Below are 113,525 nucleotides of genomic sequence, written 5' to 3'. Positions count from 1 at the left end.
TTATCAAGTGTCGTTATCAAGGATTTTGCGCGGTCTATTGTGTCTTGTGATGTACTAATGCCAGCTATCTTGTCTTTTTCCCATTCATTAGCTGACAAGACAGAGACTATTTCACGCACTAGGTTAGATTTTTCTACGGATAGATTTTCAAGAGTAATGGGGTCGTTGGCATTTTTCATCTCCAGATAGGCGATTACATCCAGTTCATCTTTTAGAGATTTTAGAACGACTGAGGGAATATCTTTTTCACTCTTGCGACTTTTACTTAGGTTTAAAGGCTAAACCTGAGAGCTAAACTTGGGTTGTTGTAGCGTAATTTTTTAAAAGATTCGCTAAAACCGCAATTTATCGTTAAAAAACCCTGTTTGATACCAAGTTAAGCAGTCTAAGTTTATACAAGCGAATTGGAAGCTCTTCTGTTTTTTATCATCCTTTTTTTAGCTTAAGTTTTGCATTGTTTTTTTGGGTCACAACGAGGCTTTTGAGGTAGGATTTTGGGGCTGAATTACACGCATGCACATGTACACGCATATGTTAGTCCAACCCTTTGGTGGGGCTATCCAGATTGCGCGTAAAACTCCGTTCTTTAAGACGGGAATGTAAGCGCACGCTAAGAAAAGAAAGACTACCCTTGCAATAGATAAGCGAGATTAGTGGGTTAGGAGCTAGTCTTGCGGACTATAAATAGCAAAGCCTTTGTCAGCCCGGGAACGCTGGTTTGGAGTTAGTTAGGAAGCTCCTCCCTTTAGAGAGAGCGGTTCACATCAAGAAAAGGAAGGTATATTTGGAATGCTTCGTCAATTATTTAAAGGGATAAAGAGACAGGTTGAACAGATGTTAATTAGGTATTTGGATAGATACCTGAAGCCAAGACTTAAACTTGTAGAGTTAGAATTGGCTACTCTAATCAAGGATGAGTTCTCAAAAACAAGAGTGGAACAAATAAGGCAATCCAAAGACAAGATTTTTACATTCAATGTGCCTCTCATACATGCTTTTCATCAAAAATATCCAAATGTTGGACAAATTACCATGTATCTGCCCAATGTTTCAGTTGATCACATTCAGACATGTATAGTGGTAGACAATGATTTTTATGACACTCATGTCATGCAACAAGCAGATAAATATTTCAAAGATGAGGCTAACATTTTGGATCTGGGTTCTAATATTGGTAGTAACGCTCTTTATTATGCCCTTGTGCGCAAAGCAAAAAAAGTCTACGCTTTTGAACCACTAAAAAAAGCTTATGAAATTTTATGTAAAAACATTAAGCTTAATTCCCTGCAAGATGTGATCGTTCCACATAACATGGCATTGGGAGAGAAAATAGGTAAGGCTAGTATAAAGTATTCTCCTACCTTTTCCATGGGTGGGACTGCCCTGAAAAATGATGAAAATGGGAATTTAGTTGTTAAAAGTTTGGATGAATTGCAAAAAGAGGGTTGCTTTGTAAATAAAATTGATTTTTTAAAAATTGATGTAGAAGGTTTTGAAAGCCATGTGTTGCGGGGGGGGGGGGGGGGTATTCTTAGAATATCATAACCCTGTTATACAAATAGAAATTTGGAGCAACAAATATAGTGAAGTAAGTGATATTTTGCATTCTTATGGTTATAAAATGGTGGAAAAAATAGGCCATGCGGATTATGTGTTTTTAAGGAATTAAGTATTTAAAATAGTTTCTAAATTAGTCTTTGAGCTCTACAGCGGATCGTGTATTAAAATCTCAGGATGGCGCAAAGATGGGTATGTCTATGCATTTCTTTAGCCCACATACTTTCTTTACTCGAGGGGCTAATTTTTCTAGTGATTATCCCCTGTCCTAATTGTGTACCAAAGCTTTGGTATTGTTGCGTAATTTTTCTAGAGGGACACTCTTAGGACTGATGGTGATCATCATTAAACGCATATCCTCTAGCGTAACTACACCACTGAGCAAACACTTGGTCGAGGTGTTCTCTAATATGATGGTGCGTTGTTTGACTTTGAGACTGCCACAAGTTTGGCATTCATGACACAAGCATAGGGGGTTTCCTTGTTTCCATGCCATGTCGTTGCAGATACCGTAACTAAATACCTGCAGAAATGCTTCGCTTCTATATCCACAAAAATAACCTTTGCGCAATGATTCAAGAAAACCTCAATGTGCTCGTGACGCCCTGTGGCACGGGTTAAAACACACTTTCCACATAATTGGAGTGATTTAACCAAAATTTGGTATGCACCTACAACCAACACTAAAACTTAAAGATTTTTGGTTAGCGCGATGGCCATGCTGTTATGTGCATTGAGAATTAAAGTGGTGTCGTTACAATTGCAGGTAAGAGTGCTGGTTACAAAGAGCAAAGTGAAGAAATTGTTAGGCGAGCACAAATCTATGGGACGATCCTCAAAAAGAGCATCCCATCGCTTTGGGTGATCTAAAATTTGATAAACTCAAAGAGCAGTGCTACCAAAAGGGCGATTGTGTGGATTGAAGTGTTTAATAAGGAGAGTCGTAATGAAAAGGTTTTTGGTCCTCGTGCTTTTGGGTTTAGGAGTGTTGCAGGCTGTAGATGACAAGAGTGCGTTGCAAGAAGTGTCGCAATGGACTAAGGACTTTATTTTGCAATACAAAGAAAAACCCCCCAAATACGCCAAGATTCAAGAGGTTAAGACCTATTCCCCCAAAGATATCCAAGGAGTGGTGCGCACCGCCAAGATCAAGGGCACGCTTTATTCCTTTGTCTTTGCAGGGGCTAGGGCTATTGCTCAAAACCATACCCCAAGCCAATACACTGATTATGGCTTTTGTGTGGGGATTTTGGCTCATAACAAGCTCAGTAAGGGCTTTTGTTTAAAAGGTGAGGGTGTGGCGCAATTTGAGCTAGAGCAAAATCAAGCCACAGAGATCACGCTTAAATTCCCCCATTTTTTCATCAACACGCCCGATTTAGAGGGCACTTTGTTAAAACCCTATGAGTTTTGCAACTATGTTGAAAACCAGCCGGGCGAGACCTTCAAGGTCCTTTTAGAACCAAGTGCCCCCCAAAGCACACAACCCCCCGGCACAGCCTTTAGACTAGCATGGATCAAGGGCACGTTTTATCTCATTAAGGCAAGCTACCATTTAAAACAGCCCGATGCCCCTAAGATCACCCATCTGTTTGTAGATTATGACGCGCGCGCCTTCAAACAACCCCTTAACACCTATCCCCTCCAAGCCATCAACACCGCGCTTTTTACCCATAAACTCCAAACTATTGGGAACGATTTTTCTACCTACACCATCTTCATCAACGCTAAGTACCACAAGACTTCCACAAAAAATGTCCCCGTGGAGGCAGGGGATCACCATTACAATTTAGAATTAGTGGCATTTTCTACAGGGCTAGATCAACTCATTTCCCCCAAACATTGCTTTGATGTCCAAGAAAACAAGCAGAGTTTGAATCGCGCTTGCTTTTGCGCCGTAGATGAGATGTTTGCCACAAAAAAAGGAGAGTTTCTCACCATTAGCGCGCTAGGCAAGGCAGCCAATATGATTGGCATGTCTGTTGGCAGACCCAATTACGAGCGCTTAAGCCATGTCATCATAGATTTTGACACAACCTTGCAAGTTAAAAAAACAGGGCTATATGTCCATCAACTCAGCAAGCAATTTTTTGACCACTACCCCCCCTCACAACCCCACCCTCCTTTGGATAAAAACGCCAAGATCTGTTACCGCGCCGATCCTAAGCAAGAAAAACGCTTGCAGGATTTTAAATTTGACTACTCATTCACGCAGGCTTATCAACCATGCAGGTAAAATACAGGATAGAGTTCTTGGTTTTGTTGGTGGGGATGCTTGGGTATTTGCATGCCATAGAGATTCTAGATGCCATGCAAGAAGTCAAGGGATGTGTGCAAGATTTTAAAAGAGAAAAAAGTGATGGGTTGCCCCTCTCTACAGAAAAACCATTGTGGCTTTATTTAGACTTAGACTTTATGGGTGAGCAATCTTACAAGAGTGGGATTTTTTATTTTTCATAGCCAATCAGATACGCCAAAAACCTAACAAATTTTATGGCGCTCATTGCGTGCAAGTTCTCTAAGTTTGTGGGGTCTTTAGTCCCGCTATCAAGGGGTTAAGGATGTAATACTTAAGCTCCTCTTTATTTTTATCCCCTAAAATAATGCCTTTCATTTCTACAAAAGGATTGCTATGCTTAGTTTTGTGCGCCCTGGCGGGGGGGGGGGGGGTAACTCTCTCTAATTCTCTTGCTTTTTTAGCCCTCATTCTTGGGGGACTCTTATGAAAATCTTTAAATCATGTTCTGTTGTGCTGGGTGGGTGTTTATTGACCCCTATGCTAAGTGGGTGTTTGGGGGGGTTGTTGGGGAGTTCACAACCCCAAGAAACGCCCAATCAAATTTTGCAAAAAAAACGCCAAGAGTGGCAGCAGGCTAGGGGGGCTGAGGGGGCTAAACAACGACAGACAGGGCAGTCTTTACAAGCACAATGGCAGTCTATACAAACGCAATTAGCCTACAAACGCGCCACATCATACCTAGCAAATCCAAACCAAGTAGGCTATGAAGACTATAGCTATGACAAAGCCCTAACAGACTTGCAAGAAGCCATCAAGGGGGGTAATGCTGATGCGCTGGTAGCACTAGGAGATATGTACTTTAATGCTCAGGGCGTGGCACAAGATGATGCCAAAGCCTTTGACTACTACACCCAAGCCGCTAGCAAAAAAGTTGTTAGCGCATACGCTAGATTAGCCCATATGTATGTCTTTGGTGCAGGCACAAAGCAAGACACTAAAAAAGCCTTAGAATACGCTAACTTAGCCATTCAAGGGCAAAATATGCCCGCCCATTTGACTTTAGCGATCATGTATATCAATGGGATCGGTGTGCCCGAAAATGGCGACAAAGCCCGGGAACATTTAAACATTGCATGCAAAGGCAATGTCAAACAGGCTTGCCAAATTTTGGATGAAATAGGTCAATAAAAGGAGAATTGATGAAAACAAAAATGAAAGTGGCAGTGTGTGCGTTGGCGTTGGGGGCGGATGTTTTGGGAGCAAGAAATTCTTTTGATGATCCCAAACAATGCGGTGTTGAGGTGCCCGATGTGGGTTATGTGGCTTACGAGATGATGGTCAGTGCTGTACGCAATGCTGAGTCTGCAAGGTTGGAACAATTAGGGTTTCGCAAGGAAGACGCCATCGCGTGTTTTAAAGTGGCTGCACAGGCAGGAGTTCCCACAGCCTACGCCAACTTAGGAAAATTGTACGAAAAAGCCAAACAATACAAAAAAGCCCTAGAGGCCTACCAAAAAGGCGTAGATAAGGGTGATGATGATGCGATGATTCAATTGGGGGTTCTGTATATGAATGGAGAGGGGGTTGCCAAAGACTACCACAAGGCATTTAAATACTTTGAAAAAGCTTCGCTAAAGGGAAATGTTACAGGACTTGTTGAATTAGGATTGATGTATGAAAATGGGTGGGGGGTGAAACAAGACTATGCTAAAGCGATGGAATATTATCAAAAAGGCAAAAAAGGCAAAGATGGAGGCGCTGTAGTGGGGGCATACTGGAGCATAGGGCGTTTGTATTTTAATGGCTTGGGGGTTGAAAAGGACTATGCTAAAGCTGTAGAATATTTGGATGTAGCCGCGACAGGAGGTTTTGCTGAAGAAACAAACCGCATATTGGGCTCTATTTACGAAAATGGGGGCTATGGGGTTGATCAAAATATTAGCCAAGCCCAATTCTATTACAAAGAGGGGGCTAAAGCTGGGGATAAAGAAGCCCAAAAAGACCTCATTAGACTCTTAAACGCCGAGGCTAAGAAATACCAAGATGGGCAAGATTATGACAACGCCCTTAAGCTTTACCAAGAGGTTGCTAATGCAGGCGATCCGGATGGTTATGTCCATATCGGGTTGTTGTATATAGGGGTGCAGGGGGAAAAAGGTGCCCAACAAGCCCTAGAATATTTTCAAAAGGCTACAGATAAGGGCAGTTCTTGGGGTTATGTGGAGCTTGGCAACATGTATAAAGATGGCAAGGGGGTAGCCCAAGACTACCAAGAGGCGATCAACTACTATAAAAAAGGCATGCAAACGGGCAATGCTTTGGGCTACTATAGCATGGCCTCCTTATACCTTGAGGGCAAAGGCGTGCCTAAAAGCCCAACAAAAGCGATCGAGTATTACCAAAAAGCGGCCTCTTTGGGGAAGGGTGATGGTTGGTTTTATATCGGACAAATGTATGAGATGGGGCATGGGGTCAAACAAGATGATGCTAAAGCCATTCAATACTACCAAAAAGCTATCCGAAAGGGGAGCGCCTTGGCTTATGAGCGTCTAGCTAACTTCTATCAAAATGGGCGGGGGGTCAAACAAGACTATGCAAAGGCTATGGAGTTTTACCACCAAGCTGTCAAGTTAGGAGACATTGCAGGTTATGCGGGCATGGGGCAGTTATACAAAAATGGCTACGGGGTGAAACAAGATTATAGCAAAGCCATCAAGTATTACAAAAAGGCTGGAGAGGCGGGGTATTATTTTTTGGCTCTTGCCTCTCAGCAAGGTTTAGGGATGGTGCGCGACTACTTGGGTGCGATTACATACTACAGGCGTGCCATCAACGCGGGCGATACAAGAGGCTACGCTGGTTTGGGCGCACTCTATGAGGGTGGGCACGCTTTCCGCCAAAACTTCGCCAAAGCCTTAGAACTTTATAAAAAAGCGGGGGATGCCGGTTATGGTGGACTAGGTTCGCTCTATGAACATGGCCACGGAGTTAAGCAGGATTATGCTAAAGCCCTAGAATACTACAAAAAGGGCACGAAACAGGGCGATGCGCTTGCTTACGCCGGTTTGGGCTCTCTGTATGAAAATGGCTTAGGCGTGGGTAAAGACACACAAAAAGCCCAAACATACTACAAAAAAGCCTGTGATAAGGGCTTTAAACAAGCTTGCACAGCCAAATAATAGGGAAAGAAAATAAAAGCAGAATGCCTAGAAGTTGTCATGGAAGTGCTCAAAGAGACTAAAACTCCTGTGTCTATCTATGACATTTACAGCAGGGCGCGCGCACTCAACAAGGTGCAAGTGCTAGATGCCATGTTTAAAGATGTGCCAAAACAAACTTATATCCCCGTGTGGCAGATAGGTGGAGGGTAAGCCTATTAGCATTACGCTTAGAGAATATGCAGACAAAATATAAAAGAACGCGTAGCAATTAGCCAAAGCTCTAGTCAAGAAGAACCCCATGAACGCACTTTGCACTCCTGCATAAGCGACACACACACTAAAACTATGTTTCACAAAAAGACTCTAAAAAGCAAACATGGCAAAAACTCTTGGCTCTATCCTGATATGGTGGGCGCAAGTTTTGCCTATAAGAATTTTGACCCGCAATCTCTCTTTGAAGAACTTAAATGCAACCTATTATCTTAGATGTCTACAACACGCGCGAGGGAGCTTATCGGTGTAAAAAGCTTTAGGGCACATTGGAGGGCGTGCCTAGTATCAATGAGTGGGCTAATCATTTCATCCCCTTTGCAGAAAAAGAAGTCCAACCAAAGGGGCGTTATACCCACCACACCCTCCTAGACTTTTTAGCTGGCAAATTAGAGCCAGAAACAAGCGCGCTTTTTGCCTCTACTCAATCGCTCTTGCCCACCTTTGGCGCGGTAGCTAAAGAGGTTTTAAATAAGGGGCGTGAACTCTATGCCTACTACCACACCTTTCAAAACTCCAACCCCAATGCAAGCCTGTATGATATCAAGGAGTTTTTTAGTGGGAGGGATGCTAAGGGCAAGCTCAACCCCCCAAGTAAAGCCACAGATGAGCGCTATAAAGACTTATACGCTAGCCTGCAAGAGAGTTTAGAGTCTTTGCGCGCGCTAATCACCCCCAAAGTTTGGCAATACGGGTTTTTGAGAGAGTGAAAAGCCTCGCTCAAAATACGCGTAGCCATTACTAGGACCAATCCTAAGAACTTTTCATCATAGCCAGCAACGCGTCTTTGCTAAAGTTAGGGGTATTGAGGGTAGGAGTTTTTTGGAACACCTGCTTAGTAGCGACACTCTCTTGAATGGAGGTTAAAGCCCCTTTAATGCTGCTCAAACCCTGCTCTAAACTGGCGCGCATGGCATCAAAGCCCTGCGATTCAAGCACTTCTAAGGGGTTGGGCACTTGCACGCACAAGGGCTCTTGAGAATCTAGCACAATATCCAAGCGCACGCCAAAGAGCCCTTTTTCTTTAAAACGCGCCTTATTGATCGCTTCTTGCATGCTGGTTCGATCTTTAGATTCTAATTTAAGAAGCTTTTGACAAGCGATCTGTAAGATTTGCAATGCTCCGATGCTCTCATTGATGCTTTTGATCTCATGGTTGAATCTCTCGATCTTGTGCGCCTTGCCTTGTGTGTCTAACATTTCTAAAGATTGGGTGTCAATGTCCCCTAAATGTTTTTGAAAAGCTTGCAACATTGTTTGCGTTGACATTTTTAATCCTTTGCTAAAAGATATAATTTACAAGCATTTTTTATTCCTTAAAAGGTCGGGGTTTTTGGATATAATGGCGGGCTAAATCACCAAGAAAGAACCTTATGAAAGCTGTTTTTCTATGTCTGTCGTTGTTATTGCCCTGTTTGGCTCAAGTGGATCAAGCCGTGCATGTGGTGCACAAGGATGGAGAAAAAAAGGGGCCCACTTTACTTTTGATGGGAGGTATTCAAGGCGATGAACCCGGAGGTTTTAACACCACCAATATTTTTTTAACCCATTATAAAGTTTTATCCGGTTCTGTGTGGGTCGTGCCCGTGCTCAATCGCTACTCAATGTTGCGCAATCATCGCGGGGTTTATGGGGACTTGAATCGCAAATTTGCTCACTTGAGCCCTAAAGACCCCGAATACCCTCTCATTCAGTCTATCAAAGCGGCCATCACAGCCCCTCAAGTGAGCGCGATCTTACACCTGCATGATGGGAGTGGATTTTACCGCCCCACTTATGAGGGCCCCCTACTTAACCCGAGGCGTTGGGGCAATTCTTTTATTATTGATCAAAGTGAATTGCCTGATGTCCCCTTTGGGCATTTGAAAAATATTTCAGAAAAGACCACCGCATACACCAACTCCTTTTTATTAAAACCCCTGCACCGCTACCATATCCACAACACCCACACCGCACGGGGCGACAAAGAGATGGAAAAAGCCCTCACCTACTTTGCCATCAAGCACCAAAAACCCGCCTTCGCCAATGAGGCCAGCAAAGAGCTTTCTCTAGCCCAACGCGTTTACTACCACCTCTTGAATGTGGAAGGGTTGTTGCAACAGCTAGGAATTGCCTATTCTAAAGACTTCACCCTAACCCCACTGGCCATCTACCGCCTGATTAACGACTCCAAACTCACCCTAACCCTCAATCACAACACGATTCTACCCCTCTATGGTCTGCGCCCCTATCTTAATTACTTCCCTTTCCCTAAAAACACTCCCCTAGACGACATTCCCATAGAATCTAAGAGCTATATTTTAGGTCTACTGCCTCAAAAAGGGCAAGTTTGGCTCAAATATGGCAATAAATTGATGACACGCTTTGTGCCCGAATACATGGACTTTGATTCCAGTTTAGACTCTTTGAACCTAGAAATCGATGGGCAGGTGCAAAAGGTAGCTTTGGGGAGTGTTGTCAGTATCGAACACGCCTTTGAAGTCCACCCTTTGGAGGGCTACCGCGTGAATGTGATTGGCTTTTCTCTCAAAAACGCGCCCAAGAAATCCGATGAAGCCGGTTATAAAATCGCCTATAAAGACCTCATCCGTCGTTTCTCCATAGACACAAAGGGTAAGATATATCGCGTGGAAGTGTATAGGGGCAATGCCTTTTGTGGCATGGTATTGGTGCGCTTCTTGTGAATTGGCCCTTTTGCCTGCTCAAAACCCTTAAGAGTTTAAACCTACTCCAAAGTTCCCCACCTCTGTGGTGGCCCAATGCGGGGAGTTTTGAGGTGGTGGTAGGGGCGATCTTAACCCAGCGCGCGCGTTGGGAGAGAGTGTGTTTGAGTTTAGAAAATCTGCAAAAATCCCAACTTCTAAACTTAGAGAAATTAGCCCAGTGCAGGCCCCAAGATTTAATCCCTCTCATTGCCCCCAGTGGGTTTTACCAACAAAAAGCGCGCTATTTGATCGCTTTGAGCCAACACATCCTAGAGGATTTTAAGGATTTTAAGACTTTCCAAGCAGAAGTGAGTCGAGATTGGCTCTTGGGCCAAAAGGGGATCGGTTTTGAGAGTGCAGATAGTATTTTAAACTACGCCTGTTTGCGCCCCGTGTTAGTGGTGGATGCTTATACCTATAAATTGCTCGCCTCTTTGGGTATAGAACTAGAGGACTACCACGCCCTGCAAGAGTTTTTTACCCACGCTCTGCAAGAAAATTTAGAAGCCACCCTAGCCCTCTACAACTACCAACTGCCTTTGGCTAGCATTTACGCGCGCTTGCATGGCAAAATTGTAGAGTGCATGCGCGCTAAAATCGACCTTAAACCCCATTTAAAGGATTGTGATGATCTTTATTGACGCGTGTTTTAGAAAAGCTACCCCCTACACCCCCATTTGGATGATGCGCCAAGCGGGGCGTTATCTGCGCGAATACCAAGAAGTGCGCCAACAAGCTAAAAACTTCTTAGATTTGTGCGCCAATGTCAAGCTGGCCACAGAGGTAACTTTGCAACCCATTGAAATCTTAGATGTGGATGCGGCCATTCTTTTTAGTGATATTTTACTCTTACCCCACGCGATGGGTTTGCCCTTAGAGTTTCTCCCAGGCGTTGGGCCTAAATTCACCCGCACCATCACTAACTTAGAGGACATCCACGCTCTGCACACAGGAGCGCACCAACAACTAAACTATGTTTATGAAATCATCTCTAGCGTGCGCGCACAATTAGATAAGTCTAAGGCCTTGATCGGCTTTAGCGGCGCGCCATGGACTTTGGCCACCTATATGATCGAAGGGCAGGGGAGCAAAACCTACCGCCATTGTAAAAAACTTCTCTATAGCCAACCTGAGATTCTACACGCCCTGCTAGAAAAGCTAAGTTCTGAGCTCATCGCCTATTTGAGCGCGCAGGTGGAGGCGGGCGCGGATGCGCTGATGATCTTTGATTCTTGGGCGGGCGCGTTGGAGTTAGAGGCTTATTTAACATTTGGCTGGAACTATATTCAAAAGATCACCCGCGCACTCAAAGCCAAGTATCCTAAAATCCCCCTAATTATTTTCCCTAAGGGTGTGGGGGCGTATTTGGCGCATTTGAGCGGAGATTTTGAGGTTTTGGGCTGTGATTGGGGCACGCCTTTAAAAATGGCACAAGAGATTTTAGGGGATCGCTATGTCTTGCAAGGGAATTTAGAACCCGCACGCCTGTATAGCCCAGAGGCGATGGCTGAGGGTGTGGATCGCATTTTAGAAGTGATGGGCAAAGCCCCGGGCTTTATTTTCAATCTAGGGCATGGCATGATTGAAGATCTGCCCCGCGCCCAAGCGATCGAATTAGTGCGCTTGGTGCGTCAAAAAAGTCGGTGTTAATACAATTCCTAAAACAAAGTTTTGCCATGCAACAGCTGTATCTCAAGGTAGCGCAAGGGTTTAAGACAATTCCTTTGCAAAGTGATATTACCTATTTGCGCCAAAGATTCCCCAAAATAGACAATGTCTTAAAACTTTATGATGGCGTGCAAGAGAAAGAGGGGGCAATGCTACGCGCCTTGTTTGAAATCTGTTTTCAGGCAAAGGGCGCACCAGAGGTTTTTATTGCATTAATGCCACAAAGGGCACGCAAGAGAGGGCATTTATTTATGGAGATCCCAAGCACTCCAGTGCTTTTTTGCCCCACAAGAACCTAGCTTTTGGGGGTTCTATTGAGGGGGGTGTGTTGGTGTTAGATCGGGTGGTGCTTGTGCCTTCTCATTTAGGGACGCGTTTTGAGGGGGTAAAGATTGTGCTTGGTGCAGACGCACAAGGGCAAGATTTAACCCATGCCCTAAAAAACCTAGAAAGCCCACAAGAGTTTTTAACACAACTACAAACACACTTTTACTTTAAGGAATGGAGGGCGTATTTAGACACTTGCATGCCTAGCAAAAGAATATCCGCCTTACAAAACGCCAAAAATTTGCCCGGCTTGCTTGGTGCGCGTCCTTATCCCCTATGGCTTTTAAACCCGGCTAAGGCGCAAGAGTTAAGCCCCGATCACATCTGCCAAAGCATTTCGCAAAATATGGCAAAAACCCTCATCAGGCGTTTTGCACCACCCCTGCGCGCCGCCCTTGTGAAGATGATCGCCACGCCGCAAGTCTGCTTGATCCAAGTGGAGGGCAGGTTAACGCACAGCTTAGAGCTAGTCGCCACAGCGATCAAATACCATGTTAACCAGCAAGATAAAATTTTATTAGCTAGCCCCATAGCCTTTAAAGAAGCCTTAGAAAACAAGTCAATAAGCCCGCACGCGCCCTTAAGCTTTTGTGATTTAAGCACTCAAAAGCTAGAGGCAAGGTACCAAGACTTAGAAACTCTGCAATGCCAAATCAACCACGAGCCTGCGCCCCCAAACAATTTAGAAAATTTTTTACGCTTTTTAGACACACAAATGGGCGATTTTGTGCTACCCGATGCGCTTTTAGAGCCTATTTACCATACCCTAAAAGAAGACTTAAACGCCCTAACCCCCCTTAAGTTTCGCTCCCTCTCTTTAGATATGCCTGCACCAGACTTTTCAAGCGCGCTCAAAGCGATTTACAAAAACATTTTGGACTTTGAGGCATGCGATCAAGAAGTGGCAAAGATTGATTTTAATGCCTTGCAAGAGGAGCACGCCAAACTTACCCAAGAAATCCAAGAACTTGAGAACCAAAAGGGCAGAATCACCGATATAGAAAGCTTAGAAGCACTTAAAGACCAAATCCGCCACAAAAAGCAAGAGCAAAAGAGCGCATTCACCTTAGGCAAGTATGCTAAACTCTTTGGCACGAGCAAGTTAGAGTTGATCAAAGATTTGTTAGACACCAATAAAACAAGAGTGGCGCGGTTAAAGGCGCATTTTAACACCACTCTACGCGCTCAAGCGCAGAATTTTAGACCAGAACCAATAGAAACACAGCCCACAGAATGCCAAATTTTAGAAACAAAAATCCAAGACTTGCAAACCAGAATCGCCCACATAGAATCCCAAAAAGCGCAGATACAAGAAAGCCTAGCGCAAATACAAGCCAAATACAACCTTGAAAGCCTAGAGCAAATCCCTAGCTTTTTAACTGCGCGCTTAAATGATTGCAACCAAAACCTATTCACAGAGAGCACTCCCCTAGACACGCGCCTATGTTTTATCCCCTTTGGGAGTGATCCGTGTGTTTTAGAAATGGCAAGCCCCTTTGATGTGGTAGTAATTTTAGATGAGGGCGGGTTAAATCTCGATCTCTTGCTCCTGATTTTAAACGCCCAAAAGGTCATTTGGCTTAAAAGCACACATGCGCCTAATTTGATAGATTTGCCAAAAATGCCTAGCCCAGAGTTACAAGAGTCTTTATTTACAACTTGTTTTGCCAACGCCCCAAGTGAGATCAAGGCACAAATCCATTTAAAAGGGAGCAAATCCAAGATGATTTGGTGCTAGAGTTTGCCAAAGAGGACTTGCAAAAGCTAGAGGTCCAAGTGAAAGCCTTTGATGGACGGGATTTAAAGGGCTTTTACCCGCAATTACAAACCCAAATGGGCGCGCTTTTGCAAGAAGCACAAGACAAAGCTTTAAGGCACTGCCAAGAGCTCGCCCGCCAAGAGATCAAAAAAGAGAACGCGGCCAAAAATGCGCAACAAAATTGCAGGGATTTACAAGCCAATTTACAAAAAATGCAAGCACAAGGACTAGATACCTTTGTGTCTTTGCAATCTCTTAAGCAAGAGCTAAAAAGCTTGCAAACCCTCATCCAAACAGACCCCCTAAAAGCCCAGCAACAAAGCCTAGAAGCGCTCTATAATTTAAAAAAATTACAGAGGCAGGCTTTGGGCTTGCAAAGGGCACAAGCAGGAGCAAACCAAGAAAAAGCCCAACAAGATTTTTATGCCCATTTGCAAGAGATCAAGGACCCGGCAATCATCGCCTACGCCAAAGAGGATTTAGTGCTCTTACAAGAGCGTCTAGCCGCTTTTGATGGGCTCAATGCAGGCACGGCGCGCCAAATCCAAGCGGATTTAGAGCAAGTGTTGCAAAAAGCACAAAAACAAGCGCAAGCCAGTAACACCCAACAAGAGAGCCAAAGGCATCTGTGGGCACAAGAATTAGAGTACCTTAAAAACGAGGTGGCACAAATTGCAACTAGCCCCGAGCAAGGGGCACTATTGGCACAAATGGCAAAAACGACAGAGAGTTTAGCCAGCCAAGATTTTAACACCTTAGAGAGCCAAATAGCCCAAATCAACGCCCAGGCCGATTTACTCATTGTGGAGGAAAATGCCCGTAAAGAAGTGGTGATCTCCATTGTCAAAACCCTAAGAGGGCATGATTTTAAAGTGGAAATTCCTGTTTTAAAAGAGGGTGCGGTGATCATCAAGGCAGACCGCCCTTCGGGTAAAAGGGTGCAATGTCGCATTGAGCGCGGTGGAGAGCATATTTTGTATAAATTCGACCAATATGAGGGGCTCACCTGCAAAGAGGACATTGCCAAATTTAAAAAAGAATTGGAGGATGTCTATGGCTTTAAGATTGAGGATATCAAGACTCTTTGGGAGAATCCCGATCGCATTTCTAAGGGGGCGATTGATTTGAACAACCCCCATAAAAAATCAACTTAAGGAGGTTTTGTATGGAAAAAGAAAGTGAATGGTTGCAACAATTCATCTCCGATGCCAAGCTTAAAGGCGCGATGATTTTAAGCGGGAATGTGGGCGATCTGTTTCAAAGCAAGTTTGACATGCAATATAAAAATTTAGATCGCTTTTTGATCGAGTTGTTGCACAAAAAATTGGGCTTTTCAAATGTGTGGCTGTGGGATTGTGTGGGAGGTGTGGATTATGATCTATCCATCTTGCCCGAGAGCAAAGCCACCCCCCAATCCCAGCCTAAAGATGCCTATGATATTGGTGATGCCAACATCCCCAAAGATCTCCCCAAGCACGAAAAAGTGGAGGATTTTTTCTCTATCATTATGAATAATCTTAGCACAAAGTCGGGGCAGTGTTTTATCTTGGATTATACGGATTATATTTTTGGCGTGCAAGCTAGCCTTAGCGAAGCAGAACGCCATTGGATTATTCGGCTCAAAAAAGCCATCCAACGCAACGCCCATTACACCTTGGGCGATGCCCAAGCCATGCAATCTAAAAATTTAGTGATCTTTTTGGCCCGCAAACGCACCGCTCTGCCCTCTTCGCTTTACATCAATGATTGCCATATCAGCAGCCTAGAAATCCCTTTGCCCAGCCGCCCTGAGCGTAAAAGCTTTATTGAGAGCTTTGGCAAACTCCCCTTTGACCCACCCATCACCCAAGACCCCAGCAAATTAGCCGACTTTATCGACATGCTAGAGGGTTTTATGCTCAAAGAAATTGCCCAAATTTTACAACTCGCCCACAACAATGAGCATTTAAGCCCTGAAAAAAGCGTGAAATTCTACCGCTACAAACAGAGCCGTAGCCCGTGGGAGGATTTGGACAAGCATAAACTAGATGGCATTTGCCAAGCCCTAGAAAAGCGAGTCAAAGGGCAACACCATGCCATCAGAAAGGTAGAAAAGGTCATTATCCGTGCTTTTACGGGGTTTTCAGGGGCAGCACACTCGGCCAAGAGCCAAAAGCCCAAGTGGGTTTTATTTTTTGTAGGCCCTACAGGGGTGGGCAAGACCGAGCTTGCCAAGTCTTTAGCTGAGTTTTTATTTGGCGATGAGAGCGCGTTTTTACGCTTTGATATGAGCGAATTTAACCATGAGCAGAGCGATCAACGCCTTGTGGGCGCGCCCCCGGGCTATGTAGGGCATGAAGAGGGCGGGCAGCTCACAAACGCCATCCGCGCTAAACCCTTTAGCGTGATTTTATTTGATGAGATCGAAAAGGCGCATGAACGCATTTTAGATAAATTCTTACAAATCTTAGAGGATGGGCGGCTCACCGATGGGCGGGGTGAAACCGCTTCTTTTGGCGAGTCGGTGATCATTTTCACCTCCAACATTGGGGCGAGTGAAATTAAAAGCGATGGCGAGCCCAAAGAGGTGGCGCAACAATTCGTGCAAGCTGTGCGGGATTATTGCAAGAATAAATTGGAGCGACCTGAATTGTTAAACCGCATAGGCGATAACATTGTCCCCTTTAATTTCATCAAAAATGAGGACTTTTTGATTGCCATTATTCAAAGTAAATTTGAGCAAATCGCCCAACAAGTCGCCGAAAAATACAAGATTAGCCTAGAGTTTAAGGCTCCGGAAAGCGCACAGCAAGGCTTTAGAGCATTGGCAAGGCATGTCAAGAAAGAGCATGGCGGGCGGGGGGTGGTCAATCGCCTAGAGACTCAAATTGAAAACCATTTGAGCATTTTTATTTTCGATCATTGGGAAGAGATGGAGGGCTGTCAAAAAATCTACATCAAACAGACTAGGCCTGAATTTGACAGCTTTGAATTTGAATTAGGGCCATGTTGAATATCGCCAGCGTGCGGCTATGCACACAAGCAGAGGGACCCGGAAAGCGCATGACTATTTGGCTACAAGGCTGTTTAAAGCGTTGCTTTAATTGCTGTAACCCACACATGCAACCCCTTGTTAAAAAAGAACTCATGCAAGAGGGGGCATTGATAGAGCAAATTTATTTAGCCTCTGAGAAATATCAAATTTGTGGGATCACGCTTTTGGGCGGGGAGCCCCTTTTGCAGGCTAAGGGTTTATTGCCGGTGGTGCGTTGGTGCAAGCAAAACAACCTATCGGTTTTACTCTTTAGTGGCTACACTTTGGCACAAATACAAAAACTACCCCTTGAGGGGGCACAAGAATTATTGGACTTTGTGGATGTGCTGGTGGATGGGGAGTATGTGGACTCTTTGTATGATGAGAGTCGGGGGATTGTGGGATCAAGCAACCAAGAAATCCACTTTTTTACGGACACTTATAGCCTCAAAGATTTTAAAAGCCAAGTGCAAGTTGAGGTGTTGGTGGATGAGCAGGGAGTGAAATTTAATGGCTGGGCACTCAGCCCTAAAGACTTAGGCGCATTTAAAGCTTAGAGGATTGTATGCAAGAACAAGAAATTTTAGCGTTGTTAGAGGCAATTGCACAAGGCAAAATGCGGGGTAAATACCCCGAGCCAAACCCCACGCAAGAGGGCAAAGAGGGCATAGTCGCGCATGCCAAGCGCATGCTCGCCAAAGAGCGCAAAAAACGCTAACCCTATAATTCTACTTTTTGGATTAGGTTTAGGTAGCTCTCACTTGTTAGCCCTTCATCAGTAGCCACCACAAACTCAAAGGCACTCGGGCTCACCAAACGGATAAAAATAAAAGCATGGGGGTTACTCACGCCCGTTTCTAGGGATTTTTTCTTAATGGCCGGGTCGCTTAAGTGGCAATTATAGGGGTTGGTTTGCAAAGTGTAGTAAAGCTCAAATCGGCTTTCACTTGCATCTAAGAATTTGACCCATTCTTGGTAGGCCTGATCTCTTTCTAGCACGATTTCAAATTTTTGTTTGCGCCCCCGCCCTAAGATATATTTAGAATGTGCTCCGCCTTGCGTGTAATTGTTGATCACTTGGATTTGTCCGCCCTTACGGGTGCGTATCAACCCAAAAGCGACCCCTGTTTTGCCATTGGGCTTGGCTAAATCACGGCTTTCTAGGGGCGGATAGACTTGGTAGCGGGCTTGGGTGTCTTGGGTGATTTGATTAATCTTTGCCTCAAAGAGTTCTTGCACAAGGCGCGATTTGCTTGCATTGCCTGCCAAGAAAATATGGAAAGTGTCAATGTCCCTTGCCTCTTGTATGCGCTCAAAATGCGCATCCGTGGCGCGCCAAAGCTCGCTAAAGAATAAATCCACCCCCCTTTTATGCGTTCTTTAAAGAGATTTTGCACTTCTTGGGTGCTAAAATCCAAATCCACGCCGGCGATGTTTTGCCCACTGCTATCAAAGAGGTTTAAAAACAACACCCCCTCATCTTCAAATTCTCTACCCTCCCAAAGGGGGCGGAGTTTCTCCATGAGGGTTTTAGTGTTGGTGTGGGCTTCTTGGGAGTCATTGAGCAAGGTTTCAATGCCCAAAGTGCCTTGCCCCTCGGCGGGTTTTTTAAAGGGGATTTGTCTAGACAACAATAAAACTTGGTTGCGCTTAAAAATTGCAAAGCTGGCTAATTCTAATAAATGTTCCCCGCCTAAAAAGCGATCCCCCGCCCCGCCAAAATGTTCTAAGACATAATCATAACGGCTCGATTCGGGCGTGCCCTCCAAGAGCCCAAAATCAAAATCTGTTGTCCCGCCCCCAAAGTCAAAGACCCCATAATACACCCGCTCGTTTTCGCTCGGATCAAAATTATAATTTTCTAAAGCGATGATCGCATAAGCCGCCGGCTCGCTTGCCCCCTCTTCAACTTTAAGTTGTTCTACCACCTTTTGAGAATGCAAAGTATTGGGCAAGGATTTAGCCAAGCCTCTTTTAAAACTCTCTAAGATCATGTGGCGCACCGCTGAATCGTAGGTTACCGGGAAAGATAAGAGATAATGTAAAAACACCCCGTGGTGTTGGTTGTTGATGTATAAACCCAGATAGTAGGCATAAAGCTCGATGGGGTTTAAATCCCCCTCTTTGATCGCTAGACTCTCCTTGATCTCAAAATGCGCCCCTTGTTTGTCTAAAATTTGTAATTTTCCCTGCTTATCCCCCGCCCATTGCTTTAACCCGCTCAAATAGGCATTATAATCGCTTGAGGGGCTACCTAAAAAAGCACTATAAGCGGCATGGGAGACTTGCACTTGATCCCATTTTGTGGGGGGTCTGCCTTTTTGGGATTTATAGGCTTGCAAAAACCCTTTTAAATCGTTGAAGGCGATGATAGTGGGGTTTTCATATTGGTTTTTTTTCAATCTCTTGGGTTAAATCCCCTAGCCCTACACGCATGGGCACGCTTTGGTTTTCCTCTTGGCACACCACAACACTGCTTGTGGTTCCAAAATCAATCCCCACTAACCCCTCTTTGATGTCCGCTTTGGGGTTTCTAGCAATTAGGGGCTTTTCAAAACGCACAAAAGTTGCCCTAGACACGCTCAAACTCTCGGCTAAGTCCCACAGCTCCCAAGAGCCCCGATTAGCATCGCTTAAGATTTTAGGATCATAGGGGCTAATATCGGCACGCACTCTGTCAGCTTGGAGTAGGGCATTGGTGTAATCTTGCGCCCACTTTTGGGGCATAGTCAAACCCTGCACGCTTTTAATGGTCTTTTTAGAGTCAAGGCGTATCTTGATAAATAAATACACCAACCACACCACAGACACAAATAAAATAATTTGCAAGGTAAAGAGGATTAAAGACCCAAAAATCGCCCAAAGCACGCCCAAGACCATGATGCCTGCTAAAGTGCTTGTCAAGAGCAAGGATAAATGCGACAAGTAGCGGGGGGCTTGGGTGTTTTTGTCCAAAATATCTTGCAAGGCATTTTTATACACCGCTATCACTTTATCTCTAGGGGAGGCGGTGTTGTTATTTGCCCCCAAAAAAGCAAAAATAGAATAGCCCATCCACAAAAAAGCGCAATAAGAGAGAAAATATAGCCTCTCACTTGTGGCTGATACAGCAATGGCAAACACCAAAACCCCCACAACCCACGCGATCAAGCGATTCTTAAGCCAAAAAAAGCGTTCCTCTTTAAAAACCCTTGTGAAAAATGGACTGCCCCACCTTTGAATTAGCCGATACCAAAGCACCCCCTCAGCCCAGCACAAGCCAAAGACAATCCCAAAGCACACCAAACCCAAACAAAAATCCCACACTAACCCCAAGAAAGATTTCAGCATGCCCGGGGCAATTTTCTCTATAACCCACAGCACAACCCCCAACACAGCGAGCAACACTATAGACCCCGCATTTTTGCAATCCATGCCATCATTCTAGCCCCCTTTATCTGTTTATTTTCATAACTCCACTTTTTGCACGTTACTTAGATAATTCTCGTCTGCTAGCCCTTCATCAGTAGCCACCACAAACTCAAAGGCACTGGGGGAGACTAGGCGGATAAAAATAAAGGCATGGGGGTTATTCACCCCCGTTTCTAAGGATTTTTTCTTAATGGCGTGATCGGTGAGACTTAAATGATTATTAGCCGCACTGGCTTGCGTGGTGTAATACACCTCAAATTGGCTCTCGCTGGCATCTAAGAATTTTTTCCATTTATTGTAGGGGTGATCGCGATCGATGAGTGTATAAAACTTGCGCTTTTTAGATCGCCCTAAATAGTATTTAAAGCGGATATTCTCCTCTACATTGGAGTCGATAACTAGAATGGACCCACCCTTGCGGGCTTGCACCAAGCCAAAGGCGACCCCGGTTTTACCATTGGGTTTAGCAAAATCCGCACTCTCTAAAGGGGCGTAGAGTTTGTAGCTAATGGGGGTTTGGGCTTGGTTGGCATCTTGCTCGCTGATTTGGGCGATCTTTGCCTCAAAGAGTTCTTTGACTAGGGGCGATTTACTCGAATTGCCCGCTAAAAAAATATGGAAAGTGTGGATGCTGCGCCCCTCCTCTAACATGCCTTTCTTTTCAAAAAAGCGCGCGGTCGCCCTAAAAAACTCGCTGAAAAAATTATCCACCCCCCTTTTAATGCGTTCTTTAAAAAGTTCAAATATTTGTTGAGAATCATAATCTAGGTGTATCGTATTTGGTTCACCATCGTGTCCCCAACAAGAAAAGGAAAATCGATCATCACCTTTGCCTTCAAAATCTCTACCCTCCCATAGCGGTCTTAATAGTTCTGCTAGTATTTGAGTGTTACAGCGTGCCTCTTGGGATTCATTGAGCAAAGTTTCACTCCCTGCAAAGGGCATGCCCTCTGCGGGTTTTTTAAAAGGGATGTGTTGTTGGAGTAACACATCTCTATTATATTTGACAACCTCAAAGCTGGCTAGCTCTAATAAATTTTCGCCCCCCAAATAGCGATCCCCGCCCGCGCCAAAATGCTCTAAGACATAATCATAACGGCTATGCTCGGGTGCCTCCATGAATAGTCCAAAATCAAAATCTGTCGTCCCGCCCCCAAAGTCAAAGACCCCATAATACACCTGCTCCTCATCGCTAGGTTCAAAGCCATAGCCCTCTAAAGCGCTGATCGCATAGGCGGCTGGCTCGCTCGCCCCCTTTTCAACCTTTAAGCGATCTAACACCCCTTGAGCATGCAAGGCATTAGGCAAGGATTTAGCAATGCCCTTTTTAAAGCTCTCTAAGATCATTTCACGCACCTCTAGCTCGTAGGTTACGGGGAAGGACAAGAGGTAATTTAAAAAAATCCCATTGTATTGGTTGTTGATGTAAAGCCCTAGATAGTAGGCATAAAGTTCAATGGGGTTTAAATCCCCCTCGCGCAAATCCAAGCTCCCCTTGAGCTCAAAATGCGCCCCCTGTCTGTCTAAGATTTGCATCTTTCTAGACTTGTCCCCCGCCCATGCCTTGAGCGCGCTGAAAAACGAATTGTAATGGTTAGAGGGGCTGTTGTGCATGTCGTTCTTGGCTTCGTGGGCGATTTTCACACTCTCCCATTTGGTCTTGGGGCGTCCTTTTTGGGCGTTGTAGGCTTGTAAAAAGGTGCTCAAATCGTTAAAGGCAATGATGGTAGGGTTTTCATATTGGATTTTTTCGATCTCTTGGGTTAAATCCCTAGCCCGATACGCAAGGGATAAATGTGCGCGCTCTCCTCTTGGCACACCACAACGCTGCTTGTGGTCCCAAAGTCAATCCCCACAATCCCCTCTTTAATGTCGGCTTTGGGGTTGCGCGCCATAACCGGGCTTTTAAAGGGGACTAGCTCGCCCTCCCCTGTGCCTTGATCCTCCCAAAGCTCCCATAGCCCGCGGTTGGCATCGCTTAAGATTTTAGAGTCATAGGGCTTGAGATTGGCACGGATTGTATCGGCTTGCAAAAGTTCTTCAAAACCATCCCCCCTAACGCTTAAGGCTTTGGGGTCTTTGAGGGTGTATTTTTGTGCTTGGGAGTCGTAGCTAAAGGCTTGCAACACGGCGTAATCGGGGCTTTCTACAATGGCTTTGAGGCGGTTGATTTTGATTGTAGACAAGGCTTCTTTGTAGGCTTGCTCTATGGCTTTTTCAAGGGGTAACCCTGCGTTGCAGACCTCTAAGATTTTTGCTAAAAAATCTTTTTGTTCTTGGGTGGCAAGCTGGCTAAAAGTGTAACGCTGTAGATAATCTTGTGCGTTTGATGTGTAGTTATTGCGCATATCGTTTCTCAATATATTTAACCAATTTTGCCCCTCTAAACATTTAATGCCAATTTGGGTTTTTGGGGTGCGATAAAAGCGTTTAAATATTTTTTGTAAGGCTTTGGGGGCGGGGACAAGGTCTAAAAACCATCGGGTGTAGTTTGGGTTGTAATCTTGGTTCAACACATTATCGTCTCTAAGGTAGTAGTAGCGATTGGTATCTCTCACATAAGAATTACAAGAACTATCTAAGATGTCTAGGTTGTTACGCCAAATGCGGATACCATTTGTAATTTTTTGTTGTTGTTGGTCTCTTAAGACGGGCAATTTAGGATAGAGACTTTCAAAGACATTTTCCACTTGCTCTTGGCTAAATTTAGTGTCATGGTAGGCATCGCCGGCTAAATGGGCGCATAGAACATGTAGAGGGCTTGGGATATAGCCATAATAGCCATTATGGTTATTCAAATACACAAACCCAAAAAGCTTTTGTTGGGGCAGGTAAAAGCTTGTTTCATTGAGTGTAATCACCTCTGTTTTTGTGGCGTATTCTTTAAAAAGTTCAAAGCATGCCACAATGTGCTTGGTGAAAGGCTGTTTAGGATTTTCTAGGGCTTCATTTTTGATAAACTCTTGCCAGCTTGCGCCCATTTGTGCCTCTAGGGCTTCTTCAGAAAGGTAAGTTCCTTTGATCGCTTTGGTGTGTTCCATGTCTGCTCCTTAAAGTTTGATTATAGATTGTCGTTTAACTTCGCCATTCCTAGCGTGTAGATAGCCGCGCAACAACACTTGGGTAATGTTTCCGCTGGCATTCAAGCTAGAGTGGTGGCGTTGGTGCTTGGTGGGGTTGTAGGGCTGCCCCACTTCTAGGGGGTCTAGCTTATAGGGGGTGGCTTTTGCGTAGTAACCAAAGAGGCTATAAAAGATTTCTACCAGAATTTGCGCCCCCTCTTTGTTTTCCTTCAGGGCGTTATTGGTGTAATCCCACAGCATTTCGATATTCTTGCCCTGCGTGCCGATGGCTAAAAAGGCAAGTGGGTCGTTTTCGCTAAAAAGATTGCTCAAACCCTGCTTGAGATTAGGGGGCAGAGTCAAAAACAATTCATAAGCTTGCACTTTATGCCTTTTTAAGTCTGCTTGGGTGTTTTCTAGCTCTTTTTGTGTGCTCTCTAGTGCGCTTTGGCTTTGGCTTAATTCTGTTTGTGTGCTCTCTAGTGCGCTTTGGCTAGCTCCGCTTGGTTTTCTCTCTCTGTTTTTTGCAAGGCTAGTAAATCTCTCTCTAGCCGTGCTAGGGTAGTTTGTTGCTCTTGGATTTGTGCTTGTGCCTGCTCATATTGCCGCCTTGCCTCTTGCTCAGCTTTCTCAACTTGGGTTAAAAGTGTGGTGTCTCTGCTCTTAAAAAGATTTAATAACCATTGAAACATCGCCTCTTGCACCTCGCTATCTTGGAATAATTCTAAAACTTGGGATTTTAAAGAGTTTTGCGCCTCTAACGCTTGCCCTTGCCCCCCTTGCGTGCTTGTTAAACTACTTAGATCGCCCTCTTGAGGGTCTCTTTGTATCTGTGTTAAATCGTCATTTTTGCTCATATTTACCTTTCTTATTGATACCCCACAACCCGAATCCCCCCGATGTTTTTAAGCACCTTTTTTAGGGCTATTTTTTTGGGTTTAGCCTTTAAAATATTTGTCCCTATGATACCTAAAAATTCCATCGCGTAAAACTTGTGCCTCTTTTAAAGAGGTGCCTATGATTGCCAAAATGTCCTCTATTTTTTAAGTTCTGTATACGGCGTGTGATCGCACCTCTTTAGTTTGAATCTTTGAGACTTTAGCCATTTTCAAAAACGCTCAACTCCCTTATCCCAAAAAGCTAAAAAAGGGGTCTTTTTCCCCATAAACAAAATGCAACCCCACTCTCTATCTCCTCAAACAAAGACCCTTTATTTTCAAAAGCCTTTTGTAAATTCTCTTGGGCGATACGCGCATAATCTGCGGACTTTTCTACACCGATAAAATCTAAGCCCATTTGTGCACACGCCACTCCCGTGCTCCCACCGCCTGCAAAATAATCTAACACCACTGCGCCCTTAGGCACAATCTCTGAACAATGGGTTAAAATTTCTAAGGGCTTTTGAGTAGCGTGTTGTTTGCTATTATAGTGATAGCGCGCCTGCGTCTTACGCTCATAGGCGGGTAATTCCCCCTTAGTGCCTCAGAGAATAAACTCGCATTGTTGTTTAAACCCGCCCTTAAAGGGTCTAGCAGAACGCCCCTTATCCCATACCATTACACCTCGCCAAGCTAAATCTGCTAATTGCACGGCATCAGAGAGTGCGGGCAACATGCGCCAGTCAATGAAGCTAAAGAAATACCCGCTGGATTTAAGCGCGCGCTCTATTTGGGCAAAGATAAAGCCAATCCAGCTTATCCATATTCTTTGGTCCATACCATCGCCTACAAATTCGTAGTATTTGGAATTATCATTAACATACTTCTTGTTGTGCACGCATTCAAAGACTTCACCCCGCCGCTACAATAAGGCGGGTCTATCAAAACGCAATCGATAGAGTTTTCAGGCAAACTCTGCATAAACTCCAACGCATCGGCGTTAAAAACTTGGTTGAGATATTGCGTTAAGATGGTTGCTCCTTTGGGTTAATATTTAGGGTGAATTGTGGTAGAATAATTGCAGAGCTTTTTAGCCCTACTCTAAAGGTTTTATTTCCTATTCTGCATACCATGCCCATTCTTCCCCCTTCTTGTTTCACTACCTCTCCCTTCTGCACTATCTCACAACTCCATTGCCTAACTTCTCAAGCGCATCATTTCCCTCAAAGTCTTTAAAGTCGTCTAAATGCTTTTCTACCCTGCGACTTGCCCGCGTTTCTCTTTTAAAAGCTTTGCGACCGCTTCTTTTCCCTTACCGGCAAACTCTGCAAAATTCTCCCCAAAAGCGGGGTTGGGCTCTATTTGGGGGTTTTAAGTGGCAGCTTGTTAGACTCCTTAGGACTTGCTCCGCTACTCAACGCTGTAGCGTCATGTGACCTAGCAATTATTGGAAGTCCAGGCAAGTCGCTTATTAAAACTTCTCCACCCTCGCTAATTTTATTTTTTAGATTATTGGGTGTTTTAGGCGCATTGCTGGTGATGACCCACTCGCCACTATCTCCCCGCGCGACACTGGCAAAAAACTTAGTTCCTCCAAAGTCTTTAACAAAAATTAAAGCCCCATCTACCTGTCTGAGCACCACATTAGGCTCTTCTAATGCCGGTCTAATCAAAGGTAAAAACTCTTTTCTTTGCCTTTTTGCCAATTTAACCAAACTCCCGCGTGTTAATTGGATTTGCTCCCCTTTGAGCACGGGCTCTAAGGCTTGTTGCACTGCAGGGCTAAATTGAGGGATAAAAGGCTCATCTAGGCTTTTAAGATGGAATGCCCCTAACCATGCACGCTTGCTCTCTTTAAGCACGGATGTAGTAGAGTTGGGGTTAGGGCTGGTTGCGTCTAAGGGCGTGCTTGGGCTTGCCTCAAGGGTATTCCCGTTATCTTTGGATAGTCGTATGCCTGCCCCGCTAAAATCGCGGTTCTTTTCCAAAAGCCCATTTTCTTTATATAAAGTTTTGAGATTTAGGGCATTGTTTTTCTTACTGACAATTCTATCCTCGATAGTTACTGCGGGTTGTTTGCTGATTTCTACTAAGTTTGACCCCTTGCCATGCATTTTCTCAATGTGTTTTAACGCATCTCCATCAAAGAGCATTTTAATAGGCTTGCTGGCATCTAACCCCAAATGCTCCAAGATTTGCGCATTGGTTAAATCCCCCACCCATATCTTAGTGTTACGCTTTTTGACCTCCTCTAAGAGCTTTGGGGTTATTTCTTCTGGATTAGCTTTTCTTAGAGGTCTTTTAGGGTCTAATAAATCCTCGCTAGCTTCATGAGGAGGCTTACCCCCTCCTTCAGGTGGGGGTGTCTCTAGGGTACACATCAAAGACTTTAATGTCTTGTTTATTTTGGGTGGTGTGCACACTGGCATGGGGGGCCTGATAAACATAAGAGGCTACACCCTCCTCCAGTTGCAAACTCTTAGGGTGGATGCTTCCCTTAGCTAAGACTTCTTTAACTTGCTCAATCTCTTCTTTTGTGGGGTTTTGCTTGAACGTGCCCTTGATTTTAATCTGTGTGTTTTGCGCATTAAAGTTCTCCAAACGCTTTAAATTTCTAGCTTGAATCGCTTCCAACTCTGCGCGCTTAAAAGAGTGGATTAAATCCTAATTGCGAAGGGCTATATTTACCCCCTTCTAGGCCCTTCTCAAACACCACGCCGATGTCTCTTAACAGTTTGCGAATCGTGCCATCATATCAATGGTGTGTGCGCGCATTAGAGACTTGTTTGATGTGATAACGCAGAGGTTGTGGAGGCTTGATGAGCTTTTGGCTAAAGCACAAAGATTAATATAGTAAATGTATTTATTTAAAATAATAGATTTTTATGATTTTAGAGATACGCATAGTAACATTTTAAGTCTATTTTTGAGAAAAGGTCTTGATAATTCCACTTTTTATCCATAAAAATAGACTATCATACTTGGTTATCAAAATTTCAAGGTGGGATACAATGGTCAAATGGAATAAAGCGGATATGATGTGGAGCTTAAGTCTTTATGGCACAGCCATTGGTGCGGGTGTATTGTTTCTGCCTATCAATGCGGGAATGGGGGGGTTAATCCCCTTGATTGCCATGCTCCTACTTGCATTCCCTTTAACTTTTTTAACACACCGCGCATTGTGCCGTTTTGTGCTGGGGGGATCGGATAAGAGTGATGATATTACAGTGGTAGGAGAAAATTATTTTGGTAAATTTGGGGGAGTTGTGCTGACAATTCTTTATTTCTTTGCCATTTTTCCTATTTTGCTTGTATATAGCGTAGGGATCACCAATAATATTAGTAGTTTTTTTGTGCATCAATTAGGATTGGCCGAACCCAACCGCTTGTTGCTTTCTTTTTTGGTCGTGGGTGTTTTAATGCTCGTGGTGAGTTTTGGCGAGGAGGTTGTGATTAAAACAATGTCTGCAATTGTATTCCCCTTTATCGCAGTGCTTATTTTTAGCGCATTGTGGCTCATCCCCAAATGGAATAACGCGCTTTTTGAACACATTAGTTTTAGTGGCGTGGGTGGAGAAAGCTTATGGATTGTGATGCTGTTAATTTTGCCTACTATGGTGTTTGCCTTTAACCATTCCCCTATTATCTCTTCGCTCGCTGTGCATTGTAAGCAAGCTTACGGGGAAGATGCGGACAAAAAGGCTTCCAGTATCATTGCACGAAGCAATATTTTGATGATTATTACCGTGATGTTTTTTGTCTTTTCTTGTGCGATGTGTTTGAGTCCTATGGAGTTTAAAGAGGCCAAAGAACAAAATCTTCCTATTCTTTCTTATCTTGCCAACCATTTTGAAGATATGAAAACTTTTGCCATTGTGGCTCCAATCATCGCATTTGTTGCGATGGGGAAATCCTTTTTTGGGCACTATTTAGGCGCGCGCGAGGGATTGAATAGAATCTTATTCTATGCGACCCATCAAAAAATCTCTCTGTCTAACGCGAATAAAATTACGGCATTGATCACCTTTCTTGTGGCTTGGTTTGTTGCCTATAAAAATCCCAGTGTTTTAGAGATCATTGAGAGCATCGGAGGCCCAATTCTAGCTATTATTCTTTATTTGATGCCACTCTATGCTATCTATAAATTTCCACAATTGCATAAATATAAAAATTTATGGCAAAACCTATTGATTTTGTTATTTGGCTTGATTACAATTTCAACCGCAATTTATAAGTTATTTTAAAAATCTTTGTGTTTGCCCTTTTAAAGGGCAGGGAATGCTATTAAAAATGCTAAAATACCCTCTTTGGAGTTTCCCATGTTTTATTTCCACAACACCCTTTTCACCCCCTACACCTTAGAACAAGAGTTGCCTAAACTTTATCACTTTGAGCAGAGCAAAGAGCAAGCTCGGTACGCTTTAGAGCAAATAAATGCGCTCAATCTGCACACTTTTAAAGAGAGCAATGAACACCAGTTTGAAGATGATTTCATTGCCAAAGTTTTAGAGATTTTGGGCTGGGAATACCTGCGCCAAGAAGAAAAGATTCTTCAGGGCAAATTAGAAAAACCTGATTTTTTGCTCTTCGCTAGTCCAGAGTTAAAACAAAAATACCAAGCCCTAGATAAAGCAGAACGCTACGCCAGTAACGCCTTTTTTAGCGTGGTGTGTGAGAGCAAGGCTTACAGCCTAGAAGTGGATAACAAAAAAATCACCCACAACCCCCATTACCAACTTTTAGGCTATCTCAATGCACTGCGCCACAATTATGGCTTTTTGACTAATGGGAGAGTGTGGCGTTTTTATGACGCGAGTAAGCCCACTTACAATAAAGTCTTTTTTGAAGTCAATTTAGAATTTATTTTGCAAACCCAAGATTTAGAGCATTTTCTCTACTTTTACCACCTTTTTAATGCTTCTAACTTTATAGATTGCAAAATCACCCACACCCTGCACGCCAATGAGCAACACAAAAACGCGATTGAAACAGATTTACAAAGCCTGATCTATGGCACAGATGGCTATGACTTCTCTTTGTTTGAGGACATCGGCGCAGCCCTTTATGCGCGCCACCCTGAAACTCCCCTAGATCAGATTTATCAAAACACCCTCTATTTTCTCTTTAGATTACTCTTTATCGCCTACTTTGAAGACAAGTTTGAGGACCTGCTCAAAAAACATAGTGGGTTTGGCAAGCATCTAAGTATCCATAACATCCTAGAATGGTTAGAGGACAACCCCAATACTTACTATGGCATCGCCCGCTTAGAACAACTCTTTGCTATCTATAATGAGGGCAATGAAAATTGCGATATGCCTCTTTTTAATGGCGGACTCTTTGAGCCCAGTAAGAGCGCCCTTTTTAAAAAGGGCAAGATCATTAGCGACAAACTCTTAAAGCGGATTTTAACCCATCTTTTTTATTTCAAAGAGTGCAAGCGCGGTTACGCCACTTTAAACTTAGTGCATTTGGGGAGCATTTATGAGGGGCTGATGTCCTACTTCTTTGCTTTGGCTGATGAAGAACTACACTACTGCACCACGCCAAAAGGAGAGGGTTATTATGATGCCTACGATTACAAACAAAAGCACAAAAATAAAGAGAAAATCCAAAGCCTTAAAGCCTACACTAAAGGTCAGCTTTATCTTAAAAATACTTCTAATTCTAGGAAGTCTAGCGGAAGTTTTTACACCAATGAGCAGATCACAAAAACTTTAGTGGAGCACGCCCTAGCCCACCTTGATAATGACAATGTCCTAAGCTTTAGGATTTTAGATAACGCTTGCGGTTCAGGAGCATTTCTCATTGAGGCGTTGCACCAAGTCAGCCAAAAAGCCTTAGCACACAACTATCCCGCCTTGCAAGCCCCCTTTGAGCAAGAAAAAGCCCTCATTGAACAACAAGCCCAAAGCTATATCACAGGTTACCAAGTAGATGAAGCCGATGTGCTCAAACGCCTCCTGCTTAAAAAGCTCATCTTTGGGATTGACATCAACCCTTTTAGCATCGAGTTAGCCAAACTCTCGCTATGGATTGATAGCTTTATCTTTGGCACGCCTCTAAGCTTTTTAGAACACCATATCAAGTGCGGGAACGCCCTTATAGGCTGTTCCCTTAGAGAATTTGAAGCCTTTTTGGGAAAAAATGGCACTTTGTTTAACCCTAACTTCTTTAAAGAATTTGAAACTCTTAAAACCCTCTTTAGCCAGCTAGCCAACACCAAAGACAGCACCAAAGAAGAGATCGCCCACTCCAAAGCCCTCTATGCTCAAATCAAGCCCCACCTAGATCATCTCAACCTCTATTTAAACTTCTACAACACCCAAGAGTTTATCGCCCACAAGGCAGACCCTGCCCTCAAAGAGTTTTGGAGGGAAAAGGCGCAGGGCTTAGAGGGCGTGGGGCTAGAGCAACTGCACGCCCCAGAGTATGCAGAGGTCAAAGAGTGCATACAAGCCCACGCTAAAGAGTTCAAATTCTTCAACTACGAAATAGAATTCCCTGAAATTGCCCATTCTGCAGGGGGTTTATTTGCTCTGCAACATAGTGGCTTTGATGCCATTGTGGGCAACCCCCCTTGGGAGAAGAGCAAATTTGATGAAAGCGAGTTTTTTAGCTCTTTTAGGAGCGATTACCGCACCTTTAGCCTTCAAGAAAAGCAAGATTTTAAAGCAGAAGCTTTAGCCAAAGACTACATTAAAAAAGAGTTTGAAACACAGCAAGCCCACATACAAACTACCAACACCTATTACAAAGCCCATTACCCTTTGAGTCGTGGGGCAGGGGATGGCAATCTCTTTAGATTTTTTATTGAACGCAATTTGAGCCTGCTAGCCCCTAAAGCCAAGCTAGCTTTAGTTATTCCTAGCGCGCTGATGCTAGAAGAGGGGAGTTTGCACTTAAGAGAACATATTTTAAAAACACATGCCCTAGAGTTTTTTTACAGCTTTGAAAACCGCCAAGGCATTTTCCCCGATGTGGATAGCCGTTATAAATTCGCTTTGCTAGGCATTAGTGCTAAGAAGCACCAAAAACGCATTAAAACGCTCTTTTACTTAGAAAATATCAGCGACATCACCAAGCAAAAACCTCTTTTGATCTCCTCTAAAACTTTGCTAAAAACCCCCAAATGCGCGCTAAAGGAAGTGCGCAACGCCCTAGACTTAGAGATTTTAGAGCACTGCGCTTTAAAGTTTGCACGACTGAGTGAGGGGTGGCTCAATTTTAGACAAGAACTCAGCATGACCACCGATAAAGACCTTTTTATGCCCCTGAGCACGCCCACTACGCCCCACCCCAAGAGAGCGCGCACTAAAACCCAAGAACTCTCTGCCAAAACCCAAGCAAAAGCCACGCTTTTGCCTCTGCTAGAGGGCAAGCACATCCACCAATTTAATGCGCAGTTTGCACCCCCGCGCTATGGCGTGGAGCTAAAAGCACTCCAAGAGCGCACAAAAAGCAAAGAGTGTCATCGCGCTAAAAAGGGAGAATACACGGGCAAGATTGCCTATGAGTATCAATATTTGAGGTTGGGGTATAGAGAGGTGGCACGCGATACTGATGAGCGAAGTTTTATTGTGAGTTTGATTCCTAAAAATTGTAGCGCAGGGCATAAAATTTTTTTAAATGTGCCCTATACTTACACTCCAAAGGGCATAGTAGAAGTGTCCCCCTTGCAAACTCTTTTTGCTTTAGGGCTGTTTAATTCTTTGGTGGTGGATTTTTATTTGCGCTCTCTTATACAAATTAGTGTCAGTAAAGTTTATGTCTATCAACTCCCCCTCCCCCAGCCAAACACCCAAGAGATCACAGACAACCCCATTTATTTTTCTATTGCTAAGTGCGCCCTAGAATGCCAGCTTTATTACGACAAAGCAGGGCACTTTAAAGAGCTAGCCGACCTCTTTAAAACCCCCCTAGACATCCCCAAAACCGCTAAACTTCTAGACACCAAGCGCGCAAGGATGGACATTCTCATCGCGCGTGATATTTACGCCTTGAGCTACGATCAATTCTTACATCTACTAGACTCCTTTAAAGTCCTTGCCAAAAAACAACCGGGGTTTGTGGAGTTGGTGAAGAGTTTGTGGGAAGAGTAGTAGAAAATTTAAAAACTTATGGCACAATAATCCTAGCGGTGCCCAAAGGGCGTTGCCCCCGGGCATTCACTGCTTAGTGAAGTGGTTGGGCTAGAACCACTAACACCGCTAAGATTAGCATTAAACGCATGGTAGCCTCCTTTCTGGAGGATCACCCGCTATCCCCCCAACCCCAAGCTTTAAATCTTGTTCTCCAAATAGGCGAAAAAAGGCGATCACCATCGTATCGTTAGAAGTATTAAAACCAAAGAGAAAATTAAAGCGCAAAATTTAAAAACTTATGGCACAATAATCCTAGTGGTGCCGGGGCTTTAAGCCCCGCCTTGTTTTAGTAAAGTGGTTGAGTCAGAACCACTAACACCACTAAGATTAGCATTAAGCGCATGGTGATCTCCTTTCCGGAGTGCCACCCTCTGCAACCCCCAACCCACAAGCCTAAAAGTTACCCTTTAAGCTGTTTCTCCAAATGACCCAAAGCAGACCACCATGTGCGCCATAAGAAAAAATTATAACTAAAGTTTGGCAAGTTGTATTAAACCTTTTATGCTAGTATGGCGGGTTAAAAAAGGAGATATGATGGTAGAAACAACTCAAAGAAGCCAAAACCTCAACAATAACCCCAATTTGAGTAAAAAAGATGTCCAAGTTGTGGAGAGAATTTTAAGTAAGAACGATCTAAAAGCTCTTGAGATGAAAGATCGTTACAAACAAGATGGGCTGTATGTGCTCAATTTTATGAGTTCGCCCGGAAGTGGTAAAACCACGCTTTTAGAAAATCTCGCCAGCTTTGAGGATTTTAAATTCTGCGTGATCGAGGGGGATTTACAGACTAATCGGGATGCTGATCGGCTTTTAAAAAAGAATGTCGTCGCCCAGCAGATCACTACAGGGGAAGCCTGCCACTTAGAAGCAGCTATGTTGGAGGGGGCGTATGACATTCTCAAACAAAAGGGCGCGATCGCTCAAAGTGATTATCTCATTATTGAAAATGTGGGGAATTTGGTTTGCCCCTCTAGTTATAACTTGGGCGCGGCGATGAATATTGTCTTGCTCTCCACCCCTGAGGGCGATGACAAGGCTTTGAAATACCCTAGCATGTTTTTATGCGCCGATGCGGTGGTGGTGAGTAAAGCTGATTTGATGGAGGTTTTTAACTTTAGACTCTCTCAAGTCCAGGAAGATATGGACAAACTCAAACCCGGCACGCCTATTTTTACTTTGAGCTCCAAAGATCGCACTAGCCTAGAAGCCTTTAAAGACTTCCTTGTTTCAAGACGCGCGCAAAATTACCAGTCCGATCATATCTTCTAATGTGTCTGGCCATTCCCTCTAAAGTGATCGCCCTGAAGGGCAATGTAGCGACCCTAGAGACTATGGGTGTGCAAAGAGAAGCAAGTTTAGATTTAATGGACGAATCTATAGAAGTGGGGGATTTTGTGCTTTTACATATTGGCTTTGTGGTGGGCAAGATCGACACGCAACAAGCTTTAGAGTCTCTAGCTCTGTATGAGCAGATGATCGCCAAAATGGAGACAGATGACTGATTTTATCCACGCTTTTAGAAACAAAGAGGCTATTTTAGCCCTCGCGCGCCAAATCCAACAAGAGAGTTCTAAATTACAAGCTCCTTTTAAAATTATGGAAGTGTGTGGGGGACACACCCATTCTTTAATGCGCTATGGCCTACTAGATTTACTGCAAAACACCCCCTTAGAGTTTGTGCATGGTCCGGGGTGTCCGGTGTGCGTGATGCCCAAACTGCGCATTGATGAAGCTATTGCTCTAGCTCAAATGCCAGAGACGATTCTAATCACTCTAGCGGATATGATGCGCATTCCCGGGAGTGTCTTAAGTCTGCAAAAAGCGCGCGCGCTAGGAGCTGATGTGCGCTTTGCTTACTCCCCCCTGCAAGCCCTAGAGATCGCTAGGACAAATCCGCTAAAAAATGTCGTGTTTGTAGCAATCGGCTTTGAAACCACTACGCCTATGACAGCTAGCTTATTATTGCAGGCTCAAGCAGAGGGGCTAAAAAATCTCTTCGTGCACAATAACCATGTGCTTGTGCCCCCCAGTGTGCAAGCCGTGCTTCAAAACTCTAAAATTCACGCCCTGATCGCCCCCTCGCATGTGAGTGTGATCACAGGGGCTAAGATTTATCAACCTCTCTTGGAGCGTTTTCAAATGCCCATCGTGGTGGCTGGCTTTGAGCCGGTGGATGTGCTCGAGGGAGTGTTGTGTCTTGTGCGCCAAGCACGCCAACAAGAAACCCGCTTAGAAATTCAATACCGCCGTGTGGTGAGCTTTGAGGGCAATTTAAAAGCCCAAAGTTTGATAGAGCAAACCATGCAGGTGCGTCAAAGTTTTGAGTGGCGCGGGCTAGGGGAGATCCCCTTTTCGGCAATGCAAATGCGCGCGGAGTTTGCAGAATTTGATGCAGAGGTGGTGTTTCAAGAGGTCTTGCCAAAGAAAAGCGCGCTTGAGCCTAAAAACTGCCTTTGTGGACAGATTTTAAAAGGGCAAGCCAAACCCCTAGATTGTTCTTTATTCAACAAAACCTGCACGCCTAGCCACCCTGTGGGGGCGTGTATGGTCAGCTCTGAGGGGGCTTGTGCCGCCTATCATAGATATGGGCTTGACTTTTCTAAAAAAATAGGCTAAAATGCGCACTTTACTTTGGAGTATCGCCAAGTGGTAAGGCAGCAGGTTTTGGTCCTGCCATTCCGAGGTTCGAATCCTTGTACTCCAGCCATGACGCGGGATAGAGCAGTCCGGTAGCTCGTTGGGCTCATAACCCAAAGGTCGGTGGTTCAAATCCATCTCCCGCAACCATCTTTCCACTCTTTTCTTTCTATGTTTTTCTTTTTTAGAATTTAGTCTGTTTTGTGTGTAAGATTGTTTTTTGATTTGAAACCCCCTCCCATAGTCTCAAAAATGAGGCACGATGAAGATTGTTTTTTGTTCTAAAACGATACTAGGATCGTCCACGCTATAGGCCTTGATCGTGATGGGTAAGATACCCTTTTTAGCTTGAGTTACCTCATGGGCTAGATAGGCCTGCTTGGCCTTTTGTACAGGCATGCGTAAGATTACGACAACTTTTAACTTGCCTTGAGGTTCGATAGTGAGCGTACCCGTGGGCCGCAAAATGCTGATATTGGGATCGTCGATATTGAAAGTATAGGCGTGGGGTTTGTTGCTCGTGTTTTGAAACAAGAAAAGATAGCTATTGTCTACAAATTTTTCATGCATGGCATACAAGCGCCCTCCATGTGTGATGTCTAGGATCATGGAGGCTTTTTTGAGTGTGCCTACCACTAGCGCACCCACTACAATCGCCAACACCCCCACATACGCTAAGGTCTTAGCCCGCCAAAATTTGACCGGACTGCGTGTAGCCAAGGCTTGACTAGAAGACCAATTGATCAAGCTTTTTTTACCCAGTTTGCCCATTGTGGCGGTGCAAGCATCCACACACTCCAAGCAGTTGATACACTCAAGTTGCATGCCCTTACGGATGTCAATATGTGTAGGGCAGACATGCACGCAGTGGTTACAACTCACACACTCGTTTTTGGGGTCGCGTTTTTGGGGCAAGGTGGGGATTTTGACATCGTTATTATCATAAATTGCCCCCCCTCTGCGCGTGTCATAGATAGGGTTGAGGGTGTGATCATCAAAAAGCACGCTTTGCACTCGCGCGTAAGGACAGAGATAAATACAAAAGCGTTCTTGCACCCAAGTGATGTCTAAAAACACCACCGCGCTCAAAACCGCCCAAATCCCTAATAAAAGTCCATGATCTTCAGGGTGGCGCAGATGATCTATAAACTCCAAAGGAGGGACAAAATAAAAGAGCAACACCGCCATCGAAGCGATGGGCACGGGAGCAAAGAGAATCAAGGCTAAAATCTTTTTGAGCTTATTAGCCATTGTGGGAGCTATGAGGCGTTGTTTGTTAGAAATTTTGGCATGCAGGCCTAAAAGCTTGGTTTCGATCAGATCGCGCAAAATCACCCTAAAGATGGTCTGTGGGCAACCCCAACCACACCACACCCGCCCCAGCATCGAGGTCATAAAAAAGATAAAAATAAATAAGAAAATCACCAAGAAAGGCAATAAATACATCTCCTGCGCGCTGTAAATTTTGCCCAAAAGGTGGATTTGGCGGTGCTCAAAAGAGATTAAAAAAATCTGCCCATCGCCTATATGGATAAAGGGAATGAGGGCAGAAAAGAGACTTATGCACACATAAGTTAAGTAACGCTTAAAGCGTAGAGAATTGTAGAAAGGTTTTTTTTGGGAGAGGCTAGGCATGCTTGCCATATAAATTCCTTGAAAGTAAGTAACTCCATGTTAGCAAAGTTACTTTAAGAGGGTTTAAACGCGCAAACGCGCTATAATCTATCATTAAATGAAAAAGGTAAGAAATGGCAGATTTAGAGATTTTAGTCTTGGATTTTGGGAGTCAGACGACCCAACTCATCGCGCGGCGTTTGCGCGAATGCGGGGTCTATACAGAGATTTACCCCTATAATCTTCCCCTAGAGCAGATTCGCGCTAAAGCCCCCAAGGGGATCATTTTAAGCGGGGGACCAGCTAGTGTGTATGACTCGCAAGCCTACCACTGCGATCCTAAGATTCTTAATCTCAATATTCCTATTTTGGGGATTTGCTATGGCATGCAGTGGTTGGTGCACACTTTAGGGGGGCGCGTGGCGCGTGCGTCCTCTCAAGAGTTTGGGCGCGCACACTTAGAGAATTTGCAAACTAACCCCCTGCTAGAAGGTATTGATCCCTCTAGCGTGGTGTGGATGAGTCATGGGGATCGCGTGGAGGTGATGCCCCTAGATTTTGAAGTCTTAGCCCAAAGCGCGCATGCTCCCTTTTGTGCGATCGCCCATAAACATAAGCCCCTCTATGGCTTGCAATTCCACCCCGAATCCGCGCATAGCGCGCAGGGGGGGCGCATGCTTGCTAATTTTGCCCTACAGATTTGCGCTTGCAAAGGCGGATGGAATATGCAAGATTTTCTAACCCAGCAAATCCAAAGCATAAAAGATCAAGTGGGGAGTGATCGGGTGTTGTGTGCGGTGAGTGGAGGGGTGGACTCAAGCGTGGTCGCGGCTCTGTGTGCGCGCGCGCTAAAAGAGCAGGTGGAGGTGGTGTTTGTGGATCACGGCTTGTTAAGGGCTGGGGAGCGCGATCAAGTGGCACGCATGTTTGCAGATTTGCAAATTCCCTTGCATGTGCTAGACGCGCAAGATTTGTTTTTAAGCCGTCTTAAAGGGGTGGTGGAGCCTGAACAAAAACGCCAAATCATCGGGCATGCTTTTATTGAGGTCTTTGAACAAAAGGCGCAAGAACTCTCTAAGCAGGGGAGCATCAAATGGCTGGCTCAAGGCACGCTTTACCCGGATGTCATCGAATCGGTGAGTGCTAAGGGTCCTTCAGCAGTGATCAAATCCCACCACAATGTGGGCGGGTTGCCTGAGAAAATGAATTTGAAACTCTTAGAACCCTTAAGAGAACTCTTTAAAGATGAGGTGCGCGCGCTAGGGGCGCGCTTAGGACTGCCCGAAAAAATGTTAGCCCGCCACCCCTTCCCCGGTCCAGGTCTTGCAATCCGCATTTTAGGCGAGGTCAACACACCTAGCTTAGAGCTCTTGCGTCAAGCCGACTCTATTTTTATGCAAGCCTTGCACAACGAGGGACTGTATAATGAGGTATGGCAAGCCTTTTGCGTGTTGCTCAATGTGTTTTCAGTGGGGGTGATGGGAGATAAGCGCACCTATGATAACACCATCGCACTTAGGGCGGTGCAGGCTAGCGATGGGATGAGCGCGCATTGTGCACCCTTGCCCTTTGCATTTTTAGAGCGCGTGGCTAATGCTATCATTAATCAAGTGCCCGGGATTAACCGCGTGGTCTATGACATTACTTCTAAGCCTCCGGGGACCATTGAATGGGAATAGAACTTAAAGGCTTGTATGCGATCAGTGATCCCCAACTCACCCCCTATGATCGCCTACTCAATCTAGCCGAGCGCGCCATTGAGGGGGGGGTGAGTTTTTTGCAACTGCGCGATAAGCAGAGTAGCGATAGCGAACTTTTAGGTTTGGCTAAAGAATTAAACGATTTATGTACCAAAAAGGGTGTGGGTTTTGTGATCAATGATCGTCTTTCTCTAGCCCTAGAGTGTAACGCGTGGGGGTTGCACTTAGGCGAGGCAGACATACCCTTAAGCGAGGCGCGCGCGCTCTTTGGTGGAGTGATCGGGGTCTCTTGCTATGGAGACTTAGAAAAAGCCAAACAAGCCCAAGCGCAGGGAGCGGATTATGTCGCTTTTGGGGCGTGTTTTAGATCGCCTAGCAAGCCTAGCGCACCTTGTATAGATTTAGAAGTCTTAGAGCGTGCTAAGGCGTGCTTAACAATCCCGGTGTGTGCCATCGGGGGGATCAGCGTCCAAAATGTCGCTCAACTTAAACACGCAGATATGATCGCACTCATCAGCGCGCTTTGGCAGGGTGATGTGCGCACTAATGCGCAAAAATTACTAGAAAATTGGCATGCGCATTAAAATTTTTCTAGGGATTTTGGGGGCATTGTTATTGGGAGGGTGCGCTAGAGAAGCGTATTTAAAGAGTGGCAACAAAGCGCGTTATGCCCAAGACTTCCAACAAGCTATTGCAGACTACCAAAGAGCTGGAGAGTTGGGCAGTGCGCGTGCGTATGAAAATTTGGGCTTTTTTTACTGGGAGGGCGCACCCAAAGACATTACAAAAGCCGTTGTTTCTTTTAAAAAGGCGTGTAAGTTAGGTTCTAAACAGGCTTGCGCACTGGTGGCACGCCCCCCTGAAAGTCAAACAAATACCTATTTAGAAGGCTTGCTTCAGGCCGGTTATGCCAACGATCGCCCTAAAATTATGGCTTATTTAAACAAGATGACACAAATGGGGATCGCACGCGCCTATTTGGCTCGTGGGTTATTAGAAGAGAAGAGCGATCCCAAGCAAGCTATTATGGACTACAAAAAAGCGGGTCAAATGGGAGATGTGCAGGCTTACCGCACTTTGGGCTGGATTTATGAGCAGGGTTTGTTAGGTGTGCACAAGGACATAGACCAAGCGATCAAATATTACCAACGGGGCGCAAAACTAGGCGATCCTTATTCTTGTCATAGCTTAGGGGTGCTTTATTGGGATGTTCAGAGTGTGCGCAGAAACCGCAAAAAAGCTAAAAAATACTTTCTAAAGGGTTGCGATCTAGGCTTTAAAGGGTCTTGCGATCTGCTCAAAGTAGAATGGCATATTGTTAAGCCTTAATCCTCTTGCATTTCGCTTTGAATCTCGCGCTCTAGAGCTTGGGTGAAAACCTCGCTATAGGGCTTGTCTTGGGGGAGTTTGTTTTTAAAATCCACTAGAATATTTAGGTAATGTTCTTTAGCCAGCGCGCCCTTAGAAAGAATGTATTTAAGATAGAGCCAATAGGTGTTGAGCACATCGCCTTGACAATACAGATCGATGCGCTCCAAGCGATCGCTCTCTTGACTATAATAAATTTCATGCACGCACTCCCCGCTCAAGCCAAATTTACCCGGCAAACCTACCATAGAACACACCCCATCGAGTTTAAGCCTTTGTGCGCCAAATTGTGAGAGACTATCGAGCAGATCGGTATGGAAGGCTTCGCTGTAGCGGTAGCGGTAATTTTCCCATTTATTGCTTTGATCGTAAAAGGCGCGCGCGTCTAAGTTATAGGCGAGGGCTTTGAGCATGAGAGTGGGCAGGTCAAAATTACGCCCATTGAAACTAATGAGCATGGGTTTTTGATGGTTAAAAAAGCTGAGAAAATCTGCCACTAAGTGTTTTTCATCTCTCTTTTGTCCCTCTTGTCTGCCAAAATTGCCCACCTTAATAAAATGCCCATGTGTGTCGGCTAACACAGCAGCAATGGAAACCACCTTGTGCCAATAGAGGGGCAAAAACTCATATCCGCTCTTAACTTTTTGCCACTCAAAGGCTTTAGCGCAAAGCTCTAAGGGTTCTAAAGTGCTTTCAGGGTCTAAGTCCTGCCTAATTAGATCAATATCTGGCACGGTTTCAATATCCAAGACGCAAAGCATGCACACCCTTTTAAGTTAGCTTGTATTAGAATGCGCATTTTAGGACTTTTAGGCTTAAAGGATATGCATGGTTGTAACGCGTTTTGCCCCCTCCCCTACCGGGCATTTGCACATCGGAGGCTTGAGGACGGCTCTTTTTAATTATCTGTATGCTAGGGGAGCGGGGGGAAAGTTTTATTTACGCATTGAGGACACGGATCTAGCGCGCAATAATCAAGAAGCCACAGAGGCGATTTTGCAAGCCTTTGAGTGGGTGGGCTTAGACTTTGATGGGGAAATTCTCTACCAATCCCAACGCTTAGAACTCTACCAAAGCTATATCCAACAACTCTTAGAAGCGGGCAAAGCGTATTACTGCTATATGAGCAAGGAGGAGTTAGAGGCTTTAAGGGAGAGTCAAAGGGCGCAGGGGCAAACCCCCCGCTACGATCGCCGTTACAGAGATTTTAAAGGCACGCCCCCACAAGGAATTACCCCTGTAGTGCGTCTGAAAGCCCCTTTAGAGGGGGAAATTGCTTTTGAAGACGGAGTAAAGGGCGTAGTAGTGGTGCAGGCCAAAGAGTTAGACGACTTTATCATTGCGCGTGCGGATGGCACGCCCACTTATAATTTTGTAGTAACCATCGATGACGCGCTGATGGGAATTACCGATATTATTCGCGGAGACGATCACCTCAGCAACACCCCTAAACAAATCCTTATCTACCAAGCCCTAGGTTTTAAATTGCCTAACTTTTACCATGTGCCTATGATTTTAAACGAACAGGGGCGCAAATTGAGTAAGCGCGATGGGGCGATGGGGGTGATGGATTATAAGGCTTTGGGCTATCTTAAAGAGGCTTTGCTAAATTTCTTGGTGCGTTTGGGTTGGAGTTATGGCGATCAAGAAATCTTTAGCCTAAAAGAATTGTTGCAACACTTTAGCCCCAAAGAACTTAACAGCGCACCCAGTTGCTTTAGCCCCCATAAATTAGACTGGCTCAATGCCCACTATCTCAAAGCCACCTCTAACGCCCAGCTAGAAACTCTTTTACAAGACTTTGATCTGCCCTTTAGCTTTGCTAGTTTGCAACCTGCCCAAAAGGATATTTTATTGAGCGCACTTAAAGAGCGGTGCGCTACCCTTAAAAGTTTGAGTTTGGGGATGCATGAGGTGCTAGACTCCCCCACTGCCTACGAAGCTATTAAAAATCCTGAGGCTAAAGCCTTGCTAGAAGCCTTTATGCACGATTTAAAAGAGGCATCTTTAGATAACTTAGAGAGTATCCAAACTCTTTTACATGACTTTTTAGAAACGCACACGCTCAAGCCCGGGGCGTTCATGCCCGCCTTACGCGTGGCTCTTTTGGGAAAAAAGGGGGGAATCGATCTCAAACAAGCTTTATTCGTGCTAGGCGATCAAGTCTTAGAACGCCTGCGCATTTTCTTAGAACGCGCCTAGTGGTGGCGGCTGCGCACAAAATCTACTAGCTCTCTTGTGTCGATGGAAAGGGTTACAAATTGCTGGAAAGTGGTGTACCACTTGCCTCCTGTTCCATGCAAACTATGTCCATTGCCCCCACCCAAAAAGTTAAAAAACGCGTCTGCGCGCAAACTCATGAATTTATTTTTATAGACATAGTAAAGCGCGATACGCTCAAAGTTGGGCGCGTGGTACCAAGGCAAACCCGTATAAAGCGATTGCCCATAAGTGGCGTAAAATTTCATCTGAGGCTTGTCTGAAAAGTAATATTTGTTATAGAATCCAAAACCCTTATACTGCATATCAAAATCAAACTGCCCGCCAAAGCTGTTATACCACTGGCTTGGCCCACATTTATCTCCTGAGCGCACACAATAATGTTCTTGCTCAGACATCGTACCAAATTGGAAATAAATTTTATCCATATAGGGCATGAGGCGCTTGAGATTGGTTTTGATATAGGCGTGGTAGTAAATGCGATCGAGCACGGTAGGGTTGGAATATTCCCCAGGCACACCCCCCTGTTTCGAACCACTAAAATAAGGATAGCCATTGGGCCAAAGGGGGGTTTCATCGCCCTGATTGAGATAGGATTTTCCATTAAAGGGATATTTATCCCCCATGCTATAAGAACTCAGATTATGGAAGGCGACAATTTTAGCCCCAAAACCCAAATAGTCTTTTAAAAAAGACCATTCAGTCGATCCAAAATAGAGCATTTGGTTAAAATTGTAATTATCTTTAGCTGGCCCGTTGTTCCAGTTGCGCCCCCCATACCAATCGATAATAAACTCTCCCCAACCATTCCACGCGCGGTTAGGATCGTAAGCAGGCTTGAACTGCAACATCGCCCCTCTAGCGGTAGGGTCTTTAAACCAAAAGAGTTTTTTAAAGGCCGCAAGTGGATAAGAAGAGATGGAATAAGTTCTAGGAATGATCCCCACATACGCCCTAAAGTTCTTGCCCACCGCGCTATAATACATTGTAACCCCCCAAGAATAGGGGAAATAGCTATAGTGCGTGTGCAGGTTTTGGATAAACCACGCCCCAAACATCAAGGATTGGTTTTTGTCAAATTGAATCCCAATCTCGGGCATGATTCTATTTTTCATATTCACTAAGCTATTCCAATAAGGGTTTTCTTTGCCCGCTAGATTGTAAGTAAAGCTCACAAACTTAAGGTCATAAGCAAAACTTGCCGCCTGCGCCCCTGTAACCAACAGCCCGCAGGGCACCAGCACCTTTGATATAAATGATTTAAACATCGTCCACCTTATAAGATAAAGAAAAAATCGCAGACCGAGATTGTAGGCGAAAAATAATTAAATAAACTTTAATATATTCCATTAAACCTATCAAAATAAAAATCAGCAGAGGAGGCAGGATTGCGCTAGGAAAAAATTTTGCCATTACACTACAACCTAATGCGTGCGATCTCATCGCGCAATCTTGCCGCCTCTTCAAAGTCCAACACCTTAGCGCGTTGTTGCATTTGCGCCCTTAAAGTTTTGATTAAGCGATCCTTTTCACTCTTAGGCATTTTTTCTAGGGCTTTGGAGCGTTTGGGTTTGGCAGGCAGGCTATCGATCAATTCTTCTTCAACATGTCTTTGCACGCTTTTAGGCTCAATGCCATGTTCTGCATTAAAGGCTTTTTGTTTAGCCCGTCTCTCATCGCTAATTTGCATCGCTTTTTGCATGCTTGCTGTGATTTTATCGGCATAAAAAAGCACCTTGCCACGCACATGCCGAGCCGCGCGCCCCATCGTCTGAATCAAACTGGTTTCACTGCGTAAAAACCCCTCTTTATCCGCATCCAAGATCGCCACTAAAGAGACTTCTGGCAAGTCTAGCCCCTCTCTTAATAAGTTGATCCCAATGAGCACATCAAAAACCCCTAATCTAAGCTCTCTAATCAAATGGTTGCGCTCAATGGCATCAATATCGCTATGCAGATACTGCACCCTCAAGCCCCATTCTAAATAGTGCTTGCATAATTCCTCCGCCATGCGCTTAGTCAAGGTAGTAACCAGCACGCGCTCATGTCTGCTCACCACCTCTTTAATGCTCTCAAATAAATCCCGCACTTGATTAGCCACGGGGCGCACCTCATACTCAGGGTCTAGTAATCCGGTGGGGCGGATAATCTGCTGGGCGATATGACCTTGTGAGAGTTCTAACTCTAGGGGGTTAGGGGTAGCTGAGACAAAGAGAAAATGGGGGGGTTTGGTGATAAACTCTTCATATTGGAGCGGGCGATTATCCAGCGCACAGGGCAATCTAAAGCCGTAATCTACCAAGACTTGCTTACGGCTCAAATCCCCCGCATACATGCCCTTAAATTGGGGCAAACTCACATGCGACTCGTCAACTATCACCAAAAAGGGGCGTTGCTTTTGGGCGAAGTAGTCCATCAAAGTATAGGGGGTCTCCCCCTCTTGTTTGCCCGTGAAGTGGCGCGCATAATTCTCAATGCCCTTACAAATGCCAGTCGCACTAATCATCTCTAAATCAAATTCGGTGCGGGTTTTGAGGCGTTCGTATTCTAGGGGCTTTTGGGCTTGTTTGAAAAAGCTTAGGCGTGCCTGTAATTCTTGCTCAATGTCTTTAATGGCTTGTTGCAAACGCTCTGGACTGACAATAAAGGCATTTGCCGCATAGAGGGGGTAAGAGTCTAGTTGCTTTAGGGGGGTGTTCTCCAGCGCGTCCATGCTAGTGATGCGCTCGATCTCATCGCCAAAAAACTCGATGCGAATAAAGTTTTCATCATTATAGGCGGGGAAAATATCTACACATTCTCCCACTACCCTAAATTTACCCCGCTCTAAGATTTCTTGGCGACTATAGCCCATTTCTACGAGCTTGAGCAAGAATTGCTTATAGGGGCGCACTTGCCCTACTTGGATTTTTTCTAGCATGCTCAAATACTCAGCAGGGTTGCCCAGCCCATAATTAGCCGATACACTAGCGACCACAATCACATCCTCATAACTCAGCAATGAAGTTACTGCGCTCAAGCGCAGGCGTTCTAAATCTTCATTGATCGAGCTATCCTTTTCTATGAAGAGATCGCGTCTGGGGATGTAGGACTCGGGCTGGTAGTAATCAAAGTGGGAGATAAAGTATTCCACATGGTTTTTAGGGAAGAAGCCTTTAAACTCGCTGTAAAGTTGGGCGCATAGGGTTTTATTATGACTCATGATCAAAGTGGGCATTTGCAAGCGCGCGATCAAATTGGCCATGCTAAAGGTCTTGCCACTACCCGTAACTCCAATTAAAGTCTGGTAACGCGCCCCTTGTTCTACCCCCTCACTCAAAGTTTGCACGACCTTTTCTTGCTCTAAACTCATCGCATAGGGGGCGTGTAATTGAAAATTTGGCATCATCTCTCTTTTTTTGCTGATCATAGCACAGCTACGCGCTTTAAAGGTTGTTGAAGCTGTGTTATAATTTAGGGTCTTAACTTTAAAAAAGGGGTCGCGTGCAGTGTATGCCCTATGACTTTATTGCGCAGTTAGTGGATTTTTGGTTTGCCCATCGTAATTGCGCTAAGGTCGAGTTGGCTGCCCTAGAGCCTTTGCTTTACAAAGATGGCGCACGGACAATCATAGATGTGTGTCAGATGGTCAGCAAACATTACACACCCTCTATCACTACGAATGGCTTTTTCTTGGATAAATATGATCAACGCTTAAAAGATTGCACCAAGAAGATTCGCATCTCCCTCCACGCGATGGATCGCCAAAATTACCGGCAAATCATGGGGTTTGATGGCTTTGATCGTGTGGTGAGCAATATAGAAAACGCCACAAAGACTGGGCTTAATATTTCCTTAAACAGAGTTTTGCTCAGGGGGTATACCCACGATTTAAAAGCCCAAATTGAGTTTGTGGATCGACTAGGGATTTCTTTAAAGCTTTTCGATCTGTATTACACAGAGGACATTGCCCAAAACTACCAACGCTATTATATCAGCGTGCAAGAGGCTCTTCAAGAGGTCTTAGACGCGGGCTTGATCACCTACGCACACCAAGAGGAGGCCAATCGTGATCGCGTGGTGTTTACAACACAAAATGGATCGCGTGTGGAATACAAGCAACATGCTTTGGCTAGCAAAAACCATCTCCCTTGTTCTCTCTGTAATAAAGCTAAACAATGCATCGAGGGTTATAAGGATTATTTGAGGGTATTCCCTAACAAATGGGCAACTTTTTGTTATATGCGCCAAGATTTAGATTTCCCCCTAGTAGATTCTCAAGGGCACTTCCAAATGCAGCAACAGGAAGATTATCGCTTGATTCCCTTGCGATTGTGTCTTGTGGATACTTGCAATTATAATTGTGGCTATCCCGGGGATAAGGCTTCATGGTGTTTGAAACGCTTTAGACCTTTTACTTATTTATCAAAGAGGTGATATGAATCCAAACACAACTCAAGAAAAAATCCAAGTTCTCCAAGAATGCGCGCAAGAGATTACAAAAATGCGTGAGAGCGCGCAAAAGCAAGTGCGAGAATCTCAAGAAGAGGCTAATTACCATAAGGGTGCGATGGCAAGCCGTTATGATACCTTTAAAGAAGAGGCGCAATATCTTGTTGCTGCTGGTGAAAAACGGGTGGCGGATTTAACTCTAGCCTTGAATTTAACCCAACGATTGTGCGCTGATTTGCAAAACCAACCCCATCCCCAAAAAGTGGCTTTAGGTGCTTGCGTGATCGCCCAAAGAGATGATAAAAAACTTTGCTTTTTTGCGGTTCCCTTTGCAGCACACTCTCATGCCAAGATCGCAGGGCAGGATTTTGTCTTAGTGAATCCTAAAGCCCCCCTCTATCAAGCGTTTAAGGATTTGAGTGTAGGCGATGTAGCAGAAGACGACTCGCAGAGATTTGAAGATTTTGAAATTTTGGAAATTTTTTAAAAGATAGGGGGGTTTTGTGCTTATTTTACTAGATGGACCGGATCGGGTGGGAAAAGATACCTTGTCGCGTGGGCTTTTGGCACATTTTTCTACAGAGGTGTTTTTATTGTTGCACACCATCCACATAGACACCTACACGCAGGCGCATTATTTGCATTGGTATGCATATATCTTTGATCTTGCCTTAAAAAAAGAGTCCTCGATTATTCTCAACCGCACACATTTAAGCGAAGCGGTTTTTGGGGCTATGTACCGCCATTATGATAGCGCGTGCGTGTTTGAATTGGAACAAAAGATTCTTGACATGGAGGAGGTGTTTTTGATCTTACTTGTCGATCGCCTTGATCGCCTGATGGAGAGAGAAGATGGACAATCTATCCATAAAGACCCTAAGCAAAAGCAAGAAGAGATCGATTGCTTCCATGCCGCCTTTGATCGCAGTCAGATTCCCCATAAAATTAAAATTGACATCCAGCATTTAAACGAAAAACAAGTGTTAGCAAAAACGCTCCAATTTATTAAGGCTCAAATTTCCTCATAATCTCTATCCCACAAGGCCTGTTTTGTTTTACACCATCGCTCCCTTTGCCAAGATCAAACCTCTTACTTATGAGAGTCAAGAAAACCTAGAGGTAGGCGCGCTGGTTAAAATCCACCTGCAACGCCGGTCTGTTCAGGGGGTGGTGTTGGGGGTGTGCGATCGACCTCATTTTACCTGCAAGCAGGCAAAGCCTATAGAGGCGTATTTTAATGCGCACCAAATGTTCTTGTTGCACTTCATGGCGCATTATTATTGTGCCCCAATAGGCGTGATCGCGCCCCTGTTTCAACCCTTTAAAACTGAGTATGTGCCCGCGCCATCTTGTATAACCCCCAAGCTTGAGCCCCTTAGCTCTGCACAGCAAATTGCATACGATAAAATTAGTTCTCTTCAAAGTGCCTTGCTCTTTGGAGATACGGGCAGTGGCAAGACGCATATTTACGCCCATCTCATTGCTAGTAAACTCCAACAATCTTTGGGAGTGTTGGTGTTAGTGCCTGAAATTGCCCTAGCTCCTCAAATTTATCAAACACTTCTAAAAAGCTTTGGATCGCAGGTGGGGCTGTGGCATAGCAAACTCAATCCCGCTCAAAGGGAGAGCCTTTTAAAAAAGCTCTACACCCAAGAGGTGCGCGTGGTGGTGGGCACTCGAAGCGCATTATTCTTACCTATGGCACATTTGGGATTATTGATTGTAGATGAGGAGCATGATCAAGCCTACAAAGCCAACCAAACCCCCTTTTATAATGCCCGCGATCTAAGTTTATATCTAGCCCAAAAAATGCCCATCCAAACCTTGCTAGGCTCGGCAACACCCAGTATAAGAAGTTATTATGTGGCGCAAAAAAGCCAAAGTCTTGTGCGTCTTAGGGGGCGTTTTCATGGTTCTAGCCAAGAAGTGATCTTTGATGAAGGCGCAACTGCGCTTAGTCCTACTATTTTGAGGGCTCTACAAGACACTTTGAGTGCTCAACAACAGAGCATAATTTTTCTGCCCACCCGCGCGCATTTTAAAAAGCTCTTGTGTCAGGTGTGCGGGCAGGGGGTGCGTTGCCCCTTTTGCAGCGTGAATATGAGTTTGCACCTCAAAGATCGGTGCATGCGTTGCCACTACTGCCAACACCAAGAGAGTATCCCTAAAGTTTGCCCTAGTTGTCAATGCGATTCTTTGCAAGGCAAGCGCATGGGCACACAGCAGTGTAAAAAAGAGTTGGAGGCGCTACTGCCCCAAGCGCGTATTGGCATTTTAGACAAGGATCACACCCATACCAACCAACAAATTCAAAGCATCTTAGAGGCTTTTAACACGCATCAATTAGATATTTTGATCGGCACGCAGATGATTTCTAAGGGACATGATTATCCTAAGGTGAATTTAGTGGTGATTTTAGGGCTAGATGAGGTGTTGCACAATGGAAGTTATGCAAGCTTTGAGCAGGGGGTAAGCTTGATGTGCCAGATTGCTGGGCGTAGCGCGCGCAAAAAACATGGCAGAGTGCTTATTCAGTCGCATAACAGAGATTTTTTACAACATTATCTTGAAGATTATGAGGTCTTTTTAAAAGATGAGCTCCACACACGCATGCAAGTTTTCCCCCCTTTTAGGCGTTTGGCTCAGCTTGAATTTAGTGCTACAAGCCAAGAAAAGGCTCAAGAGGATATGCAGACTATCTTAAATGTTTTGCAAACCCTCTTTGAGAGTGTTAAAGAAGTGGAAATCTTGGGAAGTGGTCAGGCGCAGGTGTTTAGAGTAGCGGGGAAATACCGCTATGAAATTCTCTTAAGCGCGGCTTCTGCGAAAAATCTTTTACAAATTTTACACCATCTTAAAGATCACCCTCTTGCCTTTAAAATTGAGATCGACCCGGGAATTTAGCTTATTTTAAGTGAAACTTGTGCTATAATAGGGACTGCAGGGCGGGGTAACCTCCCCCTCCTTCCCCGTCCTGCTTCCCCTTACATTTTTTTCTTAGCTTCAATCCCTAGCATACTTAATCCGATTGTCAGACTTAGGCTCACCATTTGACAGAGTTTGAGATATGGAAGTTCTTGAGGTGTTTCTAAAATTCTATGAGCGTTGTAAAAGGCGTGGAAATCCCCCGCGAGGTTTTTAAGATACTCACAAATCTTTTGCAGTTCGCGATCCACAAAAGCACTCACAAGCACCTTAGGCAAGTTGAGCGCGCTAAAGAGCAGGTGTGTAGCAACGGGGGGGAGATTACAAAGTGAGCTAGCATAAATAGCTTGTTCATTTCCTCTTTGCAGGAATTTGCTCATAAGGGTGTGGATGCGCGCGTTGGCATAATGGATGTAGAAAATGGGATTAGAGCTGTCTTGTTTTTGCAAACTAGCGACATCAAATTCTAAATGCGTGTCCAGCTTTTTAGAGAGAAAAACAAAGCGCAGAGCATCTTTACCAATGTCTTGTAAAACATCCTTTAAGAGGACAAAATTCCCCGCGCGCTTGCTCATCTTATAGGGCTTGCCCTCTTGTAAGAGGGCGACCATTTGCACTAAAAGCACCTCTAGGCGTTGGGACTCATAACCTAGAAACTCTAAAGCCGCCTTAATGCGCGCCACATAGCCATGGTGATCTGCCCCAAAGATATTAATATAGTGGTCGTAGTTTTGTTGGAATTTGTAATCGTGGTAGGTGATGTCTCCAGCAATGTAGGTAAAAGTGGAGTCGCTTTTTTTAAGCACGCGATCTTTTTCATCTCCCTTTTGACTAGAAGCAAGCCACATTTTCCCCTCACTCTCATAAACCCCTCCTGCCTCTTGTAAGCGAGTAAAAACCCTCTCTTGTGCGCTAAACATCGCCTTTTCGCTAATGTAAGCGTCCATGCATATGCCCGTCTCTGCTAGAGTTTCTTGAATTTCTGCTAGCATGAGTTCTTTTGCAAAGTTTCCTAGTTGCGCTATAAGGGCTTCTTCTTCCCCCTCTAGCGCGCCAAAGTGTTCTAACGCCTTTTGTGCCAGCTCGGTAATATAGTCCCCCTTGTAAGCATTGGGTGGATATTCTACCTGTGCGCCCCGCATCTCCTGTATCCTTAAATACACAGAGAGACCCAACATGTGGATTTGTGCGCCCATATCATTGACATAATATTCAGCATGGGTTTTTACACCCAAAAAACGCCCTAAACGGCACAAGCTATCCCCAAAAATCGCTCCGCGCGCATGCCCGATGTGCAGGGGCCCGGTGGGGTTTGCGCTCACAAACTCTATATAGTAACTTTTTTTGGACTCTAAGATATTTCGCCCAAAATCTTTTCCTAGACTCAGAGCTTGATTACAGAGCTCATCTAAAAAGCTTTCTTTAAGTGTGAAGTTAAGATAACCATTGAGCGCGCTAATAGAAGCAAAAACCTCTTGGCATACCTGCTCTTGCTTTAAAAATTGCACCAACTCTTCAGCGATGATCTTAGGGGCTTTTCTGCGCTCTTTGGCTAGAGAAAAAGCTACCACGCTCGCATAATGCCCTAAACTCTTATCCTTAGGATGCTCTAAAACGATCTTTGTGTCCAACAGGCGTTCTAACACGCCTTTAATTTTATTATACAATGCTTAAGCCTTGTGATCTTGTTGGGATGTGGAGGGAGAAGGGGTTTGATTATTGTGGAGAACTTGGGATTCTTGGGGTTTTGTTGGTTCCTCGTCCTCTTTGATTGCCTTCTTAAAGTTTTTAATTCCACTTCCCAATCCTTTAGCAAGTTCGGGAATCTTCTTTGCCCCAAAAAGAAGTAAAATCACAAATAAAACGATGAGCCAGTGCCATACACTGCTAAAGCCACCCATACTAATCCTTTAATACATAAGGTGGTCTATTCTACTATAGCTGGCTTTAAAAGCCTTAAAGTCCTTTTTTGCGCCAAGCCGTGCAGAGGGCTTCTTTAGGAAACATTTGTTGTTTGTAGTCTAGGGTGCGCGCCACCCATAAAACTCTCTCTTTAGCTTGCTCTAAATCCTCATTGATCAGCACATAGTCAAAACTATCCACTTCCTGAAGCTCTTTAAAAGCGTTTTCAAGGCGTTTGGTGATGATCTCTTGGGTGTCTGTCCCGCGTTGTTCTAGGCGTTCTCTAAGCACTTGCACATTTTTAGTGGTAACAAAAATAGAGGTTGCCTTAGGGTAAATCTTTTTAAGACTATGGTGCCCTTGTACATCAATATCAAAAAGCACAAGTTTGCGCGCTTTAAGAGCGTCCTGCACGGGTAAAAGAGAAGTGCCATAATGGTGTCCATGCACAAGCGCCCACTCTAAGAATTGATTTTTCTCAATCCCTTCTAAAAAAGCCTCTTGACTCACAAAATAGTAATGTTGCCCATGAACCTCGCCCGCCCTTTTGGGGCGCGTGGTGGTGGAGATAGAAAAATAAACATCTTGGCAAGAAGCCATGATGTGTTTAATTAAAGTGCTTTTGCCCGCCCCACTTGGTCCTGCTAGAACTAAAATGCGGTAGGCATCTGAAGCTGTCATTGGGGTTTATCGATAATTTGAATACTTAAGACCTTATTTTTGAGAATCTCTGGATCGATGGGTAAATCTTTGAGCAGGGTTTGCAAATCTAGGGTCAAAGTGGGCAATACAGATGGTAGGGATTCTTGGCTTGTCTGTTCACTCTCTTTTGCTTGCTCCTTGCTAGGAGAGTCAACAGGCGTGGGCAACTCGTGGACTTCTTGCATGAGTTCTTGTGGCTCAAGAGGTTGGGGCGCGTCTTCATGAAGTTCTTCCTCCACACTATGAGAATCTGCCACTTTAGAATCTTCTAGGTTTTCTGTTGCACAAGATTCATCGCTCACTTCTGCTTCACTAGGATTTTCTCCTGCAGTGTCCTCCAATGCAGACTCTAACTTTGCAGACGCGTCTTCTTCTTGGGGAGAGGTTTCTTGCATTGGCTCTTCTGGCAAGCTTTCTAGGTCCTCTAAAATATCCTGATCTTCATCTAAATCTGCTTCTTGCACAAGAGAGGTGGCTGTGTGGCTAGAAACTTCTTCTTGAGGGGCCTCTAAAGATGTGTTTGTTTGTGTGGTATCTTGATCTAATGCTTCAGATTCAAGCGTTGTTGCCTGCTCCTCATGGTCTTGCTCCTCTTGAGGTTCTGCACCTTCAAAGAGTTCTTTCTCTTCTTTCTCTTCTTTCTCTTCTTTCTCTTCTTTCTCTTCTTTCTCTTCTTTCTCTTCTTCTGCGTGAGGTTCTATAGTCTCAGGTGCGTCTAAGATTGGTGTTGCTTGGGGTGTAACTTCTTGCGTATCGGTTTCTTGGGTCTCCTGTGGGATCGCATCGGCTACCTCGTTAGATTCTTGCTCCCCTGACTCTTTGTAAGGTTGATCCATCACACTGGCCATCACCGGTTCGGGGATATCTTCAAGATGTGCAATATCTTGAAGTTCAACCTCCACACTTTCAGCATTGCCCTGCTCAGAGACTTTTTCTTGGGATTCAAGCCCCTCTTGTTCTAAAACCATCTCTTGAGGATCGGGTTCTGAGTGAGGGGGGTTTTGTTCATGCTGAGACTCCAAAGCTGAAGTTGCTTGCGCCTCCTCTATGGGGGTATCTGCATGAACTTCTGCCTCTTGGGGAAAAGAAGATAGCTCTTCTTCAAAAAAAGCTTGTGGCTCACTCTCCTTTTTGGAGTCGAATCCATGGATGCCTTCGTCATCCACGCTATTATCCACAGGCAGGAGATCCTCTAGGGAAATATTAAGATCTGCGGGTTTTGACTCAGACTCCGTTTCTGTAATCTCGGTTTGTGGAGTCAAATCAGCTTGTGGAGCCGGGGATGGTTCTTCCAAAAAATCTTTTAAGTCTCCTTCTTGGGATACCCCCTCTTGTTTTTGTTGTGGTTCTGAGTCTTCTAAGTTTTCTTCTCCCGAGTTGTCCAAGGCATGCGCATTCTCTGTAGGATTCTCTTGCGGAGTATGAGGCGCGCTTGTTTGGGGATCAAAGAGATGTTCTAATTCCTCAAGTTGGTCCAACTCTGAATCAAAACCTGTATCAAGGTTTAAATCTAATGACGCCGAATCTGTTGCAAGCTTCTCTTGAGCAGGAGCCTCCTGATGAGGAATGGTAAGGGTATCCATAGTCTTTTCTAAGATATGCAAAACATCCGTGGGCAAAAAAGGCTTTTGAATATAATGGCTAAATGACCCAAAGGGCAAAACGCTCTTCCTGTGGATAAAAGCACTGAGCTTACATGTTTCCAAGTGAGGTTCAAATTTGCGATACTCTTCCTCATCTATCACCGTATCATCTGCAAAGAAAAAGTAATCCTCGCCATTCTGCAAGCTTGAGAGAGCTTCATTGCTGTGCTCTTGCACCACTAGCTCCAAAGAAAGTTTTTTAGCAATATTTTCAAACAGCTTTTCGATCATCCTATTTTTGTTGACTAATAAAATTTTCAACGCCACTCTCCTTAAGCTAGACTACCTAAACCCTGCATTATAATACAAAAACAAGCCTTTTTACTTTAACCTAAAATTGAGGACTAGGAGTTTCGCAAATGGTTTCTTTCAGGTCTTTTTTGTTGCCCTGCGTGTGCGCGGGCTTTTTGTGCGCAAACCCCACACTTTACATGTTGCCCTATGAACAAAAAGATGCTCTAAATAGTTTGATTTCAGGGATCAACGCGGCCCAAAGTAATATCAACATTGCGATTTATAGTTTCACGCATCAAGCTATTTCTAAAGCTCTTAAAAACGCGGCCGATCGTGGCGTGAAGATCAACATCATTTATGATTATGGTTCAAATGTGCATGGCAAGCACTCCACTATCGCCTATCTCTCTAAATACAAAGGTATTCATACTTGCCTCCTTCAAGGCAAGGAAGTTAAGAGTGCTAGACACTTTCAAGCTTCCTACAGGGGTATCATGCACCAAAAACTAGCACTCATCGATAACAAGTGGATTTTTCTAGGTTCGGCCAACTGGAGCAAAAATGCCTTTGAAAACAGCTACGAATTACTGCTCAAAGACGACAACTCCGCTCTAATCCAAAAGGCGCAAAGTTACTATAAAAAGATGCTCTCTTCTTGCATACCCTACTAGAAGTGGTAGCTATAGTTGATATAAAAAGCAAAACTACGGCGTAGTTTTACGCTGTAGGAGTCGCTTGTATAATAATGGTTGTTGATGGTGGGAATTTTAAAACCTAAATCGATTCCATGTTGATCTACAAGTAAAGCCCTCAGCCCGATATTAAAAAGAAATTGAAAAGCGCTCACATTCACGCTAGGAAGACCCAAACTAGGAATTCCTAGTTTATCTCGCCCCGTATCGCCCAATAACCAAGAACTGCCCGCAATCCCCACGCCCACATAGGTCCCTAAATCTAGCGAAATATCATTGCTATAGATAGTGCCTTGAAAAAAATTATAGAAAAAATCTGCTGCAGCCCCATAAGTGAGCAGGTTATTACCCCCATAATACCCTCCTCCTCCATAGGGGCTTGGATGATATTGCGCACCAAATATTTGCCAATCTAAAAAGGCATAATAACGCGCCCCAAACATCTGATCGTCGCGAAAATACCCTGTATACCCTATCAAGAAGCCTAAACCATTGGCATTGACATTCATGCCATTGCGTTTGGCTTTAGTTTCCGTTTGGATATTGATAAGCCCAGTCTGATAATTCGTCCCTATAATCAAACCCTTTTTCCAATCGGAGGTATCTAGGGCATCTAATCCGCCCATGCCCAACACAGCCCCCATGATCACAGTCAACCCGTGTTTTTTCCGCATTTTCTATCCTAAAAGTGATGGCTAAGTCCCCATTATAGTATAATCACGCATAAAACCCACTAAGGAAGAGCATGTTTAAATTTAAGCTTGCAAGTTTTGTGGTGTTACTGAGTTTGGCTAGGGCTGTTGAGCCGGGCATCAAGTTTGATCCTCCTGATTATGTGGAAGAAATGCCCTCTAAAGAATTTATCCCTGAAATTGCTAAACCCGGAAGTCTCTTTGGGCAGGGGGAGCGCCCTCTTTTTGCCGATAGACGCGCTATGAAGCCCAATGATCTTGTAACTGTGGAAATCTCTGAAAACGCCAGCGCTAACTACAGCGCATCAAAAAATTACGCTAATACTTCTAATGGCACTTCTACGCCCCCCCGCCTAGCTTACAATGGCACAGATCTTAACAAAAGAGAGCAAGCCCAGTTTTTAGACGATCGCAGCAATTACAGCCTCACCCAACCCACCACAAATAAAACCTTCAAGGGAGGAGGTTCGCAAAAAAAGAGCGAGGACCTTAAATTCATCCTCACCGCACGCATTGTTAAGGTTTTAGAAAATGGAAATTATTTTATTTACGGAAGTAAGGAGATTTTAGTTGATGGGGAAAAGCAGGTGATCAAACTAAGCGGTGTGGTGCGTCCCTTTGATATTAATAAAAATAATGTCGTGCAGTCTAAACACATCGCTGATGCCAAGATCTCTTACACTAATTTAGGACCTTTGAGCGCGAGCAATAAAAAGAAACTTTCCAATGAAGTCCTTGAATCTGAATTTCCCTTCTAGGGGTTAGAGTGATCGCTATCATTCTAGCGCGCGCCAATAGTCAGCGCATCCCCCATAAAAATATCTACTCTTTTCTAGGAAAACCCCTCATCGCCCATGTCATACAAACCGCCCTGCAATCAAAACTCTTTGATCAAGTGGTGGTGTCCACGGATGGTGTTGAAATCGCGCGCATTGCTAGAGAATACGGCGCGTCCACGCCCTTTTTGCGCCCCGCTCATTTGGCCGATGCGCTTACCCCCAGTTTAGAAGCCATAGCACACGCCATCGCTACTTTAAAACTTACGCCCAAAACGCTCGTTTGCGCGCTCTATGGGACAAGTGTCTTGCTCCAAGCTAACCAACTTCAAGAAGCTAAAAACGTCCTCTTAGAGCATCCAACTTATAAATACGCTATCGCGCTTAGTCCTTATGGCGCTTCGCCTTATCGCGCCTTCAGTTTAAATCCCAATCCCGCCCCTCTTTTTGCTGAGCACCTCCCCAAGCGCACCCAAGACCTCCCCCCCCTCTACCACGACACTGGGCTTTTTTACATGGGAGAGGCGCGCCATTTTAGCAACTTAGAACCCCTTTTAGCTGCGCATTCTTACCCCATTGTTGTGCCTGAAATTTACACCCAAGACATCGACACCTTAGAAGACCTAGAATTAGCCAAACTCAAATACCAACTTTTGCACTCCCATGATCACCCTTCTAGCTGATATCTCGCTTCAAAGCGGACTAGGACACTTACGCCGTGCCCAAAAACTTCAAAAACACTTGACGCGTATCGGTCTAGAATCGCGCCTTATTGCTCCCCATCCTTTAGCAGATATTAATATAAATTGGTTGCGTGATTTTAGAGTGTCTAAAAGCGATCGTCTTATTGTGGATAGTTATCAAGCCAGCCCAAATTTTTACCACTATGTAGCTTCTCTAACCCATGCTTTTCTCTATCTTGAGGACTTCCCCCACCCAAAACCCCCACAAGCCTTTGTGATCAACCCGGCCTTTCAGGCTGAAAAGCTTTATAAAAATTCTTCAGAACGCCATTTTCTAGGATCAGAGTTTATGCCTTTTGAGATGGCTTTTAAAACTTCTAATAAAAATCTAAACCCGACAATCCAAACTCTTTTTATTTCCTTTGGGGGAAGTGCGCAAAGCTTGCATTTTTACCAACAAGCCCTAGAATGCCTGCAAAACACGCCCTACAAACTCCATATTTGCGCGCCTGCAGAGATTACACGCGCCCTGCGCCCTTATGCCCAAGCAATTTTCCATGAAAATTTACATTTGCCCCAAATTGCCACTCTTTTAAAACAAAGCGATGTGGCTTTGCTAGGAGGCGGGGGGATGCTCTATGAGGCTATGCTCACTCTCACCCCCATTTTAGCTATAGAGGTAGCCCCCAACCAACGCCCCCAACTTGAAGCCTTGAGCGCGATTAAGGCCTGTAAGTGCAGCACTTTTCAAACTTTGCAAGACGATCTGAGTGCCTTTGACCTTAAAGCACGCCTTGCTATACAGGCTATTCAAAAGCACTTAAACATCGGTAATGCGCTTGAATCCACACTAAAGGCCATCTTTGTTTGATCCTTCATGGCTTTCTAAGAGTTTTGAGATTCCCTCAACTGCTTTGCAAGAACACCCCCCCCTCTACGCCTGCCATTTTACCCACACGACCCAACAAGAGCAGTTAGAAATTTTGACTTTTCGCAATCATCCCAAAACCTCTGTATGGATGCTTAATGAACACATTGGCCTAGAGGCCCATCTGCGCTTTATTGAACAGCTTAAAGAGAACCCCAATAGCGCCTACTATCTTTTTAAACAAGGGCAAACTTTGCTAGGTGTGGGTTCTCTTACAAGGATACACCCCATCCATAGGCACGGATTTTTGGGTATCTATAAAAACCCGCATTTAGAACATGTGGGGACTCAAATCCTCAATGCGCTTGAATTTATCGCTTTTTATAAAATCCGCCTCCATGCCTTGCATTTAGAAGTGCTTGCTACTAATGAACGGGCACTAAATTTTTACCAACGCCACGCTTACCGCAAAGAAGGTTATTTGCGCGATTTTATCCACCGCAAAGGGCGTTACCACGATGTATGGTTGTTTGTAAAATTTTCACCCCTGAGCACTTTTTAAAGGAAAATCATGTCCGCTCCCTATATTGTCGCTGAATTGAGCTCTAACCATGCCAAGTCCCTAAAAACCGCTCTCTTGTCCTTAGAGGCTATCAAGACTAGCGGGGCCAATGCGGCCAAACTCCAAACCTACACCCCAGAATGCCTTACTCTCAAGACCAATCGCCCCCCCTTTGTGATTGAAGGGACTTTATGGGATCAACAAAGTCTCTATGAGCTCTACCAACGCGCGGCCATGCCTTTAGAGTGGCATGCCGATCTTTTTAACCACGCTAGAGGTCTTGATTTGGAGATTTTTAGCTCTGTTTTTAGTTTAAAAGGGCTTGAACTCTTAGAAAAGCTTCAATGCCCTTGCTATAAGATTGCGAGTTTTGAGATCACAGACTTAGAACTTATGGCTTATGTGGCCAGCACGCATAAACCCCTCATTATCTCAACAGGCATTGCTACGCACGAAAATATCTTAGATGCCCTAGAAGTGTGCGCCAAAGCGGGCAATGATCGCATCACTCTATTGCACTGCACCAGCGCTTACCCAGCACCCTTGCAACAGGCGAATTTGCTCGCCATGCCTAAACTCAAAGAGCTTTACCACACCGCCTATGGTTTGAGCGATCACACTTTAGGGCATTTGAGCGCGGTGATTGCCACCACCCTTAAAGCTTCCATGATTGAAAAACATTTTATCTTGGATAAAAGTTTAGAGAGTGTGGATAAAGATTTTAGCATGGACGCTGCAGAATTTAAGCAGATGGTGCAAGCAGTGCATGAGACTTATCTAGCACTAGGAAGTGGAGAGAGGGAGAAAAATCCCAAAGAAGGCCGCCAATTTGCCCGTAGCCTATTCATCACAAAGCCCCTTAAAAAGGGGGAAACTCTTACTAGCGATCATGTGCGCGCCTTGCGCCCCAATGCCGGACTTGCCCCTAAATTCCTATCTCAAGTCTTAGGCAAAAAGGCAAACAAAGATTTAGAATACGCCCACCCCCTCTGCTGGGAAGACCTTAATTAATTCTCCTTAGCCAAACACTTAGCACACACGACAAAGAGTTTCATGTCATGGCTAACTAGCTTGGCTTGAAACTTATGCACCACTTGAACTTGCCTCTCTTCTATCTCTTGGTCCACAAACTCGACGATCTCTCCACATTGCAGACAAATAATGTGATCATGGTGTTCTTTGGCTGCGATCTCGTAACGCCGTCCATTTTTATTGGTCTCCAAAGTGTAGATAAATCGCTCTTTTTCTAAGAAATTGAGGATTCGATAGACTGAAGAAATGCTTGTATTCTTGTCTCGTAAACGGATACTATGGGTGATCTCCTCAGGACTTAAATGCGTTCCACTTTTGTAAAGCACACTCACCACCTCCTCGCGTTGTTTGGAATTTTTTAATCCATTTTTTCTAATGGAAACTCTCAAACGCTCTAAAATGGACTCCAAGGTTTCTAACCGCCGCATTCTTAAACTCCTTTTTGGCATGAAACACCCATGCTTGCGCATGGCTAAACCTTTATCATAACATTATTTATTTAATGTCGTTTAATTTCTGAAATTCTATAGGGGAGTTACCCTCCCCCCATTTGGGGAGAGAAAAAGGGTTAAGCGTGTGGATGGCCTCCGGGATGGTGTGCGCCATGTCCATGGGGATGCCCGCCGTGTGGGTGTCCTCCATGAGAATGTCCTCCATGTGGATTTGCACCATGGGGGTGTCCGTGTGGGTGTCCGCCATGAGGGTTGCCCTTACTATGGGGATTGCCCTGAGCTCCAACATAAGAAATATGCCCATGCGCATCCACATCATAAGCTTGACCAAAACCTTTAACAAAACGCCCTTTAAGGAACTCTAACTTGATGAGATGAAAATCTTGCATATGGCGGATAGTTTCCAATCCGCGCCCTTTGCCGTGTTTGTTCAAGAAATTATCATAGACGCGATCAAACTCTGCCCCTCTTTCAACAAAGTGCAACTTTGTCCTATAGCGCAGGCGTTTACGCAAGATGGGAGATTTAGCACTCGCCTCATCTTCTAAAAACATTACCTCTACATTTTCAGGATGGGCTTTAAGACTTTTAAAATGCTCGGCCACCTCACTGACATAAATATAAAATTGTTTATGCCCGTTTTGCTCATCAAAAAGAAGCGCACTATAAGAACAAATTACTTCATTTTCAGGGCTAAGACTGGCGATACACACACTGCTAAAACCTTCGCGGAATTTTTCTAAATCTTCTTGCACACCCTTAAAGTCTGTGGTTTCAGAAATAGAAGTGCAAAGGGCGATGATGGCGTTTTTAATGCCTTCATTATCGCTCACTTTGGCAGGGTAATCAATTTTGAGCGCGCCATCTTTGCCTTCAAGAGTGTAAGCAATTTCGATGTGTTCCAAAGTAGCGGTTTTAAGATGTACGCCCTGCACGCCCTTGATTTGGCCAAATTTTCCTAATAACTTTTCCATATCACCTACATGGTTTTTATTCATGTGGTCTAAAATAAACTGAATTTCCATAAATGCTCCTTGTAAATTTTAAGGCCTCGCATTGTAGCATAGCAAGTTTAATCTCTAGTTTACTTTTGGAGACAAAATGACCCATATAATTTTAAGTGGAGGGAGCGGTAAAAGGTTGTGGCCTTTAAGCCGCGAACACTTTCCCAAGCAGTTTTTAAAACTTTATGGCGATCGCAGTTTATTTGGTCTGGCTTTAGAACGCTTGAATACAGAAGAATCCCACTTTTTGGTGGTGTGCAATGACGCGCATTATTTCCATGCTCTAGGGGAAGTTAGCCATGCGAACTTAGCAGATCGCACAGATTTTCTCTTGGAGAGCGCGAGCAAAAACACCATGAATTCTCTGATTTTAGCTGCCTTGAGTTCCGATCCTTGCGAAGTGTTGGTAGTCAGTCCTACCGATCATCTCATGGACATACAAGCCTTTAGAGAAGCCCTCAAAATTGCCACACAGCATGCCCAAGAAGATCAAATGATCCTCTTTGGAATTGCCCAAGAGCCTAGCTCTCAATACGGCTTTGTGCGTTGCAGCGCGCCTGAAAATGGAGTTTGCAGGGTATTAAGTTTTATAGAAAAACCTAGCCCTTCTCAAATTGAGGGATTGAGCGCGCAGGAGGGAGATTTTTATATCAATAGTGGGATGTTTGTCTTTAAAGCCGGAGTGTTTTTAGAGGCGTGCGCTGTGCATGTGCCTGCTATGTTGCAAGCCTGCCAAATCCTGTTTCAAAAAGCTAAAAAACTCCCAAATATCTTAAAATGTGAGGGCATGGAAATTTTGCAAGAGGGCTCGGTAGACATAGAATTATGGCAAAAATGCCCAGATTTAAAGCTAGTGCCCCTAAAAGCTAATTGGCAAGATGTGGGGCATTTTAAGAGTTTGCACAATAGTTTGCCTGCTGACGCACATGGCAATGTTTGCCACAATGGCAAATTAGAGAGCTATCAGTCTGCCCATAACTACGCCACTAGCACTAAGGATAAGCTCATATGTTTATTGGGCATAGAAAATTGTGTGGTCGTGGACACTCGAGATGCTTTATTGGTTGCAAGCCAAAGCCATTTGGACAGCCTTAAAAATGTGGTGGCTCAAATTGGGGAAAAATACCCCGCCTTATTGCAAAGTTACCCACTAGAATACCGCCCTTGGGGAAGTTTTGAGGTTTTATTGGATTATCCCGCTTTTAAGGTAAAATTGCTAGAAATCACGCCTCATAAACGCCTCAGTTTGCAAAGGCACAAACACCGCAGCGAGCACTGGGTCGTGGTGGAGGGGGTGGCCAGTGTGGTGATTGAAGAGCGCAACTTAAAAGTGCACACTAATGAGAGCGTGTTTATCAAACAAGGACAAATCCACAGACTGGGCAATGACACCAACCAGCCTCTAAAAATCTTAGAAGTGCAGTGCGGTCTGTGCGATGAAGCCGATATTGAACGCTTGCAAGATGATTACAAACGCCCCTAAAGGATCACTATGAAAAAAATCGCACTGATTAGCGGGATTACTGGACAAGATGGGAGTTATCTAGCGCGCTACTTGCTAGATTTGGGCTATGACGTGCATGGCATTAAAAGGCGCAGTTCTTCATTCAATACTGCGCGTATCGATTCTATTTATGAGGACACGCACACTAGCCATAACCGCTTTTTCTTACATTATGGCGATCTCACCGATTCGAGCAATATGACTAGCCTTGTGGCTAAAATCCGCCCCACAGAAATTTATAACTTGGCCGCTCAAAGCCATGTGCAAGTTTCTTTTGAAATGCCTGAATATACGGCTAATGTGGATGCTTTGGGGACTTTACGCCTTTTAGAAGCGATGCGTTTTTTAAATCTCAAAGACACCCGCTTTTATCAAGCGAGCACCTCAGAACTTTATGGAGAAGTGCTAGAAACTCCCCAAAATGAGAACACCCCCTTTAACCCTAGAAGTCCTTACGCGGTGGCTAAACTCTATGCCTATTACATCACCAAAAACTACCGCGAAGCTTATGGATTCTTTGCCGTCAATGGGATTTTGTTTAACCATGAAAGCCCGGTTAGAGGAGAAACTTTTGTAACCCGCAAAATTACGATGGCCATTAGTCGCATGCTTTTGGGTTTGCAAGATTGTTTGTATTTGGGCAATTTGGATGCCAAACGCGACTATGGGCATGCAAAAGACTATGTAAAGGCGATGCATTTGATTTTACAACACAAAGAGCCGGTAGATTTTGTGGTCGCTAGTGGGGAAACAATGAGTATTCGAGAATTTACTCGGCGTTGCTTTGCGCGTGTGGGAGTGATTTTAGAATTTAGAGGAGAAGGGTTAGAAGAGGTGGGGGTGATCCGTGGATTTGAATCTAGCGACCTATGTGTCGATCTCAAACATTCTCTCAAAAAAGATCAAATTGTGGTGCGTGTAGATGCCCGCTATTTCCGCCCCACAGAAGTGGATTTACTCCTAGGCGATCCTTCCAAGATTGAGCGCGAATTAGGCTGGAAGCGTGAGTTTAGTGTAGACGATCTCATTACAGATATGTTAAGAAGCGATTTGGTTTTGGCCAAGAAAGAGGCGTTAGTGCGCTAGGGCGCAAAACGCCCGGGTTTTTTCCACCACCCCTGTGCATAAGCCCAATAAAAAATCCCTGAACGGATATAGGTTTCTACACAGATAACAACAAAGAGCCATTTAATATCCATGCCACTTTTGAGCAAAACATACATGGGGGCAATGCGTAACAGCCATATGCTAGTAGTGTTGATATATAAGGAAATTTTAGCCATCCCCGCCCCCCTAAAAACCCCATCCAGCACAAAGAGAAAAATCAAAGGCATTTGAGAGATTCCTACAGCTATGAGATACCAAGCAGCCACTTCGATCACCTTGGGGTTTTGAGAGAAAATCCCTGCAAAAGGTTTAGCAAAAACCACCATGAGTATTCCTAAAAACCCTAAGAGAGACCCTGCTACCTTTAAAGTCGTGCGCACATAATCTTGCGCTACCTCTATACGATTAGCCCCTAAATTCTGCCCAACCAACACCATGCAAGCGATGGTAAAACCTAGTCCGGGCATAAAGCTAAAGGTTTCCACGCGCAAACCCACCTGCATCCCTGCCAAAATGACATCGCCATAACTTGCAACAAATTTAGACACTAAAACCATAGAAAAAAGACTTAAAAGCCGCTCAAATCCAGAAGGCCAGCCCACATGCCAAGTGCGCTTAAAACATTGCCAATCAAATTTCCATCTGAATTCAAGAGGGGTGTTTTTGATGGCAATCACTCCAAATAAAATCGCCAATTCTAAAAACGCCGCAATCACATTAGCTAAAGCCGCTCCAGCAATGTCTAAGCGCATAAAACCATACTTGCCAAAGATAAGCGCATCGTTTAAGAATAAACAGAGCACGCTCATGGCCGTTTTGATAAGCAGGGGAGTTAGAGTATCAGAGAGGCTAGCTAGAGCGGCTACCATGACATTTTTGACAAAAATAGCGGGCATGGCAAAAATAAAAATGCGCAAATATTCTTGAGCTAGGCGGTTTGCCTCTCCACTCACACCCATCCAATGCACAAAGGGGGCGATCCCCAAAAAACCCAGCGCACAAGCTAGCGCACAAATGCCCATCGCCCCTATAAGGATACTTGAATAACCCGCTGCCAAGTTTTCCATATCTTGCGCCCCCACTAGGCGACTCAAAATAGCATTTGTGCCAATGAAAAAAATCGAGTTGATACAATAAAAGAGCAAGATATACTGCAACCCCACTCCCAACCCTACAATATGGGTGTCTGAGAGTCGTCCCATAAACACGGTAGAAATAGCAATGACAAAAATTTCCAAAAAATTATTGCTTGCTGAGGGGAGAGCCAACATCAGAATTTTTTTAAGCTTTTCCATAAGTCTATGCTACCATAAAAGCGTTTTGGCTACCCCAAGTGCACGTGCCCAAAAAATTAGAGAATGTAGTCTTAGTCCTGTTTGCGGAAAATAAACTTGTCAATTTTAAAAAAGATGATCGCGCCGATTGTTTGTCCGATAAAGAGATTGAGCCAAAGAGGTGTGTGCAACCACTCAAACAAAAGCATAAAGGGCAACATCACCACGGCCGAAACCATCCAACGCACCCAATAAATGAAAAACAAGCGGGTTTTATATTCCTCAAAAAATTTCATCAACTCTCCTAAGATAATCTCATGCAAGGATAGCAAAATTAGGCGCATTGTTGGTTACCCCCTCCTTATAAGGCTAATATTTTTTTAGCAACTCTTGGATGCGTTGGCCATAATGGCTGTCCGCCTTTTTAAAGTGTTCTAGCTGGCGTTTGATGATGTCTTCAGACACACCTTGCATCGCATCGGCGATGTTTTGACAAGTACGCTCCTGCTCATCTTTGGGCATCAAGCGGAAGAGATCGCCCGCTTGGGTGTAGTAATCCGTGTCATGATCGCGGAAATTGTAAGCATAAGCTGCCATTTCATCCTCAAGCTTGCCAAGATCGAGTTTAGGTTCGCGCGCATGAGGGGCTTCTTTATAGCCGGGCAAGGAGCTAGGCTCGTAGTTGCGCATCGCACCGTCATGCCCATTATTCATAAAACCATCGCGTGAAGAGGTTGCAAAAGGACAACGAGGCGCATTGACCGGTAGCTGACTATGGTTAATCCCTAGCCTATAGCGGTGGGTATCCCCATAGGCAAAGAGTCGCCCTTGTAGCATGCGATCAGGGCTATAACCCACACCGGGCACCACATGGGCGGGGTTGAAAGCGGATTGTTCCACCTCAGCAAAATAATTTTCGGGGTTTTTATTGAGCTCTAAAATGCCCACTTCGATCAAGGGGTAGTCTTTATGACTCCACACTTTGGTAACATCAAAGGGGTGGAATTTGTAGTTTTTGGCATCGCTCTCAGGCATCACCTGCACACAAAAACGCCATTTAGGATAGTCTTTTTTCTCAATGGCTTCAAACAGATCGCGTTGGTGCGAATCCATGTCGTGCATGCGAATCTTAGCCGCTTCCTCGCTGGTGAGGTTTTGGATACCCTGCAAGGTTTTAAAGTGGAATTTCACCCAAAAGCGTTCGTTTTTTTCATTGACAAGGCTGAAAGTGTGGCTACCATAGCCATTCATATGGCGGTAACTCTTAGGAATCCCCCGATCGCTCATTAAAATGGTGATTTGGTGCAAACTCTCAGGCACTAAGCTCCAAAAGTCCCAAACCATCGTAGCGTCTTTTAAATTGGTCTTGGGGTGGCGTTTTTGAGTGTGGATAAAATCGGGGAATTTGAGCGGATCGCGGATAAAAAACACGGGGGTGTTATTGCCCACGATGTCCCAGTTACCCTCTTCTGTGTAGAGCTTGAGCGCAAAGCCCCTAGGATCGCGCTCGGCATCTGCTGATCCCTTTTCACCCGCCACGGTGGAAAAGCGCAAAAAGCAAGGGGTTTTTTTACCCACCTGATTAAAAAGTTTGGCTTTGCTGTATTTGGTGATTTCTGTGTTAGTGATGGTCAAAGTCCCATAAGCTCCACTCCCCTTAGCGTGCACCACGCGCTCAGGAATGCGCTCGCGATCAAAATGGGCGAGTTTTTCTAAAAACCAAGTGCTTTGGAGTAAAACAGGTCCTCTAGGTCCTGCTGTGAGGACATCTTGATTATTGCCAATAGGCGCGCCAACGGCATTGGTAAGAACAACATCTTTATCCATGAAAACCCTTTCAAAATAGATTTTTCTTTGGGGAAACCCCGTTGAAAATTATAACGCAGGATGGATAAACGCGCCTATTTTGGGGAGAAAAAATGTGGGGATTTGCTTTAAGAATCGTTACTCATCGTAATCTTTAAAAACTATAGCCGATACTCCCTCCCACAAAATTATACCCAGCATTGATAGCTGTAAGACTGCCATTGGAATAATGCTTGAGAAATATCTCATAAGATAGCGCTCCCTTGCCCTTGGCCACATTGTGGGCATATCCAAGAAAAACTTTTTCTCCAAAGGTGAAAGCGGAACCTATGCGAATCCCTTGTTTGGTGCGGATATAAATACCAAATCCAAGACCCACATAAAGACCTGTGCGGAAAATGGGCAAATAAATATCTTGGGCTACACCAAAGATAAACATATAGAATGTCTTTTTGGCATAGTCTCCTACAAAGGTTTCTAATTCGGCAACAAGTCTTCCAGGAATGCGGAAAAAGCGATCGGGTTGGGCGTAGTGGATTCCAAAATCTCCTAAACTAGCAAAACCCCGCCCCCCAAACTCCACCCCGCCCACAAGAGAGATCATATTTCTTTTGCCTAAAAAAGGGCCTTTGAGAGGTTGTGTAGACTCGCCATAACAAGGCGATAGAAAGATTAGGAGCAGGAGAGATGAGAGATGAGAGATGAGAGATGAGAGATGAGAGATGAGAGATGAGAGATGAGAGATGAGAGATGAGAGATGAGAGAATCGAGTGGCTTTGCAATCCATGCTGTTATTGTATCTTTCATGCTTTTTAGTATAAACTGTTCAATATAGAATCACTTCAAGACGCACAAGGTTAATATTTTGAATCTTAAAGCTACCTTGTTATTTTTTCCTCTATCTCTTTTGGCTTTTGATTATAAAATCAGTGGGCGTGTGGGATCGTTGTCCCGCATTGGTTTTAACCATTCGGCAATCAACTCAGATAAAGGGATTTACCCGACAGGCACTTATGTTACCGCTGTGGGGGCTTTGCAAATTGATGTGAACTTACTGCCTAAATCTGTGAGCGCGCATAAGTTGAGTGCAGGGCTTGGGGGCGAGTTAGGGGGATTGGCTTTTGACTCCACTAAAACACTCATCGATCAAAGCAAGCCGAATGCAGGATTTCAGCCGGCTAACTGGTATTACATTGGGCGTTGGCAGGGCTATTTAATGAACGCTCCGTGGCACCGCTCCCTTTATGGAAATAGTGTCAACACACGCGATTACATTCTTTATAGCGCCTATATGAGTTACTCTTATAAAGATATTGCAGGCTGTCAAGCGGGGCGTTACCGTAGCCATGCGCTTTTTTTAAGCGGTTACAATCAAGGGTTTGAGTGTTTTGTGCAAAAGGGAGGGTGGCACTTGGAGTGGTTTAGCACTTATGGGCGTGGGCGGGCGAGTTTGCAATATATCCGCGATTTTTACGCTCCCGTGCAATACCGCTACGCAAATGGGGCGCGCACTAATTATGGCATGCATGCTATAGATTTGCGTTGGCATCAAAAATCTTGGGATGTGCGGGCCTTTTTGTGGTTCTATCCTAAGAATTTTGCTGCTCCCGGGGGGCAGATTTCTTATGACACTCAGGGAAAGCTGGGGAATTGGCGTATCCAAACCCATTTTTATTGGTGGTTACCCATCTACAACCGCGCCTTGTCCCATACATATTGGCGCAGCAGTCTTATTAATCATATCAGCGCCTCCTTGCTCATGCAACAAAATTTTTTCATCCGTAAGCATCATTTTGGCTGGAGCGTGTATAAAAATTTTGGAAACGCTAATGCCCAAGTAGCACGCTTTGGCACACCCATTAAATACGACACCAAAGACAATACACCTTACGAAGGCCGTTTAGATAATCTTTATAATAGCAATGCGCTCACTCTGGTCGCACGAGGTGGGGGGACTTATGCTAAGTTTTCTTGGGAACTTTTGGGGAGACTTACCTACTCTCCTAGAGCCAATGAAGAAAGTTTGGGCTTGACTTGTTTTTATAACATGAATAAACATGTCCGCATGATGCTTAGGTTCAATTATTACGAAGTGTCTACACATAGAGGGTATAAAGTGGGCGATTTTGGCGCGCTCAACCTAAGCTTTGCTCCCACCACTCAAGACCGCTCTTACATGATGACTTCCATTCGTTACCAATTGTAAAGTGATGGGCGATCATCTTATCTTTTTAAGTTTAACTGCTATATGCTATGTAATATAAAATCAAAAACAAAAAGGCAGTGTCATGTTTGACTTTTTCTCTAAAGAGCGCACACATCAAGTAGATGATAAGGACGCGCAAATCCGCTCGCTACAGAAAAAGCTAGATGTTTACAAACAACTTGTAGATTTATGCGCTCATGAGGGTCTTATTGGGATTAAAGATGATAAGATCGTTTTTAAAAGTGGGCGCGTTGCAGAGGTGGTGGGTTTAGAGCAAAAGGCAAGCGAGTTGGCCCACGCCAATCAAACTTTTAAGTTTAACGATCAGGCTTATACACTCACAAGTAGGCGTATTGATGACACGCTTTACCACTCCTTTAGCCAAAATGTGGAGTGTATCGAGCAATTAGGCAAGAGCAATATCTTTAACCTCTATTATGAGAGCATGAAAGATGGAGTAGAGGGTATCCAGCAAACTTTGCAAAATATTCTTACAGACTCTAATACCTTAGTAGAAGCAGCTACTAATGGCAGTAAGCATGCTCAAGGGGCTTTAGACCAAATTGCCAATACAAGCCAAAGAATTGACACTCTTTATACTAAGATGCAAAATGCAATTGTGCTTACAGACTCTTTAAACAAGCGCAGTAGCGAAATCACTCAAGTTATTTCCCTTATCGATGACATCGCCGAACAAACCAATCTATTAGCGCTCAATGCTGCTATTGAAGCCGCACGCGCAGGCGAACATGGAAGAGGTTTTGCGGTGGTGGCTGATGAGGTCAGAAAACTGGCCGAAAAAACCCAAAAAGCCACCAAAGAGATTGCTGTAGTGGTTAAATCTATGCAACAAGAAGCTAGCGACATCCAAAGCAATACAAACGAGACCAATACTATTGTTGGGGACATCAAGGATGATGTGAGCAATATCCAAGTCTTTGCGTATAATAATGGACTTGTGGCCGATGCAGCTCTCTTTTCCATTGAGAATTTAAATAATAGAGCTTTTTGTGGATTAGCTAAAGTGGATCACCTTGTTTACAAAAGCAATCTTTATGGTTTGGTTTTCAACGCTCCAAATTCCTTTAAAGTAATCAATGGCCATGAGTGTCGCTTAGGCAAATGGTATCATGAGGGCAAGGGCAAAGAGCAGTTCTCTGACACGCCCAGTTACCGCAATTTAGAATCTTGCCATAATGGTATCCATGATGAAGCTAATGCGTTGGCCAATTTGCTTAAAGAGCCCAGCAGGGCAACCTCTCATGCCATTGAGCAAGGAATCCGCACAGTAGAACAACATGCTAAGAGTGTGCGCGACACCATTGATAAGATGTTTCATGAAAAACAGGATCAGCTTAATAAAAAGGTCGCCGACATGCTTGCAACCCTGAAAGAAATCCCAGAGAATTAATTGTTTTCCTTTTTACCTGCATTGCGCGCACTCAAACACGCCCGCTTGTATCGCGAGCGTGTCCTTTATCCCGATCATTTGGCTGACTTTGCCTCTAATGATTATTTGGGCTTGAGCAGTTATACCCCTCTTTTAGATCAAGCCTTTGAAAAGTTGCGTGCATTTTCCAGCCACGCCCCTAAAGCCTCCATGTTACTCAATGGCTACCACTCACTCCATGCAGAGCTAGAAGAGTTTTTAAGCGCGCGTTTAGGGTATGAAGCCTGCTTGTTGCTAGGAAGTGGCTTTTTGGGCAATGTGGCCCTGATCGATTCTTTAGTGCGCAAACAAGATAAGCTTTTTATGGACGCGCATTATCATGCTAGTGGGCAATTCTTGGCTAAAAAATTACCCAACGCCTGCTTTTTTGCCCATAACAGCGTGCAAGAGTTAACCCAAAAACTCCAACAACACCGCGCACACAACACTAAGGGGCGCATTTTTATCGCCATTGAGGGCGTGTATTCAATGGATGGGCATGTTGCCCCCAAAGAGTTTTATCATCTAGCCCAAGAATACGAGGCCTATTTGATTTTAGATGAAGCCCACAGCTTGGGCGTGCTAGGGCGGGATTTAGGGGGGTACTTGAGTTATTACCACCTAAAACCCATGCCTAATTTGATTGTTTTAGGCACTCTCTCTAAGGCTTATGGGAGTTATGGGGCTTTTATTGGTGCGAGCGTGCAGGTGATAGATTTTTTATGCAACCGCGCTAAGAGTGTGATCTACACCACAAGCCCCTCTTTACTTGAGAGTGCCCTAGCTTTAGCCCACCTAGAATACCTTTATGATCATCTGCCTAATTATGTTGCCATGTTAGATCGCATGCGCGCGCTGTGTGCGCAAGAGCTAGGTTTTAGCACTCCTAGCAACATCTTAACACTTCCTTTTCCCAACATACAGACTCTATTAGAAGCGCACCAAAGCCTACTCCAACAAGATTTATTATGCGCCCCCATCCGCCCCCCCACCACACCCAAACCCCTTTTAAGAGTGTCTTTAAATATCCAGCCTCAAAACACATTAGAGAGATTGAAAAGATTATGCGGAGCGATTAGGGTTCTTTTGCAAAAATAAAATATAAGTCCCGCTAAGAGGGGCTATACTTGTTTAAAACACCATAGAGTGAGGTGGTTTGAATAAATTTAGAAACATCACGCCCCGCCTCTTTAGAGTTGCAAGCCTACTATTTTTTCCACATAGACAGGCACATATTTTAGAGCAATCGGGGGATGTGGGGTTATTTTTTAGGATGCCGCACGGCTATGGTGTTTGCCTTGACATTAAAGGGCTCATTTGTGGGCGGGTTGTGGCTAGGGCATACGGGGACAATCCACCATTTCTCCCCATACCCCTCAATTTTCACATGCGCCCCCCGATCGGCATCTCTAGGACAATCCAAATAACAACATGGGATTTTCATGTATTTGCGGTAATAGTCAATCCAAGAATCATGATCAAATTTTTTTGCTTCAGAGTCTCCGCTTCCTTTGACATGTTGAATAGTGGTCCCCTTATCAAGTTCAACGATCTGTGGGGTGTTTTGGTTTGCCTTATTATCTTCCATTGACATAAAATTATAGAATTTCATTTTAGCTCCTTGAAGTCTATTGATATTTCCACCACCGCCAGCAGTCCATGCCTAAAAGTTCTCCAACATCACTAGGATTTGCAATGCGGATTTCATCTTGCTCATTTTTTGTAAAACACTCCGCAGTGAAACCATGGCAGTTATTTGTAAGCGGGTCATAATCTCTCTTTTCGCCCTTGTGTTTTTTTGCATACACAGCTGCCTCCGGATCTCCCACCGCTTTTTTACCTCTACATGAAACAAAAATAGGTTTGCCATCAGAAAATCCTTGAACATCACAAGGCTCAATACGACCCGTTTTCCTCAGATGTATAATATTCTTTCCCTGACCACCGATATAAATGCCAGAGTGTGCAAACTTTCTTCCAATTAAATCGCACAACACTATGCTACCCACGGCAGGCATCCCCTCAATTGGGTCATTATTAGACCAATCGTCTTCTCTGTGAATGTTATATTTGCTTATCACATGTTCATAAAATTCACTCACTACTTCATCCGCTAGTTCTATCAATTTCTTCGTTGCCCATAACGTAGCTAGACCCGCTAAAGGTGCAATAACAATAGGTAACATTTTTACCTCCTAACTTTCTTTAGCATTTTTTTCGTCTAACGACTCAACCACCTTTTTTGCTATCGATCTCACCATTAATGCCCCAACTACAGGGACAACAACAAGGGGTAACATTTAATCCCCTAATCCAACAACTTCAAAGCTTCTTGGTAAAGCGCAAAGTTTTTCACTACCCAGTCTTTGAGCTGATCGACTTTTTGGGGTGATACACCCATCTCTTTAGCATAAGAGTAAATCGCGTCTCTCTCGTTGTCATGCCAACGGCTATCAGCTAGGGCCACAGAGGTTAGCTCTAGCAAGGTGGCATGTTTGGCGTGGTTGGTGGTGAAAATTTTGCCTAAAGTATTTAAAGGCACTTCTTTTTCAGAGATGCCATGCTCGCATTGCTTTTTAATCGTGTCCAACGCGCCTAGTTGCAACTCGTGCAGCACGCCATCGGCTTCAATAACCTTTCTAGCCAAATACAAAAACACTTGTTGTTGCTCAACGCTCAAATCTTGGATAAACATATTTGCTCCTTTGTTGTTGTTTAATCACGCTCCCCACTCACCCAAAAATAGACGCCCAAAACCCCTTTTCTTGAGATTTCTTCAAATTTTGTGGCACGGCTCTAGTCCCCTTTTTAACAACCCAAGAGGGGTCGTTGGGTCGTGGGGGGTTGTGACTAGAGCACACCGGCACGATATAGTATTTGTTACCGATACGATCCACTTTAATATGTGCGCCTATGCTAGCACTTTGATTACATTCAATATTGCAACAAATGGGATTGGAATCGCCTGAATAGATTTTGTAAAATTCAATCCATGTTTTAGCTTGGGGGTTAGGTATATAGTCGCTAGTCCCGCCAAGGTGCTTGACTTTCTCTTCTCCAAGCGTTTCATAGATCAACTCTTGCTCAGCCATATAGCACTCCTTTTCTGTAAGACTAAAAAGGCAACCGCATTTTAGCGAGAGAGAGAGAGAGTCAAGGAGGCTTTTATAAAAGGGGGCGGTGTGCTTATTTGTCTAAACGCGATCTTTTTGCGCTACGCTATGAGCATTTAGCAGAGGTGTATATGAAAAATGTCTTAGTAACGGGGGCGACATCTGGGTTTGGCAGAGCGATCGCGCTAGCCTTTATCCAGGCAAATTATTTTGTGGTGGGCTTAGGCAGACGCAAAGAGCGTTTAGAAGAGTTAGAAAAAGCGTATCCGGCGCAGTTCAAGCCCCTATGCGTAGACCTGCAAGATAAAAAAGCCCTAGAAGCAGGGATTCAAAATATCTTGCAAGAAAAACCCATTCATCTATTGGTGAATAATGCGGGCTTGGCTTTAGGGCTGGACAAGGCATTTTGCGCGCATTTAGATGATTGGGAGACCATGATAGAGACTAATATCAAGGGCTTGGTGCATATCACGCGCCTAGTTTTGCCCTCGATGGTGGAGCGCAACGAAGGGCATATTATTAATATGGGTTCGATTGCGGGGACTTATCCCTATCCGGGCGGGAATATTTACGGCGCGACTAAGGCGTTTGTCAAGCAATTTTGCCTGAATTTGCGCGCGGATTTAGCCGATACAAAAATTCGCGTGAGTAATGTAGAGCCCGGATTGTGCGGAGGGACGGAATTTAGCCATGTGCGCTTTAAGGGCGATGTGCAAAGAGCAGAAGAGCTATACGCCCATGTGCCCTATGTGAGTCCTGAAGATATTGCTAATGTGGTGCTGTGGATATTTGAGCAACCACCGCATGTCAATATCAATCGTATCGAGGTGATGCCCGTAGCCCAAACTTTTTCCCCATTATATGTTTCCAAAACCCTAGAGGATTGAGCCCTAGCGGAGTTTAAACCTGCAGAGTTGAGCGCGTAGCAAGAAGTCCTTTTACAAGAATGGGAAGACACGCTACAGATGAGCAACGCGCACAAACGCCCCTTCAAAGAGGCGCAAAATTTAGCCCGCTCAGAAGTGTTTGAGCTTAAGAGGGTGTTTTTTCACTCAGAGGGCAAAGATTTAAGCCCCTTAGAATTAGAAAAATAAACTCTTTGACCTAACTTCCCTGAGTGAGTTTTGGTAGGATACATTCCTAGAGATAAGCTAAAGAGTGGCACAAGGTGTTATTTTGATAGTGCTGATGAGCAGAGTATGAAAGGCCATCCTATTTACTATCCAATCCCCCAACAATTTGTCTTCACCAAAGGCGATATTTCTGACTCTAGGATTTTAAAAGTTAATACAAATCTCACAGATTCTAGGGGGCGTTCCTTTTGGGATAAGGTCTTTGTGGATCATCCTAGGGATTGTCAAAAGCTTTTAGATCTAAACCCAAACGGTACTAAAGAATTGCCCAACTACCCAAACTATAATCTCTATTATAAACCCACTTTGTTAGCAGCTAATCAAGGAGATAGTTTAGATGGTGAGGAGTATATAGAGAGCGCGAGGTTTGGGCGCGTTATAGATGTCAAGGTGAAGGGAGATATTTTTACCATCGTTTATACCAACCTCATAGAAACTCTTAGCGACTTGGGAGGTGATCTGACAAAATCAGAGCGCTTGAGGATTTGGGAGGAAGATGGAGAGATCAATCCTAGTGGTAGCATCACCTATCTTAAATTTTTAGATGACAACACAGCGACCTTTGTTGTGGATGCCAATGGAGCATACACCAATGACTATTATAAAAAGTATCGCCCCATTAAATATTTCACACAAAAAGATGTCCCTAAAGTTTATGTCTGCCCTTACAGCGCAAAAACTCTCTTAGAAGCCATCCAAAAGAGACACCCAGAGTGGAAAAGCGATTCCTCCCCTCACTCACAATAATCATCCAAGTCCTCTCCCACACACAGGATATCCCTCCCATGCCCCTCGTATGCGCGCGCTTTTTTGGTATCTTTTGGCACCCCTAAGCCCTTTTGATACATGCTTGCTAACGATAGATAACAATAGGCATTCCCCATGTCCGCGCATTTTTGGTAGTAATGTGCTGCCTTTTTGTAATCGCGTGGGATATGGGGAGCACTAGGGTCATTTTCATCCTTTTCCCAACCGCCATAAAAATAAATATCGCCAAGCATGCCATAACCATCCTCATCTCCCAAATCTCCCGTCGCTTTTAAATACTCTAAACTCTTGCTAAGCAGTGTCCCTTCCATTTGTGCCAACTTGATATACCCCTGTGCGTCCCCTAACTCCCCTGCCTTTTTGTAATACTCCATCGCCTTATTCTCATCTACATACTTTCCCATGTTGGCGTAGGCGTAGGCATTCCCCATCGCCGCCGCCTTTTGAAAATACGCCACCGCTTTATGCCTATTTTCTAGGATAGTCCCCGTGCTAAGATTGCTGCTCTCATCTTGATAAATCAATCCCAGCTCATTATAGGCTTGGCTATCCCCCTTTACCCCTGCTTTTTCTAGCACCGCTACTGCCTTAAGATAGTATTGCTTGGCTTTTTTAAAGCTACGCTCAAATCTGAAATCGCCCGCAGCATAATAGTAGCCTAGTGTTGTGTAGGCATTAAAGTCGCCCATTTCCCCCGCCTTTTCAAGATAAGACGACCCCTTTTGAAAAATTTTTTGCTTGTATTGGACTTCTTGGGAGTATTGGCTAAAGTCTTTAAGACTGCAAGTATGGTTGTTCCATTGAACTCTAAGATAAAGAAATCCAACTCTTTCATAGATACCTGCCCTCTTTGGGTTCAACTCTAGGGCTTTGTTAGCATATGACAGTGCTTTCTCGCAAGCAAAAGGCTCTCCCTTAGCATTTTTGGCTATTCTGCCATCTGCGACCATGTCTGCTAGCTCAAGATAGGCATCTGCTACCCCCATCTCTCCGGCTTTCTTAAAGTAGTTAAAGGCTTTTTTGCCCTTTATATCCATATTTACATATTGCCCATAGTAATACATCAAGCCCAAATGATAGAACGCCTGCGCCTCTCCTCTTTGTGCCTCCTGTTTGTAAAGTTTAAAAGCTTTGGGGTAGTCTTTCCTCTTATAAGCTACCTCTGCTTGCTCTAAAAGCGTTGCCTTGTCTTGAGCACTTAACACACCTACCGCTAACAACACCGCGATCATAGACTTCTTTAACATCATCCTCTCCTAGTTATTTGAGAATTAAACCCAATGACTTAAACTTTTTAGATAACTACCATAGGTTTTAGAATGATGAGATTAGTTAAAATTTGTCTTATGTGGATAAGTTGGATCGCCCTAATTTACGCCCAAGAAGCCACACCCACTCAAATTGATTTCCCCGGACATGTCAATTCTGAATGTGTTTTAAAATTTATCTCTTTAGTGGAGCATAGCTCTTTTAACTTCAAGCAGTGGGATAGCGATCACAAAGGCATCAAGTGGCTTAAAAGTCATATCTCCTATTACATAGACACATGGGATCAAGAGCACATCATGGCTAAATTGTATTTCAACTGGCAACAAGACCCCAAGCACCCTAGATTCTTAGGCACGGGCACCATAGGCTGGGCAAATTACAATCTCAAAACGCACACATTGCAGGATCTATACGGGACTAATCTCACCTTCCCCCTAAAATACGCCCACCAACTAGAAACATGTTTGCAATTTTGCGATGCCAGCCAAACTAAAGCCTTGCAAGCGCGCTTTAAAGATCAAGAAGTGCAAACCCACCCCCTAAAAGTCATCACGGGCAAGGGCAGGGCGTATTTTTACTCTGCTCCTAATAAGCATTGTAACCCTCTTCATATCACGGGTGTTCCCCCTAAATCGCAACGCCCCTTATTACTACGACAGCTTACAAAATCCCAAGATTTTAAAAGACATGCTAAAAGACAACCCTACCATGTGTTTAAGCCCCAAATACTTAAGCCCAAAATCTAAGCAAACCTGCCTACAACTCTTTAAAGCCCAAACCTACAACACTAAGGACATTCAAGAGCAATTACACCTTGTGCGCCTGATCTCTATTGATGATAGCCCCTGTGTGTATTTAGACCCTAAGGACAAGCTCCAAGTTTTCAAGTCTGACAATACTCTTTGTCAAGCCCTACAAAAGATGAAATTTTAAAACAATTTATGCCCTTTTACTTTAGTTAAAATTCTTAATTCTTAAACCTCTGCTTAAAGAATTTCCAATATATTTAATATGATCCCAATCTGCGCATTTTTAAAGGAGTGCCATGCAGAAATTAATACTCTTAGGGCTGTGCTTTTTAAGTGTTCTGCAAGCCACGCCGTATTTTTTTAGGAATTTTCACTCTGCCCATTTAGAGCGCGCGATCCACTTGCACCGCAAACTTCAAAAAGAAATCCAAACCTGTGCGCAACTCAATACCCTGCCACACTACACCCCCACAGGGGAGAGAAAAGCCGATTTCTGTAGCGCCGCGTTTAAAAGATCGGCCACTCTGTCCTACGATCTGGCTTTGGGTTTTTTGGTGAGTGGCAAAGACGCATACGCACAAAGAGCTCAAGAGATTTTAGAGCAGTGGGCACAACATCTCAAGCTCGTCAGCTCTAAGGAGGCTAAAAACCTCATCAACTTTTACATGCCCTACATGAACATGGCTTATCTCTTCATACGCTCCAGATTTGCTAGCCCTCTATTCGAGCAGTTCTCTTCTAACATGCTAGCCTACGCGCGCTATAACAAGGACAATAACATCGGGGCTTGGGCGATTCTGTTGGGTGTGAGTAGCGCGCTTGTGGCCAACGACCATGATCTACTCCTAAAAATGTCTCATAAATGGCAAAAGTGGATTTTAGATGCCATTGATGGAGAGGGTGTGATGGCAAAGGAGATCGTGCGTAGCAACACCGCTAACTACAATAGTGGACCCACTAAGGGCATCAAGGGCATTGCCTACACGCATTTTGCCCTCACCCCCATCAGCATAGCCGGGCAACTGCTCGCAGAAAATGGCTTTGATCTATGGCACAGCCACGCAGCACAGAAACTTTTTAAAGCCTATGACAAAAGCGCGCAATGGGTGCTCGACCCTAAAAGCTTCCCCTACTACCAACCAAATTTAATAGGGTTGCATCATGACGCTTATTTTCTTCTATTAAACCAATATTACAAGAGCACAGCAGGACAACAAGCCATTAAACAAGGGGATTTTAAAGGCGATCGTTTTAGGTTGCAGTTTAATGATGATTTAAGACTAGCTGAATAAGTGGGTTGTTTTAGCACAGATTTGAACCCCCTCATTTAGAATCTGTCTATTCTTGCTGTAATTTCTTGGCCAAGTCAAGCACTTCTTGAATTTGGCCATTATTGAGTTTGCCCTCATGCACAAAGCGCACTTTACCCGCCTTGTCCAACACAACCACTAAACTTTCCTGCTTTTTTAAATCCCAAGCTTTTTGCACCGCCCCCTCATTGTCCATCACCACTTGGCTTTTGGGATGTTTTCTTTTGGCTTTTTTGGTTTCCCCGCGCACAAAAAGCCCTGTGCCCATAAGGGCATCGTCCACATTGATAATGTTTGTAGTTTGGTATTTATTTTCATCAAAATGTTGCGCAACAATGCTATCCATGAGAGGCTGGTTTTTTGCCTTAACACTCTTGCGTCCGGCAATATGCTGCACAATGCGCACTTTTCCTAGTAGATTTTTACTATCCCACACTCTGTATTGTATGGAATCTCCATCTAAAATAAGCTCACCCTTATCTTGCACCACCACACCTGCTAGGGGTTGATTGAGGGCAATATTGCTCGCATCTGCTATGCCCAATACCAATAAAAAACTTCCAACTATCTTTTTCAAAACACGCACCTCAGACAAAAAAATTTGGCGATCATACTATAGTTTAGATCATATCCACGATTCAAGTTCACGACCCTACTCCTCATCTTCATCGGGTTTTTTAGGAGGGGGTGGGGGTGGAGGCTTGGGGGGGTCTTTAAAAGGCGGACCTTTTTGGAGCATTTCTGTAAGCATGGCGGCTTTTTGAGGATCCATTTTAGCCAAAATTTTACCCATGTCTTTGGCTTCTAGGGTGGAGAGAATTTGTGCGGCTTGGCTGGGGGGGAGGTCTTGTAAAATGGGAGCAGCTTTGGAATCTTTCATCTTGGCATAAGTGCTAGAAAGTTTGCTTTGACTGCCCTCTTTGATTTCTTTAAGCAATTCCTCATTTTTGGCGATCAATTTTTTGAGCTTTTTCTCATTTTCTTCTTGAGTGGTTTTGAGTTGCGCCTCTTTATTTTCAATTTCCTTCAATTTAGCACTCAAGGCTTTTTCGCGCTCGACCACCTTCGCGCTCCGCTGATCTAAGAGGTGTTGGGTTTCATTCTGCAAAGTCTGCAAAGTGAGGGCGCGCTGTTGGAGCATTTGAAGCTGTTGATCGATCTCTGCTTTTCTGGATTCAAAAATAGCGCTGCATTGTAAAAACTGCCTAGAAGTGGAGTCTTTTGGAGTCTCTAGGGTGGGGAAGGGTTTGGGAGGCTTGGCATTGTGATTTTCTGCGCCCCAAAGAAGCCCCACACAGATCATATAAAGCGCGAATCTAGGCATGGCGCGCCTTTTGGTTTTGGACAAACACGCTCAAACCAATGGCATCCATTTCTCTATGCTCCACCTTTTTCAAGCGCGCTAGCTTTTTTTGGGTCTCTAAAGTCTCTAAATAGGCGATTTTTTCGTATTCAACCATAGCTTCTTTATACTCTGCTCGCAGGCGCAAGTCATCTTGTTTGAGCAACTCAATTTCATGATTGAGGTGATCGATTTCATAGCGATAATTTTGTTTAAGGGTGTTCAGTTGAGCAAAATTGCCAAACCCTCCCATAATAGGCACGCTCAATCCGTTAAGCTCTTCAATCAAAACTTGCAAGGCACGCTCCTTGCCCACGATTTTGGCCTGATTATTAGCAATGGCAATCTCGCACCTTTGCACAATTTGTTGCTTGATCTTTAGCAGAGCTTTAAATTGGCTCATCTTAGCACCATTTCCTCACGCTTAGGGCTGGTAGAAACCATGCTAATGCGCACCCCTACCAATTCTTCAAGAGCTAGAATATATTCTTGGGCTTGTTTGGGCAGATCGCCAAAGCTTTTTGCTCCCGCACTGCACTCCCAGCCCTTAAAGCGCTTGTATACCGGTTGCACTCCCTCTAGGCAATCAGGCATGCCAGTGAAAGTTTGCCCCTGCCTGCTATAACCCACGCTCACCAAAATTTCCTCTAAGCCATCCAATACATCTAGTTTCATTAAGGCTAGTTCTGTGCACCCGTTCAAACGGCAAGCGTATTTCACCGCCAACGCGTCAAAATACCCGCAACGGCGCGCGCGCTTGGTGGTCGTGCCAAACTCATGCCCTTTTTGGCGCAAAAATTCGCCCATCTCTGCGCATTCTTCTGTCGGAAAAGGACCATTGCCCACCCGCGTGCAATACGCCTTAGCCACGCCTATGATGTTATTAATATCTCTCACACTTAGACCACTCCCACTACAAGCCCCAGCGACAATGGTTGTAGAGCTGGTAACAAAGGGATAAGTTCCAAAATCAATATCAAGCATGCTCCCCTGTGCGCCCTCTAATAAAATTTTCTTTCCAGCGTCCACGCCCTCCCATAAAAGTTCTGTCGTATCGGCAATATAGGGCAAAATAAGGGGAGTGTAGCGATCTAGATAATCATTAATGGCGCGCATATCAACTTGTGCTTGCACTTGGGCCAAATAGGCTTCTAGGCGTTCTTTTAGATAATTGGGGTGGCGCAAATCCCCCACACGCAACCCCAAACGACCGATCTTGTCTTGATAAGCAGGCCCAATTCCCTTGCGCGTGGTGCCTATGGCGTTTTTAGATTCTTGGTGTGTTTCTAGCATTTGGTGATAAGGTAAAATCAAATGCGCACGGCTACTCACAAAGAGGCGACCCTTTAAATCTGAAAATTGCGCAATCTCAGAGGCCAGCGCGTCTAAAGCGACCACAACGCCATTACCGATGACATTTTTACACTGAGGATACAACACACCTGAGGGAATGAGATGGAGGGCGTAAGTGTGATCATTGGCCACTATGGTATGGCCCGCATTGTGCCCGCCTTGAAAACGCACAATAAAATCATAGTCCCCGGCTAAGCGATCGACTATTTTACCTTTGCCCTCATCCCCCCATTGCACCCCCACAACCACATCTGCCATTTTTATCCTTTTGCCAAATTATACAAAGAGAGACTGCACGCTCTCATTGTGGTAAACGCGCCGAATCACCTCTGCAAATAAAGGCGCAACACTTAAAATTGTAATTTTTGGATGAGTCCCTTTAAGGGGGATAGAATTACTCACCACCACCTCATCTAGCGCGCTTTCTTGAATGCGCTTTTTGGCATTCCCGCTTAAAACTGCATGCGTGCCAATGGCCATCACTGAGCGCGCCCCTCTTTCTTTGAGCATGCTAGCTGCTTTACAAATGGTCCCGGCAGTATCCACCATGTCATCGACTAAAATAATATCTTTCCCCTGCACTTCCCCGATAATATTCATCACTTCTGATTCATTGGCCCTCTCACGCCGTTTGTCCACAATCACTAAATCCATGCCTAGCTGGCTAGCAAAATAACGCGCACGCGCCACACCACCAATATCTGGGCTAGCTACCACCGGGTTTTTAAAATCTTTAGAGCAAATATAATCTCTAAAGATGATCGAGCCGTAAAGATTGTCTACTGGAATGTTAAAAAATCCTTGAATTTGTCCGGCATGCAAATCCATAGTGATCAAACGATCGATGCGCACGGTTTGCATGAGATCAGCTACAAGTTTAGCACTAATGGGCACTCTGGGAGCAGCTTTGCGATCCTGTCTGGCATAGCCAAAATAGGGCACTACAGCTGTGATCGAATTAGCCGAGCTGCGGCGCAGAGCATCCACCATGACCAATAGCTCCATCAAATTATCATTCACAGGCGCGCAAGTAGGCTGGACGATGTAAACATCACGCCCGCGCACCGACTCGCTAATTTGCACATTGATCTCCCCATCACTAAAACGCCCTAAAACAACCTTAGAGAGTCCCACGCCTAAATGTTTGGCGACCTCCTTACCAAAACTAGGGTGCGCGCTCCCGCTAAAAATTTTAAAACTTCGTGTCCGCATACGCTCTTTCCTTAAGCAGTGAAATAAGACTTGGCTTTTTCTTTGAGAGTTTGGTAAATGGCTTCAAAATCCACACCATATACCCGTGTATCCCCAATCACGCTGATAAAATTGGTGTCTTTGGCAAAACGAGGCACTAAATGCCCATGCAAATGCGCGGCAATCCCGGCTCCACCCGCATCCTTGAGATTAAAACCCATGTTGATTCCCGATGCGCCAAAGTCATAGAGAAGTTGCACGCCCTCATAAATGCGTTGTTGCAAGTGCTGCCAATCTTGCAAACTCAAAAGTTCAGGGCTGTCTACATGTTGGTGGGGGATCACCATGAAATGTCCGGGATTATAAGGGTAGCGATTCATCAAAATTATCCCATGCGCATCTCTGTGCAAAACATGGTTAGTGGTGTCCAAATGAGGGGCTTTGCTAATGGCGCAAAACACGCAATCTTGTGAATCTGTCCCTTGCAAATAAGGACTGCGCCAAGGCGCATAGAGGCGTTGCATTATTTTCCTTTAAATGTAATTGGGAGCGTCATTGGCAAATAAGATTAAATCTTTGGCAAGAGTAACGCTTTGTAAAAGTTGTTCTAACTGGGACTTATCTTTCAAGAAAATCTTTTGAGCCCTATTAATCACCCTGCCTAGTGTGGCGGCATTGAGTTCGCCCGTGAGAATAGCGATGTCAAAGACTTGATCGATGGCTTTGCCTAAAGTGGTGTTGGACTCTTCATCGCTTTCTACAAGCCCGGGCGTTACGATGATCTTACGCCCTACATACAAACTAGAGAGGCGCACCGCCTCGAGCATGCCCTTTAAATTCCCATTAAAACCATCATCAATGATCACTTTATCGTTGAGGTGTAAAACTTGCAAGCGGTGTGGGACGGGATTGAGTTTGGCGACCGATCGCTGGAGTTGATCTATGGGAATGCCAAAATAAAACCCTACCATGACCGCTAAGGTGATGTTTTCCACATTAAAGGCCCCTAAAATCTTGCTCTCAAAACGCGCCCATTGTTCTCCTAATAAAAGTTCAAAACTTGTGCCCTCTAAGGTGGCTTGAACGCGCCTGACTTGCCCGGGATAAAAAGTGATCTTGTCTTTTTGTGAGATTAATTCTTCTAAGGCTTCGTTATGGTGGCAAAAGGCATGCTCTAAACGAGACGATTCTAAAAGCTCGGCTTTGGTTTTGATCACATTGTCTAGGGTTTTAAAGTATTCAATATGTTGTGCGCCCACCTCTGTAATCACAGCGTAATGATGGTTGAGAAGTTGACTAATGGCTGCAATATCTCCGGGCTGGCGCGCGCCCGCTTCGGCAATATATAGTGTGGTGTTTTCAGGGAGATTTTGATTGATGTCTTGACTAAGACCTAACAGGGTATTAGTGCTCCCCAAAGAGCTATAGATAATGTGTTTGCTTTGGAGTATTTGATAGAGATAATTTTTCACGCTAGTCTTTCCAAAACTCCCGGTAATGGCAAGAATTTTAAGATTTTTCATGCCTAAAATTTTATTTTTGGCTAATTGCACATAACCCCGCGCGCAAATTTTTTCAAACCCTATTGCTCCCATTTGAGCTAACACCATCAATAAGAGAACACGCCAAAAACTTGCATGTCCATAAAAATGACACAAGAGAGCATCCACCAATAAGAAAAATACAAGCAGAGCAAAAGCGCGCCCCACGCGGGGCGTGAATACGAGTCTTTTATCTAGTTTATAGGCCCACCAAAATAACCATGGAAGCTGCACAATCCCCACAAAAACATAAAAAGCGATCTCCCAATGCTGGATATGAGCGATCACAAACACTCCCAAAGGCAGACCCATGTGATAGATGTGCCAACGCCATTTATGATGCTTGGTAAACACCCGCCAAGGGCTGTAATGATACCATTGCAACAGAGTCATAAAATAGTAATTTAGACCCAATACAAAAACCCATATTGTCCCCAATTCCAAAACGCCCATCAAGCCCCCTTAAAATATACGCAACTATAGCGATCCACCAACGCGCCTTGCTTTAAAAAAAAGAAGTGATCGCCCTCTAAAACTTCAAATTGATTAGTAGGAATCAAACGAGCCACGCGCTCCCCTGCAAGTAGGGGCGTGGCGCGATCCTCTCTGCCCCATAAAATCAAAGTCTTTTTAGCGCATGCGCTAAAAGCAGAGCTAAAATCCTCTTGCACGCTAAATTTAAGAATTTCATACATCACCGGGCTTAAATCTCTTGCATCAACGCTTCTAAGCGCACTAAAGCGAATCCCTAAAGCTTTACAACATTTGGCAAGCTTAATTTTAAAACGGGTTTTTAGGGGTTTGGGGAGCAAAATTCCCGCCGTGCTTAAAAGAATGAGATCTTGACTTTGGCACAGAGTAGCCACCTTGCCTCCAAAGCTATGCCCTAAGGCTAAGTTAGGTGTAATGCCCCAAGATTCAAAAAAAGCGTCCACAATGTGCGCGTAGTCTGCTGGGGTGAGAAAAACATGATTGGGGCTTTTCCCAAATCCGGGCAAATCTAGGTAAAAATGCCTGTAGTCTGTAAAATAGGCTTTAAAGGCACTTTGCATCAATTCTTTAGAACTCCCCCAGCCATGCAAAAAAACCATGCTTTTTGAAAGTTCCTTATTGTGCACATCATAAGCAACTTCAAAACCCTGCCCTTTGTAGAAAACATGGCGTTTGGGCATTACTTGGCTTTTTGGATTTTATTAATGTAGTGGTAGGTGATGGGGATATGCTGAGAAATGGGCAAGCGCACACTCTCAAGCACATGGCTAAAATTTTCAAAGAGGTAATGCGCTAGACTTCCGGGAATTGGATTGATTTCGTTGAGATAAATCTCATTATCAATCACAAAGAAGTCGCAACGGATTAACGCGCCTATAAAAAAGGGATCGTAGAGTTTTTTAAACGCATTTTGCATTTGAAGCTCTAAATGAGGGCTGATATTAGCTTTGCTGATTGTTTGTGTGCGCCCAAAGTCTAAATATTTTTCCTCAAAACCCAATAATTCCTTCTTGGTGGGCTCTTCGATCATAGAAAAGATAAATTCCCCATCTTGTCCCATGCACCCGGCCAAATTGTATTCTTTAACTCCGGCTTTAAAAGGCTCTACAATCGCCTGAGAATCAAATTCAAACACCTCATCTAACCCGTAGGCGACATCTTTAGGCTCGTGAATCACGCTAATGCCTATGGAGCTCCCCAAATGATTAGGCTTGGCAATGAGAGGATAATCCAGATTTTCTAGCGCGCTATTGTCATGGCTATCCAAGAAGACATAGGGGAGAACTTTAACCCCTCTCTCTTTGGCAAACATTTTAGTGAAGTATTTGTTCATGCTTACAGTGCAAGCCTCCACTCTAGGACCAATAAAGGGCAGATTAAAAAACTCCAGCATAGAAGCCAATTTGCCATCTTCACCATCGCCCCCATGCACTAGGTTAATTAACATGGAAAAATTGAGCTGTTTCTCTCCTAAAAACCCTTGCATGTAAAAACCATTTTGTTTTAAAACAAGTTTGGGGCATTTTTTATACTGCCCTTTGGCAAAGAAATTAGATCGCATATCCTTAGAAGAGATGAGGTAAAAATTCCGCGCCCCGTCCAAAAAAATAAAACACTCAATCTTGGTCCCTAGAACTTCCTTAAGCGCGACCGCGCTCACAATGCTGATTTCATGTTCATAGCTCACTCCACCAAACAAAACCCCATAAACCAAGCGTATCCTTTAACTCACAATCCGGGCATTATAACTAAATCCCTTTAAAGATATAAAATAGAATCTACGCAGGCGCATCAGATGGCTTGGAAAATCCTATACTAATCCACACACTTTCATGCTAGAATGAAAGTTAAAATCCCATCAAGGATCGCTATGGACTCCCAAGTACAACATGATTTTTTAAAAGCCCTACAGAGTATAGGTGTGGCGGTGTATCAAAGTATCAAAAGTAGTGATGCGCACTACACCCAAAATACTAACCCAACTGCTGATCTGCAATTAGATTTAGATGTGAAGGTGGATCGCCTGATCTTTGATCATCTCTTACAACTTGCCTCTGTGGCTGGGGTGATGAGCGAGGAGAGAGAGCAGGCGCACTATAAAGAGGAGGGAGATTTCTTAGTGGCCTTTGATCCCCTAGATGGCTCTAGTGTGGTGGGGGCGAATTTTTTGGTAGGAAGTATTTTTGGTATTTACAAAGCCAAGGATTTTGCAGACTCCAATATCGCGCAAAAAATCCAAATGGGCGCATATATCCTCTATGGGGCTAAATTGGAATTAGTGGTCGCTGTGGCTGGCAAAGTCGCGCACTATTCTTACGATGAGATCCATCACACATGGGCGCAAAAAAGTCCCTTGACTCTCAAAGATAAAGGAAAAAACATCGCTCCGGGCGGGAGTTGGGAATTTTTTGATACCTCCTACAAAGCGTTTTTAGAGGGCTTTTTCAAACAGGGGTATCGCTTGCGCTATAGTGGGAGTATGGTGGCTGATGTGCACCATTTATTGAGCAAACAGGGGGGGATTTTCTGCTACCCTGCGACTAAAGACGCGCCTCAGGGAAAACTACGCAAACTCTTTGAGGTATATCCTTTAGCCTTTGTGATTGAGCAGGCCGGAGGCGTGGGCTTGGTAGGAACCAGTCAGCAAAGGCTTTTAGAAACTAAGTTAGAGAGTTTGCATGCCAAGAGCCCTTGTTTTTTAGGCTCAAAAGTGGAGATGCAAGCTCTTAAGGCCTAAGCATGGAAATCAACTTTGAAGAGCTTCTTCAACAAAACCGCCAAAAGATACAGGCCTGCCAAAAGCGTAAGGGGGTTGGATCGTGCTTGAAATGCAGTTTGGTTTTGGAGTGCAAAGATCGCCAAGCTTTTGTGCAAAGCGTCTATGCTAGTATGAATAAGGGACAGCAGGGTAGCTTTGATTTCTAAAATTCTTAAAACTCTTGGTTTTTTTTGTTGTGTCATCGGGGGCTTGCAGGCAGAAAAAAATGGCATTTTTCTAGCAGCAGGGTTTCAATACAGCTTTTTGAAAACCACGCTCACAGGAAGTTTTCCCCTGCCAGATGGGGCAAGCATCACGCCCGGGCAGAGTAGCATGTATGGTGCGGCCCTGCGTTTTGGCTATAAGCGTTTCTTTCGCGCACAAAGGCGCAATGGTTTACGAATCTATGTCTATTATAATTACGGCTATGCTAGCCCCACTTTTGCGGGTTTAGAGCTCAATAATAATGCCTATGGGGTGGGGATCGATTACTTGTTTGATTTTTTAGATAATGTGCGTGTTCAAGCCGGAATTTTTGCTGGCTTTGGCCTTGGGGGGAGTTCATGGACCAGTAATCAAGATCAAATGTTTAAAAAGCTTGTGGCTAGCTACCCCAATGCGGCGGTCAATTTTAGTTATTTTCAACTGCCCTTACAATGGGGGCTTAGAGTCAATATGAACCGTCACCATGGCATGGAAATAGGTGTAAAAATCCCCCTCTTGCATAATTTTTACTTTAAAGATGTGATCAAGGGCAAAACCAGCGGGATCACTTTTCAAAGAAATACGATTTTATATGTGCAATATGTCTTTGCCTTTTAGGAGTGTTAGGAGATTACTTTGAGCGCGCCTGCTTCTTCTTTACGCCTAGGTATTTTTTACATGGCTTTGGGGGCTTTAGGCTTTGGATTGCTTAACGCCCTGATTAAAATGCTTGGCTCTTATTATTCACCGATGGAGGGCGTTTTTTACCGCTCTTTTTTCATGCTCTTTTTTTTAGGTCTTCTCTACTACATCAAACCTTTTTCGTTCAAAGCCCACAAACCCGGAGGGCTTGGCTTGTTAATTTCACGCGTGTTCATCGGCCAAGCGGGCATGATTTTAATCTTTTACAACATCGCTTGCATGCCACTAGGCACAGCTATTGCCTTTAGCCAAACCGCCCCCATTTATGCTATTGTGATCGCGTGGTTGGTCCTTCATGAAAAAGTGGGCTGGAAACTCATTGTGGCAGCTCTGCTAGGGATTTTGGGCGTGGGATTGGTGGCCAATCCTAGCACAAGCGGGCTCACTTGGGGACTGGTGCTCTCTGGGGTGCTCTCTGGGGTGATGGTGTCTTGTGCCTATGTCAGTCTTAATAAACTCAAAGAATATTATGATGGCGGTTTTGTGATTGTGGTGTTCTCTGCATCGCTCACATTGATAGGGTTTGCGGGTATGTTTGTGCACATTCCCCCTTTTGCCTCAGGTTACCACCCCATGCGTTTTGAGGGACCTTGGTGGCACTGGGATTTATGGCTCTTGATTGGCACGGGCTTGAGCGGTGCGCTAGGGCAGTGTTTTATCACTAAGGCTTATATGATTGCCCCAGCTGGCCTTATCTCTCCGGTGGATTATAGCCGTATTTTTTGGGCACTTATTTTTGGGATGTTGTTAGGCGATCCGCATATCCATATGGGACAACTTTTTGGCATGATTTTAATTGTGCTCTCTGGTGTGTTTATTGTGCTTGAGAGTAAAAAGGCGCAAGGTTAGCCCATTTTTACCTCTAAATCCTCCTGCTTAGCGCTGTTAATCTTTTTCATTAGCGCAGACTTATTGCTAGGGATTTACCAAAGCTCCCTGATATCAATAAGTTACAAAGAAGCCTTATTTTACTTCAGCACGCCTACTTACCTTGCCGATCGCCTATTTTTGCAAGCCCTGCATCATTTTGTGAACTTTTCTTCTGCTTGGATTTCTAAAGATATTGCTCTAAGACTCCCTAGTCTGCTCTTGCATGCCCTCAATGTCTTTTTGATCTATGTGCTCAGTAGCAAACTGCAACCCAAACGAACTTATGATCCTCTATTGAGCGCGATCACCTTTGCGCTCTTGCCCGGGGTGCAATTAGGGGCGATTCTCTTGGGCAAGGTGAGTTTGCTCCTAAGCGTGGCTTTATGGGCAATTTTGCTTTTCAACACCCGTTATTTTTATGTGCTAGTGGTTTTATTGGCGTGGGGAGATTCAAGTTGCATGGTGTTATTAACTGCCTTTCTACTCCACACTCTCAAACATAAACTTTATTACAAAGCTCTTAGCGTGGGTGTAGCGCTGTTGTTCAATACGCTTTATTTTAAACCTATTTTTGGCACGCCTCAGGGCTTTTTTTTGGACACTTGTTTTGTCATGTTGGTGCTTTATTCCCCTTGTCTTTGCCTCTATTATCTCTATGCTCTCTATACGCAGGTCATTAAAAAACGCAAACAAGATAGCTTGATAGGTTTAGTGGGGGCTATAGGATTTTGTTTGCCTCTGATTTTTTCCTTGCGTCAAGAACTCCCCCCCCAATTCCTCACCTATGGAATGCTAGGCATTCCCATTCTTCTAAAACAAGCGCTTTCAAGTATCCGTGTGCACTTGCCCGTTTTTAGAACCCATTATCGTATCCGCTATAGCCTTATCTTTGGCACTCTAATTTTAGAGAGTTTCTTTCTATGGGGAGGGTATAATCCTATGGTGCGCACACATTATATTGTCAAGGAATTAGCCACAGCGTTGCAAGAGAGGGGGATACAAGAGATCCACACCTTTTCGCCCAAAATGGCTCTTAGACTGCGCTTTTATGACATCAACGAAGGGGGGAAAATCTTTTTAATCGAATCTAACAAACCCGCTGACATCAACATCTCTTATAAACACAAGATTGTAGCCAGCTATAATTTGGTGCGCAAACCCTAAGGGCGTTTTAATAGCGCATCTATCTGCGCCTCATAGCTGTAATAATCTAGGGTTTCATACAATTCTTGTCGGGTTTGCATGCGCTCAATTTGTCCTTGCTGTGTGCCTTTAATCTTTAAATCCTCATACACCTCTAAAGCGGCTTTGTTCATCGCTCTAAATGCGCTCAAAGGGTAGAGCACCATTTCTACTCCCACCCCCTTTAGTTCCTCCAAACTAAAAAGAGGCGTGCGCCCAAACTCGGTAATATTGGCTAAAATAGGCACTTTTAGGGCCTGCACAAAGGCCTTATATTCCTCCAAGCTTGATAAAGCCTCAGCAAAAATCGCATCCGCGCCCGCTTTTATGTAAGCCTGCGCGCGCGCAATAGTAGCCTCTAAGCCCTCTTTAGCATACGCGTCTGTGCGCGCGATGAGATAAAAGCTAGGATCGAGTTTTCTAGCCTTATTAGCCATGTAGAGGCGATCGCACATCTCAGAGGTCTCAACACATTCTTTATTAGGGCGGTGTCCACAGCGCTTAGCACTAACCTGATCTTCAATGTGCGCTCCTGCCGCTCCGCTTTTAATAAGCTGTGTAATCGTTCTAGCCACGCTAAAGGCAGGTCCAAAGCCCGTATCAGCGTCCACAATTAAGGGAAGATCACACGCCCCACAGATACGGCGCACATCAACACACACCTCTTCTAGGCCTGTGATGCCCAAATCGGGCAAACCATAAGAGGCGTTAGCGACCCCCGCTCCAGAGAGGTAAAGCGCATGGTGTCCTACCTTGCGGGCTTGCAGGGCTTGGTAGGCGTTGATCGTGCCCACAATTTGCAAGGGCGCATGCGTGGCTAAAGCCTTTCTAAATCGCTCTCCTGCACGCATGAGCTTCCCTAAAAAGCAAAAAGATCCGAGAAGCTGTCAAAATCCATGTCCAACAAAGCTTTTTCATGAAAAACAATCTCTTCGATTTGCTTAGCCCGCTTAGGCGCATAAACTCCATGCACAGCGCGTTTAAATTTATCGTAAAGTAAAGGCGTGCCTTCTGCACGGCGTTTTTTGTGCCCAATGGGATAGTGGACTTCAATTTTTTCTGTGCAACTCCCATCTTTAAAGTAAATTTGCACGGCGTTAGCAATGGATCGTTTGTCTGGGTCTAAATACTCTTTTGTATAGCGATCGTCTACATTGACTTCACAAAGTTCTCTTAGAGTGTCGATACGCGGATCGTTAGCGCATGCATCGCTATAAGATCGATCGTCTAAACCTCCATAAATTAGGGCATAAACTACCATGTATTGGATGCAGTGATCCCGATCGGCGTAGTTATGCAGAGGACCAGTTTTGTTGATGATGCGATGGCCTGATTCTTGAGTGGTGATCTCGATCTTGGCGATCTCCTCTAGGCGATCTTGCACTTGCAGATGGAGTTTTAGGGCGCATTCTACTGCTGTTTGGGCGTGGAACTCTGCGGGGAAAGAGATTTTAAAGAGGACATTTTCCATCACATAGCTTCCCAACTCTTGGGGCAGGTGCAACACCTCACCCCTCTCATTTTGGTTTTTCATGTAGACATCTTGATAGCCCCAATAAGCCGCACTCAAAACAGAGGGGTAACCCATTTCGCCACTGAAAGCCTTGAGAGCTAGATCCACACCCCGACTGCTCGCATCCCCAGCTGCCCAAGATTTCCTAGAGCCCGCATTAGGTGCATGGCGATAACAACGCAAGCTACCCCCATCTACAAAGGCGTTTGAGATCGCATTGCGCACTTCCTCAAAACTCCCACCTAACATTCCTGTAGCTACAGCCGTGCTAGCAATGCGCACTAAAAGAACATGATCTAGCCCCTCCACATTGAAGCAATTCCCTAAGGCTAAAACCCCCTGTATTTCATGCGCTTTAATCATAGCAGTTAAAATATTTTTGACTTTCAGAGGAATTTTGCCTTGAGTGCGGTGCAAACGGCTTAAATAATCCCCTAAAGCCCAAATCGCCCCTAAATTATCTGAAGGGTGTCCCCACTCTTTAGCTAGCCAAGTGTCGTTAAAATCCAACCAGCGCACCATGCAACCCACATTAAAAGCAGCGCGCACTGGTTCAAGTTGGTAAGAAGTGCCGGGTACTTTGCTCCCTAAGGGTTTAAAATCTGCTCCGGGCACACTAGGTCCTAGTAATTTGGTGCATTCAGGGTGTTTTAGCGCAAAGAGCATGCATGCAATAGAATCAATGAAGCTTAAGCGCGCGCTCTCATAAGCCAAAGGCGAAGCGATTTCATAATCCAACACAAAACGCGCCAAAGTAGAGAGTAGAGGGTCAAAATCCGGTTTAACATTCTCCAAAATACCCATGTTTGACATTTTGCATCCTTAAAAGTGAATTGTGATAAACCCCCAAACTAGGGAAAAAATCGTAAAAAGACTTTTTAGAGCAGATAGGAAAAAGGCGACCACCTGCTCTCCCCTCCTAGAAAATATTGACAAGTCTTCAGACCCCTAGTATGCCCGATGTTTCATGCACTTGATTTCAATTTCCTCAGCGATCGGAGTGTCGCGATTATGAATCAAATCCACTTTGACTAAATCACCCTTTTTGAGGTCTGCAAAACGCCTATCACTATCCCAACCCATGCCACATGAATCTTGTTCAATTTTAGTGTAAGGCATGACACCAATCACCATGCCTCCAACAGAAATAGTCTTGTTGGCGTAGTTAATATCCTCAATGACGCCCTTAAAATCAGAAGCATAAAGCGCGCCCAAAGCACACAAGCTCAATAAGATTTTTTTCATCAAAACCCTTCCCATAATGATATTAAATTGAGTATACATAGAAAAAGTAAATAGTTTAAAATTTCTTACCATGCGCCTCATCCAAGATATTTTGAACGATCCGTTGCACATTTTCGCTAATGGAGGATGAAGTGGTGGCGATCTTGGCGTTGTGCGCCATGGTTTCCTCTAAAGCCCCCATGGCTGTGTTGATTTCTGTGATACCTTGAGTTTGGATTTCAATTGCAGCGGCCACTTCGTTAATGCTCTGAGTGAGCACTTGGGTATTGCTCTCAATCTCGCTTAAGGATTTTTGTGTTCTCTCGGCTAATTTCCTCACTTCATCAGCCACTACAGCAAAACCGCGTCCGTGTTCGCCCGCGCGCGCGGCTTCTATAGCAGCATTGAGTGCTAGGAGATTAATTTGATCGGCAATTTCGGCAATGATCGCAACAATATCTTTAATCCCCTCAGATTGTTCAATAATGTCCTTACTCCTAGTATTTGCATCTTGCATCGATTCACGGATGCGATCGATGGCACTAGCGGTTTGCTCCAAAGAGCTTGTTTGTTGTTTGGAAGCATCTTGGAGCGCATGGATGGCTTCATTGAGAGTATGAGTTTCTTGATAAAGAGCATTGGCAATGTCTAAAGAGTGTTTTAAAGAATTCACAATGCTGTTTTGGAGCGTGTTGATATTGTTGGCCAAATTCAAGAACCTGCCCTGTAAATTGCCGGTGTCTATCAATATCCTAAAATCATTCTGCGAATAAGTTTGGATGGCGTTAGAGATATTTTGAAAAATTGTATTGAGGAAACTCAAAAAAGCGTTGAGATTGCTCCCTAAGTGTTGGAGTTCTGGATTGGTCGCTGTAGATTGGATGTCTTGGGTAAAATCTCCTGTGCGTGCGCCATTGAGCACCATAAGAGCTTCCTTAGAAAAATGGCGATCAGCCTGTAGATAAGTCGAGGCTTCTTGCATATTTTGATTGAGAGCTTGTGCCATCTCCCCTAATTCGTCTTTGGAGCGCAGGGCAATGATTTTAGGCGCGTTTTGATTTTTGTAATTGATAAATGCAAAAAAATCTTTAAGACCGCCATTAAGGGCGCTAATATTGCCCGTAATTCTGCGGTAAAAAAGATAGTAGAGAGGCACAACTACAAAGGCAAAAAAGAGAAAAACCATAAAAATACTCAGATAAAATTTACGCATCAGACTATCTTCGAGGGTTTGAGTGATGGCCTGAGTGCGTTGCTTGATATTGTCCATATAAAGCCCAACACCAATCCACCAATGGTCCGTGCCTTCAATCTTTTGGGCATAGGAAACTTTTTCAGTGAGGCGTGTTTGGCCATCGGGGAGGGGTTTTGGGGAAACATAATAAACCAAACCTCCGCCCTTCATCGCTGTTTTATAAAGTTCTTGAATATAATGAACACCGTTAATATCGCTCATATCTCTGAAATCTTGACCTACCTTATATGAGGGGTTTGCCGAATAAATGGACTTATGTCTATCCCACGCGAAAAAATACCCCGATCGATCTTGTTCAAAGCGAAACCCACGCAATATCATAGCGATATACTTCTTCTTTGCCTCCTCAGAACTTTGATTATCTTTGAGAGCTTGGGCGATGGTGTGCGCTAACACATCTGTAGCGAGTTGGATTTTTTCAGCCAAAAGCTTTTGCAAATCTTCATTGACAAGTTGGTTGATCTGTTCCACAGAAGCCCTATTATTCTGCGCAAAAAGAAGCAGAGTTGTTACCATTGCAATGGTAGTCAACACCCACAAAGCCACAATTTGTTTACCTAAGGAAAAAGAACGCATGACTACCCCTTAAGAGATTCTATTTGCTACTACGCTATCTCCTTGAAGATCGAAGATCACGCGCCCCTCTTCTAGTGTGCCTTCTAAAATGAGAGTGGCTAATTGATCTTCGATGAGTTCAGCTAAGGCGCGCTTGAGCGGTCTAGCGCCATAGATGGGATCAAAGCCCACTTTAGCGATATACTCTTGAGCCTGTTCTGTCAGCTCCAAAATAATATTTCTTTCGGCAACTTTTTTTTGGATTTCTGCAAAGAGAAGTCCTACGATTTTAACAATATCTGCTTGGCCCAGTGGCTCAAAAATCACAATATCATCCAAGCGGTTTAAAAACTCGGGTTTAAAATAGGCGCGCAAACTCTCTTGGACCGCTTTTTTTTGCATGGCGGGATCGGAGATTTCAATGATTTTTTCACTCCCGATATTGCTTGTCAAAATGATGATAGTGTTTTTAAAATCTACCTTGACCCCTTTGTTATCCGTCAAATGCCCCTCATCTAAAACCTGTAAGAGAAGATTAAAGACATCCGGATGCGCCTTTTCTACTTCATCAAAGAGAATCACGCTATAGGGACTGCGCCGCACCCACTCGGTCAACTGCCCCCCCTCCTCATAGCCCACATAACCCGGAGGCGCGCCCACAAGACGGCTTGCCGCATGCTTTTCCATGTATTCGCTCATGTCCAAGCGGATAAAATTTTTTTGACTATCAAAAAGGAATTTGGCCAGCGTCTTGGCACTCTGTGTTTTTCCCACACCTGTAGGACCTAAGAATAAAAAACTCCCAATGGGTCTTGTGCTATCATCTAGCCCTGCCTTGTTGCGCTTGATCGCTTTAGCAATCGCCAAGATGGCGTTTTCTTGACCCACTACACTTTTTCTAAGTTCCTCTTCAATGTGTAAAACCCGCTCTCTTTCCTCTTGGAGCATTTTAGACACGGGGATTTGTGTCCACTGACTGATCACGCGCGCGATGTGATCCTTAGTAACGGCATGTTGTAAAAGAGAACCATTTTTTTGTAAATCCCCCCATTTGGCTTCTAGGTTTTGAATCTCTTGGGTGAGATTGGGAATCTCACCATGATCTAGCTTGGCTGCGCGCTCAAAATCTGCCACCGCGCGCGCTCTCTCAGATTCTCTTTTGAGTTGTTCTAATTGTGTCTTAGCTTGAGCGATGGATTTAAAAACACCCTTTTCATTTTCAAACTGCGCCTCTAGGCGTTGGGATTCTTCTTTAGCACTCTCTAATTCCTTTTTGACTTCCTCTAAGCGTTGCTTGTTCTGAGCGCTCTCTTCCATCAAAAGAGCTTGTTCCTCCACAGCGAGATTTTGGATTTGTCGTTTAATGCTAGAGAGGGCATAGGGTTCAGATTCGATTTGCATTTTCAGCTCAGCAGCAGCCTCATCGATGAGATCGATCGCCTTATCGGGCAAAAAGCGTTGGGGGATGTAGCGTTGGGAGAGTTTAGCACTGGCCACTAGCGCGCCATCGGTGATACTCACATTATGGTGTGCTTCTAAACTCTCCTTAAGACCTCTGAGGATTTGCAAAGTCTGGTGCACACTGGGTTCATCAATATTGATGGGCTGGAAACGGCGCACTAGCGCGCCATCTTTTTCGAAATACTTGCGGTATTCCTTCAGAGTGGTCGCGCCAATGGTGTGCAATTCGCCCCTAGAGAGGGCGGGTTTTAGAATGTTGGCTGCATCCATACTCCCCTCCATCACCCCCGCCCCCACGATGGTATGGATTTCATCAATAAAAAGAATCACATTCCCCGAGCGTTTCACTTCCTCAACGACCTTTTTAAGCCGTTCTTCAAATTCGCCCCGATACTTTGCCCCCGCGATGAGCAAGCTTAAATCCAGTGCCACCACCTGCTTATGTTGTAAGGAGAGAGGGACTTCTTTTTTCACAATGCGCTGGGCTAGGCCTTCCACAACCGCCGTTTTGCCCACTCCGGGCTCTCCTAGCAAAATGGGGTTATTCTTACTTTTACGGATGAGAATTTGCATCATGCGCAAGATTTCCTCATCACGCCCAATCACGGGATCGAGCGCGCCCTCTAACGCCTTAGCTGTAAGATTAATGCCATATTTTTCCAAAGCCTCCAAATTGGCATCGTCATGGGGTTGGTTAATTTTAACCCCCTTGCGCAGACTCTCTAAGGTTTTGACAAGCTCGAGCGCATCCACAAGCCCGGCAAAATGTTGTTTAAAGAGAGTGCTATTGGCGATTAAAAATGTGTCAATAGCCACATAGCTATCTCCCTGTTGCACACTCAAGCCCTGAGCCTTGTGCAGGGCATCTAAAAGCTCTTTGCTCAACTGCAAACCCTGCGCGCTCACTTGGGAGCTCTTGGGTAATTTGTCCACAAGACTCTTGGTTTGTAATTCCAACGCGGACTTATCCACCCCCATTTTTGTCAATGCCTGATTTAAGAGAGACTGAGTGTTGCTCAACAACGCCCAAACCACATGGAGCGGATGGACTTCTTGATTATGTGCGTGTAGGGCAAGCGAGAGGGCTTGATCTAAGCTTTCTTGAAGAGAATGGGTGAGTTTTTCAAAGATATTAGGGCTGTGCATGGACATCCTTAAGTGTGAGTAGTGCCATAATTATATGGCACTTTAGTTAATCGCAAAGGCACAAAAAGAAGACGCTACTAAAGCACAAACAATCAGTTTCTAGTATAAAGATTTTCTATATTATAGAGGCCTGGAGGTTGAGAAACAAGCCATCTAGCCACTTCTAAGGCACCCTTTGCAAAAACATTTCTCTCAGTAACGACATGCGCTAGCTCCAAATACTCCCCATCCGAGTAAAAACCCACCACATGTTTTCCCACCACATCGCCCCCGCGCACGCTCGCAAAACCAATTTCTTGTTCTTGGCGTTGCGCCTCTCTTTGAGGCGCATAAACTTTCTCAAACTCTAGGTTACGGGCTTGTGCGCAAGTCTTTCCTAAGGTTAAAGCGCTCCCGCTAGGCGCGTCCTTTTTATAACGATGGTGCGCTTCTACAATTTCAATATCTGCCCCTCTTAGATTTTTGGCCACCAAGCCCACAACCTTATTTAAAACTGCCATCCCAAGCGACATGTTAGAGGCATGCAATACGGGGACATGTCGGGCTAATTTTTGTAGGTTTTCCCAACTCTGTGCGTCTAAACCGGTGGTGCCTGAAACAAGCGGTAGGGGGCATTCCAACAAAGTTTCCAAAAGAGAAGAGGTGGCCTGGGGAAGAGAAAAATCAATCACAAGCTGACAATGCCGTAAAAACTGCTCCAAATTATTAGTAACAAACGCGCTCTCAGGGAGGATTTGGATCAAAGCAGGGGTGAGATTTTTGCGGATAAAAACACTGGAGAGATTTAAATCAGTAGTCTTTTTGATTTCTTGGATAAGAAGTCCCCCTACCTTGCCACTCGCTCCAAAGACTCCAATGTCCATCAGGAGTGCGCGTCCAAGTAAGCAATGGCTGAAAGCGCGGCGGTCGCACCATCTCCGGCTGCACAGACAACCTGTTTGGCCGCCTGAGTGCGCACATCTCCGGCTGCAAAAAGGCCTTTTAAATTTGTTTTCATAGAGAGGTCTACCAACACAGAGCCATAAGAGTCGCACGCGCAAAGCATGCTCCCATCTTCTTGCTTAAGAATCTCATTATTGACTTCATACCCCACAAAGATAAAAAGCCCGGGCACACTCAACTCACGCACCGCCCCCGTTTTTAAATCTTTGATACTCAGAGCGTTCACACCTCCGACATCTCCTTTAATTTCTTCTACCACTGCCGGAGTGATGAACTCAATCTTGGGATTCTTTTTAGCATGCCCAAGAGTAACAGGTGCAGCGCGGAAAGCCTCCCGCCTATGGATCAAGTGTACCTTAGAACACATTTTAGTTAGATAGATCGCTTCTTCTAAGGCGGTGTCGCCACCTCCCAAGACCGCCACTTCTTTATTTTTGTAAAAAAAGCCATCGCAAGTCGCGCAAGTGCTCACGCCTTTGCCCCAAAACTCAGCTTCACCCTTAATACCTGTCCTCTTGGGCCGCCCACCTGTGCACAAGATCACAGCTCTTGCCTCTAAAGAGTTGCCATCTTCTAAGTGGATGCGGTAATGCTCGCCCTCTAAACTCAGATGCACTACAGCGACCATTTCATGCTTAAGACCGAAGCGAAAACATTGCTCTTGCCAAGGTTGCATGAAATCTAAGCCACTGACAACTTCTTTAACTCCGGGGTAGTTTTCAATCTCACTACTTTGGGTAATTTGCCCCCCGGGCATCCCCTTTTCAAAGAGAACAACATTTTTAAGCCCCCCTCGCGTTGCATACAGCCCAGCACTTAATCCAGCAGGTCCCCCACCGATAATGGCTAGATCGATCATAGCAATTTATCAATATTTTTTTTGAGGTCTTGTTTAGAAAGCGCGCCCACGGTTTGATTTTTTACCTCACCATCTTTCATATAAAAGACGGTAGGAATACTCCTAATACCAAACTTGGCCGCCAAATCCTCTTGTTCATCTGTATTAACTTTGCAAATTTTAGCTCTGCCTGCATACTCGCCAGCCAATTCATCAATAATGGGGGAGAGCATTTTACAAGGTCCACACCAAGGGGCCCAAAAATCCACCACCACAACACCGCTACTTGTTACACTGTCAAAATTTTCATGTGTTAATTCAATATAATTTGCCATATTTGCTCCTCAATTTGTTTTAAGCTTGGATATTACATTTCTAAAGATAAAGTTCACCTTTAACTTAGGACGCTCAAATTTTCAATCCATTCGATTGTGTGATTTTGTAAACTTCCGCAAATTAATAAAGCGTCTAGGCAATAGGGATAGGAAAGATATTGGGGGTGTTGTTGCAAATACATTCCCATACTTTTGCACAATTTTTCTAGTTTCGCAGGGGTGATAGCCAAAGCAGGATTGCCCATGCAGCGTTGTTTAACCTCTATGAAATGCAAAACCTCCCCTCTGCGGGCAATAATATCTATCTCTCCAAAAGAACAAGAAAAATTGCGTCCTATAATTTCACAACCTCTTGTTTTTAAATAGGTGCAGGCCAAGTCTTCAGCGATAAAACCCTTTTTACGACTCATAAATGGGCAATGCACAATCTAATTGATGGGTAGAAAAAAGCGTTTGAATTTTCTTATGAGTGGTGGGTTTGGTGATGTAAAGTGCCTTGCTTTTATCATAGCAATCATTAAGGATTCCTAGCTCCTCTAGGCAGAGAGAACTAGGATTTCGCAAACGCAGATAATAAGAAGTAGGAAAATCTGTGGGCGTGTAGGGAATGGGGTGGATGGATGGAGGGGGGGTAGCATTTTTAGCTAGAGCTATTAGATCGCTCACCACCGCGCTCGCACTGGCTAGCCCTCCCGCACCAGCTCCATAATAGAAAGTTTCGCCTACATAGTCCCCCTTGATCGCTACCCCATTCATCACCCCATCTACTTGGGCAAGAAAATGTTTTTGAGGAATACAAGTGGGACATACCCTCAAATTCAGCTTGTAGTCTTGTCGTTGGGCGTGCGCAAGTAATTTAATGCGATAACCTAAAGAGTGCGCGCATTGCAAATCGACACTGCTAAGGTTCTCAATACCTGAAACAAAATCAATCTTGGGTGCAGTTTGGAAAGCTAGGGTAGATAGAATGGTAAGTTTATGTGCGCTATCCTCACCGCTAATATCCAAAGTGGGATCGGCCTCAGCGTAGCCTAATGCTTGGGCTTCTTTGAGAGCCTTTTCAAAACTCTGCCCCTGCTCCATTTGACTTAAAATAAAATTGCTTGTCCCATTGAGAATACCCGATAAACTAAGTATCCCGCTACTGGCTAACCCATCTTTGAGTGCATTAACAATGGGCAATCCACCTCCTACGCTAGCCTCAAAACCCATCGCCTTTGTTGCTAGGTTTTGCAGAGTCAAGTAGTGTGTTGCAAGCATGGCCTTGTTAGCAGTTACAAAAAGTTTTTTATTCTTAAGAGTTCTTTGAGCGATCTCAAAGGCTTCCTGCACGCCACCAATCAATTCTACCACTATGTCAATTTCAGGATCGTCCAACACATCAGCCATGCAATCGCTGAGGACAAAATTCACTTTTCGTGGCTTGGAGAGATCGCGTACAATCCCTTTGCGCACTTGCAAACGCGCCCCGCAGCGCCTAATGATGTTTTCTTGGCTGTTTTGCAAGATATCCACAACACCCATTCCCACACTGCCAAGCCCAATAATTCCAATATTTAGAGAACGCATAGAAACAGAGGAGACTTTAACTAATGCTTACACCCACATCCACCCCCACAACAACCCTTGCCAGTGTGTTTAGAAATGGTGATCTCTTGATCAGAGGCCTCTCTAAAACCCAAGAGCTTCAGGTGAAAAAGAAGTTCCTTACCGGCTAAAGGGTGGTTGTAATCTAGCATCACCATCTGATCACTAAAATCTTTCACGCTCACCTGCACACTTTCTTGATTTTCGCCCTGACCAAAGAGAGTCATCCCTCTTTTAAGCTCGATTCCCTCAAATTGATCTCTGGGCACTTCTTGGAGATAATCTGTGCGGTATGGACCATAAGCGTCTTCGGGAGGAATGCGCAAAACCATCACCTCCCCAATCGTGGCTTTTTCCAGCGCTTTTTCTACACCGGCAATCACCTGCCCTGCGCCTATCATAAATTCTAAAGGTTTTTTGCCCATATTAGAATCAAGCACTTCCTGTGTTTGGGGATCAAGCACCTCATATTCAATGAGGGCGACTTGTTTTGTCTGCATTATTGTCCTTTGGATGAGATTTGCCCAGCAAGGGGAGAGCCTTTTTACCTTGTTCGCTATCTGGATAAAGACTAGAAAGAGAATGTAAGAATTTCAAATAAGTGTTTTGATTGCCCAAAAATCGGAAAGACCAAGCGGTGTGCCAAAGCAAAACAGGCATGTATTCTGCCTTTTCTTTAATAAGAGCACTTTTTTTATAAAGGACAATCGCCTCTTTATAGTTTTTTTGAGCATAGGCAGCTTCCCCAGCCATATAATAGCTGTAAGCACTTTTAAAATCATTATCTCCCAACCACACAAAACGCGCTTGGGCTTGTTTAAAATGTTTTTGGCGGTAAAGACTTAGGGCTTCTTGGAAGATTTTAGGTTTCCGCGATAAGTCCTTGTTAAAATCTGCTTCCTCTGATTTATTTTGAGAGGTTTCTTGGGCTTTTTCAAGCATCTTAGCTTGGAGACGGGCAAGATTTTTAAGCTTTTCTGCATTATCATTCGCCTGTGTCTGAATCGCTCCTTGTATCTCCTCTAATTTGGCCGCAAAATCGGTGTTCATTTTTGTAAGCACAGCGTTCATGTCATTGATTTTCTGATCGAGTTGGGTGATAGCGTTTTTATTGGCATCTATCTGGGCTTTGAGGGCCTCAATCAAACCCCCTTGCTGCTTGAGCAAATTTTCCTGCATATCTTGAGTGGCCTTAATGGCCTTGAGTGCATTATCATGTGTTGCAAGGGCATCAGCTAGTTGCTTAATCTTATTTCCCTGTCCCTCAAAAAGACTTCTAAGCCCCTCTTGGTTTTGAGCCAAACTGGTCGCCTGACCTTTAAGGCTAGCAAGCACATTGCTCAAATTTTTATTGCTCGACTTAAGGCTACTCAGTTCCTCTTTGGTCGCGCCACTTTGCAAGTCAAAAGCAGAGGGTTCTGCCCCCAACCCTAAAATTCCGCATACAACTAAGGCCAAAAAACGCATTATTGCACGACTTTAATGTCAACCCTTCTATTTTTTTGGTAGCACTCTTTGGTTTTCTCTAAGCAGATGGGTTTACTTTCTCCAAAACTTATTGTGCGAATGTTATCTTGAGCAATCCCCTTGACCACTAAAGCCTCTTTAACACTTAAAGCCCTTTTGTTTCCTAAAGCAAAATTGTACTCGCCCGTGCCAAACTCATCGGTATTGCCCTCTAAGAGCACCTTCATTTTAGAGTCTTGGATTTTCTGCGCCCCTTGATCAACTGCATCTTGCATGTCTGGACGCACATTGTATTTGTCAAAGTCAAAATAGACTTGTCCTACAATTTCCCCACTTTTAAATTGTTCTTGCTCGGATTGTGGTTCTTGGGGAGCGGGAACTGTTTCTGATGTAGCGTTCGCATTTTTTTGAGCATTTTGTGTCTCTAATTCATGAGCTGTCCCTGGCTGTCCTTCTTTTGTCTGAGATATTGGAGATGTTTGAGGTGTCTGAGATTTTGCTGGAGTGCTCTCCTGAACTCCCTCTGGATGCACAGTTGTATTTTTTACTGACTGCGTTGGCTGTTCTTGAACATTTTCTGCACTTTGACTCTTGGGAGGCTTGGATGGTTTAGCTCCCTTTGAACCACAACCTGTTGCCACCAATAAAGCCACTAAAGTCCCTGCCACCAACCACTTATTCATAACTCTCCTTGTAATTGCTTGGGTAAAACCCCTATTCTACCCTAATTTTTATTAATATTATAGAAATTACCAATCGAAAGCTTGAATCTGCACGCCCTCTAAAGGAAAGAGGTAACTTTGATTATAATCAAGCAAAATCACGCCCAAAGCACTTTGCTGAGAAGCTTTTTTCAGATACATGACTGCCTTGCCATCCTGAGAAAAACGAGGCATCTGATTAATACCGCTTGCTGTTAAGCGGCGCACATAATCGCTCTTTAGAGTGATAAAATGTAAATTAAAACTAATTTGACCATTTTCATCGCGATTTTCACGACTCACATACACGATGTTATTCCCTGAAGCCGCCACGGAGTCGTTATTTTTAGAGTAAAAAACCACTTGCTCGATAGGCGCATCAGGTTGGAGTTTTTTAAAATACACATTAGGATAACCCGCTCTATCTGAAACAAACACCATCCCTTTCTCATTCCCGACAAAATTACCCAACACATCGATTCCTTGATACTTTGTAAGACGGATGCTGTTCTTTTTAGCCGTATCGTAGAGATAAATATCGCTTTGGCCATTGGGTGCTAGGGTCAAAAGAAGTTTACGACCATTGCGACTCACGCTAGATACAGTGGCCATGCCTTCACTCTGAGTGATCACCTCACTTGTGCCATCTCGTAAATTGTATTTAATAATGGTAGGGTGGTGTAAATATTGAGTGTAATAAAACGCGCTCTGTTCAGCGTTGGCCCATTTGGGAAAAACATTGAGCATGCCATTATCAATAATGTCTTGCTTGTATGTGAGGGTATAGTCAGCAATGGAAATTTTAGTAACCCCAGGCTTGATATATTTAGCAAAGATAACAAAACGCGCCATCCAAGCGATAGGGGGAGCTTTGAGAGCGTCATTAATATCAATAGCCACGCGGTGTGCAATGAAAGGATAGAGGGGTTTTTGATTAAAAGTGTAGTCTTTAATGCCCAAAACGCTTTGATGGGCCACATCATAAAAGCGCACATTCACTTGTCCTAATTTATCTACGCGCAAACTTACCAATAAGCTGGCTTGTTTGGCTTGTAGCGCGCTATAGTTGATCTGCTCTGCCTGTGCGCCCAACTCAATTGTCTTAACATGGTTGCTGATTTTAAGATCGGTGAGCAACATGGCATAAATCTTGGCCAAATAGGGTTCTTGAGAGTTTTTTAAATAGCGCACGGCCACGCTAGGAAGTTTTTCAATATTTTTAATAATATCTAGGGTGGCGTCCGCGCTCCATAACATTTGCCAACCCAATATGAAGAACCATAAAAATCGCATCATTGATCCTTTGTTGTAAAATTTACGGTTAAAGTGATAGAGCCCTTAGGATAAGGGGTGAATTTTTGCCCCTGTAGGGCACTTAAAAGACTCTCAATTTCTTGGTTGTATTGAGGAAATGGGGAGTAACTGATTAGAGCGTAGCTAAACTGTCCGGTTGCAGAAATTGTGATGAGCGCGCGCACAGAGGCGGGTTGCTTAAAGCCTAATTTCCAATGCCCATATAAAATTGCATAGAGGTTTTGAAACCAAGCCTGATATTCTTGCGCTACCTTTTTCTCCTCTTTGGGCACTTGTAAATCGATACTTTTATGTTGCAAGGTTTGTAGCTTTTCTTTCATGGCACTAAGGCTGTTTTGAATGTCTTTAAACGCTTGTTGGTGTTGATTAAATTCCATCGTTTTTAACAAATTTTGGACCTCCTGCATCTCTTGCTTCTGTGGAATACGAGTAGGTTTTTGAGGCTTACTAGGTTCTGCAAGAGAAGAAAACATATCGCTGATACCCGGATCTTTAAAGGGAATAGGTGCAGGGGGCGCAGGGATGGACTTTGGGATAGGGGGAGCGTTTGCAATGAAATCTACATCGATACTCTCTTCAGGCATTACGGCGATATTTTGGCTTTGCTTACTGAGTAACAAGCCCAAGAGAACAGCATAGCAGGCGCAGGCTAGCGCTCCTGCTCCAATTCCAAGTGCCTTATTTTCCATCACGCACTAGTAATAAGAGAAACCTTAGAAAAACCTGCTTCCCTAATGGATTTGAGTAAGAAAATAATGCTCTCATAAGGCAAGCGTTTGTCCGCGCGCACATAGACGGCCGTATTTTTAGCGTAAGTGCGCGCCAGGAGTGGGAAAGCCACACGGAAGCCTTCATAGTCGTAATGGCGATCAAGGACATAAATTTTATGGTTAATATCCATGCGGATTTCTAGAACCTTCTCTTTAGAAACACGGGCAGTTTTAGAGCCCTGTGGCAGACTAATTTTTTCTTGGTAAGTGATCGTAGGAGTGGCAACCATTAAAATCGCCAATAAAACGAGCATAATGTCCACAAGGGGAGTGATATTGAGCTCAGGCTTGTCTGTATCCCAATGCTCCACCTCATACATCTCAACTTTCCTTGGCCACTAGAAAATCAATTTGCATTTGGACGCACACTGAGAGATCGTAAACTTTGCGCTTGAGAATCAAAAAGAAAGAATAGGCAGGGATGGCAGTTAAAATGCCTCCAGCAGTGGCTACCAATGCCTTAGAGATAACAGGGGCTATCACATCAAAAGAAACTTGCGCCCCCAAACGCCCAAAGGCATCTAAAATCTCCACCACAGTGCCAAAGAGACCAATAAAGGGGGCTGTAGAGGCAATAATACTGAGCAAGACAAGCCCAGTTGTATTGCTTTGAAGGACTTGACTTTTCCATATTAAAAGAAGCTCTTTAGAAAAACGCCCCGTGCTCTCAAAAAGCTTTATGCTCAACATGCTTTGATTGCCTGCCATCAAAGCTTCTAGTGCATGTTGCTCTTTAAGGATATTGGTTTTTATGGAAACATATTTGTAAAAAAATACCCACAGGGTGAGAATAAAATACAAGGAAAGGAGGGCCAATACAGCCAAAGTGGTCAGGCCACTCTCAGAGATAAAATTTTGCAAAGATTCCACGCTTACCTTAAACCCCTTGTTTCGATCCGTGCGATTACACTAGAAATGGCGAGACGATCAGAGGTGGCATCTTCTAAGAGTTTTTTAGCCTTGTAAACTTCATCATCTCCCTTGATAAAAACTGCCCCATCGGCCAAAATATCCACACTGCTATGTCTGACCTCCACATAACCCCAACTAATGGCAATCAAGCTACTCTCATGATTGCGTTCAATCTCAATCACCCCACTCTTAAGTAGGGAAACCAAGTTACTATGCCCCTCTAAAACCCCAAATTCGCCCTCAATTCCGGGTAAAGTGAGGCGATCCACGCTCCCAGAAAAAATTGAACCCTGAGGCACCACAATACTGACAAGCAATCCCATATCTTCCCTTTAAGAGGCGTTTTTCTTATCCTTGCTCTCGCCCTTCATTTTTTCGTATTTCTCTATAACTTCCTGAATATTGCCGACCATATAAAAGGCATTTTCTGGAATTTCGTCATATTTACCCTCTAAGATTCCTCCAAAACCTTCTAAAGTCTCTTGGAGGGTAACATATTTGCCCGGACTGCCTGTAAACACCTCGGCCACAAAGAAAGGTTGAGAGAGGAATTTTTCTACTTTACGGGCGCGTTCTACAATTTTTTTATCTTCTTCAGAGAGTTCATCCATCCCCAAAATAGCGATGATATCTTGCAGGTCTTTATATTTTTGTAAGATTTGTTGGATGCCAGTAGCCACTCTGTAATGTTCATCTCCGATCACCTGAGGGTCTAAAATCCTAGAGGTTGAATCGAGGGGGTCTACAGCCGGATAGATCCCCTTTTCAGCAATTTTACGATTGAGCACGGTGGTTGCGTCCAAGTGGGCAAACACAGAGGCGGGGGCGGGGTCTGTCAAGTCATCGGCAGGCACATACACCGCTTGCACAGAGGTGATAGAACCGTTTTTGGTCGAGGTGATGCGCTCTTGGAGTTTTCCCATCTCGCTTGCTAAAGTGGGTTGATAACCTACCGCTGAGGGGATACGCCCCAAAAGAGCGGACATTTCAGCACCTGATTGGGCGTATCTAAAGATGTTATCAATAAACATCAAAATGTCCAAGCCTTTTTCATCGCGAAAATACTCTGCCATTGTCAAACCTGTAAAGGCAATGCGATTCCTTGCCCCTGGGGGTTCATTCATTTGCCCATAACACAGAGCTACCTTATCTAGCACGCCCCCCTCTTTCATTTCATGGTAAAGGTCATTCCCCTCTCTGGTGCGCTCGCCCACGCCCGCGAAGACAGAATAACCGCTGTGTTTATAGGCGACATTGTGAATCAACTCCATAATGATCACGGTTTTACCCACTCCAGCACCCCCAAAGAGTCCCACTTTTCCCCCTTTAGAATAGGGAGCTAGCAGATCAACCACCTTGATACCGGTTTCAAACATCTCTGTTTTAGTGCTCTGTTGCTCAAAAGAAGGAGCTGCGCGATGAATGGGCCAAGTTGTAGGGGCTTTGAGAGGCTCTTGATTATCGATCACCTCTCCGACAACATTAAAGATACGCCCTAAAACTTCCTCACCTACGGGCACTTCGATCATTTTACCCCGAGCAACCACCTTTTGCCCTCGTGTGAGTCCCTCTGTCATATCCATCGCAATAGTGCGCACACGATTATCTCCCAAGTGGGCAGCCACCTCTAGAACGAGGTTCTTAGATTCCCCATCAAACTCATAATCTACATCCAAAGCCTCATAAATAGCGGGCAGATAATCTTCAAACTCCACATCCACCACAGGGCCCATAATCTGTACAATTTTTCCTTCCATAGTTCTCCTTTATTTGATCGCTTCCACACCAGCATTGATTTCAACAAGCTCAGTTGTGATCGCCTCTTGACGCGCTTTGTTATAAGAAATTGTAAGAGTGCGGACTAAATCAGCTGCGTTATTAGTAGCCGTATCCATGGCCTGCATTCTGGCACTATGTTCAGCCGCCAAAGAATCTAAAAGCGCGTAGTACATATTAAAGTCAATAAACTTCTTTGCTAACGCATCTAAAATAATCCCCTCTTCATCATCAGGTTCAACCACAATACCATCTTGCTCTTGCATGGCTTTTTGTGCAAAATCTAAGGGCAACACTTGTTGCATGCGTAGTTCTTGAGAGATCATATTTTTAAATCCATTGTGCACAATGAGCACGCTATCTGTAAGGCCATTTAGGTAGTCTTGGACAGCTTTATCAATAAACGCGCTTGCTCTTTCATAGTCAGGTGCAGAGCTCAAATCTGTAGCCTTATCCAAAAGATCAACACCATTATAAGTGAAGTAAGCCACACCCTTTTTTCCAATCCCTCGTAAACGCACCTTAATCCCTTGTGTGCGGTAGAGATTGATATAGCGCAAGACTTCCTTGATGGTGGTCATATTAAACCCCCCACAAAGACCCTTATCAGCAGTTACAAAAATGATATCAATTTTCTGAATAGTGTTCCGCTCTAAATCCGCAAAATACTTACTCTCAATACCCTTGACATTACGCGCTTTAATTTTGGCGCAAATATCTCCCACCACTTCATTAAGTTTTTGAGCAAAAACCCGAGATCGTTTGGCCACCTCTTCGGTTTTTTTAAGCTTGGAAGTGGAAACTAATTTCATCGCACGGGTTGTTTTTTGGGTGTTTTTAACACTGGCGATTTTTTTACGGATATCTTTAAGACTTGCGCCCATCTTAAAAACCTAGTTTAAATTCTTCAATAGCGGTTTTGAGCATCGCCTCTAAATCTTTATCGAGGGCTTTTTTCGTGCGGATATCTTCTAAGATATTGGGATATTTGGACTCTAAAAAGGGATATAACCTCTCTTCAAAAGAAACCACTTTGTTGGCAGCCACATCGTCCAAAAAGCCCTTAACGCCCGCATAGATCATTACAATCTGTTTTTCAATAGGCAAAGGAGAATAGGGAGGTTGCTTGAGAACTTCCACCATGCGTTGTCCGCGCTCTAATTGTTTACGGCTTGCCTCATCCAAATCAGAAGCAAACTGAGAAAAGGCTTGCAGTTCGCGGTATTGAGCCAAGTCTAGGCGCAAAGTGCCGGCAACTTGTTTTGTGCCCTTGATCTGGGCCGCCCCGCCCACCCTAGAAACAGACAGACCCACATTGATAGCTGGGCGAATACCTGAATAAAATAAGTCTGTTTCTAAAAAAATCTGCCCATCTGTAATAGAGATCACATTAGTAGGGATGTAGGCAGAAACATCGCCCGCTTGGGTTTCAATGATGGGTAGAGCGGTTAGGGAGCCTGCACCCTTTTCATCGCTCATTTTTGCGGCGCGCTCTAGCAATCTTGAGTGGATATAAAACACATCTCCGGGAAAAGCTTCGCGTCCCGGAGGTCGTCTTAAAATTAGAGAAATTTCCCGATAAGCGACCGCATGCTTGCTCAAATCATCGTAAATAATGAGGGCATGACGACCATGATCGCGGAAATACTCCCCAATAGTTACACCAGCATAGGGGGCAAGATATTGCATTGCAGGAGAAGTAGAAGCAGGAGCATTAACAACCACGCTATATTCCATTGCGCCATATTCCTCTAGTTTGCGCACCACTTGCGCTACAGTAGATTCCTTTTGTCCAATGGCGACATAAATACAGATGACATCTTGGCCTTTTTGATTGATAATGGTGTCAATCGCCACAGTGGTTTTACCTGTTTGCTTATCTCCAATAATCAACTCTCTTTGCCCACGGCCAATAGGGACAAGCGCATCGATGGCCTTAATACCGGTCTGCAAGGGTTCATGCACGGATTTACGATCCATAATCCCGGGAGCCTTTTGTTCTACAAATCTAAATTCATCGGCTCGAATCGCTCCCTTGCCATCGATGGGTTCACCTAAAGTATTGATCACGCGCCCCATCACGGCATCGCCCACTGGCACTTTCATAAGTTGTTTGGTGCGTTTAACTGAAGTGCCCTCTTTGATATTCTTGCCCGCTCCAAGAACAATCACCCCAATACTGCCCTCTTCTAAGTTGGAGGCCAAACCTTTATCGCCGGTCTCAAACTCCACAACCTCATAAGACATGACATCTTTTAGTCCGTAAACCTTAGCCACACCATCGGCATAAGCAACCACTCGACCAACCTGAGTAATGTTGATGTCGGGAGTAAAATTTTCAATTCTCTCTTTGATAATATTGCTAATCTCTTCAGGCTTTAATTTTAACACGCGCTCTCCTTATAATATTAAATCGCTTCCATAATGTGGTGTTTGAGTTGATGAAAAAAACGCTCTTTGCAGAAAGCCACTTCTACACCCAAATCCGGAATCTCTAATTTAATGCCTTCGTGCTGGACTAACACGCTTTCTAGCTCTAGGGTGATATTCAGATGTTTGGCCACTTGTTTTTCTAAAACTTCTAGCTTTTCTACTGCTTGATCACAATAAAGGTAACCTTTATAAACATTGCGTTGGTGTTGCGTCCATGCATAAAGTTCTTGATAAATATCAGGGATAATCATTAAGCGTTTGTGTTCGCCAAGAAGTTCTAAAAAACGCACCAAACGCTCATCTTTATCCTCCAATCTCTCGCATAAAAAGGCTTGTTTATAGCTGTTGGGATAATAGGGAGATTCCAAAAATTCTACAAAATCAGCACAGGTATAGAGAGATTTCAAGCTTCCCAGAACTTCAAGAAGGTGTTCTAAATTGCCCGTAAAACTCTCTCTGAGCGCGCGCGCATATTTCTTAGCAACAAGATTCATCCTGCAGCCTTTTCTAAAAGATGTATATAGGTGGGAGTTTCGAAGTTAACTTGATCGGAGGCAAAAAGTTTGTCAAGCATTTCGTCTATAACGGCTTGCTGGATTTTTAAAGTCTCTTTATCCTTCTTATCCTGTTGGTCTTTGAGTAATTTTTCAATCACACTCTTAGATTGTTGCTCGTATTTTTGGGCCAGTAAAAAAGCTTCCTGTTTGGCGTTAGAAACAATTTGGCTAGCTTCCTGTTTGGCCACTTCTAAAGCTTTAAGCGCATTTTCTTTCTCACTTTTAATTGCCTGGAGCTGTTCTTGCAGAATACTAAGATTATTAGCGATTTTTGCGCGCCTATCTTCTAACACGCGTTTTAATGGAGTGCTAATGGCATACCACACTATCCCCACAAATAAGAGAAAATTAACGCTCCTAAGCACGATATCTGTATGTGCGACCCCATGCGCTTCAGATCCCCAACACACCCCTGCAAACAAAAAACCAAATAAGAGTAACCGCATCAGACCATCCTAAATTTGAGTTATTTTTTGCTTTAAAGATGCCTCTAGGAGTGGCAAGTTTTGAGACAATTCTAGAGCAAGATCACTTTTACTATCCTTTAAGTTTTGGATGAAGACCTCTAGCTCTTTATTCAATGCTTCTTCTTTTTGGGCAACGACATTTTCATAGTCGCTTTTAGCTTTGTGCAAGGCCACTTGGAGAATCTCATGCGCCTGAGCGCGGGCTTGCTTGAGTTGTATTTTAGCTTCCTCTTGCAGAACAACAATCTCGCGATTTGTCTGATCGACAAAAGAGCTATCTTGCTCCATAGCTTTTTTGCGCGCATCCATATTGGCAAGGATGGGCTTATAAACCCACACATGAGAGAGCCACATAAGGACCAAGAAGCTCACAAAAACAACCGACATCAAATATATATTGATGGAAATATCCATACGCCTCCCTTAAAAATCGCTATCTTAACAAAGCTTTGCTTAAATCACCTAGCCTCATAGTAAACCCTATCTCCAATTTGCAGTCCTCCATCCTCCAATATTCGAGCTTGATCCAAAAATACTTTGATGCCATTATGATGGAAGTAATGCCCCCGATGGTGCGCACTAAATTCTGAGCGATAGGCCTGAATAACCTCTTGCCATTTTAAACGCGCCTCCACTTGCGCTAAAAACACTTCCAAAAGCGGCCTTTTATCTAAAGCTCCCAATGCGCCATAATGAGCATCTTGCAAGTTAAGACCGATCCCACAAATCAAGTTTTCATGCACGATTTGAGTCATAATGCCTCCTACTTTGCATGTCCCCTTGTAAAGATCGTTGGGCCATTTGAGCCACACTTCCTGACCTAAAGTTTGTAAACTTTGCTTAAAGAGAAATCCAAAATACACACTCCAACTTTGTCTAGGCACATCCCTAGCAAGCGCACTCAAAGCGATTGCAAAAGAGAAGGTTAAGCCCTCTTGCACAGAATCCCATGCACAGCCCCGACTACCCACTCCAGCACTTTGTTTTTCAGCCACCACACATAAGGGCAAGTCCACAAGTCTGCATTTAACTTGTTCTACTAGGTAGAGTTGGGTAGAAGGGAGGGTTTCAAAAGTTACAATTTGCATCAATTGAGAATAGCTCCGGGTTTTAGACGCTTCCCGCTCAAATAGGTTTTAGCGCTCAAACGCGCCTTTCCGGGTGCTTGCAAACTTGCAATCTTTAATGTGCCTTGAGCGCAACCCACAAACACAGCTTCTCCCTCAAGAGCTAGAATATGGCCCGGTGTGTGGACTTTTTCTGTTTCTATAAGTTCTACATCTAATAACTTAAGACCACTGGCTAGAAAAATCCCCGGCCATGGGTAATAGGCCAAAGATTTTAAAAAAACCCTTTTCGCGCTTGTGAAGTCAACTAAGCCTGCCTGTTTGGTGATTTTGGTGCAATAGGTAGCTTGGCTATGATCTTGAGGAATGGGTTTTAGAGGGCGGCGCAAAATATCAGCTAGCAATTTAGCTCCCAAAGGGGCTAGCATCGCCCCTAGCTCTTGAACATTGACATAGCGATCTCTGTGCAAGCATGCCGAGCCTAAAATATCCCCTGCATCCATTTGGGAGCTCATTTTAATCACGCTCACTCCAAAGGTGGGCAAGTCGTTTAAAATCATCTCTTGCATGGGCGATGCGCCTCTGAATTGGGGTAAAAGTGATCCGTGTAAATTTAGGCATGGAGCTAGATCAAGGAAAGATTGGGGCAAAATTTTGCCATAAGCCACCACAATAATAGCATCCGGCTTAAGAGTATGCAGAGTGTGCCATGTGGAGTCGTCTAATTTTTTAGGTTCGAATATGGGGATGTCAGGGCGCACGCTCTGTAAAAACTCCTTAGTAGCGGCGTGTTTGAGCTCCTTTTGACGGCCAAAAGGCTTACTAGGTTGTGTGAAAAGGGCAAGAATTTCAAATTTTTCATCTAACAAGTGAGACAAGACAATCTGGGCAAAGGGGGGAGTTCCCATAAATACTAACCGCATGCAACTTCTCATAAAGTTTAAAGAGGATCGCCCCTCCTCAGATGACTAAGGCACATAAGAAGCTAGGCTACTCTGCTGTGTTCCCACCCTGAAGCGTTGTCCTAACATCTCATTGCATAGGTCTAAGAAGAGGCTTCCTAACTTTAGTGGATTTTTTCTTACATTCTGATAAAATGATATTGAGGAGATTTTGTGAGATCGTTGCATTTTTTATACTTGTTTTTTGCCATTTTCTTATCTATAGGTTGTACAGGTCATCGATCGGAGTTTGAATATTTTACTAAGGCCTATTACACCCCTTTGAGCATGCAGAATGCCTACGATTTTGCTAGCAAGATGAGTCGTGAGGATCGCAAAGACGGGTCTTTATGGGATTTACAAAGAGGCGTGAGCGCGCTGATGCTAGGGCAATATCAAAACTCCATCAAAGCGCTTAATTCAGCTGAAGATCAATTCAACCGCTACATCAATCTCTTTACAAAATCTATGGGAAATGTGGGAGCAGTATTGGTCAATGACAATGTTAAAACCTATACTGGAAGTATTTATGAGAGCGTGTTGATGAATTATTATAAGGCCATCGATTACCTCTTGCTACAGGATAAAAAAGACGCGCGCGTAGAATTTAACCGCGCCAATGATAGGCAA

The 113,525-nt window shown here is 44.3% G+C and carries 121 protein-coding genes, 2 tRNA genes, 1 other RNA gene and 1 pseudogene (2 of these 125 cut by a window edge); 55 read left to right on the top strand and 70 right to left on the bottom strand.

The features are described from left to right. A protein-coding gene (locus tag HFELIS_RS07860; protein WP_041302913.1) for a hypothetical protein crosses the window boundary here: on the bottom strand, positions 1-179 show its 5' portion. 106 nt of this gene lie to the left of the window's left edge; the window shows 179 of its 285 coding nt (coding positions 1-179); its start codon is at positions 177-179; its stop codon lies off the left edge, out of view. A gap of 610 nt (positions 180-789) precedes the next feature. Here HFELIS_RS07860 and HFELIS_RS08580 point away from each other — a divergent pair. Continuing rightward, positions 790-1,545 carry an FkbM family methyltransferase gene (locus HFELIS_RS08580; RefSeq protein WP_013470027.1) on the top strand — a complete coding sequence of 252 codons (756 nt, stop codon included), beginning with the start codon at positions 790-792 and terminating at the stop codon, positions 1,543-1,545. A 280-nt stretch (positions 1,546-1,825) separates the two neighbouring features. Here HFELIS_RS08580 and HFELIS_RS07850 read toward each other — a convergent pair whose 3' ends face one another. Further along, positions 1,826-2,053, bottom strand: a complete 228-nt coding sequence (locus HFELIS_RS07850; protein WP_013470025.1) for a hypothetical protein — start codon at positions 2,051-2,053, stop codon at positions 1,826-1,828. A 450-nt stretch (positions 2,054-2,503) separates the two neighbouring features. Here HFELIS_RS07850 and HFELIS_RS07845 point away from each other — a divergent pair, with 450 nt between their 5' ends. The 6 genes from HFELIS_RS07845 (at position 2,504) to HFELIS_RS07815 (ending at position 7,937) form a co-directional block, all read left to right on the top strand. Beyond that, positions 2,504-3,793 (top strand): hypothetical protein, encoded by a 1,290-nt coding sequence (locus HFELIS_RS07845; protein ID WP_013470024.1) that lies wholly within the window; start codon positions 2,504-2,506, stop codon positions 3,791-3,793. A gap of 17 nt (positions 3,794-3,810) precedes the next feature. Further along, positions 3,811-4,017 carry a hypothetical protein gene (locus HFELIS_RS07840; RefSeq protein ID WP_041302910.1) on the top strand — a complete coding sequence of 69 codons (207 nt, stop codon included), beginning with the start codon at positions 3,811-3,813 and terminating at the stop codon, positions 4,015-4,017. 262 nt (positions 4,018-4,279) lie between these two features. Then, positions 4,280-4,984, top strand: a complete 705-nt coding sequence (locus HFELIS_RS08575; protein WP_013470021.1) for a tetratricopeptide repeat protein — start codon at positions 4,280-4,282, stop codon at positions 4,982-4,984. Between the two features lie 11 nt (positions 4,985-4,995). Continuing rightward, positions 4,996-6,975 carry a tetratricopeptide repeat protein gene (locus HFELIS_RS07825; protein WP_013470020.1) on the top strand — a complete coding sequence of 660 codons (1,980 nt, stop codon included), beginning with the start codon at positions 4,996-4,998 and terminating at the stop codon, positions 6,973-6,975. 39 nt (positions 6,976-7,014) lie between these two features. Beyond that, positions 7,015-7,167 (top strand): hypothetical protein, encoded by a 153-nt coding sequence (locus tag HFELIS_RS09070; RefSeq protein WP_013470019.1) that lies wholly within the window; start codon positions 7,015-7,017, stop codon positions 7,165-7,167. Between the two features lie 338 nt (positions 7,168-7,505). After that, positions 7,506-7,937, top strand: a complete 432-nt coding sequence (locus HFELIS_RS07815) for a hypothetical protein (RefSeq protein ID WP_148229948.1) — start codon at positions 7,506-7,508, stop codon at positions 7,935-7,937. 43 nt (positions 7,938-7,980) lie between these two features. On the opposite strand, the gene HFELIS_RS07810 is transcribed toward HFELIS_RS07815, so the two are convergent. Beyond that, positions 7,981-8,496: a flagellar FLiS export co-chaperone gene (locus tag HFELIS_RS07810; protein ID WP_013470016.1), complete on the bottom strand. Its 516-nt coding sequence runs from the start codon at positions 8,494-8,496 to the stop codon at positions 7,981-7,983. A gap of 104 nt (positions 8,497-8,600) precedes the next feature. Between HFELIS_RS07810 and HFELIS_RS07805 the strand changes: the two genes are divergently transcribed. Genes HFELIS_RS07805 through HFELIS_RS09065 form a run of 9 tightly spaced genes read left to right on the top strand, consistent with a single transcriptional unit; the run spans position 8,601 to position 17,417 of the window. Next, positions 8,601-9,911 carry a M99 family carboxypeptidase catalytic domain-containing protein gene (locus HFELIS_RS07805; RefSeq protein ID WP_013470015.1) on the top strand — a complete coding sequence of 437 codons (1,311 nt, stop codon included), beginning with the start codon at positions 8,601-8,603 and terminating at the stop codon, positions 9,909-9,911. Then, positions 9,908-10,573 (top strand): 3-methyladenine DNA glycosylase, encoded by a 666-nt coding sequence (locus HFELIS_RS07800; protein WP_013470014.1) that lies wholly within the window; start codon positions 9,908-9,910, stop codon positions 10,571-10,573. Before HFELIS_RS07805 ends, HFELIS_RS07800 begins: the two co-directional genes overlap by 4 nt. Beyond that, complete coding sequence (gene hemE, locus HFELIS_RS07795; protein WP_013470013.1) at positions 10,560-11,582, top strand: uroporphyrinogen decarboxylase; 1,023 nt, start codon at positions 10,560-10,562, stop codon at positions 11,580-11,582. Before HFELIS_RS07800 ends, hemE begins: the two co-directional genes overlap by 14 nt. A 26-nt stretch (positions 11,583-11,608) precedes the next feature. Continuing rightward, positions 11,609-11,899: a hypothetical protein gene (locus tag HFELIS_RS07790; RefSeq protein WP_013470012.1), complete on the top strand. Its 291-nt coding sequence runs from the start codon at positions 11,609-11,611 to the stop codon at positions 11,897-11,899. Further along, a complete protein-coding gene (locus HFELIS_RS07785) occupies positions 11,881-13,665 on the top strand; it encodes a coiled-coil domain-containing protein (protein WP_197531851.1) in 1,785 nt (594 codons plus the stop codon). The genes HFELIS_RS07790 and HFELIS_RS07785 overlap by 19 nt, the downstream gene beginning before the upstream one ends. Continuing rightward, positions 13,659-14,840 (top strand): hypothetical protein, encoded by a 1,182-nt coding sequence (locus HFELIS_RS07780; RefSeq protein ID WP_148229947.1) that lies wholly within the window; start codon positions 13,659-13,661, stop codon positions 14,838-14,840. The genes HFELIS_RS07785 and HFELIS_RS07780 overlap by 7 nt, the downstream gene beginning before the upstream one ends. An 11-nt stretch (positions 14,841-14,851) precedes the next feature. Next, positions 14,852-16,678, top strand: coding sequence for an AAA family ATPase (locus HFELIS_RS07775; protein WP_013470009.1), 1,827 nt, complete (start codon positions 14,852-14,854; stop codon positions 16,676-16,678). Then, positions 16,672-17,256 (top strand): 4Fe-4S single cluster domain-containing protein, encoded by a 585-nt coding sequence (locus HFELIS_RS07770; protein WP_013470008.1) that lies wholly within the window; start codon positions 16,672-16,674, stop codon positions 17,254-17,256. The genes HFELIS_RS07775 and HFELIS_RS07770 overlap by 7 nt, the downstream gene beginning before the upstream one ends. 8 nt (positions 17,257-17,264) lie before the next feature. Beyond that, a complete protein-coding gene (locus HFELIS_RS09065; RefSeq protein ID WP_013470007.1) occupies positions 17,265-17,417 on the top strand; it encodes a hypothetical protein in 153 nt (50 codons plus the stop codon). Between the two features lie 2 nt (positions 17,418-17,419). Here HFELIS_RS09065 and HFELIS_RS09435 read toward each other — a convergent pair whose 3' ends face one another. The 11 genes from HFELIS_RS09435 to HFELIS_RS07740 form a co-directional block, all read right to left on the bottom strand. Further along, positions 17,420-17,938, bottom strand: coding sequence for a hypothetical protein (locus tag HFELIS_RS09435; protein WP_231844168.1), 519 nt, complete (start codon positions 17,936-17,938; stop codon positions 17,420-17,422). Next, positions 17,860-19,101 carry a hypothetical protein gene (locus tag HFELIS_RS09430; RefSeq protein ID WP_013470005.1) on the bottom strand — a complete coding sequence of 414 codons (1,242 nt, stop codon included), beginning with the start codon at positions 19,099-19,101 and terminating at the stop codon, positions 17,860-17,862. The genes HFELIS_RS09435 and HFELIS_RS09430 overlap by 79 nt, the downstream gene beginning before the upstream one ends. After that, positions 19,082-20,113 (bottom strand): hypothetical protein, encoded by a 1,032-nt coding sequence (locus HFELIS_RS09425; RefSeq protein ID WP_013470004.1) that lies wholly within the window; start codon positions 20,111-20,113, stop codon positions 19,082-19,084. The genes HFELIS_RS09430 and HFELIS_RS09425 overlap by 20 nt, the downstream gene beginning before the upstream one ends. A 33-nt stretch (positions 20,114-20,146) precedes the next feature. Then, positions 20,147-21,928: an acetate and sugar kinases/Hsc70/actin family protein gene (locus HFELIS_RS07760; protein ID WP_013470003.1), complete on the bottom strand. Its 1,782-nt coding sequence runs from the start codon at positions 21,926-21,928 to the stop codon at positions 20,147-20,149. Beyond that, positions 21,874-23,151: a hypothetical protein gene (locus HFELIS_RS08965; RefSeq protein ID WP_013470002.1), complete on the bottom strand. Its 1,278-nt coding sequence runs from the start codon at positions 23,149-23,151 to the stop codon at positions 21,874-21,876. Before HFELIS_RS08965 ends, HFELIS_RS07760 begins: the two co-directional genes overlap by 55 nt. A 9-nt stretch (positions 23,152-23,160) precedes the next feature. Continuing rightward, complete coding sequence (locus tag HFELIS_RS09420) at positions 23,161-23,556, bottom strand: protein grpE (protein WP_013470001.1); 396 nt, start codon at positions 23,554-23,556, stop codon at positions 23,161-23,163. Positions 23,557-23,651: 95 nt separating this feature from the next. Further along, a complete protein-coding gene (locus HFELIS_RS09415; protein WP_013470000.1) occupies positions 23,652-24,029 on the bottom strand; it encodes a hypothetical protein in 378 nt (125 codons plus the stop codon). Between the two features lie 283 nt (positions 24,030-24,312). Then, entirely contained in the window at positions 24,313-24,561 is a 249-nt protein-coding gene (locus tag HFELIS_RS09410; RefSeq protein WP_231844228.1) for a DNA methyltransferase, read from the bottom strand. 93 nt (positions 24,562-24,654) lie between these two features. Continuing rightward, positions 24,655-24,948 carry a site-specific DNA-methyltransferase gene (locus HFELIS_RS09405; protein WP_013469997.1) on the bottom strand — a complete coding sequence of 98 codons (294 nt, stop codon included), beginning with the start codon at positions 24,946-24,948 and terminating at the stop codon, positions 24,655-24,657. Between the two features lie 460 nt (positions 24,949-25,408). After that, positions 25,409-26,431: a PBECR2 nuclease fold domain-containing protein gene (locus HFELIS_RS07745; protein ID WP_013469996.1), complete on the bottom strand. Its 1,023-nt coding sequence runs from the start codon at positions 26,429-26,431 to the stop codon at positions 25,409-25,411. Further along, complete coding sequence (locus HFELIS_RS07740; protein WP_013469995.1) at positions 26,403-26,684, bottom strand: hypothetical protein; 282 nt, start codon at positions 26,682-26,684, stop codon at positions 26,403-26,405. The genes HFELIS_RS07745 and HFELIS_RS07740 overlap by 29 nt, the downstream gene beginning before the upstream one ends. Before the next feature lie 377 nt (positions 26,685-27,061). On the opposite strand from HFELIS_RS07740, the gene HFELIS_RS07735 reads away from it, so the two are divergent. The 7 genes from HFELIS_RS07735 (at position 27,062) to HFELIS_RS07705 (ending at position 34,981) form a co-directional block, all read left to right on the top strand. After that, positions 27,062-28,294, top strand: a complete 1,233-nt coding sequence (locus HFELIS_RS07735; RefSeq protein ID WP_013469994.1) for an aromatic amino acid transport family protein — start codon at positions 27,062-27,064, stop codon at positions 28,292-28,294. 75 nt (positions 28,295-28,369) lie between these two features. Beyond that, on the top strand, positions 28,370-32,152 hold the full coding sequence (locus HFELIS_RS07730; protein ID WP_013469993.1) for an Eco57I restriction-modification methylase domain-containing protein: 3,783 nt from the start codon (positions 28,370-28,372) through the stop codon (positions 32,150-32,152). Positions 32,153-32,728: 576 nt separating this feature from the next. Next, positions 32,729-33,463: a hydrogenase nickel incorporation protein HypB gene (gene hypB, locus HFELIS_RS07725; protein WP_013469992.1), complete on the top strand. Its 735-nt coding sequence runs from the start codon at positions 32,729-32,731 to the stop codon at positions 33,461-33,463. Beyond that, complete coding sequence (locus tag HFELIS_RS07720) at positions 33,463-33,696, top strand: HypC/HybG/HupF family hydrogenase formation chaperone (protein WP_013469991.1); 234 nt, start codon at positions 33,463-33,465, stop codon at positions 33,694-33,696. Before hypB ends, HFELIS_RS07720 begins: the two co-directional genes overlap by 1 nt. Beyond that, on the top strand, positions 33,689-34,810 hold the full coding sequence (gene hypD / locus HFELIS_RS07715; protein WP_013469990.1) for a hydrogenase formation protein HypD: 1,122 nt from the start codon (positions 33,689-33,691) through the stop codon (positions 34,808-34,810). Before HFELIS_RS07720 ends, hypD begins: the two co-directional genes overlap by 8 nt. A 16-nt stretch (positions 34,811-34,826) precedes the next feature. Then, positions 34,827-34,901, top strand: a tRNA-Gln gene (locus tag HFELIS_RS07710). 3 nt (positions 34,902-34,904) lie between these two features. Then, positions 34,905-34,981, top strand: a tRNA-Met gene (locus tag HFELIS_RS07705). 96 nt (positions 34,982-35,077) lie between these two features. Here the strand turns inward: HFELIS_RS07705 and ccoG are convergent. Further along, entirely contained in the window at positions 35,078-36,475 is a 1,398-nt protein-coding gene (gene ccoG / locus HFELIS_RS07700) for a cytochrome c oxidase accessory protein CcoG (RefSeq protein ID WP_013469989.1), read from the bottom strand. 104 nt (positions 36,476-36,579) lie between these two features. On the opposite strand from ccoG, the gene guaA reads away from it, so the two are divergent. From guaA to HFELIS_RS08570, 3 genes are read left to right on the top strand one after another with little or no spacing between them, the layout of a single operon-like run. Continuing rightward, positions 36,580-38,124, top strand: coding sequence for a glutamine-hydrolyzing GMP synthase (gene guaA, locus HFELIS_RS07695; protein ID WP_013469988.1), 1,545 nt, complete (start codon positions 36,580-36,582; stop codon positions 38,122-38,124). Next, on the top strand, positions 38,115-38,729 hold the full coding sequence (gene thiE, locus HFELIS_RS07690) for a thiamine phosphate synthase (RefSeq protein ID WP_013469987.1): 615 nt from the start codon (positions 38,115-38,117) through the stop codon (positions 38,727-38,729). The genes guaA and thiE overlap by 10 nt, the downstream gene beginning before the upstream one ends. Continuing rightward, positions 38,719-39,474 carry a tetratricopeptide repeat protein gene (locus HFELIS_RS08570; protein ID WP_013469986.1) on the top strand — a complete coding sequence of 252 codons (756 nt, stop codon included), beginning with the start codon at positions 38,719-38,721 and terminating at the stop codon, positions 39,472-39,474. Before thiE ends, HFELIS_RS08570 begins: the two co-directional genes overlap by 11 nt. Here HFELIS_RS08570 and HFELIS_RS07680 read toward each other — a convergent pair. After that, entirely contained in the window at positions 39,471-40,274 is an 804-nt protein-coding gene (locus HFELIS_RS07680; RefSeq protein WP_013469985.1) for a 3'-5' exonuclease, read from the bottom strand. The genes HFELIS_RS08570 and HFELIS_RS07680 overlap by 4 nt on opposite strands. A 61-nt stretch (positions 40,275-40,335) precedes the next feature. On the opposite strand from HFELIS_RS07680, the gene gltX reads away from it, so the two are divergent. Next, the gene (gene gltX / locus HFELIS_RS07675) at positions 40,336-41,715 is read left to right on the top strand and encodes a glutamate--tRNA ligase (RefSeq protein ID WP_041302905.1); all 1,380 of its coding nucleotides are present in this window, start codon (positions 40,336-40,338) and stop codon (positions 41,713-41,715) included. On the opposite strand, the gene HFELIS_RS07670 is transcribed toward gltX, so the two are convergent. Next, complete coding sequence (locus tag HFELIS_RS07670; RefSeq protein WP_013469983.1) at positions 41,712-43,001, bottom strand: hypothetical protein; 1,290 nt, start codon at positions 42,999-43,001, stop codon at positions 41,712-41,714. The genes gltX and HFELIS_RS07670 overlap by 4 nt on opposite strands. A gap of 149 nt (positions 43,002-43,150) precedes the next feature. Then, entirely contained in the window at positions 43,151-45,118 is a 1,968-nt protein-coding gene (uvrB, locus tag HFELIS_RS07665) for an excinuclease ABC subunit UvrB (protein ID WP_013469981.1), read from the bottom strand. A gap of 107 nt (positions 45,119-45,225) precedes the next feature. Between uvrB and HFELIS_RS07660 the strand changes: the two genes are divergently transcribed. The 4 genes from HFELIS_RS07660 to HFELIS_RS07645 are packed head-to-tail and all read left to right on the top strand — an operon-like array spanning position 45,226 to position 49,068. Further along, complete coding sequence (locus tag HFELIS_RS07660) at positions 45,226-46,149, top strand: radical SAM protein (protein ID WP_013469980.1); 924 nt, start codon at positions 45,226-45,228, stop codon at positions 46,147-46,149. 1 nt (position 46,150) lies between these two features. Next, positions 46,151-46,651, top strand: coding sequence for a hypothetical protein (locus tag HFELIS_RS07655; protein WP_013469979.1), 501 nt, complete (start codon positions 46,151-46,153; stop codon positions 46,649-46,651). Positions 46,652-46,667: 16 nt separating this feature from the next. Then, complete coding sequence (locus HFELIS_RS07650; RefSeq protein ID WP_013469978.1) at positions 46,668-47,192, top strand: hypothetical protein; 525 nt, start codon at positions 46,668-46,670, stop codon at positions 47,190-47,192. 22 nt (positions 47,193-47,214) lie between these two features. Continuing rightward, positions 47,215-49,068 (top strand): primosomal protein N', encoded by a 1,854-nt coding sequence (locus HFELIS_RS07645; protein WP_013469977.1) that lies wholly within the window; start codon positions 47,215-47,217, stop codon positions 49,066-49,068. Positions 49,069-49,148: 80 nt separating this feature from the next. On the opposite strand, the gene argS is transcribed toward HFELIS_RS07645, so the two are convergent. Genes argS through HFELIS_RS07625 form a run of 4 tightly spaced genes read right to left on the bottom strand, consistent with a single transcriptional unit; the run spans position 49,149 to position 53,597 of the window. After that, positions 49,149-50,756, bottom strand: a complete 1,608-nt coding sequence (argS, locus tag HFELIS_RS07640) for an arginine--tRNA ligase (RefSeq protein WP_013469976.1) — start codon at positions 50,754-50,756, stop codon at positions 49,149-49,151. A 3-nt stretch (positions 50,757-50,759) separates the two neighbouring features. Next, complete coding sequence (gene tatA / locus HFELIS_RS07635; protein WP_013469975.1) at positions 50,760-50,990, bottom strand: twin-arginine translocase TatA/TatE family subunit; 231 nt, start codon at positions 50,988-50,990, stop codon at positions 50,760-50,762. A gap of 55 nt (positions 50,991-51,045) precedes the next feature. Continuing rightward, positions 51,046-51,672 (bottom strand): guanylate kinase, encoded by a 627-nt coding sequence (gmk, locus tag HFELIS_RS07630; protein ID WP_013469974.1) that lies wholly within the window; start codon positions 51,670-51,672, stop codon positions 51,046-51,048. Beyond that, entirely contained in the window at positions 51,669-53,597 is a 1,929-nt protein-coding gene (locus tag HFELIS_RS07625; RefSeq protein WP_013469973.1) for a midas domain-containing protein, read from the bottom strand. The genes gmk and HFELIS_RS07625 overlap by 4 nt, the downstream gene beginning before the upstream one ends. Before the next feature lie 98 nt (positions 53,598-53,695). On the opposite strand from HFELIS_RS07625, the gene HFELIS_RS07620 reads away from it, so the two are divergent. Next, positions 53,696-54,241, top strand: a complete 546-nt coding sequence (locus HFELIS_RS07620) for a phospholipase D-like domain-containing protein (RefSeq protein ID WP_013469972.1) — start codon at positions 53,696-53,698, stop codon at positions 54,239-54,241. Here HFELIS_RS07620 and HFELIS_RS07615 read toward each other — a convergent pair. After that, entirely contained in the window at positions 54,238-54,936 is a 699-nt protein-coding gene (locus HFELIS_RS07615; RefSeq protein WP_013469971.1) for an outer membrane protein, read from the bottom strand. The genes HFELIS_RS07620 and HFELIS_RS07615 overlap by 4 nt on opposite strands. A 71-nt stretch (positions 54,937-55,007) precedes the next feature. Here HFELIS_RS07615 and flgH point away from each other — a divergent pair, with 71 nt between their 5' ends. From flgH to pseI, 5 genes are read left to right on the top strand one after another with little or no spacing between them, the layout of a single operon-like run. After that, entirely contained in the window at positions 55,008-55,712 is a 705-nt protein-coding gene (gene flgH, locus HFELIS_RS07610; protein WP_013469970.1) for a flagellar basal body L-ring protein FlgH, read from the top strand. An 8-nt stretch (positions 55,713-55,720) separates the two neighbouring features. Continuing rightward, on the top strand, positions 55,721-56,413 hold the full coding sequence (pseF, locus tag HFELIS_RS07605) for a pseudaminic acid cytidylyltransferase (RefSeq protein ID WP_013469969.1): 693 nt from the start codon (positions 55,721-55,723) through the stop codon (positions 56,411-56,413). Beyond that, positions 56,394-57,284: a FlmD protein gene (locus HFELIS_RS07600; RefSeq protein WP_013469968.1), complete on the top strand. Its 891-nt coding sequence runs from the start codon at positions 56,394-56,396 to the stop codon at positions 57,282-57,284. The genes pseF and HFELIS_RS07600 overlap by 20 nt, the downstream gene beginning before the upstream one ends. Continuing rightward, on the top strand, positions 57,277-57,843 hold the full coding sequence (gene pseH / locus HFELIS_RS07595; protein WP_013469967.1) for a UDP-4-amino-4,6-dideoxy-N-acetyl-beta-L-altrosamine N-acetyltransferase: 567 nt from the start codon (positions 57,277-57,279) through the stop codon (positions 57,841-57,843). The genes HFELIS_RS07600 and pseH overlap by 8 nt, the downstream gene beginning before the upstream one ends. 6 nt (positions 57,844-57,849) lie before the next feature. Continuing rightward, positions 57,850-58,854: a pseudaminic acid synthase gene (pseI, locus tag HFELIS_RS07590; RefSeq protein ID WP_041302901.1), complete on the top strand. Its 1,005-nt coding sequence runs from the start codon at positions 57,850-57,852 to the stop codon at positions 58,852-58,854. On the opposite strand, the gene fur is transcribed toward pseI, so the two are convergent. After that, complete coding sequence (fur, locus tag HFELIS_RS07585; RefSeq protein WP_013469965.1) at positions 58,851-59,303, bottom strand: ferric iron uptake transcriptional regulator; 453 nt, start codon at positions 59,301-59,303, stop codon at positions 58,851-58,853. The genes pseI and fur overlap by 4 nt on opposite strands. Before the next feature lie 140 nt (positions 59,304-59,443). After that, positions 59,444-60,352, bottom strand: coding sequence for a HugZ family heme oxygenase (locus HFELIS_RS07580; protein WP_013469964.1), 909 nt, complete (start codon positions 60,350-60,352; stop codon positions 59,444-59,446). 76 nt (positions 60,353-60,428) lie between these two features. On the opposite strand from HFELIS_RS07580, the gene HFELIS_RS07575 reads away from it, so the two are divergent. Continuing rightward, positions 60,429-61,814 (top strand): sugar phosphate nucleotidyltransferase, encoded by a 1,386-nt coding sequence (locus HFELIS_RS07575; RefSeq protein ID WP_013469963.1) that lies wholly within the window; start codon positions 60,429-60,431, stop codon positions 61,812-61,814. A gap of 9 nt (positions 61,815-61,823) precedes the next feature. Next, positions 61,824-62,921: a GDP-mannose 4,6-dehydratase gene (gene gmd / locus HFELIS_RS07570; RefSeq protein WP_013469962.1), complete on the top strand. Its 1,098-nt coding sequence runs from the start codon at positions 61,824-61,826 to the stop codon at positions 62,919-62,921. On the opposite strand, the gene HFELIS_RS07565 is transcribed toward gmd, so the two are convergent. The 4 genes from HFELIS_RS07565 to HFELIS_RS07550 form a co-directional block, all read right to left on the bottom strand. Further along, positions 62,918-64,237 carry an MATE family efflux transporter gene (locus HFELIS_RS07565; protein WP_013469961.1) on the bottom strand — a complete coding sequence of 440 codons (1,320 nt, stop codon included), beginning with the start codon at positions 64,235-64,237 and terminating at the stop codon, positions 62,918-62,920. The genes gmd and HFELIS_RS07565 overlap by 4 nt on opposite strands. 71 nt (positions 64,238-64,308) lie before the next feature. Next, positions 64,309-64,560 carry a hypothetical protein gene (locus HFELIS_RS07560; RefSeq protein WP_013469960.1) on the bottom strand — a complete coding sequence of 84 codons (252 nt, stop codon included), beginning with the start codon at positions 64,558-64,560 and terminating at the stop codon, positions 64,309-64,311. Between the two features lie 25 nt (positions 64,561-64,585). Beyond that, positions 64,586-66,043 (bottom strand): catalase, encoded by a 1,458-nt coding sequence (locus HFELIS_RS07555; RefSeq protein ID WP_013469959.1) that lies wholly within the window; start codon positions 66,041-66,043, stop codon positions 64,586-64,588. A gap of 133 nt (positions 66,044-66,176) precedes the next feature. Beyond that, positions 66,177-66,626 (bottom strand): acyloxyacyl hydrolase, encoded by a 450-nt coding sequence (locus tag HFELIS_RS07550; protein WP_013469958.1) that lies wholly within the window; start codon positions 66,624-66,626, stop codon positions 66,177-66,179. A 261-nt stretch (positions 66,627-66,887) separates the two neighbouring features. Here HFELIS_RS07550 and HFELIS_RS07545 point away from each other — a divergent pair, with 261 nt between their 5' ends. From HFELIS_RS07545 to HFELIS_RS07535, 4 genes and pseudogenes are all read left to right on the top strand, one after another. After that, positions 66,888-68,228, top strand: a complete 1,341-nt coding sequence (locus HFELIS_RS07545) for an outer membrane family protein (RefSeq protein WP_013469957.1) — start codon at positions 66,888-66,890, stop codon at positions 68,226-68,228. A gap of 82 nt (positions 68,229-68,310) precedes the next feature. Beyond that, positions 68,311-69,072: pseudogene (locus tag HFELIS_RS09610) on the top strand (methyl-accepting chemotaxis protein); the annotation flags it as partial. Beyond that, positions 69,073-69,639, top strand: a complete 567-nt coding sequence (locus tag HFELIS_RS09605) for a CZB domain-containing protein (RefSeq protein ID WP_231844226.1) — start codon at positions 69,073-69,075, stop codon at positions 69,637-69,639. Beyond that, complete coding sequence (locus HFELIS_RS07535; protein WP_013469955.1) at positions 69,640-70,755, top strand: aminotransferase class I/II-fold pyridoxal phosphate-dependent enzyme; 1,116 nt, start codon at positions 69,640-69,642, stop codon at positions 70,753-70,755. Between the two features lie 163 nt (positions 70,756-70,918). Here the strand turns inward: HFELIS_RS07535 and HFELIS_RS07530 are convergent, their stop codons facing one another. The 4 genes from HFELIS_RS07530 to HFELIS_RS07515 form a co-directional block, all read right to left on the bottom strand. After that, positions 70,919-71,269 carry a hypothetical protein gene (locus HFELIS_RS07530; protein ID WP_013469954.1) on the bottom strand — a complete coding sequence of 117 codons (351 nt, stop codon included), beginning with the start codon at positions 71,267-71,269 and terminating at the stop codon, positions 70,919-70,921. Positions 71,270-71,285: 16 nt separating this feature from the next. Beyond that, entirely contained in the window at positions 71,286-71,843 is a 558-nt protein-coding gene (locus tag HFELIS_RS07525; RefSeq protein WP_013469953.1) for a hypothetical protein, read from the bottom strand. A gap of 122 nt (positions 71,844-71,965) precedes the next feature. After that, on the bottom strand, positions 71,966-72,352 hold the full coding sequence (locus HFELIS_RS07520) for a molecular chaperone DnaJ (protein WP_013469952.1): 387 nt from the start codon (positions 72,350-72,352) through the stop codon (positions 71,966-71,968). Between the two features lie 37 nt (positions 72,353-72,389). Then, entirely contained in the window at positions 72,390-72,749 is a 360-nt protein-coding gene (locus HFELIS_RS07515; RefSeq protein ID WP_013469951.1) for a hypothetical protein, read from the bottom strand. 152 nt (positions 72,750-72,901) lie between these two features. Between HFELIS_RS07515 and HFELIS_RS07510 the strand changes: the two genes are divergently transcribed. From HFELIS_RS07510 to HFELIS_RS07505, 3 genes are all read left to right on the top strand, one after another. Continuing rightward, on the top strand, positions 72,902-73,657 hold the full coding sequence (locus HFELIS_RS07510; protein WP_013469950.1) for an SDR family oxidoreductase: 756 nt from the start codon (positions 72,902-72,904) through the stop codon (positions 73,655-73,657). A 78-nt stretch (positions 73,658-73,735) separates the two neighbouring features. Next, complete coding sequence (locus HFELIS_RS09515) at positions 73,736-73,864, top strand: hypothetical protein (protein ID WP_013469949.1); 129 nt, start codon at positions 73,736-73,738, stop codon at positions 73,862-73,864. A 105-nt stretch (positions 73,865-73,969) separates the two neighbouring features. Next, positions 73,970-74,650, top strand: a complete 681-nt coding sequence (locus HFELIS_RS07505) for a hypothetical protein (RefSeq protein ID WP_041302898.1) — start codon at positions 73,970-73,972, stop codon at positions 74,648-74,650. On the opposite strand, the gene HFELIS_RS07500 is transcribed toward HFELIS_RS07505, so the two are convergent. Continuing rightward, entirely contained in the window at positions 74,638-75,918 is a 1,281-nt protein-coding gene (locus tag HFELIS_RS07500; RefSeq protein ID WP_041302896.1) for a tetratricopeptide repeat protein, read from the bottom strand. The genes HFELIS_RS07505 and HFELIS_RS07500 overlap by 13 nt on opposite strands. Positions 75,919-75,990: 72 nt before the next feature. On the opposite strand from HFELIS_RS07500, the gene HFELIS_RS07495 reads away from it, so the two are divergent. The 3 genes from HFELIS_RS07495 (at position 75,991) to HFELIS_RS07485 (ending at position 77,981) form a co-directional block, all read left to right on the top strand. Beyond that, the gene (locus HFELIS_RS07495) at positions 75,991-76,686 is read left to right on the top strand and encodes a hypothetical protein (RefSeq protein ID WP_013469948.1); all 696 of its coding nucleotides are present in this window, start codon (positions 75,991-75,993) and stop codon (positions 76,684-76,686) included. Next, entirely contained in the window at positions 76,649-76,873 is a 225-nt protein-coding gene (locus HFELIS_RS07490; RefSeq protein ID WP_148230005.1) for a hypothetical protein, read from the top strand. The genes HFELIS_RS07495 and HFELIS_RS07490 overlap by 38 nt, the downstream gene beginning before the upstream one ends. A gap of 112 nt (positions 76,874-76,985) precedes the next feature. Then, positions 76,986-77,981 (top strand): alginate lyase family protein, encoded by a 996-nt coding sequence (locus HFELIS_RS07485; protein ID WP_013469946.1) that lies wholly within the window; start codon positions 76,986-76,988, stop codon positions 77,979-77,981. A 46-nt stretch (positions 77,982-78,027) separates the two neighbouring features. Here the strand turns inward: HFELIS_RS07485 and HFELIS_RS07480 are convergent, their stop codons facing one another. The 9 genes from HFELIS_RS07480 to HFELIS_RS07440 form a co-directional block, all read right to left on the bottom strand. Beyond that, complete coding sequence (locus tag HFELIS_RS07480) at positions 78,028-78,585, bottom strand: YtfJ family protein (protein ID WP_049777029.1); 558 nt, start codon at positions 78,583-78,585, stop codon at positions 78,028-78,030. 66 nt (positions 78,586-78,651) lie between these two features. Continuing rightward, positions 78,652-79,323 carry a MotE family protein gene (locus tag HFELIS_RS07475; RefSeq protein WP_013469944.1) on the bottom strand — a complete coding sequence of 224 codons (672 nt, stop codon included), beginning with the start codon at positions 79,321-79,323 and terminating at the stop codon, positions 78,652-78,654. Next, the gene (locus HFELIS_RS07470) at positions 79,316-79,744 is read right to left on the bottom strand and encodes a flagellar FliJ family protein (protein ID WP_013469943.1); all 429 of its coding nucleotides are present in this window, start codon (positions 79,742-79,744) and stop codon (positions 79,316-79,318) included. The genes HFELIS_RS07475 and HFELIS_RS07470 overlap by 8 nt, the downstream gene beginning before the upstream one ends. Beyond that, positions 79,741-80,952, bottom strand: a complete 1,212-nt coding sequence (locus HFELIS_RS07465; protein ID WP_013469942.1) for an adenylosuccinate synthase — start codon at positions 80,950-80,952, stop codon at positions 79,741-79,743. The genes HFELIS_RS07470 and HFELIS_RS07465 overlap by 4 nt, the downstream gene beginning before the upstream one ends. Before the next feature lie 18 nt (positions 80,953-80,970). Continuing rightward, positions 80,971-81,906, bottom strand: a complete 936-nt coding sequence (locus tag HFELIS_RS07460; RefSeq protein WP_013469941.1) for a ribose-phosphate pyrophosphokinase — start codon at positions 81,904-81,906, stop codon at positions 80,971-80,973. Positions 81,907-81,917: 11 nt separating this feature from the next. Next, entirely contained in the window at positions 81,918-82,409 is a 492-nt protein-coding gene (locus tag HFELIS_RS07455) for an HIT family protein (protein WP_013469940.1), read from the bottom strand. Between the two features lie 9 nt (positions 82,410-82,418). Then, the gene (locus tag HFELIS_RS07450; RefSeq protein ID WP_013469939.1) at positions 82,419-83,879 is read right to left on the bottom strand and encodes a Mur ligase family protein; all 1,461 of its coding nucleotides are present in this window, start codon (positions 83,877-83,879) and stop codon (positions 82,419-82,421) included. Then, the gene (locus HFELIS_RS07445) at positions 83,879-84,598 is read right to left on the bottom strand and encodes an alpha/beta fold hydrolase (RefSeq protein WP_013469938.1); all 720 of its coding nucleotides are present in this window, start codon (positions 84,596-84,598) and stop codon (positions 83,879-83,881) included. The genes HFELIS_RS07450 and HFELIS_RS07445 overlap by 1 nt, the downstream gene beginning before the upstream one ends. Continuing rightward, positions 84,598-85,632, bottom strand: coding sequence for a D-alanine--D-alanine ligase (locus HFELIS_RS07440; protein WP_013469937.1), 1,035 nt, complete (start codon positions 85,630-85,632; stop codon positions 84,598-84,600). The genes HFELIS_RS07445 and HFELIS_RS07440 overlap by 1 nt, the downstream gene beginning before the upstream one ends. A 156-nt stretch (positions 85,633-85,788) precedes the next feature. On the opposite strand from HFELIS_RS07440, the gene HFELIS_RS07435 reads away from it, so the two are divergent. From HFELIS_RS07435 to HFELIS_RS07415, 5 genes are all read left to right on the top strand, one after another. After that, positions 85,789-86,655, top strand: a complete 867-nt coding sequence (locus HFELIS_RS07435) for a class 1 fructose-bisphosphatase (RefSeq protein WP_013469936.1) — start codon at positions 85,789-85,791, stop codon at positions 86,653-86,655. 2 nt (positions 86,656-86,657) lie between these two features. Then, complete coding sequence (locus HFELIS_RS07430) at positions 86,658-86,843, top strand: hypothetical protein (RefSeq protein WP_013469935.1); 186 nt, start codon at positions 86,658-86,660, stop codon at positions 86,841-86,843. Beyond that, positions 86,833-87,498, top strand: a complete 666-nt coding sequence (locus tag HFELIS_RS07425) for an outer membrane protein (protein ID WP_013469934.1) — start codon at positions 86,833-86,835, stop codon at positions 87,496-87,498. Before HFELIS_RS07430 ends, HFELIS_RS07425 begins: the two co-directional genes overlap by 11 nt. An 18-nt stretch (positions 87,499-87,516) precedes the next feature. Next, a complete protein-coding gene (locus tag HFELIS_RS07420; RefSeq protein WP_013469933.1) occupies positions 87,517-88,431 on the top strand; it encodes a DMT family transporter in 915 nt (304 codons plus the stop codon). A 63-nt stretch (positions 88,432-88,494) separates the two neighbouring features. Beyond that, positions 88,495-89,616 carry a membrane protein gene (locus HFELIS_RS07415; protein WP_013469932.1) on the top strand — a complete coding sequence of 374 codons (1,122 nt, stop codon included), beginning with the start codon at positions 88,495-88,497 and terminating at the stop codon, positions 89,614-89,616. Here HFELIS_RS07415 and prpB read toward each other — a convergent pair. From prpB to ffs, 27 genes are all read right to left on the bottom strand, one after another. After that, positions 89,613-90,485, bottom strand: a complete 873-nt coding sequence (gene prpB, locus HFELIS_RS07410; RefSeq protein WP_013469931.1) for a methylisocitrate lyase — start codon at positions 90,483-90,485, stop codon at positions 89,613-89,615. The two genes, HFELIS_RS07415 and prpB, sit on opposite strands and share 4 nt — an antisense overlap. Positions 90,486-90,493: 8 nt before the next feature. Further along, positions 90,494-91,960, bottom strand: a complete 1,467-nt coding sequence (gene prpD / locus HFELIS_RS07405) for a 2-methylcitrate dehydratase (RefSeq protein ID WP_013469930.1) — start codon at positions 91,958-91,960, stop codon at positions 90,494-90,496. 135 nt (positions 91,961-92,095) lie between these two features. After that, positions 92,096-92,392 carry a DUF5666 domain-containing protein gene (locus HFELIS_RS07400; RefSeq protein WP_041302892.1) on the bottom strand — a complete coding sequence of 99 codons (297 nt, stop codon included), beginning with the start codon at positions 92,390-92,392 and terminating at the stop codon, positions 92,096-92,098. A 55-nt stretch (positions 92,393-92,447) separates the two neighbouring features. Then, entirely contained in the window at positions 92,448-94,202 is a 1,755-nt protein-coding gene (locus HFELIS_RS07395) for a methyl-accepting chemotaxis protein (RefSeq protein ID WP_013469928.1), read from the bottom strand. Positions 94,203-94,211: 9 nt separating this feature from the next. Then, on the bottom strand, positions 94,212-96,788 hold the full coding sequence (locus tag HFELIS_RS07390) for an ATP-dependent Clp protease ATP-binding subunit (protein ID WP_013469927.1): 2,577 nt from the start codon (positions 96,786-96,788) through the stop codon (positions 94,212-94,214). Positions 96,789-96,880: 92 nt separating this feature from the next. Then, on the bottom strand, positions 96,881-97,651 hold the full coding sequence (dapB, locus tag HFELIS_RS07385) for a 4-hydroxy-tetrahydrodipicolinate reductase (protein WP_013469926.1): 771 nt from the start codon (positions 97,649-97,651) through the stop codon (positions 96,881-96,883). Further along, positions 97,651-98,589: a thioredoxin-disulfide reductase gene (gene trxB, locus HFELIS_RS07380; protein WP_013469925.1), complete on the bottom strand. Its 939-nt coding sequence runs from the start codon at positions 98,587-98,589 to the stop codon at positions 97,651-97,653. The genes dapB and trxB overlap by 1 nt, the downstream gene beginning before the upstream one ends. After that, positions 98,586-98,903 carry a thioredoxin gene (gene trxA, locus HFELIS_RS07375; protein ID WP_013469924.1) on the bottom strand — a complete coding sequence of 106 codons (318 nt, stop codon included), beginning with the start codon at positions 98,901-98,903 and terminating at the stop codon, positions 98,586-98,588. Before trxA ends, trxB begins: the two co-directional genes overlap by 4 nt. A gap of 59 nt (positions 98,904-98,962) precedes the next feature. Beyond that, positions 98,963-99,313 carry a YraN family protein gene (locus HFELIS_RS07370; RefSeq protein ID WP_013469923.1) on the bottom strand — a complete coding sequence of 117 codons (351 nt, stop codon included), beginning with the start codon at positions 99,311-99,313 and terminating at the stop codon, positions 98,963-98,965. Next, entirely contained in the window at positions 99,303-100,472 is a 1,170-nt protein-coding gene (locus HFELIS_RS07365) for a homoserine dehydrogenase (protein WP_013469922.1), read from the bottom strand. Before HFELIS_RS07365 ends, HFELIS_RS07370 begins: the two co-directional genes overlap by 11 nt. 20 nt (positions 100,473-100,492) lie before the next feature. Continuing rightward, positions 100,493-100,990 (bottom strand): FKBP-type peptidyl-prolyl cis-trans isomerase, encoded by a 498-nt coding sequence (locus tag HFELIS_RS07360; protein ID WP_013469921.1) that lies wholly within the window; start codon positions 100,988-100,990, stop codon positions 100,493-100,495. After that, positions 100,962-101,957, bottom strand: a complete 996-nt coding sequence (locus tag HFELIS_RS07355; RefSeq protein ID WP_013469920.1) for a hypothetical protein — start codon at positions 101,955-101,957, stop codon at positions 100,962-100,964. The genes HFELIS_RS07360 and HFELIS_RS07355 overlap by 29 nt, the downstream gene beginning before the upstream one ends. Next, the gene (locus tag HFELIS_RS07350) at positions 101,957-102,640 is read right to left on the bottom strand and encodes an OmpA family protein (protein ID WP_013469919.1); all 684 of its coding nucleotides are present in this window, start codon (positions 102,638-102,640) and stop codon (positions 101,957-101,959) included. The genes HFELIS_RS07355 and HFELIS_RS07350 overlap by 1 nt, the downstream gene beginning before the upstream one ends. A 66-nt stretch (positions 102,641-102,706) precedes the next feature. Next, complete coding sequence (tolB, locus tag HFELIS_RS07345; protein ID WP_013469918.1) at positions 102,707-103,951, bottom strand: Tol-Pal system protein TolB; 1,245 nt, start codon at positions 103,949-103,951, stop codon at positions 102,707-102,709. Then, positions 103,951-104,661 (bottom strand): TonB C-terminal domain-containing protein, encoded by a 711-nt coding sequence (locus tag HFELIS_RS07340; RefSeq protein ID WP_013469917.1) that lies wholly within the window; start codon positions 104,659-104,661, stop codon positions 103,951-103,953. The genes tolB and HFELIS_RS07340 overlap by 1 nt, the downstream gene beginning before the upstream one ends. Then, the gene (locus HFELIS_RS07335) at positions 104,661-105,062 is read right to left on the bottom strand and encodes an ExbD/TolR family protein (protein WP_013469916.1); all 402 of its coding nucleotides are present in this window, start codon (positions 105,060-105,062) and stop codon (positions 104,661-104,663) included. Before HFELIS_RS07335 ends, HFELIS_RS07340 begins: the two co-directional genes overlap by 1 nt. Before the next feature lies 1 nt (position 105,063). Further along, positions 105,064-105,612 (bottom strand): MotA/TolQ/ExbB proton channel family protein, encoded by a 549-nt coding sequence (locus tag HFELIS_RS07330; RefSeq protein ID WP_013469915.1) that lies wholly within the window; start codon positions 105,610-105,612, stop codon positions 105,064-105,066. Between the two features lie 2 nt (positions 105,613-105,614). Next, entirely contained in the window at positions 105,615-105,977 is a 363-nt protein-coding gene (atpC, locus tag HFELIS_RS07325; protein WP_013469914.1) for an ATP synthase F1 subunit epsilon, read from the bottom strand. Positions 105,978-105,986: 9 nt separating this feature from the next. Further along, positions 105,987-107,411, bottom strand: a complete 1,425-nt coding sequence (gene atpD, locus HFELIS_RS07320) for a F0F1 ATP synthase subunit beta (protein ID WP_013469913.1) — start codon at positions 107,409-107,411, stop codon at positions 105,987-105,989. Positions 107,412-107,420: 9 nt separating this feature from the next. Further along, positions 107,421-108,314, bottom strand: a complete 894-nt coding sequence (gene atpG, locus HFELIS_RS07315; protein ID WP_013469912.1) for an ATP synthase F1 subunit gamma — start codon at positions 108,312-108,314, stop codon at positions 107,421-107,423. A 1-nt stretch (position 108,315) separates the two neighbouring features. Beyond that, the gene (gene atpA, locus HFELIS_RS07310; protein ID WP_013469911.1) at positions 108,316-109,821 is read right to left on the bottom strand and encodes a F0F1 ATP synthase subunit alpha; all 1,506 of its coding nucleotides are present in this window, start codon (positions 109,819-109,821) and stop codon (positions 108,316-108,318) included. 17 nt (positions 109,822-109,838) lie between these two features. Continuing rightward, positions 109,839-110,357 carry a F0F1 ATP synthase subunit delta gene (locus HFELIS_RS07305; RefSeq protein ID WP_013469910.1) on the bottom strand — a complete coding sequence of 173 codons (519 nt, stop codon included), beginning with the start codon at positions 110,355-110,357 and terminating at the stop codon, positions 109,839-109,841. Next, on the bottom strand, positions 110,354-110,866 hold the full coding sequence (locus HFELIS_RS07300) for a F0F1 ATP synthase subunit B family protein (RefSeq protein ID WP_013469909.1): 513 nt from the start codon (positions 110,864-110,866) through the stop codon (positions 110,354-110,356). The genes HFELIS_RS07305 and HFELIS_RS07300 overlap by 4 nt, the downstream gene beginning before the upstream one ends. A 9-nt stretch (positions 110,867-110,875) precedes the next feature. Then, the gene (locus HFELIS_RS07295; protein ID WP_013469908.1) at positions 110,876-111,301 is read right to left on the bottom strand and encodes a F0F1 ATP synthase subunit B family protein; all 426 of its coding nucleotides are present in this window, start codon (positions 111,299-111,301) and stop codon (positions 110,876-110,878) included. A 44-nt stretch (positions 111,302-111,345) separates the two neighbouring features. Next, positions 111,346-111,975: a biotin--[acetyl-CoA-carboxylase] ligase gene (locus HFELIS_RS07290; RefSeq protein WP_013469907.1), complete on the bottom strand. Its 630-nt coding sequence runs from the start codon at positions 111,973-111,975 to the stop codon at positions 111,346-111,348. After that, entirely contained in the window at positions 111,975-112,877 is a 903-nt protein-coding gene (gene fmt / locus HFELIS_RS07285) for a methionyl-tRNA formyltransferase (RefSeq protein WP_013469906.1), read from the bottom strand. The genes HFELIS_RS07290 and fmt overlap by 1 nt, the downstream gene beginning before the upstream one ends. A gap of 31 nt (positions 112,878-112,908) precedes the next feature. Continuing rightward, positions 112,909-113,006: signal recognition particle sRNA small type (gene ffs, locus HFELIS_RS08815), an RNA gene on the bottom strand. A 63-nt stretch (positions 113,007-113,069) separates the two neighbouring features. Between ffs and HFELIS_RS07280 the strand changes: the two genes are divergently transcribed. Next, on the top strand, positions 113,070-113,525 hold the beginning of the coding sequence (locus HFELIS_RS07280) for a COG3014 family protein (protein WP_013469905.1). Its footprint extends 915 nt past the window's final position; the window shows 456 of its 1,371 coding nt (coding positions 1-456); it begins with the start codon at positions 113,070-113,072; its stop codon lies off the right edge, out of view.

Origin of the sequence: Helicobacter felis ATCC 49179 (assembly GCF_000200595.1) — a bacterium.
Classification (GTDB): domain Bacteria; phylum Campylobacterota; class Campylobacteria; order Campylobacterales; family Helicobacteraceae; genus Helicobacter; species Helicobacter felis.
The sequence above is the reverse complement of the archived record's forward strand: the minus strand, read 5'-3'. Positions and strand labels throughout refer to the sequence as shown.

What these genes read in the sequence shown, in the direction of transcription:
- HFELIS_RS08580 (WP_013470027.1), top strand. Translation starts at nt 790, where the DNA reads ATGCTTCGTCAATTATTTAAAGGGATAAAGAGACAGGTTGAACAGATG.
- HFELIS_RS07850 (WP_013470025.1), bottom strand. Translation starts at nt 2,053, where the DNA reads ATGGCATGGAAACAAGGAAACCCCCTATGCTTGTGTCATGAATGCCAA.
- HFELIS_RS07845 (WP_013470024.1), top strand. Translation starts at nt 2,504, where the DNA reads ATGAAAAGGTTTTTGGTCCTCGTGCTTTTGGGTTTAGGAGTGTTGCAG.
- HFELIS_RS08575 (WP_013470021.1), top strand. Translation starts at nt 4,280, where the DNA reads ATGAAAATCTTTAAATCATGTTCTGTTGTGCTGGGTGGGTGTTTATTG.
- HFELIS_RS07825 (WP_013470020.1), top strand. Translation starts at nt 4,996, where the DNA reads ATGAAAACAAAAATGAAAGTGGCAGTGTGTGCGTTGGCGTTGGGGGCG.
- HFELIS_RS09070 (WP_013470019.1), top strand. Translation starts at nt 7,015, where the DNA reads ATGGAAGTGCTCAAAGAGACTAAAACTCCTGTGTCTATCTATGACATT.
- HFELIS_RS07810 (WP_013470016.1), bottom strand. Translation starts at nt 8,496, where the DNA reads ATGTCAACGCAAACAATGTTGCAAGCTTTTCAAAAACATTTAGGGGAC.
- HFELIS_RS07805 (WP_013470015.1), top strand. Translation starts at nt 8,601, where the DNA reads ATGAAAGCTGTTTTTCTATGTCTGTCGTTGTTATTGCCCTGTTTGGCT.
- hemE (WP_013470013.1), top strand. Translation starts at nt 10,560, where the DNA reads ATGATCTTTATTGACGCGTGTTTTAGAAAAGCTACCCCCTACACCCCC.
- HFELIS_RS07790 (WP_013470012.1), top strand. Translation starts at nt 11,609, where the DNA reads ATGCAACAGCTGTATCTCAAGGTAGCGCAAGGGTTTAAGACAATTCCT.
- HFELIS_RS07775 (WP_013470009.1), top strand. Translation starts at nt 14,852, where the DNA reads ATGGAAAAAGAAAGTGAATGGTTGCAACAATTCATCTCCGATGCCAAG.
- HFELIS_RS07770 (WP_013470008.1), top strand. Translation starts at nt 16,672, where the DNA reads ATGTTGAATATCGCCAGCGTGCGGCTATGCACACAAGCAGAGGGACCC.
- HFELIS_RS09065 (WP_013470007.1), top strand. Translation starts at nt 17,265, where the DNA reads ATGCAAGAACAAGAAATTTTAGCGTTGTTAGAGGCAATTGCACAAGGC.
- HFELIS_RS09425 (WP_013470004.1), bottom strand. Translation starts at nt 20,113, where the DNA reads ATGGATTGCAAAAATGCGGGGTCTATAGTGTTGCTCGCTGTGTTGGGG.
- HFELIS_RS08965 (WP_013470002.1), bottom strand. Translation starts at nt 23,151, where the DNA reads ATGGAACACACCAAAGCGATCAAAGGAACTTACCTTTCTGAAGAAGCC.
- HFELIS_RS09415 (WP_013470000.1), bottom strand. Translation starts at nt 24,029, where the DNA reads ATGAGCAAAAATGACGATTTAACACAGATACAAAGAGACCCTCAAGAG.
- HFELIS_RS07745 (WP_013469996.1), bottom strand. Translation starts at nt 26,431, where the DNA reads ATGTGTACCCTAGAGACACCCCCACCTGAAGGAGGGGGTAAGCCTCCT.
- HFELIS_RS07735 (WP_013469994.1), top strand. Translation starts at nt 27,062, where the DNA reads ATGGTCAAATGGAATAAAGCGGATATGATGTGGAGCTTAAGTCTTTAT.
- HFELIS_RS07730 (WP_013469993.1), top strand. Translation starts at nt 28,370, where the DNA reads ATGTTTTATTTCCACAACACCCTTTTCACCCCCTACACCTTAGAACAA.
- hypB (WP_013469992.1), top strand. Translation starts at nt 32,729, where the DNA reads ATGGTAGAAACAACTCAAAGAAGCCAAAACCTCAACAATAACCCCAAT.
- HFELIS_RS07720 (WP_013469991.1), top strand. Translation starts at nt 33,463, where the DNA reads ATGTGTCTGGCCATTCCCTCTAAAGTGATCGCCCTGAAGGGCAATGTA.
- hypD (WP_013469990.1), top strand. Translation starts at nt 33,689, where the DNA reads ATGACTGATTTTATCCACGCTTTTAGAAACAAAGAGGCTATTTTAGCC.
- ccoG (WP_013469989.1), bottom strand. Translation starts at nt 36,475, where the DNA reads ATGGCAAGCATGCCTAGCCTCTCCCAAAAAAAACCTTTCTACAATTCT.
- guaA (WP_013469988.1), top strand. Translation starts at nt 36,580, where the DNA reads ATGGCAGATTTAGAGATTTTAGTCTTGGATTTTGGGAGTCAGACGACC.
- thiE (WP_013469987.1), top strand. Translation starts at nt 38,115, where the DNA reads ATGGGAATAGAACTTAAAGGCTTGTATGCGATCAGTGATCCCCAACTC.
- HFELIS_RS08570 (WP_013469986.1), top strand. Translation starts at nt 38,719, where the DNA reads ATGCGCATTAAAATTTTTCTAGGGATTTTGGGGGCATTGTTATTGGGA.
- HFELIS_RS07680 (WP_013469985.1), bottom strand. Translation starts at nt 40,274, where the DNA reads ATGCTTTGCGTCTTGGATATTGAAACCGTGCCAGATATTGATCTAATT.
- HFELIS_RS07670 (WP_013469983.1), bottom strand. Translation starts at nt 43,001, where the DNA reads ATGTTTAAATCATTTATATCAAAGGTGCTGGTGCCCTGCGGGCTGTTG.
- uvrB (WP_013469981.1), bottom strand. Translation starts at nt 45,118, where the DNA reads ATGCCAAATTTTCAATTACACGCCCCCTATGCGATGAGTTTAGAGCAA.
- HFELIS_RS07660 (WP_013469980.1), top strand. Translation starts at nt 45,226, where the DNA reads ATGCCCTATGACTTTATTGCGCAGTTAGTGGATTTTTGGTTTGCCCAT.
- HFELIS_RS07655 (WP_013469979.1), top strand. Translation starts at nt 46,151, where the DNA reads ATGAATCCAAACACAACTCAAGAAAAAATCCAAGTTCTCCAAGAATGC.
- tatA (WP_013469975.1), bottom strand. Translation starts at nt 50,990, where the DNA reads ATGGGTGGCTTTAGCAGTGTATGGCACTGGCTCATCGTTTTATTTGTG.
- gmk (WP_013469974.1), bottom strand. Translation starts at nt 51,672, where the DNA reads ATGACAGCTTCAGATGCCTACCGCATTTTAGTTCTAGCAGGACCAAGT.
- HFELIS_RS07620 (WP_013469972.1), top strand. Translation starts at nt 53,696, where the DNA reads ATGGTTTCTTTCAGGTCTTTTTTGTTGCCCTGCGTGTGCGCGGGCTTT.
- HFELIS_RS07615 (WP_013469971.1), bottom strand. Translation starts at nt 54,936, where the DNA reads ATGCGGAAAAAACACGGGTTGACTGTGATCATGGGGGCTGTGTTGGGC.
- flgH (WP_013469970.1), top strand. Translation starts at nt 55,008, where the DNA reads ATGTTTAAATTTAAGCTTGCAAGTTTTGTGGTGTTACTGAGTTTGGCT.
- HFELIS_RS07600 (WP_013469968.1), top strand. Translation starts at nt 56,394, where the DNA reads ATGATCACCCTTCTAGCTGATATCTCGCTTCAAAGCGGACTAGGACAC.
- fur (WP_013469965.1), bottom strand. Translation starts at nt 59,303, where the DNA reads ATGCGGCGGTTAGAAACCTTGGAGTCCATTTTAGAGCGTTTGAGAGTT.
- HFELIS_RS07580 (WP_013469964.1), bottom strand. Translation starts at nt 60,352, where the DNA reads ATGGAAATTCAGTTTATTTTAGACCACATGAATAAAAACCATGTAGGT.
- HFELIS_RS07575 (WP_013469963.1), top strand. Translation starts at nt 60,429, where the DNA reads ATGACCCATATAATTTTAAGTGGAGGGAGCGGTAAAAGGTTGTGGCCT.
- gmd (WP_013469962.1), top strand. Translation starts at nt 61,824, where the DNA reads ATGAAAAAAATCGCACTGATTAGCGGGATTACTGGACAAGATGGGAGT.
- HFELIS_RS07565 (WP_013469961.1), bottom strand. Translation starts at nt 64,237, where the DNA reads ATGGAAAAGCTTAAAAAAATTCTGATGTTGGCTCTCCCCTCAGCAAGC.
- HFELIS_RS07560 (WP_013469960.1), bottom strand. Translation starts at nt 64,560, where the DNA reads ATGCGCCTAATTTTGCTATCCTTGCATGAGATTATCTTAGGAGAGTTG.
- HFELIS_RS07555 (WP_013469959.1), bottom strand. Translation starts at nt 66,043, where the DNA reads ATGGATAAAGATGTTGTTCTTACCAATGCCGTTGGCGCGCCTATTGGC.
- HFELIS_RS07550 (WP_013469958.1), bottom strand. Translation starts at nt 66,626, where the DNA reads ATGATCTCTCTTGTGGGCGGGGTGGAGTTTGGGGGGCGGGGTTTTGCT.
- HFELIS_RS09605 (WP_231844226.1), top strand. Translation starts at nt 69,073, where the DNA reads ATGCAACAAGAAGCTAGCGACATCCAAAGCAATACAAACGAGACCAAT.
- HFELIS_RS07530 (WP_013469954.1), bottom strand. Translation starts at nt 71,269, where the DNA reads ATGAAATTCTATAATTTTATGTCAATGGAAGATAATAAGGCAAACCAA.
- HFELIS_RS07525 (WP_013469953.1), bottom strand. Translation starts at nt 71,843, where the DNA reads ATGTTACCTATTGTTATTGCACCTTTAGCGGGTCTAGCTACGTTATGG.
- HFELIS_RS07520 (WP_013469952.1), bottom strand. Translation starts at nt 72,352, where the DNA reads ATGTTTATCCAAGATTTGAGCGTTGAGCAACAACAAGTGTTTTTGTAT.
- HFELIS_RS07515 (WP_013469951.1), bottom strand. Translation starts at nt 72,749, where the DNA reads ATGGCTGAGCAAGAGTTGATCTATGAAACGCTTGGAGAAGAGAAAGTC.
- HFELIS_RS07510 (WP_013469950.1), top strand. Translation starts at nt 72,902, where the DNA reads ATGAAAAATGTCTTAGTAACGGGGGCGACATCTGGGTTTGGCAGAGCG.
- HFELIS_RS09515 (WP_013469949.1), top strand. Translation starts at nt 73,736, where the DNA reads ATGAGCAACGCGCACAAACGCCCCTTCAAAGAGGCGCAAAATTTAGCC.
- HFELIS_RS07505 (WP_041302898.1), top strand. Translation starts at nt 73,970, where the DNA reads ATGAAAGGCCATCCTATTTACTATCCAATCCCCCAACAATTTGTCTTC.
- HFELIS_RS07500 (WP_041302896.1), bottom strand. Translation starts at nt 75,918, where the DNA reads ATGTTAAAGAAGTCTATGATCGCGGTGTTGTTAGCGGTAGGTGTGTTA.
- HFELIS_RS07495 (WP_013469948.1), top strand. Translation starts at nt 75,991, where the DNA reads ATGATGAGATTAGTTAAAATTTGTCTTATGTGGATAAGTTGGATCGCC.
- HFELIS_RS07490 (WP_148230005.1), top strand. Translation starts at nt 76,649, where the DNA reads ATGTGTTTAAGCCCCAAATACTTAAGCCCAAAATCTAAGCAAACCTGC.
- HFELIS_RS07485 (WP_013469946.1), top strand. Translation starts at nt 76,986, where the DNA reads ATGCAGAAATTAATACTCTTAGGGCTGTGCTTTTTAAGTGTTCTGCAA.
- HFELIS_RS07475 (WP_013469944.1), bottom strand. Translation starts at nt 79,323, where the DNA reads ATGCCTAGATTCGCGCTTTATATGATCTGTGTGGGGCTTCTTTGGGGC.
- HFELIS_RS07470 (WP_013469943.1), bottom strand. Translation starts at nt 79,744, where the DNA reads ATGAGCCAATTTAAAGCTCTGCTAAAGATCAAGCAACAAATTGTGCAA.
- HFELIS_RS07465 (WP_013469942.1), bottom strand. Translation starts at nt 80,952, where the DNA reads ATGGCAGATGTGGTTGTGGGGGTGCAATGGGGGGATGAGGGCAAAGGT.
- HFELIS_RS07460 (WP_013469941.1), bottom strand. Translation starts at nt 81,906, where the DNA reads ATGCGGACACGAAGTTTTAAAATTTTTAGCGGGAGCGCGCACCCTAGT.
- HFELIS_RS07455 (WP_013469940.1), bottom strand. Translation starts at nt 82,409, where the DNA reads ATGCAACGCCTCTATGCGCCTTGGCGCAGTCCTTATTTGCAAGGGACA.
- HFELIS_RS07450 (WP_013469939.1), bottom strand. Translation starts at nt 83,879, where the DNA reads ATGGGCGTTTTGGAATTGGGGACAATATGGGTTTTTGTATTGGGTCTA.
- HFELIS_RS07445 (WP_013469938.1), bottom strand. Translation starts at nt 84,598, where the DNA reads ATGCCCAAACGCCATGTTTTCTACAAAGGGCAGGGTTTTGAAGTTGCT.
- HFELIS_RS07435 (WP_013469936.1), top strand. Translation starts at nt 85,789, where the DNA reads ATGGACTCCCAAGTACAACATGATTTTTTAAAAGCCCTACAGAGTATA.
- HFELIS_RS07430 (WP_013469935.1), top strand. Translation starts at nt 86,658, where the DNA reads ATGGAAATCAACTTTGAAGAGCTTCTTCAACAAAACCGCCAAAAGATA.
- prpB (WP_013469931.1), bottom strand. Translation starts at nt 90,485, where the DNA reads ATGCGTGCAGGAGAGCGATTTAGAAAGGCTTTAGCCACGCATGCGCCC.
- prpD (WP_013469930.1), bottom strand. Translation starts at nt 91,960, where the DNA reads ATGTCAAACATGGGTATTTTGGAGAATGTTAAACCGGATTTTGACCCT.
- HFELIS_RS07400 (WP_041302892.1), bottom strand. Translation starts at nt 92,392, where the DNA reads ATGAAAAAAATCTTATTGAGCTTGTGTGCTTTGGGCGCGCTTTATGCT.
- HFELIS_RS07395 (WP_013469928.1), bottom strand. Translation starts at nt 94,202, where the DNA reads ATGCGTTCTTTTTCCTTAGGTAAACAAATTGTGGCTTTGTGGGTGTTG.
- HFELIS_RS07390 (WP_013469927.1), bottom strand. Translation starts at nt 96,788, where the DNA reads ATGCACAGCCCTAATATCTTTGAAAAACTCACCCATTCTCTTCAAGAA.
- dapB (WP_013469926.1), bottom strand. Translation starts at nt 97,651, where the DNA reads ATGGACATTGGAGTCTTTGGAGCGAGTGGCAAGGTAGGGGGACTTCTT.
- trxB (WP_013469925.1), bottom strand. Translation starts at nt 98,589, where the DNA reads ATGATCGATCTAGCCATTATCGGTGGGGGACCTGCTGGATTAAGTGCT.
- trxA (WP_013469924.1), bottom strand. Translation starts at nt 98,903, where the DNA reads ATGGCAAATTATATTGAATTAACACATGAAAATTTTGACAGTGTAACA.
- HFELIS_RS07370 (WP_013469923.1), bottom strand. Translation starts at nt 99,313, where the DNA reads ATGAGTCGTAAAAAGGGTTTTATCGCTGAAGACTTGGCCTGCACCTAT.
- HFELIS_RS07365 (WP_013469922.1), bottom strand. Translation starts at nt 100,472, where the DNA reads ATGCGTTCTCTAAATATTGGAATTATTGGGCTTGGCAGTGTGGGAATG.
- HFELIS_RS07360 (WP_013469921.1), bottom strand. Translation starts at nt 100,990, where the DNA reads ATGCAGACAAAACAAGTCGCCCTCATTGAATATGAGGTGCTTGATCCC.
- HFELIS_RS07355 (WP_013469920.1), bottom strand. Translation starts at nt 101,957, where the DNA reads ATGCGTTTTTTGGCCTTAGTTGTATGCGGAATTTTAGGGTTGGGGGCA.
- HFELIS_RS07350 (WP_013469919.1), bottom strand. Translation starts at nt 102,640, where the DNA reads ATGAATAAGTGGTTGGTGGCAGGGACTTTAGTGGCTTTATTGGTGGCA.
- tolB (WP_013469918.1), bottom strand. Translation starts at nt 103,951, where the DNA reads ATGCGATTTTTATGGTTCTTCATATTGGGTTGGCAAATGTTATGGAGC.
- HFELIS_RS07340 (WP_013469917.1), bottom strand. Translation starts at nt 104,661, where the DNA reads ATGGAAAATAAGGCACTTGGAATTGGAGCAGGAGCGCTAGCCTGCGCC.
- HFELIS_RS07335 (WP_013469916.1), bottom strand. Translation starts at nt 105,062, where the DNA reads ATGTATGAGGTGGAGCATTGGGATACAGACAAGCCTGAGCTCAATATC.
- atpC (WP_013469914.1), bottom strand. Translation starts at nt 105,977, where the DNA reads ATGGGATTGCTTGTCAGTATTGTGGTGCCTCAGGGTTCAATTTTTTCT.
- atpD (WP_013469913.1), bottom strand. Translation starts at nt 107,411, where the DNA reads ATGGAAGGAAAAATTGTACAGATTATGGGCCCTGTGGTGGATGTGGAG.
- atpG (WP_013469912.1), bottom strand. Translation starts at nt 108,314, where the DNA reads ATGGGCGCAAGTCTTAAAGATATCCGTAAAAAAATCGCCAGTGTTAAA.
- HFELIS_RS07305 (WP_013469910.1), bottom strand. Translation starts at nt 110,357, where the DNA reads ATGAATCTTGTTGCTAAGAAATATGCGCGCGCGCTCAGAGAGAGTTTT.
- HFELIS_RS07300 (WP_013469909.1), bottom strand. Translation starts at nt 110,866, where the DNA reads ATGCGGTTACTCTTATTTGGTTTTTTGTTTGCAGGGGTGTGTTGGGGA.
- HFELIS_RS07295 (WP_013469908.1), bottom strand. Translation starts at nt 111,301, where the DNA reads ATGGATATTTCCATCAATATATATTTGATGTCGGTTGTTTTTGTGAGC.
- HFELIS_RS07290 (WP_013469907.1), bottom strand. Translation starts at nt 111,975, where the DNA reads ATGCAAATTGTAACTTTTGAAACCCTCCCTTCTACCCAACTCTACCTA.
- fmt (WP_013469906.1), bottom strand. Translation starts at nt 112,877, where the DNA reads ATGCGGTTAGTATTTATGGGAACTCCCCCCTTTGCCCAGATTGTCTTG.